The sequence below is a fragment of the Rahnella bruchi genome, assembly GCF_003614975.1.
In the GTDB taxonomy this organism is placed as follows: Bacteria; Pseudomonadota; Gammaproteobacteria; order Enterobacterales; family Enterobacteriaceae; genus Rahnella; species Rahnella bruchi.
Genome location: NZ_QZWI01000008.1, coordinates 115,343 through 206,198, shown reverse-complemented (window position 1 = coordinate 206,198; position 90,856 = coordinate 115,343). Strand labels below are relative to the sequence as shown.

Below are 90,856 nucleotides of genomic sequence, written 5' to 3'. Positions count from 1 at the left end.
ATCTCCTCAGGGGACATAATCAGTATGTCGGAAGATCTCTAAAAGTGAATGGGCCGTTTTGACGGGGTACTTACAGATTCAATTGGGAACAAAGCGCAGATCGCGCATTGGATCAGATAATGGTTTATGAGTTGTCTCCTATAATCCCCAGAAAGCATTTTAAACTGTGGAGAATACGTTATTAGCATGTTACAACCCATTGAGGTTTTCGAATGAAATACATTATAGGTTCATCTTTTTATAATCTATTACAGTACGGCAATGAAATTGAGTTATATATCAAAGAGAATGATATGACATCAATTGAATTTCGGGTGAATACTAATCTGAAAGAATATGTATCAGTTCTGTTTTTCCAAAAAAACTTTATGGCACTTTCAGCCGCCTTGTTTTTAATGATGATTTCATGGTTATTCATTCTCTTTACTGCACTACAAGGAATAAATACAAAAGAATCACCCGGGCTCTATTTTGGTCTATACATGGCATTTGCGATGACGTATGGGTTTATATATATTAGCTCGGTTTTTCTACTAGCACGAGGGATAACCATTGGGCTAAAAATAATTTACTACACCTTTAACTTTATTGTAGTGATAGCAGTGGGGTTTTCATTATTATATCTGTATACTTTTTTATACTTTGAAGAAACTCAAATTTCCAACATTATTTTTTTCTTTCTGATAACAATACCTCTCTTGTTAACACGCTTAATTTTAAATACAAAGTTGATTGAAACGGCGTTAGTATGAGCGATCAATGAACGGGCAAGAAAAGCTTACTTAAAACTGATGATTAAAAATTACCAGAGTCCGCGTAAAATAAGAAAACTGCGGGTTGGGTAAACAACTCTCACTCCTCATGACAATCATTTTTAGCCGGAGCATTCCTTACCCTGCTGATTTCTGCATAAAAAAAGGCTGCTCAATTCAGCAGCCGTTTTGTTTCGGATTCAGAAAGAATCAATGACGTTTCCCGTCATCATCTTCATCAACGAAATCTTCGTCTTCGCCTTCCTCACCTTCTTCGTCGTCATCGCCTTCGAAGTAAGTGCCCCAGCCGTCGTAATTGACACCGTTGGCTTCGGCCAGGTTCATCAGTTGCTCAACCTGAGTGTCGATCAGTTCCGCATTCAGCGCGATTTCGCTGATGACGTCGCAGCACATCACAACAGAACCGTCTTCAACTTCCAGTTCTTCCGGGTCAGTGACTTCGTAACCCAGTTTGAAAGCTTCGACGGCTGCTTTCTCCAGAACTTCAAATTTCTCTGAAGATAAATGGTGTTCGATGGTGTAAAGCGCGTCAGGATCACTGCCATCATCCAGCAGTTCTTCGATGATTAAGCGAGTCTCTTCACGTTGTTCTTCCAGCAATTCACGGTTTGCCATATCTCTGTCCTCAATCAATGTGACGTTTGTACGCTATTTTCACACACCGCAGGGCGCGTCTCCACTATAAACGACAAAGTTTTTAATGTGGGGTTGTATTTGCATATTCATCCAGTTAAATTGAATTTTAATTCAATCCGAAATGCTTACGCGCTATGGAGCGACATCATGAGTTTGTTGAGTAAACGTCATTTTCTCAGGTTACTGGATTTTACCCCGTCAGAGATTTCGTCACTGCTGAAACTCTCCGCAGAATTAAAAGCCGCTAAGAAGAACGGCACTGAAAAAGCCAGCCTGCAAGGCAAAAACATCGCGCTCATCTTCGAAAAAGACTCGACCCGTACCCGATGCTCTTTCGAAGTTGCCGCTTACGATCAGGGGGCTAAAGTCACCTATCTCGGCCCAAGTGGCAGCCAGATTGGCCATAAGGAATCAATGAAAGATACCGCCCGCGTTCTCGGACGGATGTACGACGGTATTCAATATCGTGGTTTCGGCCAGGATAAAGTGGAAGTTCTGGCGCAATATGCCGGTGTGCCGGTCTGGAATGGCTTAACTAACGAATTCCACCCGACGCAGTTGCTGGCGGATCTGCTCACCATGCAGGAGCATTTGCCGGGCCAGCCTCTCAAAGGCATGCGTCTGGCGTATCTGGGCGATGCCCGCAACAATATGGGCAATTCGCTGCTGGAAGCCGCTGCGTTATGCGGTCTGGATTTACGTCTGGTAGCACCTTCTGCCTGCTGGCCGGAAGCTGAACTGGTCGCCACCTGCCAGCATCTGGCAAAAGAAAATGGCGGTAACATTACCCTGACGGAAGATATCGCGACCGGCGTGAAGGATGCCGACTTCCTCTATACCGATGTATGGGTTTCCATGGGTGAGCCGAAAGAAGTCTGGAAAGAGCGCATTAACCTGCTGCGTCCTTATCAGGTGAACAGTGCAATGCTGGCCCTGACCGGCAATCCGCAGGTGAAATTTCTGCATTGCCTGCCGGCGTTCCATGACGACCAGACTACACTCGGCAAGCAAATGGCCGAAGAATACGGGCTGCAAGGCGGCATGGAAGTGACGGATGAAGTCTTTGAATCGAGCTACAGCGTGGTGTTCGATCAGGCTGAAAACCGCCTGCACACCATCAAAGCGGTAATGGTCGCCACACTCGGCAACGACTGATTTCTGCCCGACGTGCGGCAAGGATGAACTTCCTGCACGTCGCCATCTTTACATCGTTTTGCACTTTATCCCGCCCGTTCCCCTCAGAAGACCTCATTTTCAACTACCCTTTTTAGAGCGCTTTGGTTTTAACCTGTTCAATAGAAAAAACAGAAACGCAGTAAGAAGGAACCGATATGAGCTCAGTTAATCTTGAGTATGTCCTGCGCCTCGAAAGCCTGTTAAGCAGGATTTACCCCAGGGAACACATCGCCGACCTGCTGAAAAAAATCCTGCATCTCGCCGACAAATGGAATTACGGCAAACACCGCACCACCGACTGGGTGGATGGCACCAACATCTATCTGATTACGTATGGGGATAATATCCGTCACGGCGAACAACCGCCGCTGGCGACGCTTAATCACTTTGCCAATACCTATCTGCGCGAAATCATCAGCGACATCCATATTCTGCCGATGTATCCGTACAGTTCCGATGACGGCTTCAGCGTGATCGACTACCGGCGGATCGACGAACATCTGGGCGGATGGTCAGATATTCATCACCTTTCGGCCAATTTCAACCTGATGTTTGACTGCGTGATCAACCACATTTCCCGCTCCAGCGAATGGATGAAGGGCTATCTGCACGACGATCCTTATTACAAAGATTACTTTATTGCCTCGAACCCGGAGCTGGATTACAGCCGTGTTGTGCGTCCGCGCGCTTCGCCGCTGCTGACACCGTTTATCAAACCCGACGGCAACGAGTTATACCTGTGGACGACGTTCAGTGAAGATCAGGTCGATATTAATTTCAAAAACCCGCAAGTGCTGCTGGAAAGCATCGATGTACTGTTGCAATACGCCGCCAGCGGCGGGCAGTCGATCCGTCTCGATGCGATTGGTTATATCTGGAAGGAAGTCGGGACGCGCTGCATTCACATGCCGCAGGCGCATAACATCATAAAAGTGTGGCGGACGATTCTGGATGAAGTGATCCCCGGTACGCGGATCATCACCGAAACTAACGTGCCACATCACGAAAATATCAGTTATTTCGGTGAAGGCGACGAGGCGCACATGGTGTATCAGTTCCCGCTGCCGCCGCTCACACTGCACGCCTTTTTGCGGCAGGACACCACCACGCTCACGCAATGGGCGCAAAGCCTGAATGCGGAAGCGCGCTATCCCGACACGACTTATTTCAACTTTCTGGCCAGCCACGACGGCATTGGTTTACGCCCGACGGAAACGTTCCTTAGCGATGACGAACGCAAATACATGGCCCAGGAAACCCTGCGCAAAGAAGGCCGGGTTTCCTATAAAGACAACGGCGACGGCACACATTCGCCTTACGAGCTGAACATCAATTACCTGAGCGCACTGACCAATCCTGAGGATAATGACGAACTGAAAGCCCGTAAGTTTCTGGCCGCACAGGCGCTGCTGCTGTCATTTATCGGCGTACCGGCGATTTATATCCACAGCCTGCTCGGCAGCGAGAACGATCTCGAAGGAATGCATCAGTCGGGGATTAACCGCCGTATTAATCGTAAAAAACTCGAGCTGGAGAAAGTCGAGGCAGAGCTGGAGAAAAAAGACAGTCTGAGTGGCCGCGTTTTTTACGGTTTACAGACGCTGATCAAACACCGTCGAGAACACCCGGCATTTTCGCCGCAGGCGGGTCAGCGCGTTTTTGATTTGGGCAAATCGCTGTTCGCAATGGAACGTTATGATCCGAAAACGGAAGACAGGATCAGCTGCGTATTCAATATCAGCGATCATTCGCAGGTGCTGAAACTGGCGGTGGAAGGCAAAGACCTGATTGGCGGGGAAGTGTTTAACGGCCAGATGCGACTCCAGCCGTGGCAGGTGGTGTGGATCAAACACAAACTCAAAGCGCCGGAACGTCTCGGCAGACTGCGTCGCTGGCGGATGAAGCTCATCAAACGCACCAAGCGCTACACAATCAGCATTAAGCGGACAATGCGCTGACGTTCATTTTCACGACGGCTTTACGCACATTCGCCGGTTCGCCGACGGCGCACAGCGGTTTATGCACTTCGCCCGGATAAAACACCACGAAATCACCGGCCTGCATGATCATGGTTTTTTCCTGCTCACCGGCGGCCAGAAATGCGATGTCTTTATCTTCCAGCCAGTCGGTATCGACATAACCCGCCGGTAAGTTGCTGAATGTCATGCCTTCGGTGCCATTAAGGATAATCTGGATGTCCAAATTACGGGCGTGGAATTCGGCGCGGCGGTCGGCCTGTGGCGCAGTAGAATCATTGGAAATCAGCACAAAAACGTCATTGCCACGGATATCATGCTTGCCCAACGGCGTGTCTGGCGTGATGTGTTTTTTAACATATTCAATTGCCTCGCGCAGTTCAGCGGGCAGATAAGGCACTAAATGCAGTTGATGGATATTGCCGGTTATCATGGTTTTCCCTTCGCTAACGTGAAAATGAAATAGTGTTTCAATGTCTTCCCATGATAATGCACCCAAAGGCCACGCCCTTTGATCCAGTTAACAGTTTTTACCTTCGTTTTACGTCATACCAATCGTTAGCCTGCCGGTCATTTTTCCGCTTGATGTCGTCAGAGACGCGCGTATAATGCGCCACAATTTGCCGGGAGAACCCATGAACAATTGCCACGTTTTGTGCTCAGATGATCGACCAAACACCGTGCCATCAGGCAGCCCGCTGCCGTTGTTCTTCCGTGGTATTACCGTTTTACTGAAAGCCCCTCATTGAGGGGCTTTTTTTTGTCCGGAATTTGAGTGCCCCACTTTTTACGCGTTAAGAACAGGAGAATGACTATGGCCAATCCGCTGTATCAGAAAGACATCATTTCAATCAACGATCTCAGCCGCGGGGAGCTGGAACTGGTGCTCGACACCGCTGCCAGCCTGAAAGCCAATCCGCAGCCGGAATTGCTGAAACACAAAGTGATCGCCAGTTGTTTCTTCGAAGCTTCAACCCGTACGCGTTTATCGTTTGAAACGTCGATGCACCGTCTGGGCGCCTCGGTGGTCGGTTTCTCCGACAGCAGCAATACGTCGCTCGGTAAAAAAGGTGAGACCTTGGCCGACACCATTTCGGTCATCAGCACCTACGTAGATGCGATTGTGATGCGCCACCCGCAGGAAGGCGCGGCGCGTCTGGCGACAGAATTCTCCGGTGGTATTCCGGTACTGAACGCCGGCGACGGTGCTAATCAGCATCCGACGCAAACCTTGCTGGACTTATTCACCATTCAGGAAACGCAGGGGCGTCTCGATAACATTAAAATCGCCATGGTTGGCGACCTGAAATATGGCCGCACGGTACATTCCCTGGCACAGGCGCTGGCGAAATTTAACGGCAACCGCTTCTACTTCATCGCGCCAGATGCGCTCGCAATGCCGGGCTATATTCTGGCGTTACTGGAGGAGAAAGGCATCGAGTACAGTCTGCACAGCAGCATTGATGAAGTGGTGTCAGAAATCGATATTCTGTACATGACCCGCGTGCAGAAAGAGCGTCTGGATCCTTCGGAATACGCCAACGTGAAAGCGCAGTTTGTCCTGCGCGCCGCCGATCTGACGAACGCTCAGCCGCACCTGAAAGTGCTGCATCCGCTGCCACGTATCGATGAAATTACGCCAGACGTCGATAAAACGCCTTACGCCTGGTATTTCCAGCAGGCCGGTAACGGGATTTTTGCGCGTCAGGCTTTGCTGGCGCTGGTTCTGAACGCAGACACTGCACAGTAAACTTGAGGAGAAAACGAACATGACTCACGACAATAAACTTCAGGTTGAAGCGATTAAGTGTGGCACGGTCATCGACCATATTCCGGCGCAAGTCGGGTTTAAACTGCTGTCGCTGTTCAAGCTTACCCAGACAGAACAACGTGTGACCGTTGGCCTGAATCTGCCTTCCGGCGAGCTGGGCCGCAAAGATATTATCAAAATTGAAAACACCTTCCTCACAGATGAACAGGTCAATCAGCTGGCGGTGTATGCCCCGCGTGCGACAGTGAACCGCATCGACAATTATGACGTAGTGAAAAAGCTGATGCCGACGCTGCCGGATCGCATTGTCGGCGTTCTGCGCTGTCCGAACGGCAACTGCATCAGCCGTTTTGAACCGGTGGATTCCAGCTTTGCAGTAAAACAGCGCGCAGACGGCGTGCACCTGAAATGCAAATATTGCGAGAAAGAGTTTGAGCATCAGGTGGTGCTGAATAACGACTGAGCGATTATACTGGCGCACATCTCGTTCCCAATCACTCATAATCAGGAGACATTATGTCCCGCGAAATCAGCACTGAAAACGCCCCTGCCGCTATCGGTCCTTACGTTCAGGGCGTGGATCTGGGCAGCATGATCATTACTTCCGGCCAGATCCCTGTGGATCCTAAAACCGGCACGGTTGCCGACGATATCGCTGCGCAGGCGCGTCAGTCACTGGAAAACGTACAAGCAATCGTTGAAGCCGCTGGCCTGAAAGTTTCAGACATCGTGAAAACCACCGTTTTCGTGAAAGATCTGAATGACTTCGCCACCGTTAACGCCACTTACGAAGCGTTCTTCACTGAACATAAAGCTCCGTTCCCGGCGCGTTCTTGCGTTGAAGTTGCCCGTCTGCCAAAAGACGTGAAAATCGAAATCGAAGCCATCGCCATTCGCCGCTAATACGCGTCAGCGATGCACCAGACCAGCCTGCGGGCTGGTTTTTTTTGCCCCATTTTCAGGCAAAGAAACCCATTTCCGCTCTATAATTAAGCAGACCTGCCTCATTTCCCCTGATTTTCTGCCCGTTTTGCACGCTGGCACACTTTATGCCTGATCTTCATTGTTATTGAACGATTCAATTGCAGCCCGTCCAGTTTGTGAGGTGATGATGATCAAGATTGACCTTTCCGATTCACCCTTTTTTGATGAGATGTTAATGGCTGAAGGGAAACACCGCAGCCATTATCAGGCCTACTGGCAGTGGTTGCAGCAAGCCGATCAACAGGCAGTTCAGCGCAAAAAAGAAGAAGCCGCGCTGTTGTTCCATCGGGTGGGAATTACCTTTAACGTCTACGGCGAAGACGACGGTGCGGAACGCCTGATCCCGTTCGACAGCGTGCCGCGTATTATTCCGGCCAGCGAATGGCAGATGCTCGACCAGGGGATCCGCCAGCGGGTTCAGGCTCTGAATGCTTTTCTGCATGATATTTATCACGACCAGAAGATCCTCAAAGCCGGGATCGTCCCCGCCGAGCAGGTGCTGGCCAACGATCAGTATCAGCCCTGCATGCAGGGTATCGATCTGCACCGCGATACTTACGCCCACATTGCCGGAACCGACATGGTGCGTGGCGGCGATGGCGAATATTACGTGCTGGAAGATAACCTGCGCACGCCTTCCGGTGTTTCTTACATGATGGAAAACCGCAAAATGATGATGCGGTTATACCCCGAACTGTTTGCCGAGCAGCGTATCGCGCCGGTGTCCCGCTACCCTTCCCACTTACTGCAAACGCTGCGTGAAAGCACACCGGTCAATGATCCGACCGTAGTGGTGCTGACGCCTGGTCGCTTTAACAGCGCGTATTTCGAGCACAGTTTCCTCGCACAGCAAATGGGCGTGGAACTGGTAGAAAGCGTCGATTTGTTCGTCAAAGACGGCGCGGTGTTTATGCGCACTACCGCCGGCCCCTGCAAAATTGATGTGATTTACCGGCGCATTGACGATGCGTTCCTCGATCCGCTGGCGTTCCGCGCCGATTCTATGCTCGGCGTTCCCGGCCTGCTTTCGGTGTATCGCGCCGGTGGAGTAGTGCTGGCGAATGCGATCGGCACCGGCGTGGCGGATGACAAATCGATCTACCCGTATGTGCCGGAGATGATCCGCTACTATCTGGCCGAAGATCCGATCCTCAATAACGTGCCAACCTGGCAATGCCGCAAAGAAAGTGACCTGTCTTTCGTACTGGCAAATCTGGAAAAAATGGTGGTGAAGGAGGTTCATGGCGCGGGCGGTTACGGCATGCTGATTGGCCCGACGGCCAGCAAAGCCGAAATTGAACGCTTTCGCGAATTACTGCGTGCCCGCCCTGAAAACTACATCGCACAGGAAACACTGGCGCTTTCCACCTGCCCGACGTTTGTCGGCAACGGACTGGCACCACGCCATATCGACCTGCGGCCTTTCGCGCTGACCGGTGCGGAAATCCGCCTGGTGCCGGGCGGATTAACCCGCGTGGCGCTGGCAGAAGGCTCACTGGTAGTGAATTCATCGCAGGGTGGCGGTACCAAAGACACCTGGGTACTGGAAGAAAATCCGACGGAGGATGACGCATGCTAAGCAGAACAGCCAGCGAACTGTACTGGATGGCGCGTTATCTGGAACGCGCTGAGAATATCGCCCGCCTCCTGGACGTGACCAACAAGCTGTCGATGATGTCGATTCGCGATGTGAATGCACGCGATGAAAACAATGATTTGCTGGTGCCGCTGACCATGACCGGCACCCGGACACTTTTCAACGAACACTACCCGCAGGAAACGATGAGCAATTTGCTCAACTTTTTTGCGCTGGACAGTTTCAACCACAGCAGCATTTTCAGCTGTCTGCAAATGGCCTGGAACAATGCGCACGCGGTGCGCGGCAGCCTGTCATCTGAAGTCTGGGAAAGCATTAATGCCACCTGGATTGAGATGAAACTGATCCGCCGTCAGGGCGTCGGTTCTGCCGGGGCGGACTCTTTCTTCGACTGGGTTAAGGAGCGCTCACATCTCTTCCGTGGCGCGATGTTTGGCACCTTGCTACGCAGCGATGCGCAGAACTTTATCCGCCTCGGGACCATGCTGGAACGCGCAGACAGCACCGCGCGCCTACTGGATGCCAAAAATCAGCTGCTGAATGCCGATGAAGATCCGGTACGTGAGTACTACCGGATGGACACTTTACTGCGCGCCGTCAGCGCCCGCGAAGCGTTCCATACCTTGTACAAGCAGCAGCTCAGTCAGAAGCGCATCGCGGAACTGCTGGTTCTGCGTCGCGAATTACCGCGCTCGTTGCTTTCCTGTATCGAAATCATGGCCGAACAGCTGGAGGAAATAGGCGGAACTGCGGGCAATCTGCCCCGCCGCCGCGTCCATACCCTTCACGCTCAGCTTCGTTTCACCGAAATGGAAGAGATCGTTGAGATGGGCCTCAGCCCCTGGTTAATGCAGTTCCTTGATCAGACCAATGCCATCGCTGAGAGCATTCATCAAACCTATCTGGAGGCTCAATAATGAAACTGAATGTCACGCATCAGACGCATTACAGCTATGCGCAACAGGTTAAACACAGCACGCAATATCTGCGCCTTACGCCGCAGGATTCCAGCCATCAGAAGATATTGTCATGGGATTTGACGTTGCCGGAATACGCCACCCGTACGCTGGATGCTTACGGCAATGTGCTGCATGTTCTGACGCTCGATCAGCCCCATCAGGCGATAACGATTGTCGCCAATGGTGTAGTCGAGATTGAAGACAATAGGGAAGATGACAATACCGGACATCTTTCGCCGCTGGTCTTCTTGCGTACCAGCCCGCTGACGCAAGCCGACGGGGCGATCCGGGATTTCGCCAGCCGTTATTACCGCCCGCAGGCGCAGCACGAGAGTCTGTGTAATCTGATGGGCGAACTGCTGCTGAAAATGCCTTACAGCCCCGGCAGCACAACGGTTAAAGATAGCGCGTCGCAGGCTTTTTCGGCGCAAACCGGCGTATGTCAGGATCATACCCACGTTTTCCTCGCCTGTTGCCGCAGTCTGGGCATTCCGGCGCGCTACGTCAGCGGCTATCTTTATTCGGAAGATTCAACGCATGTGGCAATGCACGCCTGGGCTGAAGCCTGGTTGGATGACCGCTGGCAGAGCTTTGATGTCACCAACAACACCTGCAAACCGAATCAGCATTTGAAACTGGCTATCGGCATAGATTATCTTGATGCATGCCCGGTTCGCGGTATCCGGTTGGGTGGAGGCAGCGAAGACATGCGCACTGTCGCGGCGGTTGCCATGCTCGACGTACCCCAATAATCCTGACGCCTGAGGAAGATTTTTTATGACTTACTGTGTGGCCATGCGCTTGTCCTCTGGCCTGGTGTTTGTATCAGATTCCCGCACCAATGCCGGAGTGGACCATATTTCCACCTTCCGTAAACTGCATGTCTTTCATCAAAGCGATGAACGCGTGCTGGTGATCCAGAGTGCCGGGAATCTGGCGACCACACAAAGCATTATCAGCCTGCTGCACCGCCGTTGCGTAGACGATGAGCGGGAAAACCTGCTGAACGTGAAGTCGCTGTATGACGCGGCCAGCCTGCTGGGTGAAACAGTACGGGAAGTGATTGCCCGTGACAGCGGCGCGAATCAGGGTGGAAACACCGATTTCAGCTGTAATCTGCTGCTTGGCGGTCAGATAAAAGGGGAAGGCCTGCGGCTGTTCCACATTTATCCGCAGGGGAATTTCATCGAAGCTACGCATGACACACCGTATTTCCAGATTGGCGAAAGTAAGTACGGCAAGCCGATTATTGACCGCGTGCTGAACTACGACACGGCGCTGGATCAGGCGATGCAATGCGCGCTAATTTCAATGGATTCTACGCTGCGCAGCAATCTTTCCGTCGGTCTGCCGCTGGACGTGATGACCTATCCGACGGACAGCTTCAGTGCAGCGCAACAGCACCGGATCACTGAAACGCACCCGTATTTCGACATGATCCGCAAAGGCTGGGGCGAAGGCTTGCTGAGCATTTTCGGCCAGCTGCCGCCGTTGAAATTAGACGAGTAAATCCGCTTCAGGCGGAGTGGCCCCTCACTCCGCTGCTTTATTTTCATCCATCTTCTGAACGATCTTTTTCTCGACCTCAAACGGATCGATGCCACGCAGTTGCAGGCGGCGAAAACGGATGATGTTAAAACCGTTCATTATCAGAAAACTGCCTTCAATAAGCGAGCCACCGATCGAACCAAGCCAGATATTATGCGCCACCCAGCAGCAGGTTGAGCACCACATAATGCAGCGCGTGGTCAGCCCGCTGGTGCGAAACAGCGCCCAGGTACTGACGACCGTTGCGCCAACCGGTAATAATTCCACCCAGTAATGTGCGCGGCTGAGCCCTAACACCAGTGTCAGGACGATGAAAATCACCATAATCCACTGGTTACGGGTACGCAGGGAAATCAGCGTGCGCAGTGAGTTAAGCAACGCGCTCATGCCCGCTGGTGCTGCACCCATCATCAGAAAATGCACGCCGATAATGGCGCTGTAGGCAGAAAGTTGTTGTTTAAAGCGGCGGTCGCTTCGGTTGAAAAACATCGTGATGCCGACCATAAAGGCCACAACACCAACTGACTGGGCCAACCAGTAATAGGTCATTTGTCCGGGATCTCATCCGTGGAGGATTTTCGTGTAAATCACGTGGGGATTACGTCGATTTTTTTAAATAAAAAAACGGCGCCTCATGACTGAAACGCCGTTTCATTCTAACGACAATCCTGACCGGTTACAATGTGACGCCGCTTTTGAAGATCGCTAATTCGCGGAAATCGTTGATTTCGTTTTTGGCTTTGCGGCCATCAGCAATCGCCACGATCAGATCCACAAACTCACCCAGCAGATGATCCATACTCACATCGTGGATCAGTTGCCCTGCATCGAAATCGATCCAGTGCGGTTTTTTCGCCGCCAGTTCGCTGTTCGTCGCCAGTTTCACCGTCGGGACAAAACCACCGTAAGGCGTACCGCGTCCGGTACTGAACAGCACCATGTGACAACCGGCACCCGCCAGCGCACTGGTTGCAACGGCGTCGTTACCCGGCGCACTCAGCAAGTTCAGGCCAGGCGTGGTCAGGCGTTCGCCGTATTTCAGCACATCCATTACCGGGCTTTGACCCGCTTTTTGCGTGCAGCCCAGGGATTTCTCTTCCAGCGTGGTGATACCACCGGCTTTGTTACCCGGAGACGGGTTCTCGTAAATCGGCTGATTATGCTCGATGAAGTACTGTTTGAAATCGTTCACCATGTGAACCGTTTTCTCAAACGTGCCTTCATCGCGGCAACGGCTCATCAGAATACGCTCCGCACCAAACATTTCAGGCACTTCGGTCAGTACGGAAGTGCCGCCGTTGGCGATCACGTAGTCGGAGAAGCGTCCCAGCAGCGGGTTAGCGGTAATGCCTGACAGGCCATCAGAGCCGCCACATTCCAGCCCGAATTTCAGCTCACTGAGTTTGCCCGGAACACGTTTATCGTCACGCATCACGGCATACAGTTCACGCAGACGTTCCAGACCGGCTTCCACTTCGTCATCGAATTTTTGCAGCGTCATAAAACGCACGCGCTCTTCGTCAACTTCACCCAGCGTTTCACGAAATACATCCACCTGATTGTTTTCACAACCCAGGCCGATCACCAGCACGGCACCCGCATTCGGGTGACGTACCATGTTTTGCAGCATGGTACGGGTGTTGACATGATCATCGCCCAGTTGCGAACAACCAAACGGGTGCGTGAACAGGTAAACGCCGTCGATACCTTCTGCGTCATTAGTTTCCTTCAGGAAACGTGACTGGATCTGGCGCGCGATACCGTTGACGCAGCCAACGGTCGGGATCAGCCACAGTTCGTTACGGATCCCGACCTGCCCGTTATTACGGCGGAAAATCTGCACGTCACGATCCGCCATCTGTTCCGGCACGATGGCGAAATCTGGCTGATACTGGTATTCATCCAGATCGCTGAGATTGGTTTTGCCGTTTTGTGAATGGATATGCACACCCGGCTCGATCGCGGCCAGCGCATGACCAATCGGCAGGCCGTATTTCACAATATTTTCCCCGGACGCGATCGGTTTCAGGGCAAATTTGTGACCACGTGCCACAGGCTGAGCCAGAACCACGGAATATCCGCCCGCTTCCACCTGCTCGCCCGCCTCGATATCGCGCAAAGCCACAGCGACGTTATCAGCGGTATGAATTTGAATGATACTTTGCATAGTTGCTCTCTTAGCTGTAAGCCGCCAACGCATCACGCATGCCGCGATCTTCAATCGCCTGCAATTGCTCGGTCACTTTCACCGTCAGACCCGGCACGGTATTCAGGTCGCGTCCCCAGTGTTCTTCATCTGCCAGCACGGTTTCCACCAGGCCGATTAACGGCAGGCTGCCGTTACGCACATCACTCCACAGTTCGGAGAAACGGCTCAGCCAGTGTGCATCGTCCTGTAGCGGATACATCTCACCGTCACGCTCACCCCGGTAAAACGCCAGTAACGCCGCCAGCGCAAAGGTCAGGCGCGGAGGCAGAAGCTGATTCTTTTCCTGGCTCGCCAGCAGCTGCGGCAAAATGCGCGTGCGGTATTTGGTCATACCGTTCAGGGCAATCGACAGCAGCTGATGCTGGATGAACGGATTGCGGAAACGGCTGAGCACCGCCTGCGCGAAAGACGTCAGTTCATCCTGCGGTAAATCCAGCACCGGCGAGATTTCCTCGGCGATAGCCAGTTCGACAAAGCGGCTGATTTGCGGGTCATTCATCGATTCGCCCACAGTATTCAGTCCTGCCAGGAACGCCACCGGCACCAGCGCGGTATGGGCGCCATTAAGGATCGCCACTTTGCGTTCTTTATACGGCTTGATGTCATCAACCAGACGGATATTCAGCGGCAGTTTGTCCAGACGCAATTCCTGAGCCAGACTTTTCGGCCCCTGAATGACAAACAGATAGAAGTGTTCGGCGCTGTCAAAGAAGCTGTCCTGATAGCCAAGTTCTTCCTGCAGACTGTCGACTTCGCTGCGCGGATAACCGGTCACAATGCGGTCCACCAGCGTTGAGCAGAACGTATTGCTGTTTTCCAGCCACTGCGTGAATGCCGCAGGCAACGCCCAAAGCTGTGCGTAACGCAGCACCAGCTCACGCAATGCTTTGCCGTTGTAATCAATCAGTTCGCATGGCAGCAGAACCCAGCCTTTATCAGCAGCACCGGCGAAATGGGTAAAACGCTCAAACAGCAAACGGGTCAGTTTGGCCGGGAAGCTGGCCGGGGGCGCATCTTCCAGACGGTCGCTCTCGACGAAGCTGATACCGGCTTCAGTCGTATTAGAGAACACGAAGCGAATATTCGGGTCGCGGGCAAGCGCCAGATAGTCATCAAACTGATGATAGATATTAATTTCGCGGTTAACGGAACGGATGATGCGGGTATCACGCACCGTTTCACCCTGCTCGTTCAGACCGCTGATGATGGTGGTGTACAGACCATCCTGTGTACTCAGTGAAGGTGGAAAATCAGTATCAATTGGGCGGATAACCACAATACCCGCATCGAGATCGGTATGTTCATTCAGCAAGTCGATTTGCCAGTCAACAAACGCCCGCAGGAAGTTACCCTCACCAAACTGGATAATTTTGTCCGGGTGCTGACGGCCAGGGAAGTCACGGCGATTTAACCTTTGCATCTCACATTCACCTTAATTTGCTCAGACTCCGGTCTTTGAGGGCGGGATAACGCCCTGTGGCCGTCGTTCATTGTTGGAATAATTATCTGTTATTTCAGTATTTATTTTCAGGAGCGCAGGAACCTGCGCTCCTTCAGACGTTTTAATTCAGTTCAATCTGGAAATATTGCTTCGCGTTATCGAAGCAGATGTTTTTCACCATGTTACCCAGCAATTCGATATCTGCCGGCGCTTCGCCATCTTCTACCCAGCGGCCAATCATCTGGCACAGGATGCGACGGAAATATTCATGACGCGTATAAGACAGGAAGCTGCGGCTGTCAGTCAGCATGCCAACGAAGCGGCTCAGTAAGCCCAGATTGGCAAGCTGTGTCATCTGACGTTGCATGCCGTCTTTCTGGTCATTAAACCACCATCCGGAACCGAACTGCATTTTGCCCGGCATCCCTTCACCCTGGAAATTACCGACCATAGTGCCGATCACTTCGTTATCACGCGGGTTCAGGCAGTAAAGAATGGTTTTTGGCAGGCCACCGGCCAGACCCTGTGCACCCAGCAGTTTTGACAGTGGTTCTGCCAGTGGCTGGTCGTTAATGGAGTCGAAACCTACGTCTGCGCCGATCAGCTGGAACATGCGGGTGTTGTTATTGCGCAGCGCGCCAATGTGGTATTGCTGTACCCATTCACGACGCTGATATTCAGAAGCCAGATACAGCAGAACGCCGGTTTTGAACTGAGCAATTTCCTGCGTAGTTGGTGTTTCACCGTTCAGACGACGGGACAGAATGCCGTCCAGCGTCGCATCATCCGCTTCGCCGTAAACCACGACGTCAAGCGCGTGATCAGACACTTTGCAACCGTGCGCGGCAAAGTGATCCATACGTTTTTTCAGGGCATCACGCAGATCGCTGAAGCGGGTGATGGAAACATCCGACGCGGCTTCCAGCTTTTTCATGTAATCCACGAAAGTCGCGGCTTCAATATTGAACGCTTTGTCCGGGCGCCAGCTTGGCAGCACTTTGATATCAAAGCCTGAATCTTGTGCGACCGCTTTATGGTGTTCCAGAGAATCGATCGGATCGTCAGTGGTACCGACCATTTTCACGTTCATCTGTTTCATGATGCCGCGGGCAGAGAAGTTATCCTGCGCCAGCAATTCATTACCGCGTTCCCAGATTTCGCCTGCTGTAGAAGGAGAAAGCAGTTTGCCTGTGATACCGAACGGACGGCGCAGCTCGAGGTGCGTCCAGTGGTACAGCGGATTACCGATAGTGTGAGGAACCGTTGCAGCCCAGGCGTCAAACTTCTCGCGGTCGCTGGCATCGCCGGTACACATACGCTCAGGCACGCCGTTGGTACGCATCGCGCGCCATTTGTAGTGATCCCCTTTCAGCCAAATTTCATACAGGTTTTTGAATTTGTAGTCCTGCGCAATCAGCTCAGGCGGCAAATGGCAGTGGTAGTCAAAAATTGGCTCATCTTTCGCATAGTCGTGATACAGGCGACGTGCGAATTCTGTGTCGAGAAGGAAGTCTTCCGTTAAAAACTGCGCCATCTTAGGTTCCTCATCATGAATTCTGTAGAGTTATCACTCAATGGTGCGAAGTTATCACACCAATTTAGATTGTCGTCCAGCTCTTTTTAGGGGTATGCACCCGCAGAGACCGACGTTCCAGGCCCGAAAATCAACACTAACTCTCTGTTAAATAATAACGTTGAAGCTTTAATACTCTGGGTCTTATTATCCTCACAATCACAGTGTGATTTTGTGATGTCACTCAAACTTTAAATCTGTATGACAAGTTAATTCGTACCAAATGTGACAAAACGATTTTGGCACCTTTTTACGCCTCTCCCGTTTTCTCACTGTGCGTTGCACCGTCCCGCCAGCCCGCTGTACAGGCCTCTGTGATAAAACTTCTTATCTGCAAGGCACTTTATCAGTCAATTCAGAACAAATTATCCTGTTCATTAACTGTTCACATCAGATGTAATCACTTCGTGAAGTTGTCACACCAATTACGTTTCTATAATTCTTTCATGTTTGTTAATCCGCCAATGAAAAGTGTGAAGCACGTCAAGCTAATTACGACTTTCATTGTAAAATCAAGTAAATAACCGTGAAGTTAAAAAACTTAAGTAACCACACAATATAAATGTGGTTTTGTGATGTCATTCAAATTTTAAATCTGTATGACAAGTTATCTTTGCTTCGCCCGGACAAGAGCGTCAGAGATTACCTGCCACGTCCTTTCGCTGTTGCCCGGGCAAATCACTTCCCAGGCTCAATCAGACCATGGCGAAGCATTTATTCTGGTGTCCAGGACGTTCATCGGATCATTACGCACAAATAACAATAACGCAGTGCGTAAAGCATCGGGCAGCTCCCAGTGAAATCTTCTGGCGGCGTGATACCCGGAAAACGTTAAGGAAAGCCAGAACCCCACGCTTACTGAGGTGGTGCGAAATACGCCCTGACAGCCTGTCGCTGTCATCGCCGGATTATTTACTGGGAGAGAGTTAAATGGCTAAGATTAAAGGGTTACGCTGGTACATGATCGCGCTGGTTACATGCGGCACGATCCTGGGTTATCTGACACGTAACGCCATTGCCGCCGCAGCGCCAACGCTGATGAGCCAGTTGAACATCAGCACACAGCAATATTCTTATATTATCGCCGCGTATTCCGCCTGCTATACCCTGATGCAGCCGGTGGCCGGTTACGTTCTTGACGTGATGGGCACCAAAGTCGGTTACGCGATGTTTGCCATTATGTGGGCCGTCTTCTGTATGGCGACTGCACTGGCCAGCAGCTGGGGTGGTCTGGCTATCGCCCGCGGCGCTGTCGGTATGGCTGAAGCCGCGATGATCCCTGCCGGCCTGAAAGCCAGCAGCGAATGGTTCCCGGCTAAAGAGCGTTCTATTGCCGTCGGTTACTTCAACGTCGGTTCCTCTATCGGCGGGATGATTGCGCCACCCCTGGTCGTCTGGTGCATCGTGATGCACAGCTGGCAGCTGGCCTTCATCATTACCGGCGCGTTAAGCATGGTATGGGCTCTGAGCTGGCTGGTGTTCTATAAGCATCCTAAAGATCAGAAAAAACTCAGCCCTGAAGAACGTGAGTACATTCTGGAAGGTCAGGAAGCACAGCACCAGACCGACAACGGCAAGAAAATGTCTGCCTGGCAGATCCTGCGTAACCGCCAGTTCTGGGGCATCGCGCTGCCACGTTTCCTGGCTGAACCTGCCTGGGGGACCTTCAACGCATGGATCCCGCTGTTCATGTTCAAAGTGTATGGTTTTAACCTGAAAGAAATCGCGATGTTTGCCTGGATGCCGATGCTGTTCGCTGACCTCGGCTGTATCCTCGGCGGTTATCTGCCACCGTTATTCCAGAAGTACTTCAAAGTTAACCTGATCGTTTCCCGTAAAATGGTCGTGACCATGGGTGCGGTTCTGATGATTGGCCCTGGCATGATCGGCCTGTTCACCAGCCCTTACGCCGCTATCGCCCTACTGTGTGTGGGTGGCTTTGCTCACCAGTCACTGTCCGGTGCGCTGATCACCTTGTCTTCTGACGTGTTCGGTCGTAACGAAGTGGCGACAGCCAACGGTCTGACCGGTATGGCAGCCTGGATGGCAAGTACCATGTTCGCCCTGGTGGTGGGTGCACTGGCCGATACCATTGGTTTCAGCCCGCTGTTTGCAGCGCTTGCGGTCTTCGACCTGCTGGGCGCCATCATCATCTGGACCGTTCTGCAAAACCGGTCCGCCGCAGAAGTGGCTCCGGCTGCACTTAAAACCGCAAAAGCCTGATCACCAGCACGACAGCCCGGTAACTCTTTTACCGGGCTTTGCTGTTTTCTGACATTTCTCCAAAACCTTTCTGTCCAATGCACGGTGCAACAGCCTTTCGTAAATCGTATACTGGTACTTGTATAATAAGTTCACAGGTCTGTCCGACATTTACTTCTTACAGGTTTCACTACTTTAAAGAGCACTCATATGGAATCCACAGACACCAGACGCCTCTACCAACAACTGGCTGCCACGCTCAAGGAACGGATCGAAACGGGTTTGTATCCGGTTGGCGAGAAGTTACCGGCCGAACGTCTGATTTCCGATGAAATGGATGTCAGCCGCACCGTGGTGCGTGAAGCGATTATCATGCTTGAAGTGGAAGGTTACGTGGAAGTGCGTAAAGGGTCGGGCATTCATGTCATGTCCAACCAGCAGCGCCATCTTGTCGTGCCGGATTGTGGAAGTGAGTTTGGAACCTCCGGTCCGTTTGAGCTTTTGCAGGCCCGTCAACTGATTGAAAGTAACATCGCTGAATTCGCTGCGACCCAGGTGACAAAACAAGACATCATGCGTCTGATGGAAATTCAGGAACATGCCCGGCAGGAAGATCGTTTTCGTGATTCTGAGTGGGATTTGAAATTCCACGTGCAGGTTGCACAGGCGACGCAAAACAGCGCACTGGCGACCATTGTTGAGAAGATGTGGAGCCAGCGGTTACACAACCCATACTGGCGAAAACTGCATGAGCATATCGATGAGAAATCGATTGAAAGCTGGTGTGAGGATCATGACCTGATCCTCAAAGCGCTGATCCGCCGTGATCCGCATGCCGCGAAACTGGCGATGTGGCAGCATCTGGAAAACACCAAACAAATGCTTTTCCGCGCGACCAGTGATGATTTCGAGTTCAATGTAGACCGTTATCTGTACTCAGAAAACCCGGTCGTTCATCTCGATCCCCCTTTACTCAACACCAAATAATTCCCTTTAAGGCAGGTTAATTCCCCCAACCTGCCGTTTTACTCTCTCTGCCCTCTCTCCCGCTGAACCTGTCAGGCACTGTCGAGTAGTGTCAGCCAATGTAAAACCCTTTCCCAAACGCGCTTCAGACTTAAATGATCGGTCTCAACGCGCTATATTTACCTGTCTGAGTTATTGGTATTTTGTTACAGTTAGACCACTTTTTTTACCCGTTTGTGCCGCGTTTCAGAAAGCAAAATGGCGCGTAAATACAATGGGATCAGAAATAACAGCATCGGAAACAACGGTTACAGAAATAAAGAACCGGCCAGGGACTTGGCTAACCTATCAGCCCGGCAGGCAGCGTCGAGACAATTTCTCCGCTGATGCCTTCGCTGACTCACTGAAAATGATGGAGTTTCACACGACAGATGGAAATTATCAGCTCACTCATCGATGCCCTCTGGCAACAAGATTATAAAACTCTCGCGGACCCTTCGCTGGTCTGGGCGCTGTACCTGATTTTATTCATGATCATTTTTCTGGAAAACGGCCTGCTTCCTGCGGCTTTTTTGCCCGGTGACAGCCTCCTGATCCTGGTCGGAGTATTGATTGCCAAAGACGCCATGAACTTCCCGTTAACGCTTTTCCTGCTTACGAGTGCCGCCAGTCTCGGTTGCTGGCTCAGTTACGCACAGGGAAAATGGCTGGGAAATACACGAATAGTTCAAAGCTGGCTGGCACATCTTCCCGTGCATTATCACGAACGCGCACATGCGCTTTTCCATAAACACGGCCTTTCGGCGCTGTTAGTTGGCCGTTTTCTGGCATTTGTCCGCACACTCCTGCCAACGATTGCCGGTCTGTCAGGCCTGAGCAACAGTCGATTTCAGTTTTTCAACTGGGTCAGCGGACTGTTGTGGATCCTGATCCTGACTTCGCTGGGGTATTTCCTCGGGAAAACTCCGCTGTTCCTCAAGTATGAGGATCAGGTCATGAATTGCCTGATGCTGTTGCCGGTGCTGTTATTAATCGGCGGTCTGGTGGGGTCAATCTGGGTGTTGTGGCGGAAAAAACATGCTGATCGCCAGAACAAAGGTAAGAGCGCATCATGAGCCAGAGGCTGAAAAGCCGGTCATTTTTCTGGCCGGGAATGCTCATGTTAGTGGCGATCGTAGCCATGTTCGGCCTGGCATTATCGCGCCTGCCGGTACCTGCCAGCGCGCTGCAAATCCGTCCTGCCAGAACCGGGACGTCGTTGCCTGACGGTTTTTATGTATATCAGAGCCTCAGCCAGCGGGGAATCCACATCAAAAGTATCACGCCGCTCAATGACGGGCTGGTGGTTCAGCTTGATTCTGCATCTCAGCGCAAACTGGCAGAAGAAGCCTTGCAGGACATTCTGCCGCCAGGATTTATGATTCAGTTCTACGAACCGCCAACCGCGAAAGCGTGGATCCATAAACTGGACCGCGACCGTCTGAAGTTTGGATAACCTGATACTTAAGATTCGTCTCAGTTATCCATACATTCACCGATGACATGATTCCTAAGTTATTTATTCACAAAACGCATCAACAAATGGAATTAAGTGCCAAACTCACTTAACTGTCAAAAGGAAAACCGACGATGAAACTCACTTTATCTGCCCTCACGCTTGTCCCGACATTATTCTTCGCTACTACCGCGTTTGCTGCGTCCCAGCCGGAAAGCTGCATGACCAAGCAACACGAAATCCAAAAGCAAATCGAAGAAGCCCGTGCGCACAATAATCAGAACCGCGTTGACGGTCTGGAAAAGGCGCTGCGTGAGAACAAAGCACATTGTACCGATGCGGGTTTAAAAGCCGAAAAGCAGAAAAATATTGAAGAAAAACGTGAAAAAGTTGCGGAACGTGAGCAGGAACTGAAAGAAGCTCAGGCGAAAGGCGACCATGACAAAGTCATCAAAAAGCAGCAGAAATTGGATGAAGCGAAGTCTGAACTGAAAGAAGCTGAAGGCAAATAATTGTCTCTGTCAGGGTCGATTTCCGGAGATCGATTTACCGCGATATAGCGGATTTTTCAGGGTTTCTGCGGGTCTAAACAGATTATTCGCATTTGCGATCACCCGAATATCCGCTATGTTAAAAGTTCGAATCAGTTAACGTATGGAGTGACTTACACATGGCTAGTAATACATCAGAACAACTGCGCGCTGAACTCAAGTCATTGGCGGACACCCTGGAAGAAGTTCTCCAGACCTCTACCGATAAGCCGAAAGCTGAACTCGATAAACTGCGTGGCAAAGCAGAATCTCTGCTCAAAGATACCCGCGAACGTCTGGGCGATACGGGCGATAAGATTGCCTACCAGACCAAAGAAATTGCCGGCAAAGCTGACGATTACGTACATGAAAAACCCTGGACTGGCGTCGGTATTGGTGCCGCAGTCGGCGTTGTCATTGGCGTTCTGTTAGCCCGCCGCTAATTATGGCAGAGCCAATCAAACCTGCACCACAAGGACCGGGTAAAGGGCTGTTTGACATTGTTTCCCGTATCGCCACTGTCGTGGTGAGTATTGTTGAAACACGTGTCAGACTGGCTGTTGTTGAGCTGGAAGAGGAAAAGGCCAATATTTTCCAATTGCTGCTCATGGCCGGTATTACCCTGATATTTACCGCTTTTGGTCTTATGAGTTTGCTGGTGGTTCTCTTCTGGGCCATCGATCCCGCCTATCGTCTTACGGCAATAGCGACGACAACGGGCGTATTGTTGCTTCTGGCAGTGATCCTCGGTGCGATGACGCTGGCGAAAGCCAAACGTTCCACCCTGCTCAGCCTCACCCGCAAGCAACTGGACGTCGACCGCGCCCTGCTGGAAAAGGATGACGAGCAATGAGTATTCCGGACCGCGCTATCGAAAAAGTCAGGCTGCTGCGCAAAATTGAGCGTCAGCGTGGCGAGCTTTCTCAGGCCGGTTCTGACTGGCTGGAGGCCACCGCAAAAGTCGATCATTACTGGGTAAAACTGGTGGATATGCGTAAATATCTGGTCGTGGGCTCAAGCCTGCTGGCAGTTTACGGTATCCGCCATCCCAGTGCGATCGTCCGCTGGTCACGGCGCGCTTTTGGTATCTGGGGCACCGTCAGGTTGTTCCGTAAGACCATCGGCAACAAATAGCCTCAACCTCCTCCTGTTAAAAGGGCTGATTGGAAAACAATCAGCCCTTTTCTTTTTGAATAACAATCCCTCAGCTGTTCAATTAATTTGAAGCATTCCAACAGTTTTACTTGCTAACAAAGCGCAACCATCCGACTTATTATCTCGTCATCAACTGATGCGGTAACGGCATGAAACATTTTCTGACCGGGCCGATAACACTTTTAGCCCCCTTTGGGCATATCAATCTGGAGTAGAAAATGAACAAGTTACAAGACACCGCTTTGCTGGTTGCACGTATTCTGATGCCAATCCTGTTTATCGTTGCAGGCTGGGGCAAAATTAACGGTTACACCGCGACTGCCGGTTACATGACCTCAATGGGCGTGCCAAGCTTCTTCCTGCCATTGACCATCCTGTTAGAATTTGGCGGCGGTCTGGCGATTCTGTTTGGTTTCTTCACCCGTACTACGGCGCTGATCACTGCAATCTTTACCATTCTGACTGCGCTGATCTTCCACACTGATTTCGCACAGGGCGTGAACCAGATGATGTTCATGAAAAACCTGTCCATCGCCGGTGGTTTCTTCGTACTGTTCGCATCCGGTCCGGGCGCATTCAGCATCGACCGCCTGATCAAGAAAAACTGGTAATTGCCCCGGCACCAGGGAGCAGCAACCAAGCTATAATTAAATAAGACAAAAAAGTAACCTGCAGGGCGATGTGATTTATCACCTCGCCCTTTTTCACATTTATTGGAGGAAATATGGGACAACTAGTGAATGGCGTTTGGCAGGACACCTGGTACGACACCAAGTCGACCGGTGGTCATTTCAAACGTTCAGCAGCGCAGTTTCGTAACTGGATAACGCCAGATGGCGCGCCGGGCGAGCATGGTGTGGGTGGTTTTGCCGCAGAGCGCGACCGCTACCATCTGTATGTTTCCCTGGCATGTCCGTGGGCACACCGCACATTATTGATGCGGACACTGAAAGGACTGGACGATATTATTCCTGTCTCGGTCGTTCATCCGCTGATGCTGGAGCATGGCTGGACTTTCGGCACTGATTTTCCGGCGGCGACCGGCGATGATTTGTATCATCTGAATTATGCGTATGAAATCTATCTGCGGGCGCAGAACGATTATACCGGTCGCGTCACTGTGCCTATTCTGTGGGATAAAAAACAGCAGACCATCGTCAGCAATGAATCCGCCGATATCATCCGTATGTTTAACACCGCGTTTGATGCCGTGGGTGCCAAAGCCGGGGATTATTATCCGCCGTCATTACGTCCGGCGATTGATGAGGTTAATGAGTGGGTGTATCCGCAAATCAATAATGGCGTTTATAAAGCGGGTTTTGCCACGTCTCAGGACGCTTATGATGAAGCAGTTGATGGTGTTTTCTCGGCACTTGACCGGGCCGAGGAATTGCTGAGTCAGCACCGTTATCTGACCGGCAACCAGCTGACCGAAGCCGATCTTCGACTGTGGACCACACTGGTGCGGTTTGATCCAGTGTACGTCACGCACTTCAAGTGCGATCGTCACCGCATCAGCGATTATCCGAATCTGTACGGTTTCCTGCGCGATATCTACCAGATGCCGGGCATTCGTGACACGGTGGATTTTGCACATATCCGTAATCACTATTACCGCAGCCACGCGACCATCAATCCTTACGGGATTATTTCGACCGGACCGGCACAGGATTTAGAGTCTGATCACGGCCGCGACAAACGCTTCTGATCTTTTTGTTCCTTCCCCTTTCACAAGGGGAAGAACTTATGACTTCGCTTCCCGCGTCGCCAGTAATTTTGGAATTTCACGCAGGAACCAGGCTTTTGCCTCGCCCATGCTGTCGCGGCGCCAGGCCATGATGATATCCGTCTCACGGTTATATTCCGCGCTGACCACCCGCAGACGCCCTTCCTCGATGTCTTTCTCAACCATCGGATAAGGCATCGTCGCCACGCCTAATCCTGCCAGCAACGCCTTGCGTTTTTCTTCAATCGTACTCACGGTCAGACGCTGTTGTTTATCCAGCAGCTGAACGGTGAGCACCGGTCGTTCACGGGCGGTATCGGCCACCGCAATCCCGCGGTATTTCACCCGGCTCACATCAGATAACGGTTCGGCTTCCTGATGGATCGGGTGATCCGGTGCGGCCACATAAACACTGACAAGTTTATACAGCTTACGGCTGTTAATTTCGGTAGAGGAACGAAAATGCATATCGGGCGCGATCACAATATCTGCACGCCCCTGCTCCAGACGTTCCCACGCCCCTGCCAGCACTTCGGTAATCAGCGAAACCTGGGTATTGGCTTTCAGCGCCAGTTTTTCAATCAGCGGGAATAACTGTGCGGCTGGTGATAAGGCTTCACAAACGATGGTGATGTGGGTTTCCCAGCCGCGTGCTAAGGCTTCAGCATCGACGGTCAGCTTATCGGCCGCTTCCAGTAAAACCCGCCCGCGTTCGAGCAACATACGGCCAACATTGGTGAATTTTGTCCGATGACCTGAACGGTCAAATAACACAACGTCCAGCTCTTCCTCCAGCTTCTGCATGGTGTAGCTCAGTGCAGACGGGACGCGGCCCAGCTCGTCGGCAGCAGCGGCAAAACTGCCCCGGCGGTCAATAGCATCCATGACCCGTAAGGCTTCCAGTGTGAGTGCGCGATCCTTAGCCATTCTCTTCTCTTTCAGGAAATTTGAATATAGCGATCAGATTAACTGGCTAACAATCGCACGTCCAGACGCTTACCATTTATACATCGAAATTTTTAAGAGAGGCGACCGCCATGATCACCAGCAGAACGGCAAAAGAGTGCGGTACCGCTGACTTTGGCTGGCTCCAGGCACGGTATACATTTTCCTTTGGCCATTACTTTGATCCCAAACTGATGGGCTATGCGTCACTGCGCGTACTGAATCAGGAAGTGCTGGCGCCGGGTGCCAGTTTCCAGCCACGCACCTATCCGCGGGTTGATGTCCTGAATATCGTCCTGCAAGGTGCCGCGGAATATCGCGACAGCGCAGGCAACAGCATCCGGGCGCAAGCCGGTGAAGCGGCATTATTATCAACACAGCCCAATGTCAGTTACAGCGAACTGAACATCAGCGTCAGTCAGCCGCTGACACGGATGCAGCTGTGGCTTGATGCCTGCCCCGAGCATGAAAATGCACTCACGCAGAAAATGACGCTGCCGGACACCAGGCATTTCCTGCTGGCGTCACCGGACGGTGAAAATGGCAGCCTGCAACTGCGGCAAAACGTGTGGATCCATCATCTCGATTTAGAGGAGGGTGAGAAAATCACGCTGCCGGTGCGCGGACCGCGTGCCTATTTGCAATCAATTCACGGGCAAATAGATGCACAGGGTTCGGTCAGCCGTGAGCTTCAAAAGCTGGCCTGTGGCGATGGCGCATTCATCCATCAGGAAAACAGTCTGGTAGTTTCGGCCATTACGCCATTGCGGGCGCTGCTGATTGATATGCCGGTGTGAATTTTTTGGAAAGAGTTCCAGGATAATAGAAAGACGAAAGCCCGCGTAGTGTTAGCTACGCGGGCTTCCTTTTGACGAGGGAGTTGACCGTTAAGCCGGGTTCTGTCGTGGACAGTCATTCGTCTAGGCCAGCAATCGCTCACTGGCTCAAGCAGCCTACCCGGGTTCAGTACGGGCCGTACCATGTGAACCCCTATTTGGCCTTGCTCCGGGTGGAGTTTACCATGCCACGAACTGTTGCCAGCCGCGCGGTGCGCTCTTACCGCACCCTTTCACCCTTACCTGATCCCGCTTGCGCGGGCCATCGGCGGTTTGCTCTCTGTTGCACTTGTCGTAAGCTCGCGCTTCCCAGGCGTTACCTGGCACCCTGCCCTATGGAGCCCGGACTTTCCTCCCCTCCTTCTGTCTCCCCCGAAAGGGACGGCAAAGAAGCGGCGACTGTCTGGTCAACTCCGCGGCGGATGATAGGGTATTACGCCCTATTTGTCACCCTCTTGCTCATCAAGCGCGTATTTATACAACGCATTCTTCTTCACACCGTGGATTTCCGCGGCCAGCGCGGCGGCTTTTTTCAGTGGCAATTCTTTTTGCAACAGCGCCAGAGTACGCAGTGCTTCTGCCGGTAAGGCTTCGGTGTCGATTTTATGGCCTTCAACAATCAACACCATTTCACCACGCCGGCGTGTTTCCACTTCCTGCACCCAGGCCAGAAGTTCGCCCACCGGCGCACCGTGAATATTTTCCCAGGTTTTGGTCAGCTCACGCGCCAGCACCACATAACGCTGCGGCCCCCACACTTCGACCATATCCTGTAAGCTGTCGAGCAGGCGGTGAGTAGATTCGTAGAAAATCAGCGTTCTCGGTTCTTCGATTAACGCCTGCAACGTATCTTTGCGTGATTTAGTTTTGGCTGGCAGAAATCCTTCGTAACAGAAACGGTCGGAAGGCAAACCGGCGGCGCACAACGCGGTGATTGCCGCACAGGCACCCGGTAACGGCACCACGCGAATACCCGCCTCACGACAACGACGCACCAGGTGATAACCGGGGTCATTGATCAGCGGCGTACCGGCATCGGATACCAGCGCGATGGTCTGTCCTTCCTGCAATTTCGCCAGTAAATGCTCGGCTTTCTGCTGTTCATTATGATCATGCAGCGGAAACATTTTGGCGGTGATTGCGAAATGATGCAGCAGCAATCCGGTGTGGCGGGTGTCTTCTGCGGCAATCAAATCTACACTGTTCAGTACGGCCAGCGCGCGTTGGGTAATATCCCCTAAATTGCCAATTGGCGTCGGTACGATATACAGCGTTGAGGCAGAAATATCTGCTTGATCGTCTTGATTCATTGTTTCATCCGGATTGCCGATTTAATATTGAGCATCTTGAAAAAACATCACTGGAAACTGAATGCCTTCCTCAATGACCTTTCGTACCCGTTCGGGACGTTTACTCCCTGCCATTATTGTGGCGATGCTTCTCGCCAGCTGTTCCGGTCAGGCGCCACAAGCACCCACTGAAAGTGTCCAGGGCGCAGCGTCCGGCAGCTCTGACTATTATCTGCAACAGGCACAGCAAAGCGGTGATGATAACAAGGCTGACTGGCAATTGCTTGCAGTGCGTGCCCTGATACGCGAAGGCAAAGTGCCTCAGGCGGCGGAACAACTGGCTAAAGTGCCGCAAAATCTGACCGCCGCACAAACACGCGAACAGCAACTGACCAGCGCGGAAGTGCAGGTAGCCCAGAAAAATTATCAGGCCGCTGCCACCAGTCTGAGCCAGATAGACCCAGGCAATCTGACCAACGATCAGAAAGCGCGTTACTATCAGGCGCAAATCGATGCCAGTCAGGGACGCACCAGCCTCGGGCTGATCCGCGCGTACATCGCTCAGGAACCGCTGGTGCAGGGCAAACTGCATCAGGACAACATTGACCAGACCTGGACAGCGCTGACGCAAATGTCCGCGCAGGACGTCAACAGCATTGTGATTAATGCCGACGAAAACACCTTGCAGGGATGGCTGGATTTACTGAGTGTCTGGCAGAGCAACAAGCAGGATCCTGATCTGCTGAAAGCCGGGATCAAAGACTGGCAGCGTCGTTATCCGGTGAACCCGGCAGCGAAAACCCTGCCGACACAGCTGAACAATGTGCTGAATTTCCAGCCTGCCTCCACCGGCAAAATTGCGCTTTTCCTGCCGATGAGCGGCCCTGCGCAGGTTTACGGGAATGCAATTTCGCAAGGTTTCAACGCGGCAATGAACGGTCAGCTAAGCCAGCCAGCCCCGCAAGCGACGCCTGCTGACCCGAATACACAAACGCAGCCACCGGCAGATCCGAACGCAGCGGTGAGTACTTCCGCACCGGATGCCAGCCAGCCGCAGACCGATCCCGCTCAGGCACAGCCTGTTGCAACGCCAGCAGTGACAGCGCCTGTCGCCAGCAGCAATGCGCAGGTGAAAGTGTATGACACCAATGGTCAGCCGCTGGCCGCGCTTCTGACACAGGCTCAGCAAGATGGCGCCACGCTGGTTGTCGGCCCGCTGCTCAAAGATCAGGTCAACGAACTCTCTTCAGATCAGACTCCGCTGAATGTTTTAGCGCTTAATCAGCCAGAAACTGAGAAAAACAGCCCGAATATCTGTTACTTTGCGCTCTCGCCGGAAGACGAAGCGCAGGACGCCGCGCGCCACATGTGGGCGGAGCAAAAACGTATGCCGCTGTTACTGGTTCCGCGAGGCAACTTTGGTGACCGTATCGCGCAGGCTTTTGCTAACGAATGGCAAAAACTGGGTGGCCAGACCGTGCTGAAACAAGGTCTCGGCTCAGCCGGCGAATTACGTTCTTCTATCGGCAGTGGTATCCGTCTGACCGGTACACCGGTTATCGCCACCGATGCAGCCGCACCGGCACAATCGCAGGGCGTCACTATTGGTGGGATCACCATTCCGGCTCCGCCAACCGATGCGCAGATTACTCAGGGCAGCTCCGGCGGCGCAGTGGATTCCGTTTATGTTGTGGCAACGCAAAGTGAACTGACACTGATTAAACCGATGTTGGATCTGGCCGTAAATGGCCGCGTGCATCCTTCCGTTTACGCCAGTTCCCGCAGCTATCAGGCAGGTGCAGGTCCGGATTATCGTCTGGAAATGGAAGGCGTGCAGTTCAGCGATATTCCATTGCTGGCGGGTGTCAACCCGGCGCTGATGCAGCAGGCCGCTGCAAAATTCGGTAACGACTACTCGCTGGTTCGCCTCTACGCGATGGGGATTGATGCCTGGAGTCTGGCGAATCACTTCTCGCAGATGCGCACATTGCCTGGCTTCCAGGTTTCCGGCAGCACTGGCGACCTGAGCGCCAATGAGAATTGCGTTATTCATCGCAAACTGCCGTGGCTGCAATACCGCCAGGGTTCGCTGGTGCCGGTTTCTTCATAAGAGAAACCTGACCGCGCCGCTGAGCCGGGAATGCTCAGCCATGGCAGGTACAGGGACGTACTAATGAACAATTTTTTGTCTAAGACGCGGGCATGTGGCGATAAGTACGAAGCCTTTGCCCGACGTTATCTTGAAAGAGCCGGGTTAATCTTCGTGGCCGCCAACGTGGCCTGCCGCGCAGGTGAAATTGACCTTATCATGCGTGACCAGCAAACCTGGGTGTTTGTAGAAGTCCGCTACCGGCGTAACGCTGATTTTGGCGGTGCGGCGGCCAGCGTGACAGTTCAAAAACAGCAGCGCCTGTTACGCGCGGCGTCTTTCTGGCTTGCAGGAAAGAATGCAAGCTTTGACACATCATCTTGCCGTTTTGATGTATTAGCTATCACCGGCAGCCAGATAGAATGGCTGCGTGATGCATTCAATGCGGAATAAATATTACGACGACTGACTGGACGAAAACCCGTGCTGGATAGAATCAAAGTCTGCTTTACAGAAAGTATCCAAACTCAGATTGCAGCGGCAGAAGCCTTGCCTGACGCGATTTCGCGCGCCGCGATGACGCTGGTGCAATCGCTGCTCAACGGCAATAAGATTCTGTGCTGCGGCAACGGCACTTCTGCGGCGAATGCTCAGCATTTTTCCGCCAGTCTGATTAATCGTTTTGAAACTGAACGTCCGAGCCTTCCTGCAATCTCACTATGTGCAGATAACATTGTGCTGACCGCGATTGCGAATGATCGCTTGCATGATGAAATCTATGCCAAACAGGTGCGCGCCTTAGGTCAGGCGGGTGATGTTCTGCTGGCTATTTCGACCCGCGGCAACAGCCGTGATATTGTCAAAGCCGTTGAAGCAGCGGTAACCCGCGATATGACGATTGTCGCTTTGACGGGTTATGACGGCGGTGAACTGGCGGGTTTACTGGGCCCACACGATGTTGAGATTCGTATTCCCTCTCATCGCAGCGCCCGTATTCAGGAAATGCATATGCTCACAGTGAACTGCCTCTGTGACCTGATAGATAATACGCTGTTCCCACACCAGGACGATTAAGGAGATCCAATGAAGGCGAGTCCTCTCTTTGCTGTATTGTTAAGCGCCCTTCTTTTACAAGGCTGTGTTGCAGCAGCTGTGGTTGGCGTGGCCGGCGTGGCCACTAAAACGACCACTGACCCGCGTACCGTGGGTACTCAGGTTGATGACAGCACTCTGGAAGCCCGTGTTTCCAACGCTATCAGTAAAGACAAACAGCTGAAAGATGAAGCCCGTATTGTGGCTACTGCCTATCAGGGTAAAGTCCTGCTGACCGGTCAGACACCAACACCTGACATGGCCGCCCGCGCCAAACAGATTGCTGTGGGTGTAGACGGTGCGACAGAAGTGTATAACGAGATCCGTACAGGCAAGCCAGTCAGCATGGGCACCGCGTCAACGGATACATGGATCACTACCAAAGTCCGCTCTCAGTTACTGACCAGCGATTCTGTGAAATCCTCTAACGTGAAAGTCACCACTGAAAACGGTGAAGTCTTCCTGCTGGGTCTGGTCACTCAGGAAGAAGGTAAATCGGCGGCTGGCATTGCGGCTGGCGTCAGCGGCGTTAAACACGTCACAACGGCGTTCACTTACGTTAAATAATTAAGATTCAGCCCGCTACAACGAAAAAGGACAGCTTCCGGGCTGTCCTTTTTTATTTCGCAAAAACGTCGGCTGCTAATGAAGTTTATGCTCTTGCAGGAAAGACTCACCGCCAAGCTGACTCATCTGGCGAAGTATCCATTGCTGGCGACGCAGTACATAAGCGGAAGGAGCATTCACCTTGAACAGATGAGGATTAGGTAACACCGCCGCCAGCAAGGCCGCCTGAGAGGCGGTAAGACGACTGGCTGGTTTGTGGAAGAAATGCTGTGAAGCCTGTTCCACACCAAATACGCCGTCACCAAATTCCACGATATTCAGATATACCGTCAGAATGCGGCGTTTAGTCCAAACTGTTTCGATTCCGACTGTCAGCCCCGCTTCCAGCCCTTTTCTCACCCAGCTGCGCCCGTCCCAAAGGAACAAATTCTTGGCAGTTTGCTGGGATAACGTCGAGGCACCGCGCATTTTGCCGCCATCTTTGTCCAGAACGGACTGGATAGCATCCACATCAAAACCCCAGTGCTCCGGGAATTTTTGATCTTCAGCGGCCATCACCGCGAGCGCCATTGGTGAGGAAATTTCACTCATCGGTACCCAGTCGGAATGTGCGACGTAGCCAAAATCACCGGTCAGCCAGGCTGAAACCTGCCGCTCCACCATGACTGCGGAGAAAGGTACCGGTAGAAATGAAAAAAGAAGAATGCCCGCTACCCATAAGCAGAGTAACAGTATCAGCGCACGTTTCAGCCACAATACTGGTCTGCGCAAGTGACCCTTTCGAGTAATTTTATTCATTTAGCGTTTTCCACAACACATCCGACCATCTAATCAATCTCAATAATAACCCGCAAGATCAGGCTAGCGAAATGTACAGCAACATTGCTAACAATTGAGCAATATGAATGAAACTTTTGCTTACATCCAGAGCGGAAAATTCCGATTTCCTCACTGCCATCAAGGGGTTCCGTCAAAGGACCTGAAATTCTTACTTTTTTCATGCCGGTGAATTTTTAAACGAAAAAGTAAAATATTTGTGAATGGAGCCATAATCAATGCGTAAGCATTTCTTATGAGTTGCGATTGGAAAAGTGAATAAATTCTCATCGATTATTCCGTCGCAACCGACCTCCTAAGTCAAATCCGGCTCCTGTAAACCATAAAAAATCAGTAGCGTGTACATCTTTTTGTCAGACAAAAAGCGCAGTTACCTAAGTGAAATTTTTTCATTTAAAATAAATTTCAGATCTCTTTTCGCCCCTGAAAGGCCATTTTGCTAAAAATCATGCATAAACGATGAATTACAGTAACTTGCCAGTGATTTTGCGGTTTATAGAACCGGTTTCATAGCCGTATATGTTTTAAAACCACTGGCTACATAGCTTGTGATTGTTCACTTCGATAAGCAAAATTGCATGTCGCCAATACAACATCAACATGCTTCATTTGTATTCTGTCAAAAATCCTGCGATAAAGGCTTGATGTTTTGTATAGACAAAGACTAATCTACATCACAGTTTTTAATGAATGTTGTAACAGTTCTGCTTATATTTGTTATGTTGATTGCTACAGGATGTATTAGACTTTAAGACTGAATTCCAAGACCTGCGAAAACCGAACCCTAAAAACTATCGTGGGTTACCTCTTTCCCTGGTGTTGGCGCAGTATTCGCGCACCCCGGCCTCGGCTGGGGTTATTTTTTTTCAGCGTTTGCAGTCCAGTCGCGTAAAACTTTGATGTCATTACGCCATTCGGCCTTCAGCTCATCAATCCATTCCTGAACGTTGTCCCACCATGCCGGCAGTGTCGGGGTCTGGATCTGTTGCGCCAGTTGCTGCAAATGCTTCAGTCCAACGGAACCCGCAGCGCCTTTGATTTTGTGCCCTTCTTCTGCAATGCCTTTTTGGTCACGCGCCGTCATGTTGGAATCAAGCACCGCCAGATAACCCGGCATCATCTTTTCAAACATGTCTGCACTTTGATAAATCAGTTTCGCGCCAACCAGATCGATGTACTGCTCAAGCATGGCGGTATCAAGCAACGATTCGCTGTCTTTCATCACTACAGGCTCCTTTTCAGAAACGGAAACTTCAGGCTGATGATCCCAAAACTGCTGAATCATCGCAGTCAGCGCGGAAACAGACAGCGGCTTGCTCAGCACGTCGTCCATTCCTGCATCAAGGTATTCTTTTTTGTCTTTAAGTACGTTTGCCGTCAGCGCAATCAGCGGCGGCAGATGTTTACCGGCGTAATCAGTGCGTAACTTGCGGGCGATATCCAGCCCGGTCATGTCAGGCAACTGAATATCCAGCAACACCAGATCAAACTCGTCAGGATCAAACATCTCCAGCGCATCGTGCCCGTTCATCGCCACTTCGACGCTGTTACCCAGCTTCTCCAGTACCGAACGTGCCACGATGACGTTCAGCTCGATATCTTCAACCAGCAGCACATGCAGCGCAGGCAGAGGCATATCTTCTTCTTCGTCGACCTGTTCGTCTGGTGCATCCAGTTTAGGCGCGCGCACGGTAAGCGTGAAGCTGGAACCCTGCCCCGGTACGCTGCTGACGGTAATGTCGCCGCCCATCGTCTGTGCCAGACGTTTTGATACCGCCAGGCCGATGCCCGTACCGGTCGCTGGTTTGCCGCCATTCTGGTCTTTCACCTGGTAATACATGGCGAAAATTTTGTCCTGTTCGTCCTGCGGGATCCCCATTCCGGAATCGCGCACCACAAAACGCAGCATGTCGTTTGGTTCGTAATGCACGCTCAGGACAATTTCCCCTTCACGGGTGAACTTGACCGCATTGCCAATCAGATTCCACAGGATCTGACGCAAACGTGTACCGTCGGTGGTAATACTGCGTGGCAGTGGCAGATCCGGTTCCATCACGAATTTCAGCCCTTTCGGCTGTGCCAGCAGGCCGGAAAGGTTTTCCAGGTCTGACAGGAATTCAGTGAAATCAACCGGCTGATTATCAAGCTGCACTTTGCGGCGCTCGATTTTGTCCATTTCGATAATGTCGTTGAAGATATTGCCGAGCGTGATCGCGCTGACGTGAATGGTTTTCAGATAGCTGTGCTGTTCTTTATCCAGCTCAGTATCGAGCAGAATGCGGCTCAGCCCGACAATACCGTTAAGCGGCGTACGCAGCTCATGGCTGATGGTGGAGATAAAGGTGGTTTTCTCCCGGCTGGCATTCTCTAACGCGTCCTGATAACGCTTACGCTCGGTAATATCGCGCCCAAAGCCCATCAGACCATGTCGTTTGCCAATCCGGTCATAGAACGGCACTTTACGCAGTTCAAAGCAGGCTTTGCGCCCGTCCGGATACACCAGCCATTGTTCGTAAGTCAGGGAAACGTTGTGGCGGAACACTTTCTCGTCGGTTTCAACCACTTTTTCGGCGATGTCCGGGGTATAAACATCGTCAGGTGTCAGGCCGATCAGCTGTTTTTCACTTTTACCGGTCAGCAATTCCATCGCACGGTTACAGCCCGAGAACTCTTTGTCTTCGTTACGGTAATAGACCAGATCCGGCGAGGCATCGAGGAAAGAGCGTAATAATGCAGATTGCTGGCTCAGTTCGATCTGCGCCTGTTCGCGGTGCTGCATTTCCAGTTTCAGTTTATCGACCACGGCCAGACGCGCTTCTTCCGCTTTCACACGATCGGCGATTTCCTGATTCAGCTGAGTGATGTTGTCTTTGAGTTGCTGATTCAGTTCGAGGTCGCGATGGCGCATTTCTTCCAGCTTATCGACCAGCCGCGCTAAACGTTGGCGCGACTCTTCAAGCTGCTCGACCACCACCGACAGGAAGTACACCGCCCAGGGCGTAATCAGCAAACCAAAGAAGATGGAACGAACGACGTCGATACTTTCAACCTGCCCGCGCAGGAGCATGGTGACTGCCATCTGGACGATCATGGCCAGTACCACCAGCGCAGACGCCAGTAGCAGTGAGAATCTCACTAACCCCAGCTTGACCATCAGATCGACATAATACTGCGCTAAAACCCGGATTTGCTTCATAACGGTTCCCTTAAAACGAAGACGCCTGAATCATACCGCAAAACCTCCCCTGCGTGATGGCAGGGTCATCATTGAGCATGAAGTTTGTGAGATGCACCGTACAAGGGCTGGTCATGGTGCAATGCAGGAAATAAGGGCAGAGTTATTGACTATTTTGCAGGGTGATATTATTAATATCGGCCGGCTTTATCAGGCTGATAAAGTTGCCAAATGCCGTGTGGCTAACATCTTTTCCTTCAATCCTCCGAATTCTTTCTCTCTCGGCGCCTTTCGCGCAGGCATAACTATTCATTATTACTGCAAATAAAGTCATTCGCGGCAATATGAATAATTCTTATTACAAACATCACTCAGACACATTATTACTATCAGGTTAAAAACAGTGACAAACCGCATGCCCGCAGAGTTTTCCAGTATAAAATACTGGTAAATAACCACCTGCCAGCACGGTGCGGAGATCTGAAGCTTTTCCTATAGTGAGTCAGCTCACACTTTAGACGCTTTACCACACCGACATTATGCCATTAAAAAGGCTAATTAATTAATATATATCAATTAGTTAAACTCTTTTATATCACTTTTAATATAAGTTAATCCGCCATTTGACCTGATGGTGCTTTCTCGCTAAGTTGGGAGTCCGCTGGAAGCAATCTCGACGAGTGAGCAACTCGTCATATTTATGCAGTAATTGAAGACTCCCTCATTAAAACAAGTCAACCACCACTTGTGAGAACCATCACGAGAGGCCTTTGACGGAGATGTCCGGGCAATCAACGCACCGCAAGAGTGCGCGAAATTGCGGACAAACTCTGTGAATAAGACCGCTCGCGATTGGTGTGAGAGTCTCGCAGAGCCTGGGGAGGTTCACGTTATGTTGTACGATAAATCCCAAGAGAGGGACAACTGTGGTTTCGGCCTGATCGCCCATATAGAAGGCGAACCTAGCCATAAGGTCGTGCGTACGGCAATTCACGCACTGGCCCGTATGCAACACCGTGGCGCGATCCTTGCTGACGGCAAGACCGGCGACGGCTGTGGCCTTCATCTGCAAAAACCTGACCGCTTCTTCCGCATGATTGCCGAAGAACGTGGCTGGCGTCTGGCGAAAAACTACGCCGTGGGCATGCTGTTCCTCAGCAAAGATGAAAAAGAAGCTGAAGCGAGCCGCCGCATTGTAGAAGAAGAATTGCAAAACGAGACGCTGTCCGTGGTGGGCTGGCGTGACGTTCCGACCAATCCGGACGTACTCGGTGAAATCGCACTTTCCTCCCTGCCTCGTATCGAACAAATTTTTGTCAACGCGCCTGCCGGATGGCGTCCGCGTGACATGGAGCGCCGCCTTTACATGGCGCGCCGCCGCATTGAGAAACGCATTCAGGATAAAGATTTCTATGTGTGCAGCTTCTCCAACGTGGTCACGATCTATAAAGGCCTGTGTATGCCTGCGGATCTGCCACGTTTCTATTTAGACCTGGCTGACCTGCGTCTGGAATCAGCAATTTGCCTGTTCCACCAGCGTTTCTCGACCAACACCGTTCCGCGCTGGCAGCTGGCTCAGCCTTTCCGCTATCTGGCGCACAACGGCGAAATCAACACCATCACCGGTAACCGCCAGTGGGCGCGTGCCCGTGCGTATAAATTCAAAACGCCGTTGATCCCGGATCTGCAAGACGCTTCGCCTTTCGTGAACGAAACCGGCTCTGATTCCAGTTCGCTGGATAACATGCTGGAACTGTTCCTGGCTGGCGGGATGGATTTGCTGCGCGCCATGCGTTTGCTGGTTCCGCCAGCCTGGCAGCAGAACCCGGATATGGACGACGATCTGCGCGCGTTCTTCGACTTCAACTCCATGCACATGGAGCCGTGGGACGGTCCCGCCGGTATCGTGATGTCAGATGGCCGTTATGCCGCCTGTAACCTTGACCGTAACGGTCTGCGCCCGGCGCGTTATGTCATCACCAAAGATAAGCTGATCACCTGCGCATCTGAAGTCGGGATCTGGGATTACCAGCCTGATGAAGTGGTCGAAAAAGGTCGCGTCGGACCGGGCGAACTGATGGTAATCGACACCCGCAGCGGCAAGATCCACCACTCAGCGGAAACCGATAACGACCTGAAAGGCCGCCATCCTTATAAACAATGGATGGAGAAAAACGTTCAGCGTCTGGTGCCGTTCGAAGACCTGCCGGAAGATCAGGTCGGCAGCCGCGAGATGGAAGACACCTTACTGGAAACGTTCCAGAAACAGTTCGGCTACAGCAGCGAAGAACTCGATCAAATCATCCGTGTACTGGGTGAAAACGGTCAGGAAGCCGTCGGCTCAATGGGCGATGACACGCCATTCGCCGTGCTTTCCAGCCGTCCGCGTATTGTTTATGACTACTTCCGTCAGCAGTTTGCGCAGGTCACCAACCCGCCAATCGATCCGCTGCGTGAAGCCCACGTGATGTCCCTGGCGACCAGCATTGGCCGCGAGATGAACGTGTTCTGCGAAGCCGAAGGCCAGGCGCACCGTCTGAGCTTCAAATCGCCAATCCTGCTGTGGTCTGACTTTAAACAGCTCACCACACTCGACAGCAAACACTATCGCGCTGAAACGCTGGACCTGACTTACGATCCGGCAGAACAAAATATGGAGCAGTTCGTCCAGAAACTCTGTGACGAAGGCGAACAGAAAGTGCGTAACGGCGCGGTTCTGCTGGTGCTGTCTGACCGCAATATCGCCCCAAACCGCCTGCCGTTGCCTGCACCTATGGCCGTCGGCGCGCTGCAACTGCGTCTGGTGGAGAAAAGCCTGCGCTGCGATGCCAACATCATTGTTGAAACCGCCAGCGCCCGCGACCCGCACCATTTCGCCGTACTGATTGGTTTCGGTGCCACTGCGGTTTACCCGTATCTGGCCTACGAAACGCTGGCCAAACTCGTCGACACTCAGGTTATCGAGAAGAAATACCGTGAAGTGATGCTGAACTACCGTAACGGCATCAATAAAGGCCTGTACAAGATCATGTCCAAAATGGGCATCTCGACGGTCGCCTCTTACCGCTGCTCCAAACTGTTTGAAGCGGTCGGTCTGGCTAAGGATCTGTGCAACACCTGCTTCAACGGCGTGGTCAGCCGCATCGGCGGTGCCGGTTACAGCGATTTCGAACAGGATTTGCTGAACCTGTCCAAACGCGCGTGGCTGAAACGCAAAACACTGGATCAGGGCGGCCTGCTGAAATTTGTCCACGGTGGCGAATATCACTCTTACAACCCGGACGTGGTCACGACCCTGCAAACCGCAGTGAACAGCGGTGATTACGACGATTATAAAAAGTACGCCAAACTGGTTAACGAACGTCCGGTCGCTACACTGCGTGACCTGCTGAAAGTGACACCAAAAGGTCAGCCGATCCCTGTGGATCAGGTTGAACCGGCGGAAGGTTTGTATACCCGCTTCGATACGGCAGCGATGTCTATCGGTGCGTTGAGCCCGGAAGCCCACGAATCTCTGGCTGAAGCGATGAACAGCATCGGTGGTCGTTCGAACTCCGGCGAAGGCGGCGAAGATCCTGCGCGTTACGGCACCAATAAAGTGTCCCGTATCAAACAGGTCGCTTCTGGCCGTTTCGGTGTGACTCCGGCGTATCTGGTCAATGCTGATGTTATTCAGATCAAAGTCGCACAGGGTGCAAAACCAGGTGAAGGCGGTCAGCTGCCGGGTGACAAAGTGACGCCGTACATCGCGAAACTGCGTTATTCGGTGCCGGGTGTCACTCTGATTTCTCCACCGCCGCACCACGATATTTATTCTATCGAAGATCTGGCACAGCTGATTTTCGACCTGAAACAGGTCAACCCGAAAGCGATGATTTCGGTGAAACTGGTTTCTGAACCGGGCGTAGGTACTATCGCTGTCGGCGTGGCGAAAGCCTATGCGGACCTTATCACTATCGCTGGCTACGATGGCGGCACCGGTGCTAGCCCGCTATCCTCGGTGAAATATGCCGGTTGTCCGTGGGAACTGGGTCTGGTGGAAACACAACAGGCACTGGTCGCCAACGGCCTGCGTCATAAAATCCGTCTGCAGGTGGATGGCGGTCTGAAAACCGGTCTCGACATCATCAAGGCTGCGATTCTGGGTGCAGAAAGCTTCGGTTTCGGTACCGGACCGATGGTTGCACTCGGCTGTAAATACCTGCGTATTTGTCACCTGAACAACTGCGCAACAGGCGTGGCAACTCAGGACGACAAACTGCGTCGTAACCATTATCACGGCCTGCCAGAACGTGTGACGAACTACTTCAAGTTCATCACTCAGGAAACCCGTGAAATCATGGCCGAACTGGGCGTCAGCCAGCTGGTAGACCTGATTGGTCGCACCGACCTGCTGACTGAGCTGGACGGTTTCACTGCCAAGCAAAACAATCTTGACCTCTCTGCGATGCTGGCGACTGCCACACCGCATGAAGGCAAAGCGGTGTACTGCACCGAAAGCAACCCGGCGTTTGATAAGGGTCAGCTGAACAAAGACATTCTGGAGCAGGCTGCTCCGCACATTGAGTCCAAGCAGAGCAAAGCGTTCTACTTTGATATCCGCAACACTGACCGCTCTGTCGGCGCAATGTTGTCCGGTGCGATTGCAGAGAAACATGGCGATCAGGGTATGGCAGCCGATCCGGTGCGCATTAACTTCAACGGTACCGCAGGCCAGAGCTTCGGCGTCTGGAACGCAGGCGGCGTTGATTTGATGCTGACCGGCGACGCGAACGACTATGTGGGCAAAGGTATGGCCGGTGGCCGTATTGCTATCCGCCCGCCAATCGGCTCAGCGTTCCGCAGCCACGAAGCCAGCATCATCGGTAACACCTGTCTGTACGGCGCAACCGGCGGCAAGTTATTTGCAGCGGGTCGTGCGGGCGAACGTTTCGCGGTGCGTAACTCCGGTGCTATCACCGTCGTCGAAGGCATCGGCGATAACGGTTGTGAATACATGACGGGCGGCATTGTTTGTGTGCTGGGTCGTACCGGCGTCAACTTCGGCGCAGGCATGACCGGGGGTTTCGCGTACGTTCTTGATGAAGATGGCGAATTCCGCAAACGCGTTAACCCGGAACTTGTTGAAGTCCTGGAAGTGGCCGAACTGGCCATCCATGAAGAGCATCTGCGCGGTTTGATCATCGAACACGTACAGTTGACCGCCTCGGCTCGTGGTGAAGAAATTTTGGCGAACTGGCCGGAATGGGCATCCAAATTTGCCCTGGTAAAACCGAAGTCCAGTGATGTCAAAGCATTGTTGGGTCACCGTAGTCGTTCCGCAGCTGAGCTGCGGGTACAAGCGCAGTAAGAGGTTAAGATGAGTCAAAACGTTTATCAATTTGTCGACTTACAGCGTGTTGATCCGCCTAAAAAAGCGCTGAAGATCCGTAAAATTGAGTTTGTGGAAATTTACGAGCCGTTCTCAGCAACTCAGGCTGCATCGCAGGCAGACCGCTGTCTGTCCTGTGGTAACCCTTACTGCGAATGGAAATGCCCGGTTCATAACTACATTCCGAACTGGCTGAAGCTGGCGAACGAAGGTCGCATCATGGAAGCCGCCGACCTCGCGCACCAGACCAACAGCCTGCCGGAAGTCTGCGGACGCGTCTGCCCGCAGGACAGACTGTGCGAAGGCTCCTGCACCCTGAACGATGAGTTCGGTGCGGTGACCATCGGTAACATCGAGCGCTATATCAACGATAAAGCGATCGAGATGGGCTGGCGTCCGGATATGTCTCACGTGCACCCAACCGGTAAACGTGTGGCGATCATCGGCGCAGGTCCGGCAGGTCTGGCCTGTGCTGACGTTCTGACTCGTAACGGTGTGAAAGCGGTGGTTTACGATCGCCATCCGGAAATCGGCGGCCTGCTGACTTTCGGTATCCCAGCCTTCAAGCTGGAAAAATCGGTGATGACCAAGCGTCGCGAAATCTTCACTGAGATGGGTATCGAATTCCAGCTGAATATCGAAGTCGGCAAAGACATCACCATTGATGCGCTGCTGGCAGAATACGATTCTGTATTCCTCGGCGTCGGGACATATCAGTCCATGCGCGGTGGCTTGCTGAATGAAGATGCGCCGGGCGTTTACGATGCCCTGCCGTTCCTCATCGCCAACACCAAGCAACTGATGGGCTACGATGACAGCCAGGAAGAGCCTTTTGTGACGATGGATAAAAAGCGCGTCGTGGTACTGGGCGGTGGTGACACCGCGATGGACTGCGTGCGGACTTCAATCCGTCAGGGTGCAACCCATGTGACCTGTGCGTACCGTCGTGATGAAGAAAACATGCCGGGTTCACGTCGTGAAGTGAAGAATGCGCGCGAAGAAGGTGTGGATTTCAAATTCAACCTGCAACCGCTGAGCATCGAACTGAACGACTCAGGCCGCGTGTGTGGCGTACGTATGGCGCGTACCGAACTGGGCGCACCGGATGCACATGGCCGTCGTCGTGCTGAAATCGTGGCCGGTTCCGAACATGTGATGGAAGCTGATGCTGTCGTCATGGCGTTTGGTTTCCGCCCTCACAAAATGGAATGGCTGGCGGCCCACGACGTTGAGCTGGACTCTCAGGGACGCATCCTTGCCCCTGAAGGCAGCGACAACGCCTTCCAGACCAGCAACCCGAAAATCTTCGCCGGTGGCGATGCGGTTCGCGGTTCTGATCTGGTGGTCACGGCGATTGCCGAAGGTCGTAAAGCGGCAGAAGGCATCATGAACTTCCTCGAAGTCTGATCCGCTTTGTGATGAAAACGGGGCTGTCAGCAATGACAGCCCCGTTGTTTTTTTAACAGAACCTGATCTACAACGTCATATCCTGTGCCAGTAACGCCGCCCCGCGCAAACCCGCGTCATGCTGATATTTTGCCCTGAAAAGCGGCACGCGGCACACCTGCGGTTCCTCATCCAGAAATGTTCTGACCTGCGCTAAATAACCATCGGCCAGCCCCATACTGCCGCCCATCACCACGCACTGACAATCGGTCGCCACTTTGATATCCGCGACTAAACGCGCCAGCACGCTGGCAGAACGCAGTATCAGTTCCGCTGCCTGCCGATGCCCTGCCGCCGCATGAGCAAAAATTTGTTTTGCCGTGCAACCGGCTAAATCACCGTGCGCTGCGCTGGCAATACCACGCCCGGATGCTATCGCTTCAACGCAACCGGTTCTTCCGCAACCACATTTCGGCCCGAGCGGATCAGCCAGCGTATGACCGAAATGCCCTGCCAGCCCTTCAGTACCTGTGAGCAGCTTTGCGTTACTGACCATTCCGCCGCCTACGCCGGTCGAAACGGTGAGAAAGACCATATTCGTAATATCAGCTGAAAGTGCGTGATACTCAGCCCAGGCGGCCGCCTGTGCGTCATTTACCGCCATACACGGCAATTGCGTCAGACGCGAAATCACATCGACCAGAGGAAAATGGCTAAGACCGCCGAGATTATCCGGATTGAGTGCAGTGAGAACGCCATGCCTGATGATCCCGGTAGAAGCAATGGCGACCCGCTGCGCCTGTGGAAACAACGGGGCGACCAGTTCCGCCAGCGCAGCCTGCAAGGCATCCGGTGTTTTGCTCGCGGGCGTAGGCATTTCCCGCCGTTGGGTGAGAGTTAACGCGCTGTCTGCCAGCGCCGCCGCCAGTTTGGTTCCGCCAATATCGATCACCAGCGTGATCATTTCGCGACCTTTACAATCTCATCCCGAAACCACTGACAGACATGTTCCAGACGGGTAATGGCAGAACCAACCGTCACTGCCCATGCGCCGTTTTGCATCGCCTGAGCTGCCAGCGCCGGCGAGTTATAGCGCCCTTCTGCAATCACGCGGCATCCTTCATCACTGAGCACTTTCACTAAATCAAAATCCGGCTCCTGTGGCGTTTGTGCAGTGGTATAACCGGATAACGTGGTGCCGATGATATCGCTCCCCATCCGGTGACATTTGAGGCCGTCTTCCTGCGAGGAACAATCGGCCATTGCCAGCAACTTATGTTGGTGAATTCGTGCCAGTAATTCCGCCACCGGCACCGGCCTTTCGCGCTCAGTGCCATCAACCGCAATGATGCTGGCTCCCGCCGCAGCCAGTGCATCCACGTCTTCAAGAAAAGGCGTAATACGCACCGGCGAATCAGGCAGATCGCGTTTGAGAATGCCGATGATGGGCACTGACACCCGTGCATGTGTGGCTTTAAGGTTCTCAATACCTTCAATGCGCAATGCCACCGCACCGGCCTGTTGTGCGGCCAATGCCATCGCGGCCACAATCTCAGGCTTATCCAGCGGACTGCCAGGGACCGGCTGACAGGACACAATCAGTCCGCCAGCCTCTGTAATCTGTGTATCCAGTTTTTCAAGCAATGACATAGGAACTCCCTGCAAAAATCAGTTTCTGACCAATCCGTTTTTAGGATTTTCTGGCTTCGCTTTCTTCAATGCCCCGCTGAAAGGCTTGCCGTCAATGGTGTCATGCGTGCGTAAGGCATCAGGATGAACCCAGCGCTGAATGCGCGACGGCATATCCAGCCCGATGAGCAGGATCACCACAAACGTCAGCCCGAACGACAGTGACGCCAGCGCGGTGCCAAGATCCAAACGCTGGGCAATCGCTATTCCGATAACCGGTGCCAGTGCGCCACCCAGTGCGCCGACGTTATAGGTAAAACCCAACCCTGCCGCGCGCTGTTCGGTATCGAAATAGCCACCAATCAGTTTAGGCAAAATGCCAGAGATCCCCTGACCTAACATTTGTTGCAGGAATAACAGTAATCCCAACACCCAGATATTTCCGCCGCCGATAGCAAATACCGGAATAATAAGCAGCTGCGAGGCCAGCAGGCTGTACACGTACGCTTTGCGCGTTCCCAGCCAGTCGCCGAGGAAACCACCCACGCAGCAACCGACCGCCGCGCCAAAGCCGCTGAAGAACAGCACGTGCGCCACCAGCGTCGGCGAATAGGCCAGTTCGGTTTTTAAGTAAGTCGGTAACAGCGCCTGAATCGGCCAGGAGTACAGAAAGGCAAAGAAGACGACGACCATCAGCGTGACGCCGGTGGGCCAGCGTTTACCGCTGCCCTGCACCATAAAGCTGATGAAGATAGCGGCGCAAACCAGCCCCAGAATCGCAATCACCGCAGCGCTGCCCACCTCACCGGTGAAACAGAAATACAACGCAGTGGCGGCAACTATCGTCGTCCCAATATTGATAACCCGATGCTTGCCGCGGTACAGAATATCCACCATGGTTTTGACCGGTTTCTTGTGGGCAAACTTCGTCTGCCAGTCTTCCGCTTCCGGAATATTTTTACGCAGCCAAAGAGCGAAAATAATCGGTAAGATGCCGATGAAAAACAGTGCGCGCCAGCCCCAGACCGGCACCACCACGCTGTAAACCTGGGCGGCAATCACGGCACCCACCGAGAAGCCGGAAATCAGGAATCCGCTGGCTTTATTACGTAAATGCTTTGGCCAGCTTTCGATGACATAGGTGGCACTCGAGCCGTATTCACCCGCCATGCCCATGCCGATAATCAGACGAGCGAGGAACATCACCGTGAAGTTGGGAGCAAAACCGCAGGCGAGCGTCCCGACAGAAAACAGCACGATACTGGTGATCATCGCCAGTTTGCGGCCATAACGATCGCCCATCGCGCCAAGCAATAATCCGCCAAACCAGCGGGAAATAAACGCCGCAGAAATCAGACTCGCCGCCTGAACGCCGGTCAGGTCGAACTCACTTTTAATTTCTGTCAGCACTAATGCGATCAGGACAAAATCAAAACCATCCAAAAGGTAGCCAATCCAGGCGGCCGAAAATGCTTTCCATTGCGGTTTAGTCAAATGGCGAAACCATGAGATCTGTCGAGCATTGTTACGCATAAATCACCCCCGGGCGGATGAGCATTAATCCACCCTTTGGTCAGGACTGATAGAGAACGGGTGATGCCGGACATCCCGGCATCCGGATTCAGAAGGTGCCACGCTCCGCCTGAAGCTGCGCGGCCAGTGCCTTAAGGGCAGGCAGATATTGTTCATCTACCGGCGCGAAAGGTTTTCGGCACAACGGCACGGCAACGATATCCATGTAATGCAGAATCGTTTTCAGTCCGCGGAACACGCCCGTTTTGATCAGCAGATCAATGACCTTGTTGCATTCACTTTGCAGGTGCATGGCGCGCTGTACGTCTCCTTCCTGCACAGCTTTTTTGATGGCCATATAACGCCAGCCCATCACGTTGTACGTGCTGCCAATGCCCCCATCCGCTCCTGCCAGCAAGCCGGATGCAAAGATTTCGTCGTAACCGTTGTAGAGCACTAAATCCGGATGCGCACGGCGGATTTTTTCCATTTCATACAAATCACCGGACGTTTGTTTAAGCGCGCCCACGCCGGGCATTTTGATCAATGTTTCGATCTGATCCAGCGTCAGTTTCACACCGCTGAGTGCCGGGATGTTGTAAACCACCATCGGCAGGCCTTCGGCAGAATCCGTGACCGCGCGGTAGTGGTCGCAGTGTTCATTAAAGCTGAAAGGATAGTAGAAAGGTGTCACTGCGGAGACAGCGTCAAAACCATAACGGTGCGCAGCAGCGGCAAGCGTCTGGCTTTCACGGGTGCTGATAGCACCGACATGTGCGATTAACGTCACCTTCCCTTTCGCTTCTTCCGCCACGATTTCCAGTACCTGCTCACGCTCCTGCTGGCTTTGTAAAAAAGCCTCGCCGGTAGAACCGCCGACATACAGGCCATCGATCCCCTGTTCGATATTGAAACGCACCAGACGGCGCAGACTGTCGGTATCTACTTGCTGTTGCTGATTAAAAGGAGTGAGCAGTGCCGGCATCACACCCCGCAGATTTTGTTTCATAAACGCATCCTGGTTATTGGGTTTTTGGGTAAATTCGATATACCTTTATACCTGTTATACCAGACCAAAAAACAAACACAATACAACTGAAAGCTCAGAGTGTGATCTTGTGCATACGAAATAGTTATGGATGATCAGAGGCGATCAAAAGGAATGTGGGGAAGATCTCAGTCCAGAATGGATTATTTCTTCGATCCGCGCTTAGGCTTTGCCGCGTAATACGCTGCGAACACACTTTTCAGATGAGCTTTCAGTGCCCCATCCGCGGCATCAGGATCACGCGCCCGGATAGCATTGTAGATTTCGATGTGCTGCTGATAGCTGACGTTGTTATGCGCGTGCAGCTCTTCCTGAGGGACGGAAGGACGAGCCGCAATCAGCCAGTCCAGCAGGGCAACATGTACCACCATGAAGATAGGATTGGCCGGGATTTCAGCCAACTCGCGATGGAATTCGATATCAGAGCGGATGAAGAGATCGTTGTCATCGAGCGACTGGCTGTTCATTTCCAGCGCTTTGCCAAGACGTTCAATCTGAGCGTCGGTAGCAAACTCAGCGGCGTAACGCACCAGGCTGGATTCGAAAAACATCCGCAGCTGTTCGAAATGGGCAATCCCTTCAGGACGCGCCAGAAAGTCTGTTGCCACACCCGACAGCTCGCTGATGATAGTTTCAGCCGAAGGACGGGATACGCGGGCGCGCTCGCCGTTGCTTATCTGCACCAGCCCTTTGCGTTTGAGCGCCGCCAGCGCTTCACGCACCGAAGGACGGCCAACATTGAAGAAAGTCATCAGCTCACGCTCTGACGGCAGTTGCTCACCTTCGGCGAATTCACGCCTGCGGATCATCTGCTCCAGCTCTTCTTCCACCATCTCTGAAAGCTTTTTGCGTGCGAGCGGACGGCGGCGCATTGCATGCCCAAAGGTGTCACTGGTCTCTGCCGGTTGTTCGTCGAATGTGCTCATAGCGTCGGGATCAGACCCTGATTAATAGAAGGTGTGAGAATGATTTTTTGAATGATAACACAGCAAATCTGCACAGGCGAAAGGAGAGACTTGCAGATTCAGGGCAATAAAAAACCCCGCGTAACAACGCAGGGTTTAAGCGTGAAGCCGGGTTGAGTCGGGTTGTTATTTCACAACGCGCAATGCCGGGCGACCACCGCGTGGCGGAGTCGGCGGCTCATCATCCGGGTCTTCTTCAGCCACATCCGGCAAATCGCCATCAATGACTGACATGGTCGGCTCTGTCGGCCCATCCGCGCTCAGATCGCCGTCAAAGGCGCCTTCAGCTTCATAAGCAGGTTCAGGTTCGAACATGGTACCGGCACCGTTTTCGCGGGCGTAAATCGCCAGCACAGCAGCAATCGGTACAAACACGTTACGCGGTACGCCACCAAAGCGGGCGTTAAAGCGTACATCATCGTTACCCAGTTCGAGATTGCCGACAGCACGCGGCGCAACGTTCAGAACGATTTGTCCGTCACGCGCAAACTCCATCGGCACCATCACGCCAGGCATCGTCACGTCAACCACCAGATGCGGGGTTAACTGGTTGTCGAGCAACCAGTCATAAAAAGCCCGCAGCAGATAGGGGCGACGCGGAGACATGTCGGTCATCTCCATACCTTAACCTCGGGTATGCAAACGCATTTCGCGCTCTGCTTCGGTCAGGGAAGCCAGGAAAGCATCACGTTCGAAGACGCGGGTCATGTAGACTTTCAGCTCTTTAGAACCGGCACCTGACAGCTCAATGCCCAGCTGTGGCAAACGCCAAAGCAGCGGAGCCAGGTAGCAATCGACCAGGCTGAACTCTTCGCTTTTGAAGTAAGGCATATACGAGAAGATTGGCGCAATCGCCAGCAGCTCTTCACGCAGTTGCTTACGCGCAGCATCGGCTTCAGTTGCAGAACCTTGTTCGATTTGACGCATCAGAGAATACCAGTCATTTTCGATGCGGTGCATCATCAGACGGCTTTCACCACGGGCAACCGGATAAACCGGCATCAGCGGTGGATGCGGGAAACGCTCATCAAGATATTCCATGATGATACGGGATTCGAACAGGGTCAGTTCACGATCAACCAGCGTCGGTACGGTGCGGTAAGGGTTGAGGTCAATAAGATCCTGCGGCAGGTGATCCATCTCAACCTGCTCGATCTCGACACTGACACCTTTTTCCGCCAGTACGATACGTACTTGATGGCTAAAAATGTCGGTCGGGCCGGAAAACAGCGTCATTACCGAACGTTTGTTGGCAGCGACAGCCATGAAAACCTCCAAGTTTATCTAGAAAAATACAGCGAGTTATCGCCAGCCTGCAGTTTTTGTCCCGTAGTTTCATAGACAACCATCGGCAAGGCGAACCCAGCCAGGAAGCGCGGCAACGTCAACTGCTCGGCGAATAGACACAAAAGTGTGTGATAGTTTACCAGATTTTACGCGGGCTGTGGTGGACGGTGAGACGATTTCGTGGCGAATTGTGTGTCAGGAGATCATTTCCCCTGCGATTGCTGAAAAAAGACATAAAAAAACCCGGTGAAGCACCGGGTTTTTGACGCTGATTTTCGTGCCGAAGCACTGAGCTGCAAAGCAGCAGAAAATTAACGTTTGGAGAACTGAGGACGACGACGTGCTTTACGCAGGCCGACTTTCTTACGTTCAACCTGACGAGCATCACGAGTAACGAAGCCAGCTTTACGCAGTTCGCCACGAAGATTTTCGTCATATTCCATCAGTGCACGGGTAATACCGTGACGGATAGCACCAGCTTGACCGGAGATACCACCACCTTTAACAGTGATGTACAGGTCAAATTTCTCAACCATGTCGACCAGTTCCAGTGGTTGACGAACTACCATGCGGGCAGTTTCACGACCAAAGTACTGTTCCAGGCTACGCTGGTTAATTACGATGTTACCACTACCCGGTTTGATGAAAACACGAGCGGCGGAGCTTTTGCGGCGACCAGTGCCGTAGTATTGATTTTCAGCCATTGCCTATAATCCCGAATTAAATGTCAAGAACTTGCGGTTGTTGCGCCGCATGAGTGTGCTCGTTACCCGCGTAAACTTTCATTTTACGGTACATTGCACGACCCAACGGGCCCTTTGGCAACATGCCTTTAACCGCGAGCTCGATCACGCGTTCAGGACGGCGAGCGATCATCTCTTCAAAGGTCGCTTGCTTGATACCACCGATGTGGCCGGTGTGATGGTAATAAATCTTGTCGTTACGCTTGTTGCCGGTTACAGCAACTTTTTCTGCGTTCAGAACGATGATGTAATCACCAGTATCAACGTGCGGAGTGTATTCCGCTTTATGTTTGCCACGCAGACGGCGAGCCAGTTCAGTGGCCAGGCGACCTAAGGTCTTGCCGGTAGCGTCAACTACGAACCAGTCACGTTGTACGGTTTCCGGTTTAGCTGTAAAAGTTTTCATTAAAAGCTTACCCAATTAAAGTTACACGTTGGCGAACACCCGAACGCTTACTTGTTTATAAAATAAGTATTTGAGGTTCACACGACCATCGTCCAGCAAACCTACCCCTTCGAATAGCCAATGCTGGCACTTATAAAGTTTCGGGAAAAAAACTTTGTAGTAACGTGGGGTCGCAAGATTATAGAGAAGTCTCCTGCAAAGATCGAACCCTTTTTCGACGAAAAGGAAGATTTCCTCCAGGACAGCAGAAGGGTTCGCCATGCAGGATGTACTGCGTGTTCTTATAACACGAATAGAACAAAAAATAATCAGTTAAAAATCACGGCAGATGCGGTCGCTTGAGGTATTCCTCACTTTGCATTTCCTGGAGTCGTGACAGGCAGCGCTGATACTCGAATTTCAGCCGTTCGCCCTGATATATCTCAAACATCGGCGCCGAGGCAGAAACGACCAGTTTGACGTGACGTTCATAGAACTCATCCACCAGCGCCAGAAAACGTCGCGCCGCATTTTCATTGTCCGCCTTCATCACCGGCACATTGTGCAGCAGCACGCTGTGATAGATTTTTGACAGCGCAATGTAATCGAGCTGGCTGCGAGCCTCTTCGCATAACGTATGGAATTCTATCGCCAGCACCCCGTCAACGGCAGCAATCGCCCGCATCGGGCGGTGATTCACTTCCAGCGTGACAGCCTCAGTACCGGCATCACCGCTGTGATTACCGGTCAGTTTTCCCAGCATACTTTGCATGGCTGTCGTCGTTTCGCCGTCCGCAGGAGCAAGCCATAAATTTGCCTGAGTCAGCGTACGCAGGCGGTAATCAATCCCTGCATCCACATTCAGTACATCGCAATACTGTTTAATCAGATCGATAGCCGGCAGGAAGCGCGCGCGTTGCAGCCCGTTACGGTACAGCGAATCAGGCGGAATGTTAGATGTGGCGATTAAGGTGATGCCACGGGCAAAAAGCGCCTGCAACAACGTGGCCAGCAACATCGCATCGGTGATATCCGAGACAAAAAACTCATCGAAACACAGAACGTCAGTTTCAGCTTTGAAACGGTCAGCAATCACTTCCAGCGGATCTTCCTGTCCCTGAAGCTGAGTCAGCTCTTCGTGAACGCGCAACATAAAACGATGAAAGTGCAGACGAAGTTTGCGCTCTCCCGGCAAACTGTGGAAAAACAAATCCATCAGCCAGGTTTTGCCGCGCCCTACTCCGCCCCACATATATAAGCCTTGAACCGGACGTTGCGTGGTTTTTGGTGCACTTTTGCCAAAGAGTCGCCCGATCAAGCCACCGCGGCTGGCCGAAGTCGAAGATTCCGCCGCCGGACGGGAAGATAATGCCTGATAAATAGCGTCGAGCTGGGCAACAGCTTGCTTCTGAACCGCGTCCGGCTGGAACTCGCCAGCATCAACGGCATTCTGATACACGAAAAGTGGTGATTTGGGTTGCATCTTAATTAACGTCCCTGAGAAAAAAATTTTAAGTTTTTCACGTCGTTTAGCCGCTTTTTTGCGGTGGGTTCGCCGCTTTTCCCGGCTGTCTGCGTACGAAAAAACCATCAGACGGCAGCGATTTTCCCGGCAGGATTCCACTCTGACAAGGTTAACGGTTATAGTGGAGCTATTGCATGACGAATGCGTGTGACAATTACGTTAAAACCATTGTGTAAAAAAGTTAAGTCATAAAAGTTACGTGAAAAAGCCCTGCGGGACAACGAAGTCAAAATAGGAGTCATTATGACCTGGGAGTATGCACTCATTGGATTAGTGGTCGGTATCGCGATTGGTGCGGTAGCGATGCGCTTTGGTAATCGTAAATTACGTGATCAACAAGTCATGAAAAACGAACTGGAGAAAAGCAAAGCCGAACTCGACGAATACCGTCAGGAGCTGGTGGGGCATTTTGCCCGCAGCGCAGAGTTGCTTGATAACATGGCGACGGATTACCGTCAGCTTTATCAGCATATGGCGAAGAGCTCCAACAATCTGCTGCCTGATATGCCAGATCAGGATAATCCGTTCAACTATCGCCTGACCGGTTCAGAAGCCGATAACGATCAGGTGCCGGTACAGATGCCACGTGATTATTCTGATGGCGCATCTGGTCTGCTGCGCGGCGAGCGTCCGGTTCGTAAATAACAGACGTTCCTGACCTGCATGACAATCGTTGTGCAGACGTATTTACGGCACATGTTCCGTGCATGTGCCGTTCTCCAGACCCTTCCCGTGCAGTGAATCATCGTTCTATTGTCCATAACTGACGTCCCTTACAGAAAGCGAGAGAGTTATCGTGATGAAGAAAAAGTCATTTTTGCTCAGTGTGTTAGCTGTTAGCCTTGGATTAACTTTCGCTTCTGCGCCTATGGCGAATGCTGCTTTACCGACACAAGTTCAGGGACAACCTTTGCCAAGCCTGGCGCCAATGCTGGAGAAAGTGCTGCCAGCTGTCGTGGGCGTTCAGGTTTCCGGCACCCAGCCGCCAAGTGCGGATGTGCCACCGGAATACAAATTCTTCTTTGGTCAGCAGGATCCGGAACCCAATCCGGGACCACAGCCGTTTGAAGGTCTGGGCTCGGGCGTGATCATTGATGCCGCTAAAGGGTACGTTCTCACCAACAATCATGTGGTGAATAACGCCGACAAAATCAGCGTACAGCTCAACGATGGCCGCGAATATAAAGCCAAGCTCATCGGAAAAGACGATCAGTCTGACATCGCCGTCATCCAGCTGATCGATGCTAAAAATCTCACACAAATCACCATGGCTGATTCAGATAATCTGCGCGTGGGCGATTTCGCTGTCGCCGTCGGTAATCCGTTCGGACTCGGCCAGACCGTGACGTCCGGCATTGTGTCCGCACTCGGTCGCAGCGGACTCAATCTTGAAGGACTGGAAAACTTTATTCAGACAGATGCGTCAATTAACCGCGGCAACTCCGGTGGCGCTCTGCTCGATCTGAAAGGTGAACTGATTGGTATCAACACCGCCATAATTTCTTCTCAGGGTGGCAGCGTCGGTATCGGTTTTGCCATTCCGGCGAACATGGCGAAAAATCTTAGCCATCAGCTGATTGAATTCGGCGAAGTGAAACGTGGCCTGCTGGGGATCCGCGGCAGTGAAATGACGCCGGAACTGGCAGAGGCATTTAAACTCGACAGCCAGCGTGGCGCTTTCGTCAATGAAGTGCTGCCTGATTCAGCCGCAGCAAAAGCCGGGATTAAATCCGGTGACGTGCTGGTCACCCTTCAGGGTAAAAAGCTGAGCAGCTTTGCAGAATTACGCGCAAAAGTCGGCACCGCCGGTCCTGGCATCACCATGCAGATTGGTTTGCTGCGTGATGGCAAACCAATGACGGTCAGTGTCACGCTGGATAAAAGTCCGGCCGTGGAAGTCAGCATTGAGAAACTCAATCCTGCATTGCAGGGTGTGACGCTCAGTGATCCGGCAGATAAAAACGCCAAAGGCGTACATGTCGATGATGTGAAGAAAGGCGCCCCAGCCGATCAGATAGGTCTGCAAAAAGACGACGTGATTATCGGTGTCAACCGCGAGCCGCTCGAAAATCTGGCTGCCTTCCGTAAAATACTGGAAAGCAAACCAGACCTGATTGCGCTGAGCATTGTGCGTAAAGGGCAAAATATCTACTTATTCATGCCGTAAAGGGTTGAAAATCGGACGCAGGTGCTGCTGCGTCCGATTAAGTCATGCTATTCTTCAGACACTTTTCATCTCGCATCCCATACACCCATGTTTGTTAAGTTATTGAGATCCGCTGTTATCGGCCTGATTGTTGCTGGCATTTTGCTGGCGGCGGTACCTATGCTGCGTAAAAACATCACAGACCCGCTGTTCGAACGCAATTTCACCCAAACCAGCGCAGAGCCTGTCAGCTATAACTCGGGCGTCCGTCACGCCGCGCCTGCCGTCGTGAACGTTTATAACCGAAACATGGGCAACAGTTCGCAAAACGAACTGGCCATCCGCACGCTGGGTTCCGGCGTTATCATGAATGACAACGGCTATATCCTGACCAACAAACACGTCATTAATAATGCTGACCAGATCATCGTCGCTTTACAGGATGGTCGCGTATTTGAAGCCTTACTGGTGGGCTCTGACAGCCTGACTGATCTGGCTGTACTCAAAATTAATGCCGGTAATCTGCCGGTGATCCCGATTAATTCCCACCGTACTCCGCATGTCGGTGACGTCGTGATGGCGATAGGTAACCCGTATAATCTCGGGCAAACCGTCACACAGGGCATCATCAGCGCCACCGGTCGTATTGGTCTGAGCCCTTCAGGCCGCCAGAACTTCCTGCAAACGGATGCCTCCATCAACCAGGGGAACTCCGGCGGTGCGCTGGTGAACTCACTGGGTGAGCTGATGGGGATTAACACGTTGTCGTTTGACCAGAGTAATGATGGCGCAACACCCGAAGGCATTGGCTTTGCGATCCCGACAGCGCTGGCAACAAAGGTGATGGGCAAGCTTATCCGTGATGGTCGCGTTATTCGTGGTTATATCGGTATCAGCGGCCGCGAGGTTTCTCCTCTGCACGGGCCGAACAGCGGGCTGGATCGCATTCAGGGGATTGTGGTTAACGAAGTCACCCCGAACGGTCCGGCGGCGAATGCGGGTATGCAGGTACGGGATGTGATTGTTAACGTGAACAATAAACCGGCTGTCTCCGCGATTGAGACAATGGATCAGGTGGCAGAAGTTCGCCCTGGTACGGTAATCCCGGTTGAGATCATCCGCGACGGTCAGCAGCTGACCCTGCAGGTCACCGTGCAGGAATATCCTGATCACTGACAGCCGCTGAATCATACAAAGCAAAAAGCCGGAAAGGTCTCCCCTTCCGGCTTTTTTATTGCGTCAGGCTTAACAAATTACTCGCCTTTAAAACGCTCAATTTTGGCACCCAGCTGACGCAATTTATCTTCGATGCGCTCATAGCCACGATCGATGTGATAAATACGGTCAACGACGGTCACGCCTTCTGCGATACAACCCGCCAGAACCAGACTTGCGGAAGCACGTAAATCGGTGGCCATCACCTGAGCGCCAGACAGTTTTTCAACGCCATGACAAATCAGAGTGCTGCCTTCGATTTCCGCGTGAGCGCCCATACGGATCAGCTCAGGAATATGCATGAAACGGTTTTCGAAGATAGTTTCGGTGATAACACCGGTACCTTCAGCCACCAGATTCAGCAGGCTGAACTGTGCCTGCATGTCAGTCGGGAAGCCCGGATGCGGCGCAGTACGGAAGGTCACCGCTTTAGCGCGCTTGCCATGCATGTCGAGACTGATCCAGTCTTCGCCCACTTCGATTTCTGCACCGGCCTCACGCAGTTTAGCCAGAACGGCATCCAGCGTATCAGGACGGGCTTCACGGCAGACAATTTTGCCACCGGAAATTGCCGCCGCCACCAGGAAAGTCCCGGTTTCGATACGGTCTGGAACCACACGGTAAACACCGCCACCCAGACGTGCGACGCCTTCGATGGTGATTTTGTCGGTGCCCGCACCATTAATTTTCGCGCCCAGCGTATTCAGGAAATTGGCGGTATCGACAATTTCCGGCTCACGCGCGGCGTTTTCAATAATGGTGGTGCCCTCAGCCAGTGTTGCGGCACTCATGATGGTCACGGTCGCGCCAACGCTGACCTTGTCCATCACGATGTGTGCGCCTTTCAGACGACCGTCAACGGACGCCTTCACGTAGCCTTCTTCCAGCACGATAGTCGCGCCCAACTGCTCCAGACCAGTGATGTGCAGGTCAACAGGTCGTGCGCCGATAGCACAGCCGCCCGGCAGAGAGACTTCGCCGCGACCAAAACGCGCCACCAGCGGGCCCAGCGCCCAGATGGAAGCACGCATGGTTTTCACCAGATCGTATGGCGCGCAAAACTCGTTTACCGCGCTGGCATCCACAAATACCGAACCGTTGCGTTCGATTTTGGTGCCCAGCTGGCTCAGCAGTTTGATAGTGGTATCGATATCTTTCAGGTGAGGAACGTTCTGGAGTTCAACAGGTTCTTCAGCAAGCAGTGCGGCAAACAAAATAGGAAGTGCTGCATTTTTTGCACCAGAGATAATGACTTCGCCGCTCAGACGAGTCCCACCCTGTACACGAAATTTATCCATTATGACTGCTCTCTATTCATTAATACGACAGGTCAGATACGAGGAAGCTGCCGGAACTCCGGCAGTCTTATAAACCGCTCAGTTTACGGTCACGCGCCCATTCTTCAGGGGTATAAGCCTTGATAGACAGTGCGTGGATTCGGTTGTCGGCGATGTATTCCATCAGCGGGGCGTAAACGGTCTGCTGTTTTTTCACGCGGCTCATGCCATCAAACATCGCACCAACGACAATGGCCTGAAAATGACTGCCATCGCCAGTAATGTGGGCTTCGTCCAGTGCCAATGCGTTCATCAGCACGTCTTTAATTTCACTCGTTTCCATAGGGGATCTATTCTTCTAAAGAATCATAACAGCCCGATATCTTATAGGGATCGGCGCAATTCTTAAACCACGAAAAAGCCCCTGAGCAAGAGTTTCGCACAGGGGCTTTGCAGAGAGTCAGGCGACGGCAGGCATTCAGCCGCCTAACTTACCGGAACTGCTGGCTTATTTGCTCAGGCTGCCGGAATGATGTCCTGAAGATTGTAGAGCGCAATCAGAGTATTCAGCCTGTCGGTAATACCGGCAACCGTCAGAACAACACCCTGCTGGCTGGCTTCCTCACGCAAATGCACTAACAGCGCCAGACCGGAAGAGTCCACCCGCTCCAGCCCGGAAACATCCAGACAGGTAATCCCGGACATCAGCTTTTTACGCGCATCCCAGAAAGGGACCAGCGTTTCGCGATCCAGTTCACCGTGCAACGTCAGTCGCGGCGGCTGCGATTCCCAGCGCAATGCTTCACTCATTTTTTATCCAGAGTAATCGGTTCTGCGGCAGCTTGTTTCAGACGCGCAGTCAGACCATCAATCCCTTTCTGACGCAGGATATCCGCCCATTCGTTTTGCTTGGTCGAAATCATGCTGACGCCTTCGGCGATCATGTCGTAAGCCTGCCACTCACCGGTACGGCTGTTTTTACGCCACTGGAAATCCAGACGCACAGGCGGACGACCGTTCGGATCGGTAATAGTCACGCGGATAGCAATGATGTCTTTATCTGCGTAAGACTGTTCCGGCTGCACGGTGTAGTTCTGGCCGTTGTACATCGCCAGTGCCTGCCCGTAAGCCTGTTGCAGGTATTCAGAGAACGCCGCGAAGTAGGCATCACGCTGCGCAGGGGTCGCCTGTTGATAGTAGCGGCCTAACACCAGCGCCCCGGCGTATTTGATCTGCACGTACGGCAGCAGTTCATCGCGAACGATCTGGCGCAGATAGTTAGGATCCTGCTTGATTTTCGGCTGTTCGGTTTTGAGACGGGTGAAGGTTTTGTTCGCCGCTTCATTCATCACGCTGTACGGGTTGGTTTTATCAACCGCAGCATTGGCCAGCGGAGCCATAACCACCAGCAGTGCGGCGATCACTAAACGTTTAAACATAATCATTTCCTCTTTGATGGAGAATCCGTAGTAACAAGTTCTTAATGAGCGGCCGGTTGCGGTGCTGTATCAGCGTCAGGCGCAGGGGCAGAATTGCCCGCGGGTGCTGCGGTTGCAGAACCTGCATCCGGATCCGCTTTACCGTCGCCGCTCTTATAAAGGAACTGGCCAATCAGGTCTTCGAGAACCAGCGCTGATTTGGTGTCCTGAATGACGCCACCGTTTTTAAGGATAGTCGTTCCCATGTCAGGGTCTTCAAAACCAATGTTCAGCGCCAGGAATTGCTCACCCAGTAAACCCGAAGTACGGATAGCCAGCGTACTGGTGCTCGGGATCTGGTTGTATTTTTGGTCAATGTCCATTTCCACGCGTGGAGAATAGTTCTTATCCAGCGTAATGCTGCTGACGCGGCCAATCACCACGCCGCCAACTTTTACCGGAGAGCCGCTTTTCAGGCCACCGATATTGTCGAAATCAGCTGAGATACGATAGGTCGGATCTGAGCCAATAGAACGGATGTCGGCCACTTTCAGACACAGGAATAACACCGCAATCAGTGCGATGATTAAAAATGCGCCTACCCAGATTTCACTCTTTTTCGTTTGCATGGTTTAATTTCCAAACATCAGTGCTGTCAGCACAAAATCCAATCCCAGCACCGCCAGTGACGAATGCACCACAGTACGTGTCGTTGCCCGGCTAATCCCTTCGGACGTCGGTATCGCATCATAGCCATTGAACAACGCAATCCAGGTCACTGTGATAGCGAAAACAAGGCTCTTAATCAGACAGTTAAGCAGGTCAGTCCGCCAGTCTACGGAAGTTTGCATTGCTGACCAGAAGAAACCACTGTCGATCCCTTTCCAGTCCACGCCGACCAGCGAGCCACCCCAGATCCCGACCGCGACAAAAATCGCCGTCAGCAGAGGCATGGAAATCAAACCGGCCCAGAAACGCGGTGCCACAACGCGGCGCAACGGATCGATAGCCATCATTTCCAGACTGGAAATTTGCTCAGTGGCTTTCATCAAACCCAGCTCAGCGGTCAGCGCAGAACCTGCACGACCGGCAAACAGTAATGCTGTCACCACCGGACCCAGCTCTCGCAGCAGGGAAAGCGCCACCATCATGCCGAGGCTGGCCTCAGCACTGTAGGTAGTTAAAATCAGGTATCCCTGTAAGCCCAGCACCATGCCGATAAACAGGCCGGAAACGAGGATGATCAGCAGGGAAAGCACGCCAACGCTGTAAAGCTGCTTGATCAGCAGCGGCCATTGTTTGGCAAATTGAGGCTTACCGACCAACGCCCGAAAGAGCATCAAACCGGCACGGCCAAAAGACACGCAGGTGTTTATTCCGCGGCGCCCGACAGAGGCTAAAGCCCTATTTATTTTCAAAACAAGGTACATGAATAAAGAACTCCATCATCCGAGCAGCTCGGTTTTGTAATCACCAGCTGGGAAACGGAAAGGCACCGGTCCGTCGGCAATACCGTCGAGGAACTGGCGAACTCGCGGGTCTGGGTTATTTTGCAATTCCTCTGGTGTACCTTCAGCAATGACATGCTGCGCTGCAACAATATACGCATAATCCGCAATACTGAGTACTTCAGGTACATCATGAGAGACAACGATACACGTCACGCCCAGCGCATGGTTAAGTTCATCGATAAGTTTAACCAGCACGCCCATCGTGATCGGGTCCTGCCCCACAAAAGGCTCATCGAACATGATAAGTTCCGGATCAAGCGCGATAGCACGCGCCAGCGCCACACGACGCGCCATCCCGCCAGACAACTCAGCAGGCATCAGGTCGCCAGCGCCGCGTAAACCTACCGCTTCGAGTTTCATGGTCACAGTGCTGCGCAGCAGTTCTTCGGGTAATTTGCTGTGCTCACGCAACGGGAATGCCACATTCTCGAACACAGTCAGGTCAGTAAACAATGCACCGGACTGAAACAACATGCTCATTTTCTTACGGGATTCGTACAACTTACGGCGTGACAACGTCGGAATGTTATCGCCGTCGAACCAGATTTCCCCGCTGTCTGGCGAGAGTTGCCCGCCGATCAGGCGCAGCAAGGTGGTTTTACCGATCCCCGAAGGCCCCATAATGGCGGTGACTTTGCCGCGTGGCACGGTCATATTGATCTCTTCGAAAATGGGACGATCGCCGCGCACGAAGCTCATGCCCTTGATCTCAACCAGATTCGATTCGCTTTGACTCATTCAGTTTATCCCTTCGGAATGCTTTCGCTAAGAATACGTCTGACCCTGATGGGGTGTCGTATAACTTTGGTATTTTTACAAAAACTTACCTCGGTTTCGTTACCAAAGTTGCCATCGATTTACTTTTCCGCCACAGACGGTCAAAATCGATGAATTACCATTTTAAATTAAAAGCCTTCATCGTCTAACATACAGGAACCTGCTGGCCTTGTTTTCAGAGAAAATGTCGCCTTAGCTCATGTTGACGAAGGAATCGCCTGCCTGCAAAGGCAACGAACCTCGCATTATACCCAATAAAGGATGTTTCATGCTTCTCGCTATCGTACTGATGATTGTCGGCTTGTTACTGTTAGTTTACGCCGCCGATCGTCTGGTGTACGGAGCCGCAGTGTTGGCACGCTCAATAGGCATACCTCCGCTGGTGATTGGCATGACCGTCGTCGGCGTCGGAATATCTCTTCCTGAACTGGTGGTTTCTACCACAGCCGCCATCAATGATCAGATGGATTTGGCCGTCGGAAACGCAATTGGTTCGAATATCATTAATATTCTTCTGATTTTGGGCGGTGCAGCCCTGATTCATCCACTTTCCGTTCGTTCTGATATATTACGCCGCGAACTCCCATTATTGTTACTGGTCACGGCACTCTGTGGTTTTGTGTTAAGTGACGGAGAACTCAGCCGGTTTGATGGCGTTCTGCTGCTGGCCAGTGCCGCCGTGTTTATGATGCTGGTGATAAAAATCGCCCGCGCGGCAGAAAAAGAAGGGCTGGATACGCTGACGTACGAGCAGATGTCCGAACTTCCTCAGGACAGCAGCAACACCGTGGCGTTTCTGTGGCTGGCGCTGGGCTTTATCATCATGCCACTGGCGTCGGGCATGATTGTCGATAACAGTACAGTGATAGCCCGTTACTTTGGCGTCAGCGAACTGGTGATTGGCCTGACGGTCATCGCCATCGGCACCAGCCTGCCGGAACTGGCAACGTTTATCGCCGGAGCGATTAAAGGCGAAGATGATATCGCACTGGGCAATATCATTGGCGCGAATATTTTTAATACCTGTCTGGTGCTGGGATTACCCGCGCTGGTTGCGCCAGGCTCGTTTAACCCGGACGCGTTTCACCGCGATTACTGGGTCATGCTGGCAGTCAGTATCGTGCTTTCCGGGTTGTGCCTGATGCGTAAACACCGTATCGGTCATCTCGCCGGCGCACTGCTACTGTGTGGATTTATCGCCTATATGGCAGTGCTGTTCCTCTTACCGGACAGCATTGCCTTCTGAACTTTGTCAGGAACTGACTATGGCTAACTTTACCTTCGCCTCCGACTTTGATTTTCAGGCTGTCGGGCGTGATGTGCTGAAAACAGAACGTGAAGGACTTGAGCAGTTAGATCAATACATTAACGGCGATTTTACCCGTGCCTGCGAAAAAATCTTCGCCTGCAACGGCAAAGTCGTCGTCATGGGCATGGGTAAATCCGGCCACATTGGCCGTAAGATGGCCGCGACCTTTGCCAGCACAGGTACACCGGCATTCTTTGTCCATCCGGGTGAAGCCAGCCACGGTGATCTGGGCATGGTGTCGAAACAGGACGTTGTGATCCTGATTTCCAATTCCGGCGAAGCACACGAAATTCTCGGGCTGATCCCGGTACTCAAGCGCCTGGACATCACGCTTATCTGCATGACGTCTAATCCGGAAAGTACCATGGGTAAAGCCGCCGATGTACATCTTTGCGTCAAAGTGCCAAAAGAGGCCTGCCCGCTGGGTCTGGCACCGACCAGCAGCACCACGGCGGTGTTGGTCATGGGCGATGCGCTGGCGGTAGCACTGCTGGAAGCCCGTGGTTTCACGCCTGAAGATTTCGCCCTTTCCCATCCGGGCGGAGCACTGGGTCGCAAGCTCTTACTGCGCGTGAGCGATATTATGCATACGGGTAACGAAATTCCGCATGTCAGCCGTGACGCCTCTTTGCGTGACGCGTTGCTGGAAATCACCCGTAAGAATCTGGGTATGACGGTTATCTGCAACGATTTGATGAGAATCGAAGGGATCTTTACCGATGGTGATTTACGCCGCATCTTCGATATGGGCGTTAACATCAATGAAGCCTCGATTGCCGAGGTCATGACGACCGGCGGCATCCGCGTCCGCCCTTCTCTCCTGGCGGTGGATGCGTTGAATTTAATGCAGGAAAAAAACATAACCTGCGTGATGGTTGCTGATGGTGACCAGTTACTGGGTGTGTTACATATGCACGACATGCTGCGCGCTGGCGTAGTTTAATTGAGGAAATCTCTGAATGAGTAATAGCGCAGCCCTGGTGGAGACTTGCTACGGTCCAGTCAGCACGCAAGTGCTTGAACGGGCGAAAGCTATCCGCCTGCTGATTTGCGATGTAGATGGCGTGATGTCTGATGGCTTGATCTACATGGGAAATCAGGGAGAAGAGCTGAAAAGTTTTAACGTTCGCGACGGTTATGGTATCCGCTGCCTGCTGACTTCTGACATTGAGGTCGCGATTATTACAGGCCGCAATGCGAAATTACTGGAAGATCGCGCTAAAACCCTCGGTATACGCCACTTGTATCAGGGGCAATCGGATAAGCTTTTGGCCTTCCGCGAACTGTTAGATACACTGTCTTTGCGGGCCGACGAAGTGGCCTACATCGGTGATGACCTGATTGACTGGCCAGTGATGGCTGAAGTCGGTCTTTCAGTCGCTGTTCAGGACGCGCATCCCATCCTGTTGCCGAAGGCGCATTATGTCACCCGCATTGCCGGCGGACGTGGTGCAGTACGCGAATTGTGCGATTTGATTTTACTGGCACAGGGTAAGCTGGAGGACGCCAAAGGGCTCTCGATATGAGTAAAACAAGACTTTGGATTATTCTGGCGCTGACGGTTATCGTTCTGGTGCTGCTCGGCTTATCAATGTCTGACAACAACGATAAAGTCCAGCCGGAAGTCAACGATCAGGATCCGACCTATCAGAGCTCCCACACCGTCACGATGGTGTACGATCCGCTGGGCAGCCTGACGTATAAACTGGTTTCAGATCAGGTGAAGTATTACACCACTGATCAGGTGACATGGTTTACCAATCCGGTAGCGACCATGTACGACAAGAATAAAGTTCCGACGTGGGTGCTGCATTCTGACAAGGCCAAGCTGACTCAGGATAAAATGCTCTATCTTTACGGGCATGTGCAGGCAGACAGCCTGACACCAGACACGTCACAGTTGCAAAGAATCAAAACGGACAATGCACGGGTTAACCTGACGACACAGGACGTTGCCTCAGACGATGAAGTAACGCTTTATGGCACAGGTTTTACATCTAACGGCATGAAAATGCGTGGTAATCTGCGTGATAAAACAGCAGAGCTGATCGAAAAGGTAACGACCTCTTATGAAATTCAAAGCAAAAAACAAAATCCGTAATCTCCTGATCGTCAGCTCATTGTTAGCCGTCAGCGTGCCGGCATTCGCCTTAAAAGATGACACGACCAAACCGATCACCATTGATTCGGCTAATCAGGCGCTGGACGTTAATACCAATACCGCGACCTTTACCGGTAACGTGGTAGTCAACCAGGGCACTATCCAGGTTAAAGCGGACAAAGTTGTCGTCATTCGCCCGCAAGGTGTTTCCGGCAAAGAAGTGGTTGAAGGCTACGGTAATCCGGTAACGTTCTATCAGATGCAGGACAACGGCAAGCCGGTAAAAGGCCATGCGCAGAAAGTCCGCTATGAAGTAGAAAACGATCTGGTGACGCTGACCGGCAACGCTTACCTTGAACAGCTCGACAGCAATGTCAAAGGCGACCGTATTACTTATCTGGTGCAGAAACAGCAGATGGAAGCTTTCAGTGATAAAGGCAACCGTGTGACGACCGTTCTGGTTCCTTCGCAGCTGCAACAGAAAACACCCGCAGCGGCTGGCCAGCCGACCAAAAAGAGTAACTGATTTTTATGGCTAAATTAATCGCAGAGAATCTGGCAAAAGCCTACAAAGGCCGCAAGGTCGTTGAAGATGTCAGCCTGATGGTAAACTCCGGCGAAATCGTCGGGTTATTAGGGCCAAACGGGGCGGGTAAAACCACAACGTTTTACATGGTCGTCGGCATTGTGCAGCGTGATGCGGGCCGTATTATCGTCGATGATGAAGACATCAGCCTGTTGCCATTGCACACCCGCGCGCGTCGCGGCATTGGCTATCTTCCTCAGGAAGCCTCCATTTTCCGCCGCCTCAGCGTGTTTGATAACCTGATGGCCGTGTTGCAGATCCGCGACGATCTGAACAAAGAACAGCGTAACGATCGCGCTAATGAACTGATGGAAGAGTTCCATATTTCTCATTTGCGCGATAACCTCGGTCAGTCACTGTCCGGTGGTGAACGCCGTCGTGTTGAAATCGCCCGTGCGCTGGCGGCGAACCCTAAATTCATTCTGCTGGATGAACCGTTCGCCGGTGTTGACCCGATTTCAGTTATCGACATCAAAAAAATCATTGAGCATTTGCGTGACAGCGGCCTCGGCGTACTGATCACTGACCATAACGTTCGCGAAACGCTCGACGTGTGTGAACGCGCTTACATCGTCAGTCAGGGGAAATTGATCGCCCACGGCACGCCAGCCGATATTCTTGCTGATGAACAAGTTAAACGCGTTTATCTTGGTGAAGAATTCCGTCTGTGATCTGTGCCGCCGGAACCGTGCCTGTTGCGCCTTAAACTGAAACAGGCCGTCTCTGACAGAAGTGTTGCCGTATTCACTCATCAACGGAAATAAAGCCAAGATATGAAGCAAGGTTTGCAACTCAGACTCAGCCAACAACTGGCAATGACTCCACAGTTACAACAGGCCATCCGCCTGTTGCAATTGTCCACGCTCGAGCTCCAACAGGAGATCCAACTCGCGCTGGAGAGCAACCCTCTGCTGGAACAAACAGACCTTCATGAAGAAATCGACTCCGTAGAAGTCACCGACAGCGAAGGGTTAGACACCCGCGAAGCGCTCGAGCAAAAAGATATGCCCGAAGAGTTGCCGCTGGATGCGACCTGGGATGAAATCTATACCGCTGGCACGCCTTCAGGCACCGGTAACGATTACAGCGATGACGAGCTGCCGATTTATCAGGGCGAGACCACCCAGACACTTCAGGATTACCTGATGTGGCAAGTCGAGCTGACCCCGTTTACTGATACTGACGCAGCCATTGCGACGTCTATTGTGGATGCAGTGGATGACACCGGTTATCTGACCATTTCCCTTGACGACATCCTGGAAAGTATCGGGGATGAAGACGTCACGATGGATGAAGTGGAAGCCGTTCTGAAACGCGTACAGCGTTTTGACCCAGTGGGCGTGGCTGCGCGCGACCTGCGCGATTGTCTGCTTATCCAACTTTCCCAGTATGTTACTGATACGCCTTTCATCACCGAAGCCCGTCTTATCATCAGCGAACATCTCGATTTGCTGGCGAACCATGATTTCCGCGCACTTATGCGATCAACCCGGTTAAAAGAAGATACACTGAAAGGAGCGATGCTCCTGATCCAGTCTCTTGATCCGCGTCCGGGCCAGTCGATTAACACCGGCGAATCTGAATACGTCATCCCGGATGTGCTGGTGCGAAAAGTCTCAGGTGTCTGGACGGTAGAACTCAATTCCGACAGCATTCCGCGTCTGAAGATTAACCAGCAGTACGCCGCGATGGGAAATTCCTCACGCAGCGACAGCGACGGGCAATTTATCCGCAGCAATCTGCAGGAAGCCAAGTGGTTAATCAAAAGCCTGGAAAGCCGTAACGACACGCTGTTGAAAGTCACCCGTTGCATTGTTGAGCAGCAGCAGGCGTTCTTTGAACTGGGTGAAGAATTTATGAAACCTATGGTGCTGGCCGATATCGCCAGCGCCGTAGAAATGCACGAATCGACGATATCCCGCGTGACGACGCAGAAGTTCCTGCACAGCCCGCGTGGCATTTTCGAACTGAAGTATTTCTTTTCCAGCCATGTCAGTACAGACAGCGGCGGCGAGGCATCGTCTACCGCGATCCGGGCGCTGGTGAAGAAATTAATCGCAGCGGAGAATCCTGTAAAACCGCTCAGTGACAGTAAGTTAGCGACCCTGCTTTCCGATCAGGGAATTATGGTTGCCCGCCGAACTGTCGCCAAATACCGAGAGTCTTTGTCCATCCCGCCCTCAAACCAACGTAAACAGTTAGTTTGACCTCAACAGAGAAGGAAGACATTATGCAGCTCAACATTACCGGACATCACATTGAGATCACGGATCCCCTGAGAGAATTCATCACGTCGAAGCTGGCCAAGCTTGAGCAGTATTTCGACAGGATTAATCAGGTGTATGTGGTGTTGAGCGTGGAAAAGGTGCAAAAAGTTGCGGAAGCGACTTTGCATGTGAATGGAGGCGAGTTACATGCCACCTCGGAACATCAGGATATGTACGCAGCGATTGACGGACTGGTTGATAAACTGGCCCGCCAGCTGAATAAACATAAAGACAAACTGAAACAGCACTGACATTCATGTAGCCAACCCTGTGCTACAAACCTTCGGGCATCGGCTTGTGACCTTCGGGAAACGAGCCGATATAGCTTTAAGGGTGAAACAGCGCAAAAGTGAAAGATGACATGATCAACGATATAGCAATGCAATTAACGTCGGTGCTCAATGCCGAATGCACCAAAAGCGGCGTTCATTGCGCCAGCAAAAAACGCGCACTGGAAATCATCAGCGAACTGGCCGCTAAGCAACTGAATTTGTCGCCACAGGTGATTTTCGACGCCATTTTGACCCGTGAACGTATGGGCAGCACCGGGATCGGTGCCGGGATCGCCATCCCGCACGGTAAGCTGGAAGAAGATACTTTACGTGCAGTCGGGGTGTTCATTCAGCTGGAACAACCTATCGCTTTTGATGCCATCGATAATCAGCCGGTAGACTTACTTTTTGCCTTGCTGGTGCCGGCGGATCAATGTAAAACCCATTTACATACATTATCTTTGGTGGCTAAGAAATTAGCTGATAAAACAGTGTGCCGCCGCCTGCGAGGCGCGCAAAGTGACGAAGAACTGTTCCAGATAATGACTGAAAACGAATAAATTGCTGATTCCCGGTACGGTGCCGGGAAAATGAATTCTGAACACTGAATGCCAGGGGAGTGACACCATGGTGCTGATGATTGTCAGCGGCCGTTCCGGTTCCGGGAAGTCGGTTGCCCTAAGGGCATTAGAAGACATGGGTTTTTACTGTGTGGATAACCTGCCGGTGGTGTTATTGCCGCAGCTTGCCCAAACCCTCGTTGAACGTAATACGTCAGCGGCCGTCAGCATCGACGTGCGTAACATGCCGGAAACCCCGGAAGTTTATGAATACGCGATGTCCCAGTTGCCTGAGAGCTTCTCTCCGCAGCTGCTGTTTCTAGATGCTGACCGCAATACGCTGATCCGCCGCTACAGCGACACCCGTCGTCTGCACCCGCTTTCCAGCAAAAACCTTTCTCTCGAAAGTGCCATTGATGAAGAAGCCGACCTGCTCGAGCCTCTGCGTTCTTCCGCCGATCTCATCATCGACACGTCCGAAATGTCCGTTCATGAGCTGGCAGAAATGCTGCGTACCCGTCTGCTGGGTAAACGTGAACGTGAACTGACGATGGTCTTCGAATCCTTTGGTTTTAAACACGGCATTCCGATTGATGCGGATTATGTCTTCGACGTGCGTTTCCTGCCGAACCCGCACTGGGATCCGAAACTGCGTCCGATGACCGGCCTCGACAAACCGGTAGCGGCGTTCCTCGACCGTCATACCGAAGTACATAACTTTATCTACCAGACCCGCAGTTATCTCGAACAGTGGCTGCCGATGCTGGAAACCAATAACCGCAGCTATCTGACCGTCGCCATTGGCTGTACCGGCGGTAAACACCGTTCGGTGTATATCGCAGAGCAACTGGCCGACTATTTCCGTTCCCGCGGGAAGAATGTGCAATCCCGCCATCGTACGCTGGAAAAACGTAAATCATGACGGTAAAACAAACGGTAGAAATCAAAAACCGGTTAGGGATGCATGCCCGTCCGGCGATGAAGTTGTTTGAACTGGTGCAGAGCTTTGAGTCAGAAGTGATGCTGCGTAACGGCACAGGCATTGAAGCAGAAGCCAGCAGCGTGATCGCGCTGCTGATGCTCGATTCCCCGAAAGGTCAGAAAATCGAGATCGAAGCCACAGGGCCTGATGAAGAACAGGCTCTCACCGCCGTCGTAAATCTGATTAATTCAGGTTTTGACGAAGACTGAGAATTAGCGCACTGTTTAAGCCGTACTAAATGCGGCTTAAGCAGTCTATAGCAATGGCCTTGAAGCTCTCAAAGTTTTCACTGCTCAGCAAACGGCTCATTGAGCGGTCCCGCACAAACGTCACAAACAAATCGTAAATCGCCATCGCCTCTTCGTAATCCGCCTTACTGATCGCCAGCAGGAATATCACGTGCGCCGTTTCCCCTTCGCCCCAGGGAATACCCTGCGGTGAGAGCAGCGTGATCACCACGGTTTTCTTCGCCAGCAGACCCAGCGAGTGCGGCAGCGCAATCCCTTCGCCCAACATGGTCGAGACTATCTCCTCGCGCTCCACCACTGACGGATAAAACGCCTGATCGACATACCCTTCTTCTTCAAGCTGCGAGCACACGTGGCGGAACAATTCAGCCTGCGTCATCGGCTCGTTGACGATCATGAAGTGTTTTTCGTCGAAGAATTTTTCCAGCATATAAGGACGCGTTCGGTCGACCAGCACCAGCTTGCCGAGCTGTTCCATCTGGTATTCGGTCGGAAACGGCGACAGCACCACTACCGGCTTATTTTTCTCGGTAATGCGCGCATTGGAGATAATAAAATCTTCGTCGATATGCTCCAGCTGCTCGTAATCGCGTAGCGAAACCACCTGCTTCATCACCAGTTGCGGGTACTTGCGGTTAATCTGCGCCTGGATCATACGGATGGTTGAATTACCGGTGTCACACACCAGCATCACCTGCGGATGGCGCTGGTAGCCGATGTTGTAATGCCGCTCGAGCCCGACGCCGATATGCAGCACCAGAAAGCCAATCTCGTTTTCACTCAGCGTATACGGCGTGTACTTTCCCCAGCTGGAGACTGCCGCCAGTGTGACGTCATACGCCATCGGGTAATGCTGTTTGATGTTATTCAGCAGCGGATTAGGGATGTTTATCTGATACTTCACCCGCGTAATCATGGTCTTGATATGCGTAAGCAGGTCGGCGCGCAGCTGCTTATCACCTTGTAAATCATAGTTATAGTGCGCGTTGATATACGACAGAATGTAATCGACCAGCGATTCGTCGTCGTCGGCATTAATATCCGTCGGTAAAATTTGCTGCACGCGACGCGCGGCGATGTTCACCCGCAGATAAGCTTCTTCAGAGGCCGGAATTTCTTTGCCGACCAGATTCCTCAGCTCGGCCGCCAGCCGCACGGAAACCTGTTTCACTGCCGGATCCCCGTCTTCGGCATCAAAATCCGTCAGAGGATATCCGCCGGTAATGCGTTTGATAGCCACTGCGCAGTAAAGGATCAGATATTGCTCGCCTTCATCCGTCAGCTGAATAGAAGACTGCGTCAGTACCTGATGCATCAGCCGCGTCAGCGGCACCAGCGCTTCCGGCTCCAGACTTTCCGCCTTCAGCAGCGGATTAGCCTGCTCTTCCGCATCAAGCTGAAACAGCAGATCGGTCAGACAGGCGCGGATAGCCAGCTCCGCCCCGAAGAGTTTCATGCCGTAGCGCGGCTTGGTTTCGATATTCAGGTGATAGCGAGCCAGATGCTCCCTCACCTCAGCCATATCATTTTGCAGGGTTCCCCGGCTGACAAACCATTCATCGGCCAGATCTTCCAGCTTTAATGAAAAAGCTGAGGTCAAAAAGCGGATCAGCAACGTTTTCACCCGCTCAGCGGCAGTGCGCGGCGTCGGATTTGGCTTGCGTTGCGTTGACTGCTGTAACGTTGAGAAAAGCGTCTGATCGTCAATGCGCAGCTGATACCCGCTGCCACGACTGTGAACAAATGTCGCGCCGAAGTCAGCGATAATTTCGTTCAGCGCAGTGATATCCGCACGCACTGTGCGCGTTGAGACCGACAGGCGTTTTGCCAGCTCATCCTGAGGAAGGGTTTCGGTTTGCAGCGCATCAAACAATTGCGCCAGACGTTGATTGGGAAATCTCACCATTGTTCTTCCATATTATTGCGGATACGCCCTCTGCGCAGTCACCGGATGAGGTTTCTACGCAAAGGGTTTGGTTCTGATGCAGGACGCTGTCAGGGCACAATCACCATCTGTGACGGGCTGCCCACAGCCACATAATCATCAACGAATGACAGTTTGCCGTTTTCGCCAGATACCTTGAATCTGGTGATGTTATCGCTTCGTTGATTCAATGCGTAAATATATTTGCCATCCGGTGACAAAGTGAGCGTTCTTGGATAGTCGCCGCGCGTCCAGGTTTCTTCACTCCAGGTCATCGCGCCTTCGCCGGTCACATTAATCTGCGCGATGCTGTTATGCAGGCGGTTCGCCACATACAGATGCTTGCCGTCTTTGCTCAGCACAATGCCTGCGGCAAAGTTGGTGCCTTTGAAACCGGCTGGCAGCGATGACAGGCTATGCAACTCCGTTAGCGTGCCTTTTGCGGCGTCAAAACGATAACTGGTCAGCGTCGAGGCTTCTTCGTTGATCAGGAAAACCACTTTGCCGTTTGGATGGAATACAAAATGGCGCGGTCCGGCGCCTTGCGAAGAGGCTTTAATAAATGGCGGAACGTTGGCTTCCAGCGCGCCTGTTTCACTATTGAGCTTCCACTGGTAAATCCGGTCCAGCCCCAGATCGGTGGAGAACACGAATTTGCCGGAAGGATCGGTGGCAACCATATGCGCGTGCGGCCCGTTGTGATCGCTGATGGCAAAACTGCCTTCCGCCGCCGCTGCCGGTTTGCCTGCACCCGCCGGACCGGAATCCTGCTGACTGTTGCTGGCTTCACTCAATTTTCCGCTGGCATCGACCGGGAAGATTGCCACCACGCCGCTGATGTAGTTCGCCACCAGCAGATGATCACCTTTTGGCGTCAGCGACAAATACACCGGCCCTGCGCCCTGTGAATCCACCTGATTCATCAGCGTCAGGCTGCCGTCTTCTGGCGCAATACGGTAGGCCGCCACAGCGCCATGTTTGCCGCCGTTGTAATTATCTATTTCACTGCCGATAAACAGGGTTTTTCCATCGTGGCTGAGCACCATCTGCGCCTGATTGGGCAACTGGCTGGCGAGTGTTTTATCACTCAGCGCGCCGGTTTTCGGATCGAATTTAAAGCGGTAGACACCTTCCCCGTTCGGGTTGTAGGTGCCGACGTAAGCAAAATGTGGAGTCGTCGAAGTCATTGTTTTTTCTGCTGCATAAAGCGGCATGGCAGAAACTGCCAGCATCGCGGAGGTTAAACCTGAAATCAGAAACCAGTTTCTCATACATTTCCTCAGAATTTGGGATATCAGACAAACGAGAGAACCCTGCATCCGCTCAGTGACTGTGGCATACAGGGTGTTTAACCGCGCAGACGGCTTACCGCGCAGGAAAGGTCAGAACCTTCAGCCCACCAGCTTTTTGACGCTGGCCAGCAGGGTTTTCACATCTTCAGGACGGGTGTTGCCCGATGCGCTGTCGATGATTGAGCTGTAGATATGCGGGATGATTTTGGTCACACCGGCCGCCAGCGCGATTTCCATAATCGGCTCGAAGTTTTCCAAATCGATACCGCCGGTCGGCTCCAGCCAGAAATCCTGTTCCGCGCAGGCACGGGCTACCGCAGCGAACTCGTCACGGGTTTTCAGACCGCCCATCGGGAAATACTTCACCGAGCTGCCGCCCATGTCTTTGAGCAGCGCAATGGCGGTTTCTACCGGCACAATGGCGTCAGCAGAGGCAGAGCTCAGCGGCCCGGTATTGATTTTCACAAAGCCGACTTTACCGGTCGGTGAAATCAGACCGTTGACCACACTGTCGTTTTGCCCAAGCATTCCACGGCTGGTGCCCACACCGGTAAAGACCTGATTCACGTGCTGCGGCTGAACCTGTGCAGAAATCTGGCTGACCATCAGCGACTGACGCGGATCGCCCGCGCCAAGGCCTACTGACAACGCGTTTTCAATCAGTGCGGCATACTCTTTCATGTCCGCCACCGCGCTCGCGACGTCCGGATAATTTTTGGAAAGCACACCCACCAGAACATGACCTTCTGCTGCTTCATAGATGTCACGGGCATTGTCTTTCGAACCCGCCAGCACATTCAGGCACACACGATCACGGTAAAAATTCGGGGTCAGCTTCATGCTTTCTCTCCACTAAAAAGTTGTTTAAAACGTTCTGCAACGATGGCGAGTTGCGGCGGTGTCACGCTGCGCACATCGACTTCAATCTTGCCTTCGTTGGCGCGGTAGCCACGGAAATAAATGGCGATGTCGCCGTTTTTCATGGCGTCTACAATGGCCTTGGTTTTCCAGCCAAGTACCGCTTCATCAAAAGTAATTTCCGTACGCGCGATATCGCGTCCGGCGCTGTCCCAGACCACGCGGCCTGTTACGCCGTTGATTTCATTCAGACTGGCGATAAATGGCGTCATCTTGTCGACCATTTCCTGCCCGGTCGTTTTAGGCAACGTGATGTAGCTTTCGATAGCCTGCGTCAGACCAAGAATGCCTTCCTTACCGACTTTCATCGCACGGCCAATACCGCCCGATTGCAGTTTCACCCATTCCACGTACTGTTTTTTGCCAAGCACCAGACCACTGGTCGGCCCTTCGATGGCTTTCGCGCCGCTGTAAATCACCAGATCCGCGCCCATCTCGTAATAGCAGGTCAGGTCTTCTTCTGCGGCAGCATCGACAATCAGCGGCAGATTATTCGCCCGCGCCACTTCGGCGGCTTCCTCAACCGACAGAATGCTTTTTTGCACGCTGTGATGCGATTTGATGTAAAGAATGGCCGCCGTGCGCGGCGTGATGCAGGCAGCAAGCTGCGCGGCAGAACATTCGTTGGCGTAACCGGCTTCCACCACTTTGCCGCCGCCCATCGTGACCATCGTCGCTACCGGCGCGCCGAAGTTCACGTTATGGCCTTTTGGCAACACAATATCGTGCGGAACTTCCAGCGGCGCGGCGTGCAGGTTTTCCCGCAACCAGGCGTCGTCTTTGACGATCACTGCCGCAACTGACTGCGCGATCCCGGCGGAAGCGCAGGAAACGACCACCGCGTTTTCGACGTTCAGCAGTTTAGCGATGTAAGCGCCGGTTTTGTTCACCAGATCTTTCATCTCAAAGAAATGATTCAGTCCGGTGTTCACCACCGCAGCCACTTCTTCACGCGGTGTCGACACACCCAGAATCGTCATGCGGCCTGAAGCATTAATCACTTGTTTTAACTGGTACTTTTCATACAAAGATTGTTCAGAAGACATGAGCAGATTTCCCTTCTTCAGTTAACAGGGTGATGCCCGCGACCACAGCGGCCAGAGGCACCAGCAAACTTTCGCCCTTCACGGACTGTCCTTCGGAATCAACAAACACCTGCGGCGCAAAACGCTGCTCGAACAGGGTCAGATCGGCGTCAGCGCCCACTTCCAGCCGGCCTTTGGCAGGCAGGCGCAGCGCGTCAGCCGCCTGAGACGTGACACAATCAATCACTTGTGTCAGCGTCATACCCACGCTAAAGAATTTCGACATCACCGTTGCCAGGCTATGCACCGGCCCGTTCATACGGTTACGGCAGTAAATATCGGAGCTGATGGTGTGCGGCAAAATGCCTTGTCTGATAGCCAGCTCCGCCACTTCAAAACTGAAACTCGCGGTGCCGTGACCGACATCCAGCAGCACGCCGCGGCTCAGCGCACGTTTAATGGAATCGCGCAGCACGCCTTGTGGCGAGAGAATGCGGTTCGGTTTGCCGTTATAGCAGTGAGTGATGATGTCGCCCGATGTCAGTAAATCCGCAATTTCATCGAGATTCGGCGGGTTGTTGCCGATATGCACCATCAGCGGCAGGTCGTCGTTTTCCTGCTGAATTTCTTTGGCCCGCACCAGTGGCTTGATGCCGTTCTGGCCGACCACGCTGCTGCTCATGCGCGCTTTGATACCAATGATAAAACCGGGATTTCGCGCGATGGCGTCACGCACACCGACTTTGTCGATCTGCGACATATCCGCCAGTTCGTTCTGCGTGACAATGCCGGTGCGGGCGATATTGAGAAACGCGTAGACGTTGGTTTTCGCCGTACGGGTTATCTGATAGAAGTCGTCGACATCATTCGCGCCGGTACTTCCGGCATCCGCCACGGTGGTGACACCACAGGCCACGCCAATCAGGTCGGCATCGTCATGATAAATCGGCGATTTGGGGTAACAGTGAACGTGGGAGTCGATCCAGCCAGCGCTGGCGTAAACCTTGCCCTGAAGATCAAGAGTCTGGCGGGCAGTCGCATCGGCTGCCAGGGTACCAAAGGCGGCGAATTTGCCGTCCTGAATTGCGATATCAGTCAGGCTGCCGTCTGTGCGCTTTGCCCTTCGGATGATTAAGTCATACATACGACGTTCTCCATAATCTCGGGCGTCAGGAGTGTTCCCGACGCCCTTATACTGCTTATGTACTGCTGTGCTACTGCACTGCTGTTCTTACAGTGAAACCGGGAAGATGGCACCCAGGAGCATGGCACCGAGGATCGCCCCACCGGTGATTGGCTTCTGCCACAGATAAAAACCCAGTGCGCCGAGCAACGATCCCAGACCGATAGGAATCGATGCCGCCATTGCTGACAGGATAATCAACGGCCCGAGGAAACGGCCAGATGCATTACCCGCACCCATCATCACGTCAGCGCCGTAGGTCGAGTTGCTCTGGTTGATGGTGAATTTACGTGCCAGAACGATGAGGTAACCCACGGCTAATCCGAGGATCAGGCCGGTCACCAGTGAAGCTGCGAAGTTCGCCACCGGGAAGATAATCCCTGCGCCGAGCAGCAGCGCCGGGACCCCCAGACCGATACCTGTCTGGATTGCACCGCCGATATCAAGAATACCGACCAGTGAGCCTTCGATGATGCGGGCAAACAGGAAGCTGGCACCGAAGGCCGCTACTGCGCCATACACACCGGTATCCATGCCGGAACGCAACATCGACACAAATGCCACTTCGTTAAATGCGCCGATGCCGTACAGGTAATACATGTGTGTCCCGGCAAAAACGCCAGAGGACAACAGTCCAACAAAAATCGGGAACGACCACTCGGCGTACCAGAAACCACGTTTGGCTTGTTCTTCCATTATCATGCTCCCTTACTTACCGCTGAGTGAATTGTGAATGCCGTTCAGCCATGTCGGGACATCCAGCATGAATGACTGCAACAGTTTGACGTCGAAACCACGGAAGAAACCGCTGAGGACGAACAGCGCGATAATCGCCGCCATCATCACTTTGGTGACGTGGTTCCAGCCGCTTTCTTCGACGCCTTTGCCGATCAGGATACCCAGCACCAGACCTGGTACGGCGTTACCCATAATCATCTGCGCCAGACCGCCAAAGATGGTGGCCCAGAAACCGGAACGACGTCCTGCATCGATAGCTGCCAGCCAGAAGATCACCGGCATAACGGTGTTCACCAGAAGGTTAGCCGCAGGCACCAGCACTTTGATGGCGGTGACCTGTAACGCCGGAGGAACGGCTGATGCGGTGGTGTTAAGGAACGCCACCACAATCATGCCGATGATGCCGCCGGCAATCGCCATCTTGCGCGGATCATGCATGGTTTCAGCGACATTGCGGTTTTTGAACATCAGCGCCGCGGTAGCCCAGTGAGGGATGATGCGGTGGTCGACGTCCTGCGTGAAAGAACCTGCTGCAACAGAAGATGCCCAGGCGTTAAAGAAGAAGCCCAGACCAAATGAGAAATGCGAAGCTGGATCGCCTTCACAGGAGTTTAATTCCCCAAGAGTACGAAAAGCCCCCATCCCTTGCACGGTAGGCGCATGGAACATACGTGCGGCACCCGCACCTACGCCCACACCAACCAGTCCGCCGATAATAAGCGACTTAAATAAAATAATTAAAAACATCAGTATATCCTTGTCATTTATAGCTAACGTTTTTATTTCGTGACAAAAACTACCTGTTCCGTATTAATAACAGTCAGGTTGACGATAATGTCTAGCGCCACGTAATAAGTCTTTCTTTCCCTGGCCAGAAAAAAGAACAGAAACTTTTCTCTTTTAACTGACTCTTCTGCCTTTATTACCTTGACGTCCTGCGGTTCAATTCGCAGCAAGACATTACTGGCAGAAGATTTGAGAATCGTTCTCTGAACCTGACTCAGTGCGGAAGAAAAGGCGGCAGCCTTATTTTCGCCTTTTCCTTCAACCCGAACCGTCGTGGTTAATTGCTGCTTCATTACGCCTGACCATACTTCTTGTTATAAGCTTCGACCAGACGCTGACCCAGTTCTTCTTTATCCATAAATCCGAACCCTAATACCAGACAGCCTTCGTTGATTGCCGTGACGCCTTCATCCACTGAACGCATCCCGTACTTGGCTTTATATCCATATTTGTTTTGTGCGGTAATCGCACCTGCGCCGCCACTGCCACAGAAGGAAATACCTAAGCTGGCACCTTCTGCTTTCATCACGTCGCCGAGTTTCATATCCGCTGCCATACCTGGGACAACAATGGCTTTTCCGCCAGCCGCTTCCACGCCTGCCGCTACTTTCTGGCCTTTACCTAAACGGTCGCCGATCACTACTAATACTTGTCCCATAATTCACATCTCCAGATTAATTAATTCGCTGTATTCTAAAAAAGTTATTTCGGCTCGTTGTCTCTTGCGACTTCAAAATGTACCGAGAGCAAATACGCCTCCTCAATCGGTAAATTTCCGAACCAGCTGACCACTTCCTCTGCCATTTGCATGGACCCGGCAGATATTTCATCAAATAAATCTTTCTCAACTTCAGGTAACGGCTCGCCGGTTATGGAGCGTAATACCATGGCTTTTACGTGAGACGTTAACATCTGCAACTGAACATCTGTGGTGTAGATATTCTTTGCGCTTTGCATCGTCTGAATATCTTTTAAAACTTGCTCTGTTATCGCCGGGGCATCATTCAATTCAATCCGCCCGATTCCGTTCACAGATGCGATTGCGTTATTCACTCGCGATTACCTCTCTCCTTACCTGACTCACTATTTCAGCCGTTTATTTCGTCTGTCTTTACCCTAACCCTGGGGAGATTTCCTGTGTAGTGGGTCTTTTTCCAGTTCAAAGTGGAAATACGATGAGCTGAGCAGATCCAATTCGCAAAACGAAAAGTTAAGTCGCCATATCACTGAATATTGCCGTCTGTAGCAGCGTATTTCACTGGTAATCGGAATTTTCGCAATGCGGATTAATTCCCTCACAACGCTTTCATTTCCGCTTAAGAGTGCCTAGTATCAAAGAACACATGCAAATCACTGACACCCCTGCGGCTTACCCGCGGGGGTGTTATTTTTTGCCGACCGGCACCCCACTCGCATGAAGCGTGTGATGCAAAAGGAACCATGGAGAATGTTATGAGTAAACCGACACTGATCATCAATGAACTTGACGCAGAACGCCTGGACACACTGCTGGCGCAACCGGCGTTTGCGAGCAGCCCGGTCGCCGACGCACTGAATGAAGAGTTGGATCGCGCTGAGATTTTGCCTCCCGAGCAAATCCCGGCCGACGTGGTTACGATGAACAGCAAGGTTCGCTTTACTGAAGGTAAAGAAGGCGAAGAACACATCCGCACGCTGGTCTATCCGGCTGCGCTGAAAGACAGCAACGAGCAGCTGTCTGTGATGGCCCCGCTGGGAGCGGCTTTGCTTGGACTGCGCGTAGGTGGAAGCATCACGTGGGAAATGCCGAATGGCGAGGAAAGCCACATCACCGTGCTGGAATTGTTGTTTCAGCCGGAGGCGGCAGGGGAACTGAGAAGTTAAGATTTTTTTGCAGAGGCCGCTGCAATGGCGGCTTTACTAAAGACCGAGAACGTTTCGGTTTCTCAATCGCAGTGATCGCTTAACGCGCTGCCCCGAAACCGCCCAAGAGAGGGAAGTGCTTTCCCTCTCTTGGATCTTTCCCCGCTTTTTTACTGCGCGCTATCGCAGGCTCGATGGACATGTTCCATGGCAACAGTGAGTGGCGCAAAATGTCATCGCTGCGCGATTCCCTCATTTCAGGCTTCGAGCCTCAGGTCTCGAACCATTCATTCGGTGCCATTTTTGAGCACGCCATTAAGCTTATTTGAAAGATGAAAACAATCTGCCGTTGAATTTAAGATCGTGCGGGCGATTCAGAAATCTTGCTGAGCGAGAGGTTCGAGACCAGAGGCTCGAAACCCGAGAGAAGGCACCGCGCAGCGGCAAGATTTCCAGCCTGTCGCGGTGGTATCTGAAACATAGTCAGCGAGCGGAGCGCGCAGTTTAAGACGTGGAGATTCCAAAGAGGGCTCGTCTTAGCCCTCTTTGGTCGGTTTCGGTGCGAAAGGTCGAGTGTTCACTGCGATTGAGAAACCGAAATTTTCACCGCTCTCAGCGCTCTAAGTATTGAGAAACCGCCTAAGCAGCAGCCATCTGCTTACTTAAATTTCTTATGGTTCTCGTTCCGCGTCGCTTTAAACCCTTCGGCTTCTTTCTTCGCTTCATCTACCTTGCCCGCTTTGGCTAAAGCGGAAGCTTTATCAATCTGGCCGATCAGCGTATCCAACCCTTTGTGGTAATCCTGCATTTCCGGGCTGTCCGGCGCTTTGCCTTTCAGCTTCGGTGGGGTAGCTTTTTTCGCATCTTCCGCCGCGGCTTTCATGTTTGCCAGACCCGTGGTCAGTTCGGCCTGATCGCTGGTTTTCAGCACTTTGCTGTAGTTATCAGAAATCGTGTCCATGTCAGATTCTAAATCTGCCGCCAGTGCCACCGTGCTGCTTCCCAGCATTGCGACTACCGCTAACGCCATCAGTTGTTTACGCATAATCTTTCTCTCTATTGTTATTTATTTGTTAGATAAAACGACATTGCTTGTAAGGCTTTATAAAAATAGGCCGGGAGAGGGAAAAACGGGATGAATTTTTTGTAAAGAATGGTGGCAGGTGGAAAGCAGCGACCGGGCGATCGCTGCTTTATTGCGGATTATTCTCCGGCAATTTTCATCGCAGGTAACAGTACGGAACCACACTGAATGTTGCTGCGGGTTTCAATATCGCTGCCGATGGCGACCATATTGCGCCACATGTCTTTCAGATTACCGGCGATAGTGATTTCACTTACCGGATACTGAATCTCGCCGTTTTCGACCCAGAAACCTGCCGCCCCGCGTGAGTAATCACCGGTCACACCGCTGACGCCCTGCCCCATCAGCTCAGTCACCACCAGGCCTTTGTCAAGCTTGCGCAGCATGCCGGCAAAATCATCACCCTGACCGGCGATGCGCCAGTTGTGGATACCACCCGCATGACCTGTGGTTTGCAGGCCGAGTTTGCGGGCGGAATAGCAGGTCATCAGCCAGTTTTGCAGAATGCCGTCTTTGACGATATCGCGGCGCTCAGTGCGGACACCTTCGCTGTCGAACGGTGTTGAAGCCAGCCCTTGTAGCAGGTGCGGATGTTCTTCAATGGTCAGCCACTCTGGCAGAATTTGTTTGCCGAGGCTGTCGAGCAGGAAAGAGGATTTACGGTAAATGCTGCCGCCGCTGATCGCGCCGACCAGATGGCCAAACAGGCCAGTCGCCACTTCGGAAGCGAACAATACCGGAGCCTGCATGGTTGGCAGCTTACGGGGTGCCAGACGTGAAAGCGTGCGCCGCGCGCACTCAGCACCCACCCATTCAGGATCTTTCAGGTCACTCATTTTACGGGCAATGGAATAGGCATAATCGCGTTCCATGTCGCCTTCGTGTTCGGCAATTACTGAAGCGGAAATTGAATGACGCGTCGAGCAATAGCTTTGCAGCATGCCGTGGCTGTTACCGAATACGCGGATACCGTAATGGCTGTTGAAGCTGCCGCCTTCAGTATTGGTGATGCGTTTGTCGGCCTGCAATGCGGCTTGTTCTGCACGGGCGGCCAGCTCAATACTGCGATCCGGATCCAGCTCTTCCGGGTGGAATAAATCCAGATCAGGTGCCTCGAACGCCAGCATCTCTTTATCGGCCACGCCCGCGAACGGATCCGGCGAAGTGTAACGGGCGATATCCAGCGCGGCCTGTACGGTGCGGGAAATGGCGTCCGGGCTTAAATCGGTAGAAGACGCGCTGCCTTTACGGTTCTGATAATAAATGGTGATGCCCAGTGCGCCGTCGCTGTTAAATTCCACGTTCTCGACTTCGCCAAAACGGGTACTGACGCCGATACCGGTGGTTTTGCTGACCGCCACTTCTGCGGCATCTGAACCCGCTTTCGCCAGTTCCAGAGCCTGAGATACGGCCTGTTCCAGAGTTTTACGCTGCTGCGCTACTTGATTCACTACGTTCATCGGCATGTCATCGCTTATGAGATAAAAGGGATTGTTCTACACTGGTATTGAGAAACTTATACCTTTGAGTCTAACAGAGACTCGCCACAATTTCGCATTCACTCCGGCGTTGTTATGCCCAAAGTTGCAACAGAACATGGATGTATGCCGCATAACCCTGCATAATGCCGCCAAAGCAATAAAGCACAATCAAACTGACAGGATTACCTCGTTAAGAGGAAGCGCCCATGACAAAGAAAATTGACGACTGGCACGATGACGTTCCCGAGACCAACGAGAACGAAGATGAAGAAGAAATCATCTGGGTCAGTAAAAGTGAAATCAAACGTGACGCCGAGGCGCTGAAAGATCTCGGTGCAGAAATGGTGGATCTGGGTAAAAACTCGCTGGACAAGCTGCCGCTGGATGAAGATCTGCGTGCTGCTATCGACTTATGCCAGAAGATCAAGAAAGAAGGCCGTCGTCGTCAGATGCAGCTGATCGGTAAAATGCTGCGTTCCCGCGATGTGGAGCCGATTGAAACCGCGCTGGATAAGCTGAAAAACCGCCACAACCAGCAGGTTTCGCTGTTCCATAAACTGGAAATGCTGCGTGACCGTCTGGTTGAGGAAGGTGATGATGCTGTGCCAACCGTGCTGGATCTGTATCCGGAAGCTGACCGCCAGCAACTGCGTGCGCTGATCCGCAACGCACAGAAAGAGAAAGCGGCGAACAAACCGCCAAAATCTTACCGCCAGATTTTCCAGTATCTGCGCGAACTGGCTGAAGGCCAGGACTAAAAAAAACAAAAACCCGCCCTTTTACTTAACAAAATCGGCGGGTTTTTTCTTTTCAGCCTTTCGCTTTCGCAACCGGCTTATCCAGCAGATTCAGCCGCAGATCGCCTTCCAGCTCTTCTTCTGCTTCTTCAAACAGCAAAATCAGTGCGCCGAAACGCCGCTTACGGCTGGCATTCAGATTAATAAAATCAATCTCCACCGGCAGCGCAATTCCGCCTGTTACCTCATCCCAGAGTGCGTCCAGATTCGCGCCAAAACTGTCGGTCAGTTCAAACTGACGGACAAACTCGGCATAGAATGCGGGTAAATCCGGGATATGATTAAAATCGAAGCTCATTTTATTCATCGACATTACTCCACCCGAACGAAGTTCTGATAATGGTCTTTACTGACGTAAATCAGCCCGTCGCTGGCAAACAGCACGCGGTCAGCGCCACGGCGACCACAGCGATAATTGATATCTGCCTCGCGCCATACCCGTTTACTGGCCGATGGCAGACGACCTTCCCGGTTTGAGAACCGGTCGCCGCCAATAGCCTTGCCCGGCAGCACATCACACAAGTTACCTGAGCGCGCGTCCCAACCTGCTGCACGCGCCTTTTTCTTGGTAATGTAATTGTCAGGCAGTCTGTGATTCTGGCGCAAATAGCTCACCACGGCTTGTTCATCCGTGCCCGCAACGATTGTGCCCTGCTTGTATGTCGATTTTGCGACAACATGCCCGGCCACCCCGGACAGCCCCAAAGTTACCGCGACTGCCATCATCATTTTGCGCGAACGCAGCCAGTTAAATGCCTTCATTGACGTCCTTTGTAGAGTCCTTTGTAAATAAGCCAGAAATCATCTGTTCCTGTTTATTGTTTCTTAAAACACGGCATCTGGAAAGCGAGCTTACAGATTTCCTAAATGCAGCGTTTTCACCTGTAAGTACTCTTCCAGCCCCAGCACTGAACCCTCACGCCCCAGACCGGACTCTTTCACACCGCCAAATGGCGCGGCTTCATTGGAAATCGCACACTCGTTAATGCCGATCATCCCGCTTTCAATGGCATCCGCGACGCGGAAAATACGCTGCAGATTCTGGCTGTAGAAATAGGCTGCCAGCCCGAACGGGGTATCGTTGGCGCGTTTAATCACTTCCTCTTCCGTTTTGAAACGGAAACAGGCCGCCAGCGGGCCGAAAGTTTCTTCATGCGCGACTTTCATGTCGTCGGTCGCATTGATAATCACCGTCGGCTGGAAGAAGTTCCCGCCCAGCTTGTGACGCTGACCACCCTCCACCAGTTTCGCGCCCTTTTCCAGCGCGTCCTTAACATGCTCTTCTACTTTTTCCAGCCCTTTGATATCAATCAGCGGCCCGACAATCACGCCTTCATCCATGCCGTTGCCCACTTTCAGCTTGCGCACTTCTTCCACCAGACGCGATGTGAACGCCTCGTATACGCCCTCCTGCACATAGATTCTGTTGATACACACGCAGACCTGGCCGGTATTACGGAATTTACAGGTGATCGCCCCTTTTACCGCCGCCTCGATATCTGCATCATCAAAGACGATGTACGGTGCGTTGCCACCGAGTTCCATCGACACTTTTTTCATGGTATCAGCGCTGTTACGCACCAGCGTTTTGCCGATAGCAGTCGAGCCGGTAAAGGAGACTTTGCGCACCGCTTCGCTTGCCATAATCACTTCGCTGATGGCGCTCGTATCACCCGCCACGCCGTTGATCACACCATCCGGCACACCGGCGTCTTTTGCCAGCTGCAACAGAGCAAACGCCGAAAGCGGCGTATTACTGGCGGGTTTAATCAGCCCGGTACACCCTGCTGCCAGCGCCGGGCCAAGTTTGCGGGTCAGCATTGCCAGCGGGAAATTCCACGGTGTAATGGCGGCTACGACACCAACCGGTTCACGGGTCGCGAGAATGCGCGAGCCGGATTTTGCCGGCGGGATAATTTCTCCGTTGGCACGTTTGGCTTCCTCACTGAACCATTGCAGATAGCTGGCGGCGTAATCGACTTCGCCCAGCGCCTCTTTCAGCGGTTTGCCCTGCTCCGCCACCATCAGTTCGCCGAGGAACTGTTTGTTCTCAAGCATCAGTTCATACCAGCGGTGCAAAATTTCAGAACGTTCTTTTGCCGTCGTTTTACGCCATGCAGGGAAAGCATCACTGGCGGCTTTGACCGCAGCTTCTGTTTCCGCTTTTCCGGCCCTGGCGACTTTTGCGACCCGATCGCCGGTCGCGGGATCCAGCACATCAAAGGTGTCTTTCGCTTCGAGCCATTTTCCGCCAACAAAATAGCCGGTCTTGAACAAAGGATGTGCGGAGAGTTTATGAATATGGGCTGACATGAAGATCCTCCTGATTTAAGCCGTTTTAAGCGATCTGTGAAATAAGTATAGCGGCTTGAAAGGAAGCGTCTGTCAGACAGCACTGAGAGACACAGATCGCAAAGTGAATTGTCATACGTTCACAATCCTTCTACCTCTCAGTAAACTGCGATGAATCCCACCCTATTTTTTACAAAGGAAGAAGGCATGTCGACGCGCGAAAAAATGAATATCGGTGAACTCTATACAGATATGGGCGAAGGACTGCCGGAGGAACGCTGCGCCGGAAAAGAGCGCGTGTATGATTTCAATCTGACCCGTCCGTCAGAAGAAGAAAAGCGTCAGCAACTGCTCAAAGCAATGATGGGAAGTTTGGGCAAGTCCTGCTGGATAGAGCCGCCACTGCGTGTTGCATATGGCACGCATATTCACATCGGCAATCACTTTTACGCCAACTTCAATCTCACCGTGGTGGATGACGCGACCGTCACCATTGGCGATAACGTGATGATCGCGCCTAACGTCACACTGGCAACCGCCGGTCATCCGATCGATCCGGAAATCCGCGCCACCGGACAACAGTTCTCCCTGCCGATCGTCATCGAAGATAACGTCTGGCTGGGCATGGGTGTGATGGTGAATCCGGGCGTGGTCATCGGGCGTAACAGCGTGATTGGCGCGGGCAGCGTGGTGACCAAATCCATTCCCGCCGATGTGGTGGCAGCGGGCGTCCCTTGTCGTGTATTACGACCGATCACAGCTGCTGACCGTGAAACGTTCATGAAATAATACCCGGACATTAGCGATAAAAAAGGCCGGTGTGTTTAAACACCGGCCTTTGTTTTCAGGGCTGTTACGCCAGAAACGAATGCTGATAACGATGGAGCATATCGGTCAGACGCCGCACCGGCTCGGTCACTTTCAGTGGCGCGTCGTAATCGATCAGTTTTTGCTGATACTCGCTCAGCTCTTTCAGCAGACGTTGATAATAATAAGTCCGCTTGCCCTCGGCCGATGCCGAAACCACGTGATCTGCCGTATTACGGATTTTTTTATGGAACGCCGACAGCTCATCATTCACCGGTACTTCGGCGAGTTTCATACGCTGGTGGGCGATAATCAGCATCAGCGCCAGACGGTATTTGCCGATGTCATTCGGGAACATTACCAGCAGCTGATTGAGCTGATGATAAAGCGCTGGCAGATGGTTTTCACGACGACGGTACGCCTTGGTGGTCAGCGCCGATACCGCACTGCTCATAAAGCGGTTCAGCAGTGTGCGGCCAGTTTTATCACGGGACTTATCGCGAATAATCAATAATACCGCCATCGCTATCACCGTACCAATCGCCTGCCCCAGCGCGTTGTCGAGAAACGACGTCACGTTGAATTTCATCGGATTGCTGAGCACCAGAATATTGATCGTGCCGGCCAGCAAACCAAGCATACCGAGACGGCGTTTGGTCACTTCGATACCAATAAAGAAGGTGAAAATCCCCAGCATCAGACACAGCAGGAACAAACTCTGCTGCGTCGCGGGCATGATCAGCATAAACATCATTGAGCCAACCGGGATCGCCAGCAACATACCGACGATAAAGTCCATCGCCATACCTTTCGGATTCGGGGTGCGCATCGCGAGCGAAGTCACTACGGCGATGATAATCACGCAACCACTGGCCGACGTCCAGCCGGTCCACAACCACATCAGGCAACCAATCGCCGTCGCGGTAAACGTGCGCAGGCCGTTGATCAGTGCATGATGCCGCTCCGCTGAAACCGGACGAACCACCACTTCACTTTCCAGCACGCCGCTTTCAATGCTGCTGATGCTGCTGTTAGTCTGAATCCCTTTCATCAACAACAGCGCGCGGGTTCCGGCTCCGGTCCAGGCGCTGAGCGTCACCAGTACATTATCACTGTGCGTACCGGTAATAATCTGGCGCAACTGTTTCAGGCGGCGATGAACATCCGCAACGGTTTCTGCCGGTTCTGCAAAGAGTGCTCTGAGTTCAGGAGAAACCCTTTCCGGCGTATCCTGCATGATCAGGTACGTTTCGCAGGCCTGAGTGATCATACTCAGCGAGGTGCTATGCAGGGCTTTCAGACGCTGGTTACAACGCTGCCAGCGCGAGGATTCCATCATCAGGCTGCCGCGCATCCCGTTCAGCGCAGTGGTGCTTTTCACCAGATTATTCCAGGACTTATCGATGTCTTCCTTCGTCCCGATATTCACGCAAATCCGCATCAGTGCAAACTGATCCAACATCAGCTGACTGACGGCGCGGTCGATATCTTTTTTGATAGAACGGGGAGAAAACAGCAGGTCGGCCACAATGGCGCAGCAAATTCCGATAACGATTTCACTGCAACGTTCAACGGCAAACTGCGGAGCCTGCAATGGCGCACTGGCGGAAGTCACCACAATAATCAGCGCGGTATATCCCGCAAGCCCCAGCGCATAGGAGTTTTCAATGCGTACCAGCGAAGACCACCAGGTACAGACCCCCGCCCAGATACAGCACAAAAGTAGCATCACGACCGGCGCACGGGCGGTGGAAATAACAATCGCCAGCGCAGCGAGACAGCCGATAAAAGTGCCGATAACACGCAGAAAACCACGGTGACGAATAGCACCGGCAAAGGGCTCACCACCCGCCACCAGCGCCGGGCCGGAGGTCACGATGGCGGCGGTCATCGCTGACCAGCGCGGTGTCTCGAGTTGCAGATAGAACCCGAGGACCAGAGCGCCGAGGATCGCGAACGTCAGCTTGCAGGCAAAACGTATGCGCGGGATAAGTACGCTATTCATCTTTCGGGCCTTAGCCAAACTCTCTCAGGCGATGCAGGAGACGAAGGAACGGAGAACCTTCATCTTGTTTACGGTCATGCTGGCCCGTGATAACCACGGTCGCAGTCGTCCCTGCCGGATAAGGATGTTGTTGGTCTTCATCATCAAGCAGAATTTTCACCGGTACACGCTGCGCCAGACGCACCCACTCGAGGTTGCTGTCAATCGTCGCCAGACCGTTAGTCGCCGCAGACGAAGAACTGTTAGTAACGGCAGCGGCTACGCTGTCGACAGTACCGTGCATGATGCGGTTGCTGCCCAGCGGAGTGATTTCCGCACGATCGCCTTTTTTCAGCCCCGGCAGTTTGGTTTCTTCCAGATAGGCGAGAATGTAGAAGGAATTTTTCTTCACCAGAGCCACGGCGGTTGAACCACGGTTGATGTAGTTTCCCGGATGCACGGTGAGGTTAGTGACCCAGCCGTCAGCAGGCGCGACAACCACAGTACGTTCAAGATCCAACACCGCCAGATCGCGTGCCGCCTGTGCTTTTGCCAGCTGATGTTCAGCGGTTTGCAGTACGTTGTTGGCCTGATCAATTTCTTCCTGAGACATGGCCTGCACGCCCAGTTTTACACGGCGTCCGGCTTCACGTTTTTTCTCAGCGGCCAGTGCCTGGTAATACGCGACGTCAGCATTTGCTTCATCCAGCGCCTGTTGATAACGAGGCTGGTCGATTTTGAACAACACCTGACCTTTCTTCACCAGCTGGTTATCGATCACCGGCACATCGGTAATCAGACCGGTGACATCGGGAGCGATAGACACCACGTCAGCGGTAAATTTGGCATCACGGGTCCACGGAGATTCGGTATAGAACGCCCAGGCTTTGAAAATTGCGATGACAGCCAGCACGACCAGAATCAACGTTATTGCATAACGTATTATTTTTATAGAGAAATTTTTCACAACGCCCTCAAACGAACAAGCAGGAGATCAGGTAGAAAAGACAGCAGTACAAAGCTGTGTTGAACAACGCCGGATGCCAGACAAAGTCATAAATACCGGTTGGCTGTAATACACGTCGCAGCAGGAAAAATACGACCAGCGCCAGCAGTATTTCAAAAAACACCGGAGGAAACGACAATCCGAAAATCACCATTACCGGAAGCAAACTCATCAAAAAATCCTTACATTATCACCAGGAACGGTATTACGACGGTCAGTTTAGCCACGGGTGAACGCTCTTTTCCCGCGCGCACATTATTCATTATTTTAGGCAACACCACGCGCACCCGGAGATAAATAATTCACTGGGAAATGCGAAACGAAGTTGTGGAGTTGCCAGGGAAGTGTGCGAAGGTAAGCATTATGTCAGGAAAACAGAAACCTGAGTTTTATCGCCCGGAAGGGTATATTAGCGTGCTTATTATCAAGTAATCAACATTCTGTGATCTAAATCACTTTTAAGCCAGAGTTAACAATGGACCGATTAAAACGCATGTCGATTTTCGCTCAGGTGGTAGAAAGCGGTTCTTTTACTGCCGCTGCACGACGCCTCGACATGAGCGTTTCCGCCATCAGCCAGACGATTTCAAAACTAGAAAATGATTTACAAATCAAACTATTAAACCGAAGCACGCGCAGCATTGGTCTGACAGAAGCGGGTAAGATTTACTATCAGGGATGCAGGAAAATGCTGCACGATGTCCGCGAAGTGCATGAACAATTGTATGCCTTCAACAATACCCCGACCGGGACATTGCGCATCGGCAGTTCATCAACAATGGCACAAAATGTTCTTGCTGCAATGACCGCGGAAATGCTCAGCGAATACCCTGGCCTTACGGTGAATCTGGTGACGGGTATTCCGGCACCGGATCTTATTGCTGACGGGCTGGACGTGGTGATCCGCGTCGGCGCGTTGCAGGATTCCAGCTTGTTCTGCACACGTTTAGGCTCAATGCCGATGGTGGTCTGCGCGGCACGCAGTTATTTGGCTCAGCACGGCACCCCGGAAAAACCGGCGGATATGGTGAATTTCTCATGGCTGGAATACAGCGTCCGTCCCGACAGTGAGTTTGAGCTTATCGCGCCCGAAGGGATTTCCACCCGCATTACGCCGCAAGGTCGCTTTGTCACCAATGATTCGCAAACCATGATCCGCTGGCTAAAAGCCGGTGTGGGTATCGCCTATGTTCCGCTGATGTGGGTCATCGAGGAAATTAACGCAGGAGAAGTTGAGATATTGTTCAGAAGCTACCAGTCCGACCCAAGACCGGTCTACGCGCTGTATACCGAAAAGGACAAATTGCCGCTGAAAGTGCAGGTCTGCATTGATTATCTGACAGATTATTTCAAACTGGTGAGTAAGGTGTATCAGGGATACCGGCAGGGGAAAAAGGGAATGCAGTGGGGTCAGTAGCAAATCAAAACCTCCCCTTATGAAAGGGGAGGTAATTAAGGTTTAAGCAGTACCACCCACAGTCAGATTATCCAGTTTCAGGGTGGGTTGACCGACCCCGACTGGCAGGCTCTGGCCTTCTTTGCCGCACACGCCGACACCTTTATCGAGTGCCAGATCGTTGCCGACCATGGAAATCTGTTGCATCGCTTCAATACCCGAGCCAATCAACGTCGCGCCTTTCACCGGTTTGGTGATGCGGCCTTTTTCGATCAGATAGGCTTCAGAAGTAGAGAACACAAATTTACCCGAGGTGATATCCACCTGGCCGCCGCCGAAGTTTGGCGCATACAGGCCATACTCCACGCTGCTGATGATGTCTTCCGGCGTGGATTTCCCGGCCAGCATGTAGGTATTGGTCATACGCGGCATTGGCAGATGCGCATAAGACTCGCGGCGGCCGTTACCTGTCGGTGCAACGCCCATCAGGCGCGCATTCAGTTTGTCCTGCATATAGCCTTTCAGCACACCGTTCTCGATCAGCATGTTGTACTGACCCGGCACACCTTCATCGTCAATCGCCAGCGAGCCGCGCAGATTCGGAATAGTGCCGTCGTCCACCACGGTACACAGTTCTGACGCCACCAGTTTGCCCATCTGACCGCTGAAGACCGACGTGCCGCGACGGTTAAAATCACCTTCCAGACCGTGTCCGACCGCTTCGTGCAGCAGCACGCCCGGCCAGCCTGCGCCCAGCACTACCGGCATACCGCCAGCGGGTGCGGCAACAGCGGTCAGATTCAGCAGGGCCATGCGCACGGCGTCACGGGCAAACGCTTCGGCACGCACTTCGCCGTTAACGGTTTCAAGGAAGTAATCATAGCCGACACGACCACCGCCGCCGCTTGAGCCACGCTCACGACGTCCGTCCTGTTCGACCAGAACGCTAACGGATAAACGCACCAGCGGACGGATATCCGCTGCCAGCGTGCCATCGGTCGCCGCAACCAGCACGGTTTCGTATACGCCGGTAATACTGGCGCTGACTTCCTGCACGCGCTTATCTGCCGCGCGGGCGATTTTGTCTACACGGTGCAGCAGTTCAATCTTCGCTTCACGTGGCAGGCTTTGCAGCGGATCCAGTGGAGAATAAAGAGATTTGTACGCAATTTCGCCCAGCGTATGCGCTTTGCCATTACCCTGCTCGCGGACAATGCTGCGGGCCGCTGTCGCGCTCAGGTTCAGGGCATTCAACGTAATCTGGTCGGCGTAAGCGAAACCGGTTTTTTCACCGCTGACCGCACGGACGCCGACGCCCTGATCGATATTGTAAGAACCATCTTTGATGATGCTGTCTTCGATAACCCAGGCTTCGTGGAAACTGGACTGGAAAAAGAGATCGGCATAATCAAGGCGACGTTCAGACAACTGGCCTAAAACGGAAAACAAATCCTGATGACTCAGATTATTAGCAGTTAGTAACTGCTCACTGACTAAGGCCAGACTCATAGATGTTCACTCTCTTTTAAGACGAAAATCCGGCGGGCTGAACGTCAAAAAAACGTCAACCCGCCGGACAATCCATTGTTACAAGGTTAATAACAGCCTAACACAGCCCGAACGAGGTTTCCTGCCACCTTCGCGGTGATGTTACTGAGCGGCTGCGGCTTTCGGGTGTTCTGCTGGTTTGCGAAGAATTTCGTTGATGTGCGGATCCGCAATGGTGCCGTCAATCTGATAGCGGATCAGAGAAATTTTATTCCAAAGTGGCGCCAGCACTTTACTGGCCGCAAATACCGCCACACCGACCACCGGGTTAATAACAAAGGCCGTTGCCACGCCGACGGTAGCAGAGATTTCCGGTGCGATAACGGCTTCCAGATCAAGGCGTTGATTCACAAAGTTTACCTGACCGGTAATGGCAATATCCGCTTCCAGACCATCAATCAGCAGATCATCAGTGTGCATAACACCGTCTTTGATCCATGCCGTCGATTTGATGGAGTCGAAATAGAATCCCTGACCGAAGGTGTCACTGAAATCGAGACGCAGTTTGCGCAGCAAGGCGTCGAAACTGACCAGACGCAGCAACTGTCCCGCTCGTCCGGTGCCGACATCAGCGATCTCACCTTTACCTAAGGTGTTCTTCAGCGTGCCGTTAAGCGTACTGATATCCGGTTTCCACGGCACAGATTTCCAGTGCAGATCGAAGTTGATGTCGAATGGCGCGCCTT

At 52.5% G+C, this 90,856-nt stretch carries 92 protein-coding genes and 1 other RNA gene (1 of these 93 only partly in view); 45 read left to right on the top strand and 48 right to left on the bottom strand.

Features of this window, described 5'->3' with window-relative positions:
- The first annotated feature begins 212 nt into the window (after positions 1-212).
- Positions 213-752, top strand: a complete 540-nt coding sequence (locus tag D5398_RS15360) for a hypothetical protein (RefSeq protein ID WP_120508408.1) — start codon at positions 213-215, stop codon at positions 750-752.
- Between the two features lie 210 nt (positions 753-962).
- Here D5398_RS15360 and rraB read toward each other — a convergent pair whose 3' ends face one another.
- Positions 963-1,388 (bottom strand): ribonuclease E inhibitor RraB, encoded by a 426-nt coding sequence (rraB, locus tag D5398_RS15355; protein WP_120508407.1) that lies wholly within the window; start codon positions 1,386-1,388, stop codon positions 963-965.
- A 168-nt stretch (positions 1,389-1,556) separates the two neighbouring features.
- On the opposite strand from rraB, the gene argF reads away from it, so the two are divergent.
- Both argF and D5398_RS15345 read left to right on the top strand, forming a co-directional pair.
- Positions 1,557-2,564 carry an ornithine carbamoyltransferase gene (gene argF, locus D5398_RS15350; RefSeq protein ID WP_120508406.1) on the top strand — a complete coding sequence of 336 codons (1,008 nt, stop codon included), beginning with the start codon at positions 1,557-1,559 and terminating at the stop codon, positions 2,562-2,564.
- A 176-nt stretch (positions 2,565-2,740) separates the two neighbouring features.
- Positions 2,741-4,543, top strand: coding sequence for an alpha-amylase family glycosyl hydrolase (locus D5398_RS15345; RefSeq protein ID WP_120508405.1), 1,803 nt, complete (start codon positions 2,741-2,743; stop codon positions 4,541-4,543).
- Here D5398_RS15345 and D5398_RS15340 read toward each other — a convergent pair.
- Positions 4,524-4,994 carry a NanQ anomerase/TabA/YiaL family protein gene (locus D5398_RS15340; protein WP_120508404.1) on the bottom strand — a complete coding sequence of 157 codons (471 nt, stop codon included), beginning with the start codon at positions 4,992-4,994 and terminating at the stop codon, positions 4,524-4,526. The genes D5398_RS15345 and D5398_RS15340 overlap by 20 nt on opposite strands.
- A gap of 381 nt (positions 4,995-5,375) precedes the next feature.
- On the opposite strand from D5398_RS15340, the gene pyrB reads away from it, so the two are divergent.
- The 7 genes from pyrB (at position 5,376) to D5398_RS15305 (ending at position 11,381) form a co-directional block, all read left to right on the top strand.
- A complete protein-coding gene (pyrB, locus tag D5398_RS15335; protein WP_120508403.1) occupies positions 5,376-6,311 on the top strand; it encodes an aspartate carbamoyltransferase in 936 nt (311 codons plus the stop codon).
- Positions 6,312-6,330: 19 nt separating this feature from the next.
- Complete coding sequence (gene pyrI / locus D5398_RS15330; protein WP_120508402.1) at positions 6,331-6,795, top strand: aspartate carbamoyltransferase regulatory subunit; 465 nt, start codon at positions 6,331-6,333, stop codon at positions 6,793-6,795.
- 53 nt (positions 6,796-6,848) lie between these two features.
- A complete protein-coding gene (gene ridA, locus D5398_RS15325) occupies positions 6,849-7,235 on the top strand; it encodes a 2-iminobutanoate/2-iminopropanoate deaminase (protein WP_120508401.1) in 387 nt (128 codons plus the stop codon).
- Between the two features lie 208 nt (positions 7,236-7,443).
- Positions 7,444-8,895: a circularly permuted type 2 ATP-grasp protein gene (locus D5398_RS15320; RefSeq protein ID WP_120508400.1), complete on the top strand. Its 1,452-nt coding sequence runs from the start codon at positions 7,444-7,446 to the stop codon at positions 8,893-8,895.
- A complete protein-coding gene (locus tag D5398_RS15315; protein ID WP_120131638.1) occupies positions 8,889-9,830 on the top strand; it encodes an alpha-E domain-containing protein in 942 nt (313 codons plus the stop codon). The genes D5398_RS15320 and D5398_RS15315 overlap by 7 nt, the downstream gene beginning before the upstream one ends.
- A complete protein-coding gene (locus D5398_RS15310; RefSeq protein WP_120508399.1) occupies positions 9,830-10,624 on the top strand; it encodes a transglutaminase family protein in 795 nt (264 codons plus the stop codon). The genes D5398_RS15315 and D5398_RS15310 overlap by 1 nt, the downstream gene beginning before the upstream one ends.
- A 25-nt stretch (positions 10,625-10,649) precedes the next feature.
- Positions 10,650-11,381: a proteasome-type protease gene (locus tag D5398_RS15305; RefSeq protein ID WP_120508398.1), complete on the top strand. Its 732-nt coding sequence runs from the start codon at positions 10,650-10,652 to the stop codon at positions 11,379-11,381.
- A gap of 24 nt (positions 11,382-11,405) precedes the next feature.
- Here D5398_RS15305 and D5398_RS15300 read toward each other — a convergent pair whose 3' ends face one another.
- The 4 genes from D5398_RS15300 to uxaC all read right to left on the bottom strand — a co-directional run bounded on the left by D5398_RS15300 (position 11,406) and on the right by uxaC (position 16,604).
- On the bottom strand, positions 11,406-11,969 hold the full coding sequence (locus D5398_RS15300; protein ID WP_120508397.1) for a YgjV family protein: 564 nt from the start codon (positions 11,967-11,969) through the stop codon (positions 11,406-11,408).
- Between the two features lie 127 nt (positions 11,970-12,096).
- A complete protein-coding gene (locus tag D5398_RS15295; protein ID WP_120508396.1) occupies positions 12,097-13,587 on the bottom strand; it encodes a UxaA family hydrolase in 1,491 nt (496 codons plus the stop codon).
- 10 nt (positions 13,588-13,597) lie between these two features.
- The gene (locus tag D5398_RS15290; RefSeq protein ID WP_120508395.1) at positions 13,598-15,049 is read right to left on the bottom strand and encodes a tagaturonate reductase; all 1,452 of its coding nucleotides are present in this window, start codon (positions 15,047-15,049) and stop codon (positions 13,598-13,600) included.
- Positions 15,050-15,191: 142 nt separating this feature from the next.
- On the bottom strand, positions 15,192-16,604 hold the full coding sequence (uxaC, locus tag D5398_RS15285; RefSeq protein WP_120508394.1) for a glucuronate isomerase: 1,413 nt from the start codon (positions 16,602-16,604) through the stop codon (positions 15,192-15,194).
- Between the two features lie 969 nt (positions 16,605-17,573).
- Between uxaC and D5398_RS15280 the strand changes: the two genes are divergently transcribed.
- The 10 genes from D5398_RS15280 to D5398_RS15235 all read left to right on the top strand — a co-directional run bounded on the left by D5398_RS15280 (position 17,574) and on the right by D5398_RS15235 (position 24,699).
- Positions 17,574-18,866 carry an MFS transporter gene (locus D5398_RS15280; protein ID WP_120508393.1) on the top strand — a complete coding sequence of 431 codons (1,293 nt, stop codon included), beginning with the start codon at positions 17,574-17,576 and terminating at the stop codon, positions 18,864-18,866.
- A gap of 189 nt (positions 18,867-19,055) precedes the next feature.
- Entirely contained in the window at positions 19,056-19,832 is a 777-nt protein-coding gene (gene exuR, locus D5398_RS15275; protein ID WP_112288093.1) for a transcriptional regulator ExuR, read from the top strand.
- 410 nt (positions 19,833-20,242) lie between these two features.
- Positions 20,243-20,926 (top strand): DedA family protein, encoded by a 684-nt coding sequence (locus D5398_RS15270; protein WP_120508392.1) that lies wholly within the window; start codon positions 20,243-20,245, stop codon positions 20,924-20,926.
- Positions 20,923-21,306: an EnvZ/OmpR regulon moderator MzrA gene (gene mzrA, locus D5398_RS15265; RefSeq protein WP_120508391.1), complete on the top strand. Its 384-nt coding sequence runs from the start codon at positions 20,923-20,925 to the stop codon at positions 21,304-21,306. The genes D5398_RS15270 and mzrA overlap by 4 nt, the downstream gene beginning before the upstream one ends.
- A gap of 134 nt (positions 21,307-21,440) precedes the next feature.
- Positions 21,441-21,818, top strand: a complete 378-nt coding sequence (locus D5398_RS15260) for a DUF1090 domain-containing protein (RefSeq protein WP_120508390.1) — start codon at positions 21,441-21,443, stop codon at positions 21,816-21,818.
- Positions 21,819-21,976: 158 nt separating this feature from the next.
- Positions 21,977-22,279 carry an ElaB/YgaM/YqjD family protein gene (locus D5398_RS15255; RefSeq protein WP_120508389.1) on the top strand — a complete coding sequence of 101 codons (303 nt, stop codon included), beginning with the start codon at positions 21,977-21,979 and terminating at the stop codon, positions 22,277-22,279.
- Between the two features lie 2 nt (positions 22,280-22,281).
- Positions 22,282-22,689, top strand: coding sequence for a phage holin family protein (locus D5398_RS15250; protein ID WP_120131625.1), 408 nt, complete (start codon positions 22,282-22,284; stop codon positions 22,687-22,689).
- Entirely contained in the window at positions 22,686-22,970 is a 285-nt protein-coding gene (locus D5398_RS15245) for a YqjK-like family protein (RefSeq protein ID WP_120508388.1), read from the top strand. Before D5398_RS15250 ends, D5398_RS15245 begins: the two co-directional genes overlap by 4 nt.
- A 239-nt stretch (positions 22,971-23,209) precedes the next feature.
- Positions 23,210-23,602: a DoxX family protein gene (locus D5398_RS15240; protein WP_112288087.1), complete on the top strand. Its 393-nt coding sequence runs from the start codon at positions 23,210-23,212 to the stop codon at positions 23,600-23,602.
- Between the two features lie 113 nt (positions 23,603-23,715).
- Positions 23,716-24,699: a glutathione S-transferase family protein gene (locus D5398_RS15235; protein ID WP_120508387.1), complete on the top strand. Its 984-nt coding sequence runs from the start codon at positions 23,716-23,718 to the stop codon at positions 24,697-24,699.
- A 36-nt stretch (positions 24,700-24,735) separates the two neighbouring features.
- Here D5398_RS15235 and D5398_RS15230 read toward each other — a convergent pair whose 3' ends face one another.
- Positions 24,736-25,644, bottom strand: coding sequence for a LysR family transcriptional regulator (locus D5398_RS15230; protein WP_120508386.1), 909 nt, complete (start codon positions 25,642-25,644; stop codon positions 24,736-24,738).
- Between the two features lie 110 nt (positions 25,645-25,754).
- Between D5398_RS15230 and D5398_RS15220 the strand changes: the two genes are divergently transcribed.
- Positions 25,755-26,459 carry a pirin family protein gene (locus D5398_RS15220; RefSeq protein WP_120508385.1) on the top strand — a complete coding sequence of 235 codons (705 nt, stop codon included), beginning with the start codon at positions 25,755-25,757 and terminating at the stop codon, positions 26,457-26,459.
- 75 nt (positions 26,460-26,534) lie between these two features.
- Here D5398_RS15220 and rnpB read toward each other — a convergent pair.
- Both rnpB and rsmI read right to left on the bottom strand, forming a co-directional pair.
- Positions 26,535-26,913, bottom strand: an RNA gene (gene rnpB / locus D5398_RS15215) — RNase P RNA component class A.
- Positions 26,914-26,938: 25 nt separating this feature from the next.
- Positions 26,939-27,808, bottom strand: a complete 870-nt coding sequence (rsmI, locus tag D5398_RS15210) for a 16S rRNA (cytidine(1402)-2'-O)-methyltransferase (protein WP_120508384.1) — start codon at positions 27,806-27,808, stop codon at positions 26,939-26,941.
- A gap of 61 nt (positions 27,809-27,869) precedes the next feature.
- Between rsmI and D5398_RS15205 the strand changes: the two genes are divergently transcribed.
- From D5398_RS15205 to dolP, 4 genes are all read left to right on the top strand, one after another.
- Positions 27,870-29,897, top strand: a complete 2,028-nt coding sequence (locus D5398_RS15205; RefSeq protein ID WP_120508383.1) for a penicillin-binding protein activator — start codon at positions 27,870-27,872, stop codon at positions 29,895-29,897.
- A gap of 63 nt (positions 29,898-29,960) precedes the next feature.
- The gene (locus D5398_RS15200; RefSeq protein WP_120508382.1) at positions 29,961-30,329 is read left to right on the top strand and encodes a YraN family protein; all 369 of its coding nucleotides are present in this window, start codon (positions 29,961-29,963) and stop codon (positions 30,327-30,329) included.
- A gap of 30 nt (positions 30,330-30,359) precedes the next feature.
- Positions 30,360-30,950 (top strand): DnaA initiator-associating protein DiaA, encoded by a 591-nt coding sequence (gene diaA / locus D5398_RS15195; protein WP_104924280.1) that lies wholly within the window; start codon positions 30,360-30,362, stop codon positions 30,948-30,950.
- Between the two features lie 9 nt (positions 30,951-30,959).
- Positions 30,960-31,535 carry a division/outer membrane stress-associated lipid-binding lipoprotein gene (dolP, locus tag D5398_RS15190; RefSeq protein WP_120508381.1) on the top strand — a complete coding sequence of 192 codons (576 nt, stop codon included), beginning with the start codon at positions 30,960-30,962 and terminating at the stop codon, positions 31,533-31,535.
- A gap of 75 nt (positions 31,536-31,610) precedes the next feature.
- Here the strand turns inward: dolP and mtgA are convergent, their stop codons facing one another.
- On the bottom strand, positions 31,611-32,333 hold the full coding sequence (gene mtgA, locus D5398_RS15185) for a monofunctional biosynthetic peptidoglycan transglycosylase (RefSeq protein ID WP_120508380.1): 723 nt from the start codon (positions 32,331-32,333) through the stop codon (positions 31,611-31,613).
- Positions 32,334-33,228: 895 nt separating this feature from the next.
- On the bottom strand, positions 33,229-35,568 hold the full coding sequence (arcB, locus tag D5398_RS15180) for an aerobic respiration two-component sensor histidine kinase ArcB (RefSeq protein WP_120508379.1): 2,340 nt from the start codon (positions 35,566-35,568) through the stop codon (positions 33,229-33,231).
- 871 nt (positions 35,569-36,439) lie between these two features.
- Here arcB and gltB point away from each other — a divergent pair.
- A complete protein-coding gene (gltB, locus tag D5398_RS15175; protein WP_120508378.1) occupies positions 36,440-40,897 on the top strand; it encodes a glutamate synthase large subunit in 4,458 nt (1,485 codons plus the stop codon).
- 9 nt (positions 40,898-40,906) lie between these two features.
- Positions 40,907-42,325 carry a glutamate synthase small subunit gene (locus D5398_RS15170; RefSeq protein ID WP_120131605.1) on the top strand — a complete coding sequence of 473 codons (1,419 nt, stop codon included), beginning with the start codon at positions 40,907-40,909 and terminating at the stop codon, positions 42,323-42,325.
- A gap of 67 nt (positions 42,326-42,392) precedes the next feature.
- On the opposite strand, the gene nanK is transcribed toward D5398_RS15170, so the two are convergent.
- The 10 genes from nanK to zapE form a co-directional block, all read right to left on the bottom strand.
- Positions 42,393-43,268 carry an N-acetylmannosamine kinase gene (gene nanK, locus D5398_RS15165; protein ID WP_120508377.1) on the bottom strand — a complete coding sequence of 292 codons (876 nt, stop codon included), beginning with the start codon at positions 43,266-43,268 and terminating at the stop codon, positions 42,393-42,395.
- Entirely contained in the window at positions 43,265-43,954 is a 690-nt protein-coding gene (locus tag D5398_RS15160; RefSeq protein ID WP_120508376.1) for an N-acetylmannosamine-6-phosphate 2-epimerase, read from the bottom strand. Before D5398_RS15160 ends, nanK begins: the two co-directional genes overlap by 4 nt.
- An 18-nt stretch (positions 43,955-43,972) precedes the next feature.
- Positions 43,973-45,466 carry an MFS transporter gene (locus D5398_RS15155; RefSeq protein ID WP_120508375.1) on the bottom strand — a complete coding sequence of 498 codons (1,494 nt, stop codon included), beginning with the start codon at positions 45,464-45,466 and terminating at the stop codon, positions 43,973-43,975.
- Positions 45,467-45,554: 88 nt separating this feature from the next.
- Complete coding sequence (gene nanA / locus D5398_RS15150; protein WP_120508374.1) at positions 45,555-46,454, bottom strand: N-acetylneuraminate lyase; 900 nt, start codon at positions 46,452-46,454, stop codon at positions 45,555-45,557.
- 182 nt (positions 46,455-46,636) lie between these two features.
- Positions 46,637-47,419 (bottom strand): transcriptional regulator NanR, encoded by a 783-nt coding sequence (locus D5398_RS15145; protein WP_120508373.1) that lies wholly within the window; start codon positions 47,417-47,419, stop codon positions 46,637-46,639.
- A gap of 165 nt (positions 47,420-47,584) precedes the next feature.
- On the bottom strand, positions 47,585-48,079 hold the full coding sequence (sspB, locus tag D5398_RS15140) for a ClpXP protease specificity-enhancing factor (RefSeq protein WP_120508372.1): 495 nt from the start codon (positions 48,077-48,079) through the stop codon (positions 47,585-47,587).
- 3 nt (positions 48,080-48,082) lie between these two features.
- The gene (gene sspA / locus D5398_RS15135; protein ID WP_120508371.1) at positions 48,083-48,724 is read right to left on the bottom strand and encodes a stringent starvation protein SspA; all 642 of its coding nucleotides are present in this window, start codon (positions 48,722-48,724) and stop codon (positions 48,083-48,085) included.
- Between the two features lie 332 nt (positions 48,725-49,056).
- On the bottom strand, positions 49,057-49,449 hold the full coding sequence (gene rpsI, locus D5398_RS15130) for a 30S ribosomal protein S9 (RefSeq protein WP_013577238.1): 393 nt from the start codon (positions 49,447-49,449) through the stop codon (positions 49,057-49,059).
- A 16-nt stretch (positions 49,450-49,465) separates the two neighbouring features.
- Positions 49,466-49,894 carry a 50S ribosomal protein L13 gene (gene rplM, locus D5398_RS15125; RefSeq protein WP_013577239.1) on the bottom strand — a complete coding sequence of 143 codons (429 nt, stop codon included), beginning with the start codon at positions 49,892-49,894 and terminating at the stop codon, positions 49,466-49,468.
- A 319-nt stretch (positions 49,895-50,213) separates the two neighbouring features.
- Positions 50,214-51,356 carry a cell division protein ZapE gene (gene zapE / locus D5398_RS15115; RefSeq protein WP_120508369.1) on the bottom strand — a complete coding sequence of 381 codons (1,143 nt, stop codon included), beginning with the start codon at positions 51,354-51,356 and terminating at the stop codon, positions 50,214-50,216.
- 285 nt (positions 51,357-51,641) lie between these two features.
- On the opposite strand from zapE, the gene zapG reads away from it, so the two are divergent.
- The 3 genes from zapG to degS all read left to right on the top strand — a co-directional run bounded on the left by zapG (position 51,642) and on the right by degS (position 54,720).
- On the top strand, positions 51,642-52,043 hold the full coding sequence (gene zapG / locus D5398_RS15110) for a Z-ring associated protein ZapG (protein WP_120508368.1): 402 nt from the start codon (positions 51,642-51,644) through the stop codon (positions 52,041-52,043).
- A gap of 154 nt (positions 52,044-52,197) precedes the next feature.
- Positions 52,198-53,565 (top strand): serine endoprotease DegQ, encoded by a 1,368-nt coding sequence (gene degQ / locus D5398_RS15105; RefSeq protein ID WP_120508367.1) that lies wholly within the window; start codon positions 52,198-52,200, stop codon positions 53,563-53,565.
- Between the two features lie 87 nt (positions 53,566-53,652).
- On the top strand, positions 53,653-54,720 hold the full coding sequence (gene degS, locus D5398_RS15100) for an outer membrane-stress sensor serine endopeptidase DegS (RefSeq protein ID WP_120508366.1): 1,068 nt from the start codon (positions 53,653-53,655) through the stop codon (positions 54,718-54,720).
- A 77-nt stretch (positions 54,721-54,797) separates the two neighbouring features.
- On the opposite strand, the gene murA is transcribed toward degS, so the two are convergent.
- The 7 genes from murA to mlaF all read right to left on the bottom strand — a co-directional run bounded on the left by murA (position 54,798) and on the right by mlaF (position 59,703).
- Complete coding sequence (murA, locus tag D5398_RS15095; RefSeq protein WP_120508365.1) at positions 54,798-56,057, bottom strand: UDP-N-acetylglucosamine 1-carboxyvinyltransferase; 1,260 nt, start codon at positions 56,055-56,057, stop codon at positions 54,798-54,800.
- Between the two features lie 67 nt (positions 56,058-56,124).
- Positions 56,125-56,379, bottom strand: coding sequence for a BolA family iron metabolism protein IbaG (gene ibaG / locus D5398_RS15090; protein WP_013577246.1), 255 nt, complete (start codon positions 56,377-56,379; stop codon positions 56,125-56,127).
- A gap of 173 nt (positions 56,380-56,552) precedes the next feature.
- The gene (gene mlaB / locus D5398_RS15085; protein ID WP_120508364.1) at positions 56,553-56,846 is read right to left on the bottom strand and encodes a lipid asymmetry maintenance protein MlaB; all 294 of its coding nucleotides are present in this window, start codon (positions 56,844-56,846) and stop codon (positions 56,553-56,555) included.
- Complete coding sequence (gene mlaC, locus D5398_RS15080; protein ID WP_120508363.1) at positions 56,843-57,475, bottom strand: phospholipid-binding protein MlaC; 633 nt, start codon at positions 57,473-57,475, stop codon at positions 56,843-56,845. Before mlaC ends, mlaB begins: the two co-directional genes overlap by 4 nt.
- A 41-nt stretch (positions 57,476-57,516) precedes the next feature.
- A complete protein-coding gene (mlaD, locus tag D5398_RS15075) occupies positions 57,517-58,083 on the bottom strand; it encodes an outer membrane lipid asymmetry maintenance protein MlaD (protein ID WP_120508362.1) in 567 nt (188 codons plus the stop codon).
- A 3-nt stretch (positions 58,084-58,086) separates the two neighbouring features.
- On the bottom strand, positions 58,087-58,884 hold the full coding sequence (gene mlaE / locus D5398_RS15070) for a lipid asymmetry maintenance ABC transporter permease subunit MlaE (RefSeq protein WP_120508361.1): 798 nt from the start codon (positions 58,882-58,884) through the stop codon (positions 58,087-58,089).
- 15 nt (positions 58,885-58,899) lie between these two features.
- Positions 58,900-59,703, bottom strand: a complete 804-nt coding sequence (gene mlaF, locus D5398_RS15065) for a phospholipid ABC transporter ATP-binding protein MlaF (RefSeq protein WP_120508360.1) — start codon at positions 59,701-59,703, stop codon at positions 58,900-58,902.
- A gap of 307 nt (positions 59,704-60,010) precedes the next feature.
- Between mlaF and D5398_RS15060 the strand changes: the two genes are divergently transcribed.
- The 11 genes from D5398_RS15060 to npr all read left to right on the top strand — a co-directional run bounded on the left by D5398_RS15060 (position 60,011) and on the right by npr (position 68,028).
- Positions 60,011-60,988 carry a calcium/sodium antiporter gene (locus tag D5398_RS15060; protein WP_112288373.1) on the top strand — a complete coding sequence of 326 codons (978 nt, stop codon included), beginning with the start codon at positions 60,011-60,013 and terminating at the stop codon, positions 60,986-60,988.
- 19 nt (positions 60,989-61,007) lie between these two features.
- Positions 61,008-61,994 (top strand): arabinose-5-phosphate isomerase KdsD, encoded by a 987-nt coding sequence (gene kdsD / locus D5398_RS15055; protein WP_120508359.1) that lies wholly within the window; start codon positions 61,008-61,010, stop codon positions 61,992-61,994.
- Between the two features lie 16 nt (positions 61,995-62,010).
- Complete coding sequence (kdsC, locus tag D5398_RS15050) at positions 62,011-62,577, top strand: 3-deoxy-manno-octulosonate-8-phosphatase KdsC (RefSeq protein ID WP_120508358.1); 567 nt, start codon at positions 62,011-62,013, stop codon at positions 62,575-62,577.
- A complete protein-coding gene (lptC, locus tag D5398_RS15045) occupies positions 62,574-63,152 on the top strand; it encodes an LPS export ABC transporter periplasmic protein LptC (protein ID WP_120508357.1) in 579 nt (192 codons plus the stop codon). Before kdsC ends, lptC begins: the two co-directional genes overlap by 4 nt.
- A complete protein-coding gene (gene lptA / locus D5398_RS15040; RefSeq protein WP_112288369.1) occupies positions 63,121-63,678 on the top strand; it encodes a lipopolysaccharide ABC transporter substrate-binding protein LptA in 558 nt (185 codons plus the stop codon). The genes lptC and lptA overlap by 32 nt, the downstream gene beginning before the upstream one ends.
- 5 nt (positions 63,679-63,683) lie before the next feature.
- Positions 63,684-64,409: an LPS export ABC transporter ATP-binding protein gene (lptB, locus tag D5398_RS15035; RefSeq protein WP_112288368.1), complete on the top strand. Its 726-nt coding sequence runs from the start codon at positions 63,684-63,686 to the stop codon at positions 64,407-64,409.
- 102 nt (positions 64,410-64,511) lie between these two features.
- Positions 64,512-65,945: an RNA polymerase factor sigma-54 gene (gene rpoN / locus D5398_RS15030; protein WP_120508356.1), complete on the top strand. Its 1,434-nt coding sequence runs from the start codon at positions 64,512-64,514 to the stop codon at positions 65,943-65,945.
- A 23-nt stretch (positions 65,946-65,968) separates the two neighbouring features.
- On the top strand, positions 65,969-66,256 hold the full coding sequence (gene hpf, locus D5398_RS15025; protein WP_013577259.1) for a ribosome hibernation promoting factor: 288 nt from the start codon (positions 65,969-65,971) through the stop codon (positions 66,254-66,256).
- 98 nt (positions 66,257-66,354) lie between these two features.
- Positions 66,355-66,837 carry a PTS IIA-like nitrogen regulatory protein PtsN gene (gene ptsN / locus D5398_RS15020; RefSeq protein ID WP_208642857.1) on the top strand — a complete coding sequence of 161 codons (483 nt, stop codon included), beginning with the start codon at positions 66,355-66,357 and terminating at the stop codon, positions 66,835-66,837.
- Positions 66,838-66,904: 67 nt separating this feature from the next.
- Positions 66,905-67,759, top strand: a complete 855-nt coding sequence (gene rapZ, locus D5398_RS15015; RefSeq protein ID WP_013577261.1) for an RNase adapter RapZ — start codon at positions 66,905-66,907, stop codon at positions 67,757-67,759.
- On the top strand, positions 67,756-68,028 hold the full coding sequence (npr, locus tag D5398_RS15010) for a PTS phosphocarrier protein NPr (RefSeq protein ID WP_120131579.1): 273 nt from the start codon (positions 67,756-67,758) through the stop codon (positions 68,026-68,028). The genes rapZ and npr overlap by 4 nt, the downstream gene beginning before the upstream one ends.
- 25 nt (positions 68,029-68,053) lie before the next feature.
- Here the strand turns inward: npr and D5398_RS15005 are convergent, their stop codons facing one another.
- The 10 genes from D5398_RS15005 to D5398_RS14960 all read right to left on the bottom strand — a co-directional run bounded on the left by D5398_RS15005 (position 68,054) and on the right by D5398_RS14960 (position 76,986).
- Positions 68,054-69,973, bottom strand: coding sequence for a BglG family transcription antiterminator (locus D5398_RS15005; protein WP_120508355.1), 1,920 nt, complete (start codon positions 69,971-69,973; stop codon positions 68,054-68,056).
- An 89-nt stretch (positions 69,974-70,062) separates the two neighbouring features.
- Positions 70,063-71,262 (bottom strand): lactonase family protein, encoded by a 1,200-nt coding sequence (locus D5398_RS15000; RefSeq protein ID WP_120508354.1) that lies wholly within the window; start codon positions 71,260-71,262, stop codon positions 70,063-70,065.
- 120 nt (positions 71,263-71,382) lie between these two features.
- A complete protein-coding gene (gene dagF, locus D5398_RS14995) occupies positions 71,383-72,123 on the bottom strand; it encodes a 2-dehydro-3-deoxy-phosphogluconate aldolase (RefSeq protein ID WP_120131576.1) in 741 nt (246 codons plus the stop codon).
- Positions 72,120-73,247, bottom strand: coding sequence for a DgaE family pyridoxal phosphate-dependent ammonia lyase (locus D5398_RS14990; protein WP_120508353.1), 1,128 nt, complete (start codon positions 73,245-73,247; stop codon positions 72,120-72,122). The genes dagF and D5398_RS14990 overlap by 4 nt, the downstream gene beginning before the upstream one ends.
- The gene (locus D5398_RS14985) at positions 73,237-74,370 is read right to left on the bottom strand and encodes an amidohydrolase/deacetylase family metallohydrolase (RefSeq protein WP_120508352.1); all 1,134 of its coding nucleotides are present in this window, start codon (positions 74,368-74,370) and stop codon (positions 73,237-73,239) included. Before D5398_RS14985 ends, D5398_RS14990 begins: the two co-directional genes overlap by 11 nt.
- Positions 74,371-74,457: 87 nt before the next feature.
- The gene (locus tag D5398_RS14980) at positions 74,458-75,105 is read right to left on the bottom strand and encodes a DUF4310 family protein (RefSeq protein WP_120508351.1); all 648 of its coding nucleotides are present in this window, start codon (positions 75,103-75,105) and stop codon (positions 74,458-74,460) included.
- Between the two features lie 12 nt (positions 75,106-75,117).
- Complete coding sequence (locus D5398_RS14975) at positions 75,118-75,894, bottom strand: DUF4311 domain-containing protein (RefSeq protein ID WP_056776226.1); 777 nt, start codon at positions 75,892-75,894, stop codon at positions 75,118-75,120.
- Positions 75,895-75,926: 32 nt separating this feature from the next.
- A complete protein-coding gene (locus tag D5398_RS14970) occupies positions 75,927-76,226 on the bottom strand; it encodes a DUF4312 family protein (protein WP_120508350.1) in 300 nt (99 codons plus the stop codon).
- Positions 76,226-76,591, bottom strand: coding sequence for an SFCGS family glycine-rich protein (locus D5398_RS14965; protein WP_120508349.1), 366 nt, complete (start codon positions 76,589-76,591; stop codon positions 76,226-76,228). The genes D5398_RS14970 and D5398_RS14965 overlap by 1 nt, the downstream gene beginning before the upstream one ends.
- A gap of 44 nt (positions 76,592-76,635) precedes the next feature.
- Positions 76,636-76,986 (bottom strand): PRD domain-containing protein, encoded by a 351-nt coding sequence (locus tag D5398_RS14960; RefSeq protein WP_120508348.1) that lies wholly within the window; start codon positions 76,984-76,986, stop codon positions 76,636-76,638.
- Positions 76,987-77,385: 399 nt separating this feature from the next.
- Between D5398_RS14960 and rnk the strand changes: the two genes are divergently transcribed.
- Positions 77,386-77,796: a nucleoside diphosphate kinase regulator gene (gene rnk / locus D5398_RS14955; RefSeq protein WP_120508347.1), complete on the top strand. Its 411-nt coding sequence runs from the start codon at positions 77,386-77,388 to the stop codon at positions 77,794-77,796.
- A gap of 637 nt (positions 77,797-78,433) precedes the next feature.
- Here rnk and cybC read toward each other — a convergent pair.
- Both cybC and pmbA read right to left on the bottom strand, forming a co-directional pair.
- Entirely contained in the window at positions 78,434-78,820 is a 387-nt protein-coding gene (cybC, locus tag D5398_RS14950; RefSeq protein ID WP_120508346.1) for a cytochrome b562, read from the bottom strand.
- A gap of 158 nt (positions 78,821-78,978) precedes the next feature.
- On the bottom strand, positions 78,979-80,319 hold the full coding sequence (gene pmbA, locus D5398_RS14945) for a metalloprotease PmbA (protein ID WP_120508418.1): 1,341 nt from the start codon (positions 80,317-80,319) through the stop codon (positions 78,979-78,981).
- 227 nt (positions 80,320-80,546) lie between these two features.
- Between pmbA and yjgA the strand changes: the two genes are divergently transcribed.
- Positions 80,547-81,098: a ribosome biogenesis factor YjgA gene (yjgA, locus tag D5398_RS14940; RefSeq protein ID WP_120508345.1), complete on the top strand. Its 552-nt coding sequence runs from the start codon at positions 80,547-80,549 to the stop codon at positions 81,096-81,098.
- Between the two features lie 52 nt (positions 81,099-81,150).
- Here yjgA and D5398_RS14935 read toward each other — a convergent pair whose 3' ends face one another.
- From D5398_RS14935 to D5398_RS14925, 3 genes are all read right to left on the bottom strand, one after another.
- Entirely contained in the window at positions 81,151-81,444 is a 294-nt protein-coding gene (locus tag D5398_RS14935) for a barstar family protein (protein WP_120508344.1), read from the bottom strand.
- A gap of 5 nt (positions 81,445-81,449) precedes the next feature.
- On the bottom strand, positions 81,450-81,899 hold the full coding sequence (locus D5398_RS14930) for a ribonuclease domain-containing protein (RefSeq protein ID WP_120508343.1): 450 nt from the start codon (positions 81,897-81,899) through the stop codon (positions 81,450-81,452).
- A 90-nt stretch (positions 81,900-81,989) separates the two neighbouring features.
- A complete protein-coding gene (locus D5398_RS14925; protein WP_120508342.1) occupies positions 81,990-83,450 on the bottom strand; it encodes an NAD-dependent succinate-semialdehyde dehydrogenase in 1,461 nt (486 codons plus the stop codon).
- Positions 83,451-83,636: 186 nt separating this feature from the next.
- Between D5398_RS14925 and D5398_RS14920 the strand changes: the two genes are divergently transcribed.
- The gene (locus D5398_RS14920) at positions 83,637-84,218 is read left to right on the top strand and encodes a maltose acetyltransferase domain-containing protein (RefSeq protein WP_120508341.1); all 582 of its coding nucleotides are present in this window, start codon (positions 83,637-83,639) and stop codon (positions 84,216-84,218) included.
- A 64-nt stretch (positions 84,219-84,282) separates the two neighbouring features.
- On the opposite strand, the gene aaeB is transcribed toward D5398_RS14920, so the two are convergent.
- From aaeB to aaeX, 3 genes are read right to left on the bottom strand one after another with little or no spacing between them, the layout of a single operon-like run.
- Complete coding sequence (aaeB, locus tag D5398_RS14915) at positions 84,283-86,241, bottom strand: p-hydroxybenzoic acid efflux pump subunit AaeB (RefSeq protein WP_120508340.1); 1,959 nt, start codon at positions 86,239-86,241, stop codon at positions 84,283-84,285.
- Between the two features lie 10 nt (positions 86,242-86,251).
- Positions 86,252-87,187 (bottom strand): p-hydroxybenzoic acid efflux pump subunit AaeA, encoded by a 936-nt coding sequence (gene aaeA / locus D5398_RS14910; RefSeq protein WP_120508339.1) that lies wholly within the window; start codon positions 87,185-87,187, stop codon positions 86,252-86,254.
- 7 nt (positions 87,188-87,194) lie between these two features.
- Positions 87,195-87,398 (bottom strand): p-hydroxybenzoic acid efflux pump operon protein AaeX, encoded by a 204-nt coding sequence (gene aaeX, locus D5398_RS14905; RefSeq protein ID WP_120508338.1) that lies wholly within the window; start codon positions 87,396-87,398, stop codon positions 87,195-87,197.
- Positions 87,399-87,701: 303 nt separating this feature from the next.
- Here aaeX and aaeR point away from each other — a divergent pair, with 303 nt between their 5' ends.
- Positions 87,702-88,643, top strand: a complete 942-nt coding sequence (gene aaeR, locus D5398_RS14900; protein ID WP_120508337.1) for an HTH-type transcriptional activator AaeR — start codon at positions 87,702-87,704, stop codon at positions 88,641-88,643.
- A 42-nt stretch (positions 88,644-88,685) separates the two neighbouring features.
- Here the strand turns inward: aaeR and tldD are convergent, their stop codons facing one another.
- Together tldD and yhdP are read right to left on the bottom strand one after the other, a co-directional pair.
- Positions 88,686-90,131 (bottom strand): metalloprotease TldD, encoded by a 1,446-nt coding sequence (tldD, locus tag D5398_RS14895; protein ID WP_120508336.1) that lies wholly within the window; start codon positions 90,129-90,131, stop codon positions 88,686-88,688.
- Positions 90,132-90,272: 141 nt separating this feature from the next.
- A protein-coding gene (gene yhdP / locus D5398_RS14890) for an AsmA2 domain-containing protein YhdP (RefSeq protein ID WP_120508335.1) crosses the window boundary here: on the bottom strand, positions 90,273-90,856 show its end. It continues 3,244 nt past the right edge of the window; 584 of the gene's 3,828 nt are visible here — the last part of the coding sequence; its start codon lies off the right edge, out of view; its stop codon occupies positions 90,273-90,275.

Bases quoted from the DNA above. Each gene is read 5' to 3' on its own strand.
- D5398_RS15270 (WP_120508392.1), top strand. From the start codon at position 20,243: ATGGAAATTATCAGCTCACTCATCGATGCCCTCTGGCAACAAGATTAT.
- mlaE (WP_120508361.1), bottom strand. From the start codon at position 58,884: ATGTACCTTGTTTTGAAAATAAATAGGGCTTTAGCCTCTGTCGGGCGC.
- gltB (WP_120508378.1), top strand. From the start codon at position 36,440: ATGTTGTACGATAAATCCCAAGAGAGGGACAACTGTGGTTTCGGCCTG.
- mlaF (WP_120508360.1), bottom strand. From the start codon at position 59,703: ATGAGTCAAAGCGAATCGAATCTGGTTGAGATCAAGGGCATGAGCTTC.
- D5398_RS15200 (WP_120508382.1), top strand. From the start codon at position 29,961: ATGAACAATTTTTTGTCTAAGACGCGGGCATGTGGCGATAAGTACGAA.
- uxaC (WP_120508394.1), bottom strand. From the start codon at position 16,604: ATGGCGCAGTTTTTAACGGAAGACTTCCTTCTCGACACAGAATTCGCA.
- rraB (WP_120508407.1), bottom strand. From the start codon at position 1,388: ATGGCAAACCGTGAATTGCTGGAAGAACAACGTGAAGAGACTCGCTTA.
- mlaB (WP_120508364.1), bottom strand. From the start codon at position 56,846: ATGAGTGAAGCATTGCGCTGGGAATCGCAGCCGCCGCGACTGACGTTG.
- D5398_RS15260 (WP_120508390.1), top strand. From the start codon at position 21,441: ATGAAACTCACTTTATCTGCCCTCACGCTTGTCCCGACATTATTCTTC.
- lptA (WP_112288369.1), top strand. From the start codon at position 63,121: ATGAAATTCAAAGCAAAAAACAAAATCCGTAATCTCCTGATCGTCAGC.
- exuR (WP_112288093.1), top strand. From the start codon at position 19,056: ATGGAATCCACAGACACCAGACGCCTCTACCAACAACTGGCTGCCACG.
- pmbA (WP_120508418.1), bottom strand. From the start codon at position 80,319: ATGAACGTAGTGAATCAAGTAGCGCAGCAGCGTAAAACTCTGGAACAG.
- D5398_RS15235 (WP_120508387.1), top strand. From the start codon at position 23,716: ATGGGACAACTAGTGAATGGCGTTTGGCAGGACACCTGGTACGACACC.
- cybC (WP_120508346.1), bottom strand. From the start codon at position 78,820: ATGCGTAAACAACTGATGGCGTTAGCGGTAGTCGCAATGCTGGGAAGC.
- D5398_RS14930 (WP_120508343.1), bottom strand. From the start codon at position 81,899: ATGAAGGCATTTAACTGGCTGCGTTCGCGCAAAATGATGATGGCAGTC.
- D5398_RS15305 (WP_120508398.1), top strand. From the start codon at position 10,650: ATGACTTACTGTGTGGCCATGCGCTTGTCCTCTGGCCTGGTGTTTGTA.
- D5398_RS15005 (WP_120508355.1), bottom strand. From the start codon at position 69,973: ATGGTGAGATTTCCCAATCAACGTCTGGCGCAATTGTTTGATGCGCTG.
- ibaG (WP_013577246.1), bottom strand. From the start codon at position 56,379: ATGGAAACGAGTGAAATTAAAGACGTGCTGATGAACGCATTGGCACTG.
- zapE (WP_120508369.1), bottom strand. From the start codon at position 51,356: ATGCAACCCAAATCACCACTTTTCGTGTATCAGAATGCCGTTGATGCT.
- D5398_RS15345 (WP_120508405.1), top strand. From the start codon at position 2,741: ATGAGCTCAGTTAATCTTGAGTATGTCCTGCGCCTCGAAAGCCTGTTA.
- D5398_RS15145 (WP_120508373.1), bottom strand. From the start codon at position 47,419: ATGAGCACATTCGACGAACAACCGGCAGAGACCAGTGACACCTTTGGG.
- D5398_RS15360 (WP_120508408.1), top strand. From the start codon at position 213: ATGAAATACATTATAGGTTCATCTTTTTATAATCTATTACAGTACGGC.
- D5398_RS15250 (WP_120131625.1), top strand. From the start codon at position 22,282: ATGGCAGAGCCAATCAAACCTGCACCACAAGGACCGGGTAAAGGGCTG.
- rpsI (WP_013577238.1), bottom strand. From the start codon at position 49,449: ATGGCTGAAAATCAATACTACGGCACTGGTCGCCGCAAAAGCTCCGCC.
- nanK (WP_120508377.1), bottom strand. From the start codon at position 43,268: ATGATCACGCTGGTGATCGATATTGGCGGAACCAAACTGGCGGCGGCG.
- dolP (WP_120508381.1), top strand. From the start codon at position 30,960: ATGAAGGCGAGTCCTCTCTTTGCTGTATTGTTAAGCGCCCTTCTTTTA.
- D5398_RS15155 (WP_120508375.1), bottom strand. From the start codon at position 45,466: ATGCGTAACAATGCTCGACAGATCTCATGGTTTCGCCATTTGACTAAA.
- aaeB (WP_120508340.1), bottom strand. From the start codon at position 86,241: ATGAATAGCGTACTTATCCCGCGCATACGTTTTGCCTGCAAGCTGACG.
- rsmI (WP_120508384.1), bottom strand. From the start codon at position 27,808: ATGAATCAAGACGATCAAGCAGATATTTCTGCCTCAACGCTGTATATC.
- D5398_RS15245 (WP_120508388.1), top strand. From the start codon at position 22,686: ATGAGTATTCCGGACCGCGCTATCGAAAAAGTCAGGCTGCTGCGCAAA.
- pyrB (WP_120508403.1), top strand. From the start codon at position 5,376: ATGGCCAATCCGCTGTATCAGAAAGACATCATTTCAATCAACGATCTC.
- D5398_RS15310 (WP_120508399.1), top strand. From the start codon at position 9,830: ATGAAACTGAATGTCACGCATCAGACGCATTACAGCTATGCGCAACAG.
- murA (WP_120508365.1), bottom strand. From the start codon at position 56,057: ATGGATAAATTTCGTGTACAGGGTGGGACTCGTCTGAGCGGCGAAGTC.
- rapZ (WP_013577261.1), top strand. From the start codon at position 66,905: ATGGTGCTGATGATTGTCAGCGGCCGTTCCGGTTCCGGGAAGTCGGTT.
- D5398_RS15205 (WP_120508383.1), top strand. From the start codon at position 27,870: ATGCCTTCCTCAATGACCTTTCGTACCCGTTCGGGACGTTTACTCCCT.
- yjgA (WP_120508345.1), top strand. From the start codon at position 80,547: ATGACAAAGAAAATTGACGACTGGCACGATGACGTTCCCGAGACCAAC.
- D5398_RS15230 (WP_120508386.1), bottom strand. From the start codon at position 25,644: ATGGCTAAGGATCGCGCACTCACACTGGAAGCCTTACGGGTCATGGAT.
- zapG (WP_120508368.1), top strand. From the start codon at position 51,642: ATGACCTGGGAGTATGCACTCATTGGATTAGTGGTCGGTATCGCGATT.
- D5398_RS14925 (WP_120508342.1), bottom strand. From the start codon at position 83,450: ATGTCAGCCCATATTCATAAACTCTCCGCACATCCTTTGTTCAAGACC.
- rpoN (WP_120508356.1), top strand. From the start codon at position 64,512: ATGAAGCAAGGTTTGCAACTCAGACTCAGCCAACAACTGGCAATGACT.
- D5398_RS14920 (WP_120508341.1), top strand. From the start codon at position 83,637: ATGTCGACGCGCGAAAAAATGAATATCGGTGAACTCTATACAGATATG.
- lptB (WP_112288368.1), top strand. From the start codon at position 63,684: ATGGCTAAATTAATCGCAGAGAATCTGGCAAAAGCCTACAAAGGCCGC.
- kdsC (WP_120508358.1), top strand. From the start codon at position 62,011: ATGAGTAATAGCGCAGCCCTGGTGGAGACTTGCTACGGTCCAGTCAGC.
- sspB (WP_120508372.1), bottom strand. From the start codon at position 48,079: ATGGAGATGACCGACATGTCTCCGCGTCGCCCCTATCTGCTGCGGGCT.
- mlaC (WP_120508363.1), bottom strand. From the start codon at position 57,475: ATGTTTAAACGTTTAGTGATCGCCGCACTGCTGGTGGTTATGGCTCCG.
- hpf (WP_013577259.1), top strand. From the start codon at position 65,969: ATGCAGCTCAACATTACCGGACATCACATTGAGATCACGGATCCCCTG.
- D5398_RS14965 (WP_120508349.1), bottom strand. From the start codon at position 76,591: ATGGGACAAGTATTAGTAGTGATCGGCGACCGTTTAGGTAAAGGCCAG.
- D5398_RS14980 (WP_120508351.1), bottom strand. From the start codon at position 75,105: ATGGAAGAACAAGCCAAACGTGGTTTCTGGTACGCCGAGTGGTCGTTC.
- aaeR (WP_120508337.1), top strand. From the start codon at position 87,702: ATGGACCGATTAAAACGCATGTCGATTTTCGCTCAGGTGGTAGAAAGC.
- D5398_RS14935 (WP_120508344.1), bottom strand. From the start codon at position 81,444: ATGAATAAAATGAGCTTCGATTTTAATCATATCCCGGATTTACCCGCA.
- D5398_RS15220 (WP_120508385.1), top strand. From the start codon at position 25,755: ATGATCACCAGCAGAACGGCAAAAGAGTGCGGTACCGCTGACTTTGGC.
- mlaD (WP_120508362.1), bottom strand. From the start codon at position 58,083: ATGCAAACGAAAAAGAGTGAAATCTGGGTAGGCGCATTTTTAATCATC.
- pyrI (WP_120508402.1), top strand. From the start codon at position 6,331: ATGACTCACGACAATAAACTTCAGGTTGAAGCGATTAAGTGTGGCACG.
- D5398_RS15160 (WP_120508376.1), bottom strand. From the start codon at position 43,954: ATGTCATTGCTTGAAAAACTGGATACACAGATTACAGAGGCTGGCGGA.
- ridA (WP_120508401.1), top strand. From the start codon at position 6,849: ATGTCCCGCGAAATCAGCACTGAAAACGCCCCTGCCGCTATCGGTCCT.
- D5398_RS15295 (WP_120508396.1), bottom strand. From the start codon at position 13,587: ATGCAAAGTATCATTCAAATTCATACCGCTGATAACGTCGCTGTGGCT.
- D5398_RS15290 (WP_120508395.1), bottom strand. From the start codon at position 15,049: ATGCAAAGGTTAAATCGCCGTGACTTCCCTGGCCGTCAGCACCCGGAC.
- mtgA (WP_120508380.1), bottom strand. From the start codon at position 32,333: ATGAATAAAATTACTCGAAAGGGTCACTTGCGCAGACCAGTATTGTGG.
- aaeX (WP_120508338.1), bottom strand. From the start codon at position 87,398: ATGAGTTTGCTTCCGGTAATGGTGATTTTCGGATTGTCGTTTCCTCCG.
- tldD (WP_120508336.1), bottom strand. From the start codon at position 90,131: ATGAGTCTGGCCTTAGTCAGTGAGCAGTTACTAACTGCTAATAATCTG.
- D5398_RS15240 (WP_112288087.1), top strand. From the start codon at position 23,210: ATGAACAAGTTACAAGACACCGCTTTGCTGGTTGCACGTATTCTGATG.
- D5398_RS15320 (WP_120508400.1), top strand. From the start codon at position 7,444: ATGATCAAGATTGACCTTTCCGATTCACCCTTTTTTGATGAGATGTTA.
- kdsD (WP_120508359.1), top strand. From the start codon at position 61,008: ATGGCTAACTTTACCTTCGCCTCCGACTTTGATTTTCAGGCTGTCGGG.
- rnk (WP_120508347.1), top strand. From the start codon at position 77,386: ATGAGTAAACCGACACTGATCATCAATGAACTTGACGCAGAACGCCTG.
- D5398_RS15170 (WP_120131605.1), top strand. From the start codon at position 40,907: ATGAGTCAAAACGTTTATCAATTTGTCGACTTACAGCGTGTTGATCCG.
- nanA (WP_120508374.1), bottom strand. From the start codon at position 46,454: ATGAAACAAAATCTGCGGGGTGTGATGCCGGCACTGCTCACTCCTTTT.
- D5398_RS15340 (WP_120508404.1), bottom strand. From the start codon at position 4,994: ATGATAACCGGCAATATCCATCAACTGCATTTAGTGCCTTATCTGCCC.
- rplM (WP_013577239.1), bottom strand. From the start codon at position 49,894: ATGAAAACTTTTACAGCTAAACCGGAAACCGTACAACGTGACTGGTTC.
- mzrA (WP_120508391.1), top strand. From the start codon at position 20,923: ATGAGCCAGAGGCTGAAAAGCCGGTCATTTTTCTGGCCGGGAATGCTC.
- degQ (WP_120508367.1), top strand. From the start codon at position 52,198: ATGAAGAAAAAGTCATTTTTGCTCAGTGTGTTAGCTGTTAGCCTTGGA.
- D5398_RS14975 (WP_056776226.1), bottom strand. From the start codon at position 75,894: ATGTTTTTAATTATTTTATTTAAGTCGCTTATTATCGGCGGACTGGTT.
- argF (WP_120508406.1), top strand. From the start codon at position 1,557: ATGAGTTTGTTGAGTAAACGTCATTTTCTCAGGTTACTGGATTTTACC.
- D5398_RS15060 (WP_112288373.1), top strand. From the start codon at position 60,011: ATGCTTCTCGCTATCGTACTGATGATTGTCGGCTTGTTACTGTTAGTT.
- npr (WP_120131579.1), top strand. From the start codon at position 67,756: ATGACGGTAAAACAAACGGTAGAAATCAAAAACCGGTTAGGGATGCAT.
- D5398_RS15315 (WP_120131638.1), top strand. From the start codon at position 8,889: ATGCTAAGCAGAACAGCCAGCGAACTGTACTGGATGGCGCGTTATCTG.
- lptC (WP_120508357.1), top strand. From the start codon at position 62,574: ATGAGTAAAACAAGACTTTGGATTATTCTGGCGCTGACGGTTATCGTT.
- D5398_RS14990 (WP_120508353.1), bottom strand. From the start codon at position 73,247: ATGTCTTCTGAACAATCTTTGTATGAAAAGTACCAGTTAAAACAAGTG.
- arcB (WP_120508379.1), bottom strand. From the start codon at position 35,568: ATGAAGCAAATCCGGGTTTTAGCGCAGTATTATGTCGATCTGATGGTC.
- sspA (WP_120508371.1), bottom strand. From the start codon at position 48,724: ATGGCTGTCGCTGCCAACAAACGTTCGGTAATGACGCTGTTTTCCGGC.
- D5398_RS15000 (WP_120508354.1), bottom strand. From the start codon at position 71,262: ATGAGAAACTGGTTTCTGATTTCAGGTTTAACCTCCGCGATGCTGGCA.
- dagF (WP_120131576.1), bottom strand. From the start codon at position 72,123: ATGAAGCTGACCCCGAATTTTTACCGTGATCGTGTGTGCCTGAATGTG.
- D5398_RS15300 (WP_120508397.1), bottom strand. From the start codon at position 11,969: ATGACCTATTACTGGTTGGCCCAGTCAGTTGGTGTTGTGGCCTTTATG.
- D5398_RS14970 (WP_120508350.1), bottom strand. From the start codon at position 76,226: ATGAAGCAGCAATTAACCACGACGGTTCGGGTTGAAGGAAAAGGCGAA.
- degS (WP_120508366.1), top strand. From the start codon at position 53,653: ATGTTTGTTAAGTTATTGAGATCCGCTGTTATCGGCCTGATTGTTGCT.
- D5398_RS15280 (WP_120508393.1), top strand. From the start codon at position 17,574: ATGGCTAAGATTAAAGGGTTACGCTGGTACATGATCGCGCTGGTTACA.
- D5398_RS15255 (WP_120508389.1), top strand. From the start codon at position 21,977: ATGGCTAGTAATACATCAGAACAACTGCGCGCTGAACTCAAGTCATTG.
- D5398_RS14985 (WP_120508352.1), bottom strand. From the start codon at position 74,370: ATGTATGACTTAATCATCCGAAGGGCAAAGCGCACAGACGGCAGCCTG.